Source organism: Mangrovibacter yixingensis, assembly GCF_020523985.1.
Classification (GTDB): domain Bacteria; phylum Pseudomonadota; class Gammaproteobacteria; order Enterobacterales; family Enterobacteriaceae; genus Mangrovibacter; species Mangrovibacter yixingensis.
On the sequence record NZ_JAIVKM010000002.1, the window covers coordinates 111,875 to 227,217 of the forward strand.

The 115,343-nt window shown below is 50.2% G+C and carries 110 protein-coding genes, 4 tRNA genes and 3 pseudogenes (2 of these 117 running past the window's edge); 53 read left to right on the top strand and 64 right to left on the bottom strand.

Annotation, left to right across the window (positions count from 1 at the left end; all coding sequences use genetic code 11):
* From nrdE to emrB, 11 genes are all read left to right on the top strand, one after another.
* Positions 1-802 carry the final stretch of a class 1b ribonucleoside-diphosphate reductase subunit alpha gene (gene nrdE / locus LC084_RS11205; RefSeq protein WP_226571321.1) on the top strand. Its footprint begins 1,337 nt before the window's first position, so the window shows 802 of its 2,139 coding nt (coding positions 1,338-2,139); its start codon lies off the left edge, out of view; its stop codon occupies positions 800-802.
* 9 nt (positions 803-811) lie between these two features.
* Entirely contained in the window at positions 812-1,774 is a 963-nt protein-coding gene (gene nrdF / locus LC084_RS11210; protein ID WP_226571322.1) for a class 1b ribonucleoside-diphosphate reductase subunit beta, read from the top strand.
* Positions 1,775-2,285: 511 nt separating this feature from the next.
* Entirely contained in the window at positions 2,286-3,488 is a 1,203-nt protein-coding gene (gene proV / locus LC084_RS11215) for a glycine betaine/L-proline ABC transporter ATP-binding protein ProV (RefSeq protein WP_226571323.1), read from the top strand.
* On the top strand, positions 3,481-4,560 hold the full coding sequence (gene proW / locus LC084_RS11220) for a glycine betaine/L-proline ABC transporter permease ProW (RefSeq protein ID WP_226571324.1): 1,080 nt from the start codon (positions 3,481-3,483) through the stop codon (positions 4,558-4,560). The genes proV and proW overlap by 8 nt, the downstream gene beginning before the upstream one ends.
* Before the next feature lie 137 nt (positions 4,561-4,697).
* Positions 4,698-5,693 carry a glycine betaine/L-proline ABC transporter substrate-binding protein ProX gene (gene proX / locus LC084_RS11225; RefSeq protein WP_110024490.1) on the top strand — a complete coding sequence of 332 codons (996 nt, stop codon included), beginning with the start codon at positions 4,698-4,700 and terminating at the stop codon, positions 5,691-5,693.
* A 159-nt stretch (positions 5,694-5,852) separates the two neighbouring features.
* Positions 5,853-7,067: an MFS transporter gene (locus LC084_RS11230; RefSeq protein WP_226571325.1), complete on the top strand. Its 1,215-nt coding sequence runs from the start codon at positions 5,853-5,855 to the stop codon at positions 7,065-7,067.
* Positions 7,068-7,184: 117 nt separating this feature from the next.
* Positions 7,185-7,925 carry an AzlC family ABC transporter permease gene (locus tag LC084_RS11235; protein ID WP_226571326.1) on the top strand — a complete coding sequence of 247 codons (741 nt, stop codon included), beginning with the start codon at positions 7,185-7,187 and terminating at the stop codon, positions 7,923-7,925.
* Positions 7,915-8,250 carry an L-valine transporter subunit YgaH gene (ygaH, locus tag LC084_RS11240; RefSeq protein ID WP_226571327.1) on the top strand — a complete coding sequence of 112 codons (336 nt, stop codon included), beginning with the start codon at positions 7,915-7,917 and terminating at the stop codon, positions 8,248-8,250. The genes LC084_RS11235 and ygaH overlap by 11 nt, the downstream gene beginning before the upstream one ends.
* Before the next feature lie 87 nt (positions 8,251-8,337).
* Positions 8,338-8,868, top strand: a complete 531-nt coding sequence (gene mprA, locus LC084_RS11245) for a transcriptional repressor MprA (RefSeq protein WP_036103847.1) — start codon at positions 8,338-8,340, stop codon at positions 8,866-8,868.
* Between the two features lie 135 nt (positions 8,869-9,003).
* Positions 9,004-10,179, top strand: coding sequence for a multidrug efflux MFS transporter periplasmic adaptor subunit EmrA (emrA, locus tag LC084_RS11250; protein ID WP_226571328.1), 1,176 nt, complete (start codon positions 9,004-9,006; stop codon positions 10,177-10,179).
* Positions 10,180-10,193: 14 nt separating this feature from the next.
* Positions 10,194-11,729: a multidrug efflux MFS transporter permease subunit EmrB gene (gene emrB / locus LC084_RS11255; protein ID WP_226571329.1), complete on the top strand. Its 1,536-nt coding sequence runs from the start codon at positions 10,194-10,196 to the stop codon at positions 11,727-11,729.
* A gap of 216 nt (positions 11,730-11,945) precedes the next feature.
* On the opposite strand, the gene luxS is transcribed toward emrB, so the two are convergent.
* From luxS to mltB, 14 genes are all read right to left on the bottom strand, one after another.
* On the bottom strand, positions 11,946-12,461 hold the full coding sequence (gene luxS, locus LC084_RS11260; protein ID WP_226571330.1) for an S-ribosylhomocysteine lyase: 516 nt from the start codon (positions 12,459-12,461) through the stop codon (positions 11,946-11,948).
* 153 nt (positions 12,462-12,614) lie between these two features.
* Positions 12,615-14,189: a glutamate--cysteine ligase gene (gshA, locus tag LC084_RS11265; RefSeq protein ID WP_226571331.1), complete on the bottom strand. Its 1,575-nt coding sequence runs from the start codon at positions 14,187-14,189 to the stop codon at positions 12,615-12,617.
* Positions 14,190-14,380: 191 nt separating this feature from the next.
* Positions 14,381-14,812 carry a YqaA family protein gene (locus LC084_RS11270; protein WP_226571332.1) on the bottom strand — a complete coding sequence of 144 codons (432 nt, stop codon included), beginning with the start codon at positions 14,810-14,812 and terminating at the stop codon, positions 14,381-14,383.
* The gene (gene yqaB / locus LC084_RS11275) at positions 14,809-15,375 is read right to left on the bottom strand and encodes a fructose-1-phosphate/6-phosphogluconate phosphatase (protein ID WP_226571333.1); all 567 of its coding nucleotides are present in this window, start codon (positions 15,373-15,375) and stop codon (positions 14,809-14,811) included. The genes LC084_RS11270 and yqaB overlap by 4 nt, the downstream gene beginning before the upstream one ends.
* Positions 15,376-15,647: 272 nt before the next feature.
* Positions 15,648-15,724 (bottom strand) — tRNA-Arg (locus LC084_RS11280).
* Between the two features lie 38 nt (positions 15,725-15,762).
* Positions 15,763-15,839 (bottom strand) — tRNA-Arg (locus LC084_RS11285).
* Between the two features lie 179 nt (positions 15,840-16,018).
* Positions 16,019-16,095 (bottom strand) — tRNA-Arg (locus LC084_RS11290).
* Between the two features lie 4 nt (positions 16,096-16,099).
* A tRNA-Ser gene (locus LC084_RS11295) sits at positions 16,100-16,192 on the bottom strand.
* Between the two features lie 320 nt (positions 16,193-16,512).
* Complete coding sequence (gene csrA / locus LC084_RS11300; RefSeq protein ID WP_000906486.1) at positions 16,513-16,698, bottom strand: carbon storage regulator CsrA; 186 nt, start codon at positions 16,696-16,698, stop codon at positions 16,513-16,515.
* Positions 16,699-16,931: 233 nt separating this feature from the next.
* Positions 16,932-19,559, bottom strand: coding sequence for an alanine--tRNA ligase (gene alaS / locus LC084_RS11305; RefSeq protein ID WP_226571334.1), 2,628 nt, complete (start codon positions 19,557-19,559; stop codon positions 16,932-16,934).
* Between the two features lie 157 nt (positions 19,560-19,716).
* On the bottom strand, positions 19,717-20,160 hold the full coding sequence (locus LC084_RS11310; RefSeq protein ID WP_226571779.1) for a regulatory protein RecX: 444 nt from the start codon (positions 20,158-20,160) through the stop codon (positions 19,717-19,719).
* 452 nt (positions 20,161-20,612) lie between these two features.
* Positions 20,613-21,677 (bottom strand): recombinase RecA, encoded by a 1,065-nt coding sequence (gene recA, locus LC084_RS11315; RefSeq protein WP_226571335.1) that lies wholly within the window; start codon positions 21,675-21,677, stop codon positions 20,613-20,615.
* A gap of 96 nt (positions 21,678-21,773) precedes the next feature.
* Positions 21,774-22,271 (bottom strand): nicotinamide-nucleotide amidase, encoded by a 498-nt coding sequence (gene pncC, locus LC084_RS11320; protein WP_226571780.1) that lies wholly within the window; start codon positions 22,269-22,271, stop codon positions 21,774-21,776.
* A 149-nt stretch (positions 22,272-22,420) separates the two neighbouring features.
* Positions 22,421-23,506, bottom strand: coding sequence for a lytic murein transglycosylase B (gene mltB / locus LC084_RS11325; protein WP_226571336.1), 1,086 nt, complete (start codon positions 23,504-23,506; stop codon positions 22,421-22,423).
* 327 nt (positions 23,507-23,833) lie between these two features.
* Here mltB and srlA point away from each other — a divergent pair, with 327 nt between their 5' ends.
* From srlA to gutQ, 7 genes are all read left to right on the top strand, one after another.
* Complete coding sequence (srlA, locus tag LC084_RS11330) at positions 23,834-24,382, top strand: PTS glucitol/sorbitol transporter subunit IIC (RefSeq protein ID WP_036103805.1); 549 nt, start codon at positions 23,834-23,836, stop codon at positions 24,380-24,382.
* A 12-nt stretch (positions 24,383-24,394) separates the two neighbouring features.
* Positions 24,395-25,402, top strand: coding sequence for a PTS glucitol/sorbitol transporter subunit IIB (gene srlE / locus LC084_RS11335; RefSeq protein ID WP_226571337.1), 1,008 nt, complete (start codon positions 24,395-24,397; stop codon positions 25,400-25,402).
* An 8-nt stretch (positions 25,403-25,410) separates the two neighbouring features.
* Positions 25,411-25,773, top strand: coding sequence for a PTS glucitol/sorbitol transporter subunit IIA (srlB, locus tag LC084_RS11340; protein ID WP_226571338.1), 363 nt, complete (start codon positions 25,411-25,413; stop codon positions 25,771-25,773).
* Positions 25,774-25,795: 22 nt separating this feature from the next.
* Entirely contained in the window at positions 25,796-26,575 is a 780-nt protein-coding gene (gene srlD, locus LC084_RS11345) for a sorbitol-6-phosphate dehydrogenase (protein WP_226571339.1), read from the top strand.
* Between the two features lie 181 nt (positions 26,576-26,756).
* Entirely contained in the window at positions 26,757-27,116 is a 360-nt protein-coding gene (gutM, locus tag LC084_RS11350; protein ID WP_226571340.1) for a transcriptional regulator GutM, read from the top strand.
* A 62-nt stretch (positions 27,117-27,178) separates the two neighbouring features.
* Positions 27,179-27,952: a glucitol operon DNA-binding transcriptional repressor SrlR gene (srlR, locus tag LC084_RS11355; protein ID WP_226571341.1), complete on the top strand. Its 774-nt coding sequence runs from the start codon at positions 27,179-27,181 to the stop codon at positions 27,950-27,952.
* A complete protein-coding gene (gene gutQ / locus LC084_RS11360; protein ID WP_226571342.1) occupies positions 27,945-28,910 on the top strand; it encodes an arabinose-5-phosphate isomerase GutQ in 966 nt (321 codons plus the stop codon). The genes srlR and gutQ overlap by 8 nt, the downstream gene beginning before the upstream one ends.
* Before the next feature lie 102 nt (positions 28,911-29,012).
* Here the strand turns inward: gutQ and LC084_RS11365 are convergent, their stop codons facing one another.
* Positions 29,013-29,222: a YdgH/BhsA/McbA family protein gene (locus tag LC084_RS11365; RefSeq protein WP_226571343.1), complete on the bottom strand. Its 210-nt coding sequence runs from the start codon at positions 29,220-29,222 to the stop codon at positions 29,013-29,015.
* 233 nt (positions 29,223-29,455) lie between these two features.
* Here LC084_RS11365 and LC084_RS11370 point away from each other — a divergent pair.
* The 7 genes and pseudogenes from LC084_RS11370 to LC084_RS11400 form a co-directional block, all read left to right on the top strand.
* Positions 29,456-30,160 (top strand): annotated as a pseudogene (locus LC084_RS11370) (DJ-1/PfpI family protein); the annotation flags it as partial.
* Positions 30,161-30,220: 60 nt separating this feature from the next.
* Positions 30,221-30,601 (top strand): GNAT family N-acetyltransferase, encoded by a 381-nt coding sequence (locus LC084_RS11375; protein ID WP_226571781.1) that lies wholly within the window; start codon positions 30,221-30,223, stop codon positions 30,599-30,601.
* 136 nt (positions 30,602-30,737) lie between these two features.
* The gene (locus LC084_RS11380) at positions 30,738-31,094 is read left to right on the top strand and encodes an RcnB family protein (protein WP_226571344.1); all 357 of its coding nucleotides are present in this window, start codon (positions 30,738-30,740) and stop codon (positions 31,092-31,094) included.
* A gap of 227 nt (positions 31,095-31,321) precedes the next feature.
* The gene (locus tag LC084_RS11385; protein WP_226571345.1) at positions 31,322-32,584 is read left to right on the top strand and encodes a DUF1479 domain-containing protein; all 1,263 of its coding nucleotides are present in this window, start codon (positions 31,322-31,324) and stop codon (positions 32,582-32,584) included.
* Between the two features lie 122 nt (positions 32,585-32,706).
* Complete coding sequence (locus LC084_RS11390; RefSeq protein ID WP_226571346.1) at positions 32,707-33,477, top strand: DeoR/GlpR family DNA-binding transcription regulator; 771 nt, start codon at positions 32,707-32,709, stop codon at positions 33,475-33,477.
* A gap of 293 nt (positions 33,478-33,770) precedes the next feature.
* Positions 33,771-34,406 (top strand): division plane positioning ATPase MipZ, encoded by a 636-nt coding sequence (locus LC084_RS11395; protein WP_226571347.1) that lies wholly within the window; start codon positions 33,771-33,773, stop codon positions 34,404-34,406.
* Entirely contained in the window at positions 34,406-34,702 is a 297-nt protein-coding gene (locus LC084_RS11400) for a hypothetical protein (RefSeq protein WP_226571348.1), read from the top strand. Before LC084_RS11395 ends, LC084_RS11400 begins: the two co-directional genes overlap by 1 nt.
* A 384-nt stretch (positions 34,703-35,086) precedes the next feature.
* On the opposite strand, the gene LC084_RS11405 is transcribed toward LC084_RS11400, so the two are convergent.
* Together LC084_RS11405 and LC084_RS11410 are read right to left on the bottom strand one after the other, a co-directional pair.
* On the bottom strand, positions 35,087-37,519 hold the full coding sequence (locus LC084_RS11405; protein ID WP_226571349.1) for a formate C-acetyltransferase/glycerol dehydratase family glycyl radical enzyme: 2,433 nt from the start codon (positions 37,517-37,519) through the stop codon (positions 35,087-35,089).
* Positions 37,520-37,523: 4 nt separating this feature from the next.
* The gene (locus tag LC084_RS11410) at positions 37,524-38,426 is read right to left on the bottom strand and encodes a glycyl-radical enzyme activating protein (protein ID WP_226571350.1); all 903 of its coding nucleotides are present in this window, start codon (positions 38,424-38,426) and stop codon (positions 37,524-37,526) included.
* A 138-nt stretch (positions 38,427-38,564) separates the two neighbouring features.
* Here LC084_RS11410 and fsa point away from each other — a divergent pair, with 138 nt between their 5' ends.
* Positions 38,565-39,227, top strand: coding sequence for a fructose-6-phosphate aldolase (gene fsa / locus LC084_RS11415; protein WP_226571351.1), 663 nt, complete (start codon positions 38,565-38,567; stop codon positions 39,225-39,227).
* An 11-nt stretch (positions 39,228-39,238) separates the two neighbouring features.
* On the opposite strand, the gene LC084_RS11420 is transcribed toward fsa, so the two are convergent.
* From LC084_RS11420 to dtnK, 3 genes are read right to left on the bottom strand one after another with little or no spacing between them, the layout of a single operon-like run.
* The gene (locus tag LC084_RS11420; RefSeq protein WP_226571352.1) at positions 39,239-40,024 is read right to left on the bottom strand and encodes a DeoR/GlpR family DNA-binding transcription regulator; all 786 of its coding nucleotides are present in this window, start codon (positions 40,022-40,024) and stop codon (positions 39,239-39,241) included.
* A 13-nt stretch (positions 40,025-40,037) separates the two neighbouring features.
* On the bottom strand, positions 40,038-41,018 hold the full coding sequence (locus LC084_RS11425; RefSeq protein ID WP_226571353.1) for a D-threonate 4-phosphate dehydrogenase: 981 nt from the start codon (positions 41,016-41,018) through the stop codon (positions 40,038-40,040).
* A complete protein-coding gene (gene dtnK / locus LC084_RS11430) occupies positions 41,015-42,313 on the bottom strand; it encodes a D-threonate kinase (protein WP_226571354.1) in 1,299 nt (432 codons plus the stop codon). The genes LC084_RS11425 and dtnK overlap by 4 nt, the downstream gene beginning before the upstream one ends.
* Positions 42,314-42,492: 179 nt before the next feature.
* Between dtnK and LC084_RS11435 the strand changes: the two genes are divergently transcribed.
* The 5 genes from LC084_RS11435 to proX (LC084_RS11455) all read left to right on the top strand — a co-directional run bounded on the left by LC084_RS11435 (position 42,493) and on the right by proX (LC084_RS11455) (position 48,178).
* Positions 42,493-43,644 (top strand): iron-containing alcohol dehydrogenase, encoded by a 1,152-nt coding sequence (locus LC084_RS11435; protein ID WP_226571355.1) that lies wholly within the window; start codon positions 42,493-42,495, stop codon positions 43,642-43,644.
* A gap of 2 nt (positions 43,645-43,646) precedes the next feature.
* Positions 43,647-44,531, top strand: coding sequence for a dihydrodipicolinate synthase family protein (locus LC084_RS11440; protein WP_226571356.1), 885 nt, complete (start codon positions 43,647-43,649; stop codon positions 44,529-44,531).
* A gap of 51 nt (positions 44,532-44,582) precedes the next feature.
* On the top strand, positions 44,583-45,536 hold the full coding sequence (locus LC084_RS11445; RefSeq protein ID WP_226571357.1) for a phosphoglycerate dehydrogenase: 954 nt from the start codon (positions 44,583-44,585) through the stop codon (positions 45,534-45,536).
* Between the two features lie 50 nt (positions 45,537-45,586).
* Positions 45,587-46,894: an MFS transporter gene (locus LC084_RS11450; RefSeq protein WP_226571358.1), complete on the top strand. Its 1,308-nt coding sequence runs from the start codon at positions 45,587-45,589 to the stop codon at positions 46,892-46,894.
* 276 nt (positions 46,895-47,170) lie between these two features.
* Positions 47,171-48,178: a glycine betaine/L-proline ABC transporter substrate-binding protein ProX gene (gene proX / locus LC084_RS11455; protein WP_226571359.1), complete on the top strand. Its 1,008-nt coding sequence runs from the start codon at positions 47,171-47,173 to the stop codon at positions 48,176-48,178.
* A 153-nt stretch (positions 48,179-48,331) separates the two neighbouring features.
* Here proX (LC084_RS11455) and LC084_RS11460 read toward each other — a convergent pair whose 3' ends face one another.
* Together LC084_RS11460 and LC084_RS11465 are read right to left on the bottom strand one after the other, a co-directional pair.
* On the bottom strand, positions 48,332-48,586 hold the full coding sequence (locus tag LC084_RS11460; RefSeq protein ID WP_226571360.1) for an EF-hand domain-containing protein: 255 nt from the start codon (positions 48,584-48,586) through the stop codon (positions 48,332-48,334).
* 484 nt (positions 48,587-49,070) lie between these two features.
* Positions 49,071-49,361 (bottom strand): hypothetical protein, encoded by a 291-nt coding sequence (locus LC084_RS11465; RefSeq protein ID WP_226571361.1) that lies wholly within the window; start codon positions 49,359-49,361, stop codon positions 49,071-49,073.
* Between LC084_RS11465 and LC084_RS11470 the strand changes: the two genes are divergently transcribed.
* From LC084_RS11470 to LC084_RS11485, 4 genes are read left to right on the top strand one after another with little or no spacing between them, the layout of a single operon-like run.
* A complete protein-coding gene (locus LC084_RS11470) occupies positions 49,361-50,548 on the top strand; it encodes an efflux RND transporter periplasmic adaptor subunit (protein WP_226571362.1) in 1,188 nt (395 codons plus the stop codon). The two genes, LC084_RS11465 and LC084_RS11470, sit on opposite strands and share 1 nt — an antisense overlap.
* A complete protein-coding gene (locus tag LC084_RS11475; protein ID WP_226571363.1) occupies positions 50,532-51,671 on the top strand; it encodes an ABC transporter permease in 1,140 nt (379 codons plus the stop codon). The genes LC084_RS11470 and LC084_RS11475 overlap by 17 nt, the downstream gene beginning before the upstream one ends.
* On the top strand, positions 51,668-52,390 hold the full coding sequence (locus tag LC084_RS11480; protein ID WP_226571364.1) for an ABC transporter ATP-binding protein: 723 nt from the start codon (positions 51,668-51,670) through the stop codon (positions 52,388-52,390). The genes LC084_RS11475 and LC084_RS11480 overlap by 4 nt, the downstream gene beginning before the upstream one ends.
* 12 nt (positions 52,391-52,402) lie before the next feature.
* Positions 52,403-53,845 carry an efflux transporter outer membrane subunit gene (locus LC084_RS11485; RefSeq protein ID WP_226571365.1) on the top strand — a complete coding sequence of 481 codons (1,443 nt, stop codon included), beginning with the start codon at positions 52,403-52,405 and terminating at the stop codon, positions 53,843-53,845.
* 12 nt (positions 53,846-53,857) lie between these two features.
* On the opposite strand, the gene LC084_RS11490 is transcribed toward LC084_RS11485, so the two are convergent.
* The 11 genes from LC084_RS11490 to LC084_RS11540 form a co-directional block, all read right to left on the bottom strand.
* Positions 53,858-55,153, bottom strand: a complete 1,296-nt coding sequence (locus LC084_RS11490) for an ATP-binding protein (RefSeq protein ID WP_226571366.1) — start codon at positions 55,151-55,153, stop codon at positions 53,858-53,860.
* Positions 55,154-55,254: 101 nt separating this feature from the next.
* Positions 55,255-56,064 carry a response regulator gene (locus LC084_RS11495; RefSeq protein ID WP_226571367.1) on the bottom strand — a complete coding sequence of 270 codons (810 nt, stop codon included), beginning with the start codon at positions 56,062-56,064 and terminating at the stop codon, positions 55,255-55,257.
* A gap of 69 nt (positions 56,065-56,133) precedes the next feature.
* Positions 56,134-57,420, bottom strand: coding sequence for a Zn-dependent hydrolase (locus LC084_RS11500; protein ID WP_226571368.1), 1,287 nt, complete (start codon positions 57,418-57,420; stop codon positions 56,134-56,136).
* 39 nt (positions 57,421-57,459) lie between these two features.
* A complete protein-coding gene (gene hydA / locus LC084_RS11505; protein WP_226571369.1) occupies positions 57,460-58,908 on the bottom strand; it encodes a dihydropyrimidinase in 1,449 nt (482 codons plus the stop codon).
* A 24-nt stretch (positions 58,909-58,932) separates the two neighbouring features.
* Positions 58,933-60,237 carry an NAD-dependent dihydropyrimidine dehydrogenase subunit PreA gene (gene preA / locus LC084_RS11510; RefSeq protein ID WP_226571370.1) on the bottom strand — a complete coding sequence of 435 codons (1,305 nt, stop codon included), beginning with the start codon at positions 60,235-60,237 and terminating at the stop codon, positions 58,933-58,935.
* Positions 60,230-61,630: an NAD(P)-dependent oxidoreductase gene (locus tag LC084_RS11515; RefSeq protein ID WP_226571371.1), complete on the bottom strand. Its 1,401-nt coding sequence runs from the start codon at positions 61,628-61,630 to the stop codon at positions 60,230-60,232. Before LC084_RS11515 ends, preA begins: the two co-directional genes overlap by 8 nt.
* 330 nt (positions 61,631-61,960) lie before the next feature.
* Entirely contained in the window at positions 61,961-62,608 is a 648-nt protein-coding gene (locus tag LC084_RS11520) for a TetR/AcrR family transcriptional regulator (protein ID WP_226571372.1), read from the bottom strand.
* A gap of 55 nt (positions 62,609-62,663) precedes the next feature.
* Positions 62,664-63,680, bottom strand: a complete 1,017-nt coding sequence (locus LC084_RS11525; RefSeq protein ID WP_226571373.1) for an ABC transporter substrate-binding protein — start codon at positions 63,678-63,680, stop codon at positions 62,664-62,666.
* 132 nt (positions 63,681-63,812) lie between these two features.
* A complete protein-coding gene (locus tag LC084_RS11530) occupies positions 63,813-64,880 on the bottom strand; it encodes an ABC transporter permease (RefSeq protein WP_226571374.1) in 1,068 nt (355 codons plus the stop codon).
* Positions 64,880-65,776, bottom strand: a complete 897-nt coding sequence (locus LC084_RS11535; RefSeq protein ID WP_226571375.1) for an ABC transporter permease — start codon at positions 65,774-65,776, stop codon at positions 64,880-64,882. The genes LC084_RS11530 and LC084_RS11535 overlap by 1 nt, the downstream gene beginning before the upstream one ends.
* Complete coding sequence (locus tag LC084_RS11540; protein ID WP_226571376.1) at positions 65,766-66,599, bottom strand: ABC transporter ATP-binding protein; 834 nt, start codon at positions 66,597-66,599, stop codon at positions 65,766-65,768. The genes LC084_RS11535 and LC084_RS11540 overlap by 11 nt, the downstream gene beginning before the upstream one ends.
* Before the next feature lie 437 nt (positions 66,600-67,036).
* Here LC084_RS11540 and dapF point away from each other — a divergent pair, with 437 nt between their 5' ends.
* The 3 genes from dapF (at position 67,037) to LC084_RS11555 (ending at position 70,986) form a co-directional block, all read left to right on the top strand.
* Positions 67,037-67,921: a diaminopimelate epimerase gene (gene dapF / locus LC084_RS11545; protein ID WP_226571377.1), complete on the top strand. Its 885-nt coding sequence runs from the start codon at positions 67,037-67,039 to the stop codon at positions 67,919-67,921.
* Positions 67,922-68,095: 174 nt separating this feature from the next.
* Entirely contained in the window at positions 68,096-69,694 is a 1,599-nt protein-coding gene (locus tag LC084_RS11550) for a methyl-accepting chemotaxis protein (protein ID WP_226571378.1), read from the top strand.
* Complete coding sequence (locus LC084_RS11555; protein WP_226571379.1) at positions 69,691-70,986, top strand: ABC transporter substrate-binding protein; 1,296 nt, start codon at positions 69,691-69,693, stop codon at positions 70,984-70,986. Before LC084_RS11550 ends, LC084_RS11555 begins: the two co-directional genes overlap by 4 nt.
* Before the next feature lie 55 nt (positions 70,987-71,041).
* Here LC084_RS11555 and LC084_RS11560 read toward each other — a convergent pair whose 3' ends face one another.
* The 4 genes and pseudogenes from LC084_RS11560 to LC084_RS11575 form a co-directional block, all read right to left on the bottom strand.
* Complete coding sequence (locus tag LC084_RS11560) at positions 71,042-72,058, bottom strand: alpha/beta fold hydrolase (protein WP_226571380.1); 1,017 nt, start codon at positions 72,056-72,058, stop codon at positions 71,042-71,044.
* Between the two features lie 83 nt (positions 72,059-72,141).
* A pseudogene (locus tag LC084_RS11565) lies at positions 72,142-72,336 on the bottom strand (DUF817 family protein); the annotation flags it as partial.
* A 2-nt stretch (positions 72,337-72,338) separates the two neighbouring features.
* Positions 72,339-73,124: a nucleotidyltransferase domain-containing protein gene (locus LC084_RS11570; RefSeq protein WP_226571381.1), complete on the bottom strand. Its 786-nt coding sequence runs from the start codon at positions 73,122-73,124 to the stop codon at positions 72,339-72,341.
* Positions 73,125-73,154: 30 nt separating this feature from the next.
* Positions 73,155-74,285, bottom strand: coding sequence for a slipin family protein (locus LC084_RS11575; protein WP_226571382.1), 1,131 nt, complete (start codon positions 74,283-74,285; stop codon positions 73,155-73,157).
* Positions 74,286-74,351: 66 nt separating this feature from the next.
* On the opposite strand from LC084_RS11575, the gene LC084_RS11580 reads away from it, so the two are divergent.
* The 7 genes from LC084_RS11580 (at position 74,352) to LC084_RS11610 (ending at position 81,907) form a co-directional block, all read left to right on the top strand.
* On the top strand, positions 74,352-74,576 hold the full coding sequence (locus tag LC084_RS11580) for a hypothetical protein (RefSeq protein ID WP_226571383.1): 225 nt from the start codon (positions 74,352-74,354) through the stop codon (positions 74,574-74,576).
* A gap of 187 nt (positions 74,577-74,763) precedes the next feature.
* On the top strand, positions 74,764-76,347 hold the full coding sequence (rtcR, locus tag LC084_RS11585; RefSeq protein ID WP_226571384.1) for an RNA repair transcriptional activator RtcR: 1,584 nt from the start codon (positions 74,764-74,766) through the stop codon (positions 76,345-76,347).
* A gap of 573 nt (positions 76,348-76,920) precedes the next feature.
* The gene (locus LC084_RS11590; protein ID WP_226571385.1) at positions 76,921-77,871 is read left to right on the top strand and encodes an NAD(P)-dependent oxidoreductase; all 951 of its coding nucleotides are present in this window, start codon (positions 76,921-76,923) and stop codon (positions 77,869-77,871) included.
* A gap of 2 nt (positions 77,872-77,873) precedes the next feature.
* The gene (locus LC084_RS11595; RefSeq protein WP_264193499.1) at positions 77,874-79,007 is read left to right on the top strand and encodes a tyramine oxidase subunit B; all 1,134 of its coding nucleotides are present in this window, start codon (positions 77,874-77,876) and stop codon (positions 79,005-79,007) included.
* 32 nt (positions 79,008-79,039) lie between these two features.
* Positions 79,040-79,459, top strand: a complete 420-nt coding sequence (locus LC084_RS11600) for a RidA family protein (protein ID WP_226571386.1) — start codon at positions 79,040-79,042, stop codon at positions 79,457-79,459.
* 71 nt (positions 79,460-79,530) lie between these two features.
* Positions 79,531-80,826 carry an NAD(P)/FAD-dependent oxidoreductase gene (locus tag LC084_RS11605; RefSeq protein WP_226571387.1) on the top strand — a complete coding sequence of 432 codons (1,296 nt, stop codon included), beginning with the start codon at positions 79,531-79,533 and terminating at the stop codon, positions 80,824-80,826.
* Between the two features lie 202 nt (positions 80,827-81,028).
* Positions 81,029-81,907: a phytanoyl-CoA dioxygenase family protein gene (locus LC084_RS11610; RefSeq protein ID WP_226571388.1), complete on the top strand. Its 879-nt coding sequence runs from the start codon at positions 81,029-81,031 to the stop codon at positions 81,905-81,907.
* 143 nt (positions 81,908-82,050) lie between these two features.
* Here LC084_RS11610 and LC084_RS11615 read toward each other — a convergent pair whose 3' ends face one another.
* Complete coding sequence (locus tag LC084_RS11615) at positions 82,051-82,914, bottom strand: phytanoyl-CoA dioxygenase family protein (RefSeq protein WP_226571389.1); 864 nt, start codon at positions 82,912-82,914, stop codon at positions 82,051-82,053.
* Between the two features lie 97 nt (positions 82,915-83,011).
* Positions 83,012-84,199 (bottom strand): MFS transporter, encoded by a 1,188-nt coding sequence (locus LC084_RS11620; protein ID WP_226571390.1) that lies wholly within the window; start codon positions 84,197-84,199, stop codon positions 83,012-83,014.
* A 280-nt stretch (positions 84,200-84,479) separates the two neighbouring features.
* Between LC084_RS11620 and LC084_RS11625 the strand changes: the two genes are divergently transcribed.
* The gene (locus tag LC084_RS11625) at positions 84,480-84,782 is read left to right on the top strand and encodes a hypothetical protein (protein ID WP_226571391.1); all 303 of its coding nucleotides are present in this window, start codon (positions 84,480-84,482) and stop codon (positions 84,780-84,782) included.
* A gap of 68 nt (positions 84,783-84,850) precedes the next feature.
* Here LC084_RS11625 and LC084_RS11630 read toward each other — a convergent pair whose 3' ends face one another.
* Positions 84,851-85,585: a TorF family putative porin gene (locus tag LC084_RS11630; protein ID WP_226571392.1), complete on the bottom strand. Its 735-nt coding sequence runs from the start codon at positions 85,583-85,585 to the stop codon at positions 84,851-84,853.
* A 244-nt stretch (positions 85,586-85,829) separates the two neighbouring features.
* Between LC084_RS11630 and LC084_RS11635 the strand changes: the two genes are divergently transcribed.
* Both LC084_RS11635 and LC084_RS11640 read left to right on the top strand, forming a co-directional pair.
* A complete protein-coding gene (locus LC084_RS11635; protein ID WP_226571393.1) occupies positions 85,830-86,834 on the top strand; it encodes a phytanoyl-CoA dioxygenase family protein in 1,005 nt (334 codons plus the stop codon).
* A 471-nt stretch (positions 86,835-87,305) separates the two neighbouring features.
* Complete coding sequence (locus tag LC084_RS11640; RefSeq protein ID WP_226571394.1) at positions 87,306-88,142, top strand: helix-turn-helix domain-containing protein; 837 nt, start codon at positions 87,306-87,308, stop codon at positions 88,140-88,142.
* Positions 88,143-88,189: 47 nt separating this feature from the next.
* Here the strand turns inward: LC084_RS11640 and LC084_RS23300 are convergent, their stop codons facing one another.
* Positions 88,190-89,035, bottom strand: a complete 846-nt coding sequence (locus tag LC084_RS23300; RefSeq protein WP_226571395.1) for a helix-turn-helix domain-containing protein — start codon at positions 89,033-89,035, stop codon at positions 88,190-88,192.
* Between the two features lie 265 nt (positions 89,036-89,300).
* Between LC084_RS23300 and LC084_RS11650 the strand changes: the two are divergent.
* Positions 89,301-89,948: pseudogene (locus tag LC084_RS11650) on the top strand (IS3 family transposase); the annotation flags it as partial.
* 125 nt (positions 89,949-90,073) lie between these two features.
* On the opposite strand, the gene LC084_RS11660 reads toward LC084_RS11650, so the two are convergent.
* Entirely contained in the window at positions 90,074-90,247 is a 174-nt protein-coding gene (locus LC084_RS11660) for a hypothetical protein (RefSeq protein ID WP_226571808.1), read from the bottom strand.
* A gap of 382 nt (positions 90,248-90,629) precedes the next feature.
* Here LC084_RS11660 and mutS point away from each other — a divergent pair, with 382 nt between their 5' ends.
* Complete coding sequence (mutS, locus tag LC084_RS11665) at positions 90,630-93,191, top strand: DNA mismatch repair protein MutS (RefSeq protein WP_226571396.1); 2,562 nt, start codon at positions 90,630-90,632, stop codon at positions 93,189-93,191.
* 94 nt (positions 93,192-93,285) lie between these two features.
* Here the strand turns inward: mutS and LC084_RS11670 are convergent, their stop codons facing one another.
* From LC084_RS11670 to LC084_RS11680, 3 genes are read right to left on the bottom strand one after another with little or no spacing between them, the layout of a single operon-like run.
* Positions 93,286-93,522 (bottom strand): non-oxidative hydroxyarylic acid decarboxylases subunit D, encoded by a 237-nt coding sequence (locus tag LC084_RS11670; RefSeq protein WP_226571397.1) that lies wholly within the window; start codon positions 93,520-93,522, stop codon positions 93,286-93,288.
* Positions 93,523-93,533: 11 nt separating this feature from the next.
* A complete protein-coding gene (locus LC084_RS11675) occupies positions 93,534-94,961 on the bottom strand; it encodes a non-oxidative hydroxyarylic acid decarboxylases subunit C (RefSeq protein ID WP_226571398.1) in 1,428 nt (475 codons plus the stop codon).
* A gap of 21 nt (positions 94,962-94,982) precedes the next feature.
* The gene (locus LC084_RS11680) at positions 94,983-95,564 is read right to left on the bottom strand and encodes a non-oxidative hydroxyarylic acid decarboxylases subunit B (RefSeq protein ID WP_226571399.1); all 582 of its coding nucleotides are present in this window, start codon (positions 95,562-95,564) and stop codon (positions 94,983-94,985) included.
* 196 nt (positions 95,565-95,760) lie between these two features.
* Here LC084_RS11680 and LC084_RS11685 point away from each other — a divergent pair, with 196 nt between their 5' ends.
* Complete coding sequence (locus tag LC084_RS11685) at positions 95,761-96,186, top strand: MarR family winged helix-turn-helix transcriptional regulator (protein ID WP_226571400.1); 426 nt, start codon at positions 95,761-95,763, stop codon at positions 96,184-96,186.
* A gap of 42 nt (positions 96,187-96,228) precedes the next feature.
* Here LC084_RS11685 and rpoS read toward each other — a convergent pair whose 3' ends face one another.
* The 12 genes from rpoS to cysD form a co-directional block, all read right to left on the bottom strand.
* Positions 96,229-97,221, bottom strand: a complete 993-nt coding sequence (rpoS, locus tag LC084_RS11690; RefSeq protein WP_226571401.1) for an RNA polymerase sigma factor RpoS — start codon at positions 97,219-97,221, stop codon at positions 96,229-96,231.
* Positions 97,222-97,283: 62 nt separating this feature from the next.
* Complete coding sequence (gene nlpD / locus LC084_RS11695; RefSeq protein ID WP_226571783.1) at positions 97,284-98,366, bottom strand: murein hydrolase activator NlpD; 1,083 nt, start codon at positions 98,364-98,366, stop codon at positions 97,284-97,286.
* A 165-nt stretch (positions 98,367-98,531) separates the two neighbouring features.
* A complete protein-coding gene (locus LC084_RS11700) occupies positions 98,532-99,158 on the bottom strand; it encodes a protein-L-isoaspartate(D-aspartate) O-methyltransferase (RefSeq protein ID WP_226571402.1) in 627 nt (208 codons plus the stop codon).
* The gene (surE, locus tag LC084_RS11705) at positions 99,152-99,913 is read right to left on the bottom strand and encodes a 5'/3'-nucleotidase SurE (protein WP_110024561.1); all 762 of its coding nucleotides are present in this window, start codon (positions 99,911-99,913) and stop codon (positions 99,152-99,154) included. Before surE ends, LC084_RS11700 begins: the two co-directional genes overlap by 7 nt.
* Positions 99,894-100,946, bottom strand: coding sequence for a tRNA pseudouridine(13) synthase TruD (gene truD, locus LC084_RS11710; RefSeq protein ID WP_264193500.1), 1,053 nt, complete (start codon positions 100,944-100,946; stop codon positions 99,894-99,896). Before truD ends, surE begins: the two co-directional genes overlap by 20 nt.
* Positions 100,943-101,422 (bottom strand): 2-C-methyl-D-erythritol 2,4-cyclodiphosphate synthase, encoded by a 480-nt coding sequence (gene ispF / locus LC084_RS11715; protein ID WP_226571403.1) that lies wholly within the window; start codon positions 101,420-101,422, stop codon positions 100,943-100,945. The genes truD and ispF overlap by 4 nt, the downstream gene beginning before the upstream one ends.
* Positions 101,422-102,132, bottom strand: coding sequence for a 2-C-methyl-D-erythritol 4-phosphate cytidylyltransferase (gene ispD / locus LC084_RS11720; protein ID WP_226571404.1), 711 nt, complete (start codon positions 102,130-102,132; stop codon positions 101,422-101,424). The genes ispF and ispD overlap by 1 nt, the downstream gene beginning before the upstream one ends.
* A 20-nt stretch (positions 102,133-102,152) precedes the next feature.
* Positions 102,153-102,467 (bottom strand): cell division protein FtsB, encoded by a 315-nt coding sequence (gene ftsB / locus LC084_RS11725; protein WP_226571405.1) that lies wholly within the window; start codon positions 102,465-102,467, stop codon positions 102,153-102,155.
* Positions 102,468-102,631: 164 nt separating this feature from the next.
* Entirely contained in the window at positions 102,632-102,964 is a 333-nt protein-coding gene (locus LC084_RS11730) for a DUF3561 family protein (RefSeq protein WP_226571406.1), read from the bottom strand.
* A 57-nt stretch (positions 102,965-103,021) separates the two neighbouring features.
* Positions 103,022-103,627 (bottom strand): adenylyl-sulfate kinase, encoded by a 606-nt coding sequence (gene cysC / locus LC084_RS11735; protein WP_226571407.1) that lies wholly within the window; start codon positions 103,625-103,627, stop codon positions 103,022-103,024.
* A complete protein-coding gene (gene cysN / locus LC084_RS11740) occupies positions 103,627-105,051 on the bottom strand; it encodes a sulfate adenylyltransferase subunit CysN (RefSeq protein ID WP_226571785.1) in 1,425 nt (474 codons plus the stop codon). Before cysN ends, cysC begins: the two co-directional genes overlap by 1 nt.
* 9 nt (positions 105,052-105,060) lie before the next feature.
* Positions 105,061-105,969: a sulfate adenylyltransferase subunit CysD gene (gene cysD / locus LC084_RS11745; RefSeq protein ID WP_036102540.1), complete on the bottom strand. Its 909-nt coding sequence runs from the start codon at positions 105,967-105,969 to the stop codon at positions 105,061-105,063.
* Between the two features lie 441 nt (positions 105,970-106,410).
* On the opposite strand from cysD, the gene LC084_RS11750 reads away from it, so the two are divergent.
* Entirely contained in the window at positions 106,411-107,478 is a 1,068-nt protein-coding gene (locus LC084_RS11750) for an aminopeptidase (RefSeq protein WP_226571408.1), read from the top strand.
* Between the two features lie 191 nt (positions 107,479-107,669).
* Here LC084_RS11750 and LC084_RS11755 read toward each other — a convergent pair whose 3' ends face one another.
* From LC084_RS11755 to cysJ, 5 genes are all read right to left on the bottom strand, one after another.
* Positions 107,670-108,365, bottom strand: a complete 696-nt coding sequence (locus LC084_RS11755) for a FadR/GntR family transcriptional regulator (protein ID WP_226571409.1) — start codon at positions 108,363-108,365, stop codon at positions 107,670-107,672.
* 7 nt (positions 108,366-108,372) lie between these two features.
* A complete protein-coding gene (locus tag LC084_RS23230; protein ID WP_264193501.1) occupies positions 108,373-108,498 on the bottom strand; it encodes a hypothetical protein in 126 nt (41 codons plus the stop codon).
* 258 nt (positions 108,499-108,756) lie between these two features.
* Positions 108,757-109,491 (bottom strand): phosphoadenosine phosphosulfate reductase, encoded by a 735-nt coding sequence (gene cysH / locus LC084_RS11760; RefSeq protein WP_226571410.1) that lies wholly within the window; start codon positions 109,489-109,491, stop codon positions 108,757-108,759.
* A 13-nt stretch (positions 109,492-109,504) separates the two neighbouring features.
* On the bottom strand, positions 109,505-111,217 hold the full coding sequence (gene cysI, locus LC084_RS11765) for an assimilatory sulfite reductase (NADPH) hemoprotein subunit (RefSeq protein WP_226571411.1): 1,713 nt from the start codon (positions 111,215-111,217) through the stop codon (positions 109,505-109,507).
* Complete coding sequence (gene cysJ, locus LC084_RS11770) at positions 111,217-113,025, bottom strand: NADPH-dependent assimilatory sulfite reductase flavoprotein subunit (protein WP_226571412.1); 1,809 nt, start codon at positions 113,023-113,025, stop codon at positions 111,217-111,219. Before cysJ ends, cysI begins: the two co-directional genes overlap by 1 nt.
* Positions 113,026-113,543: 518 nt before the next feature.
* On the opposite strand from cysJ, the gene queD reads away from it, so the two are divergent.
* Positions 113,544-113,909 carry a 6-carboxytetrahydropterin synthase QueD gene (gene queD / locus LC084_RS11775; protein ID WP_226571413.1) on the top strand — a complete coding sequence of 122 codons (366 nt, stop codon included), beginning with the start codon at positions 113,544-113,546 and terminating at the stop codon, positions 113,907-113,909.
* Positions 113,910-113,949: 40 nt separating this feature from the next.
* On the opposite strand, the gene queE is transcribed toward queD, so the two are convergent.
* A complete protein-coding gene (gene queE, locus LC084_RS11780; RefSeq protein WP_226571414.1) occupies positions 113,950-114,621 on the bottom strand; it encodes a 7-carboxy-7-deazaguanine synthase QueE in 672 nt (223 codons plus the stop codon).
* Between the two features lie 109 nt (positions 114,622-114,730).
* Positions 114,731-115,343, bottom strand: partial view of a mannose-6-phosphate isomerase, class I gene (manA, locus tag LC084_RS11785; protein ID WP_226571415.1) — the 3' portion only. The gene runs 569 nt beyond the window's last position; the window shows 613 of its 1,182 coding nt (coding positions 570-1,182); the start codon falls outside the window, past its right edge; it ends in the stop codon at positions 114,731-114,733.

Genomic DNA, 115,343 nt, shown 5'->3' on the forward strand with positions numbered 1-115,343 from the left:
AAGTGCTATTGAGTGTGTGCCTTCGGTAATGGCAGGAAATGCGTCGGCTCACGCTATTGGGTTAGGGCAAATGAACCTGCATGGTTTTCTGGCTCGTGAGGGGATTGCCTATGGTTCACCGGAAGCTATTGATTTCACGAATATCTATTTTTATACCATTGCATGGTATGCGTTAAGGGCTTCCAACCGTCTTGCTCGCGAGCGGGGGCAGCGTTTCGCTGGGTTTGAACAGTCTCAGTACGCAAGCGGTGAGTATTTCCAACGTTACACCAATAAATTGTGGCAACCCGAAACCGCCAGGGTACAGCAACTGTTTGACCGTTCGGCTATTCGTATACCTGACCAGGCGATGTGGAGCCAGTTGCGTGACGACATCATGCGCGATGGGTTATATAACCAGAATTTGCAGGCCGTCCCTCCCACGGGTTCGATTTCTTATATCAACCATGCCACGTCCAGTATTCATCCGGTCATTGCGCCTATTGAAATCCGTAAGGAAGGTAAAACCGGACGGGTGTATTACCCAGCACCGTTTATTAATGAACGCAATATGCATCTTTACCAGGATGCCTGGCAAATTGGGCCGGAAAAAATAATTGATACCTACGCTGCAGCCACTCAACACGTCGATCAAGGGTTATCACTGACACTCTTTTTCCCGGATACCGCAACCACTCGCGATATCAACAAAGCACAAATTTATGCCTGGCAAAAAGGTATCAAAACGCTTTATTACATTCGCCTGCGCCAACAAGCGTTAGCCGGTACAGCCGTTGACGGCTGTGTATCCTGCACGCTGTAAGGAATAACCATGAATACACAACGCCCTGTTACCGCGATTAACTGGAATCGGTTGATTGACCCTAAAGACCTGGAAATCTGGAACCGGCTGACGGCCAACTTTTGGTTACCCGAAAAGATCCCTTTAGCCAATGACTTACCATCCTGGCAGACCCTGAGCCATGATGAGCAAACACTGACAATTCGCGTATTTACCGGCTTAACCCTGCTCGATACCGTGCAAAACACTGTTGGCGCCCCAGGCCTGATGCCCGATGCGCTCACCCCCCATGAAGAAGCCGTGTTGTCCAATATCAGCTTTATGGAAGCAGTACACGCACGTTCATACAGTGCTGTCTTTTCGACCTTGTGTTCAATGCAAGAAGTGGATGCAGCCTACCAGTGGAGTGAAGAGAACCCGTGGCTGCAACACAAGGTTGAGTTAATACTTCAGTATTACCGTGGTGAATGCCCATATCGTAAGAAAATTGCCAGCGTTTGCCTGGAATCATTTTTATTTTACTCTGGATTTTATTTACCAATATTCTGGTCTGGCAGAGGAAAATTAACCAATACTGCAGACCTTATTCGGCTTATTATTCGTGATGAAGCAGTGCACGGATATTATATTGGTTATAAATATCAGCAGATGGTGGCATCACTGAGCGCGCAGAAAAAACAAGAACTGGAAAACGAAGCCGCCGATTTGATTATGAACTTGTATGATAATGAAGTGTCTTACACGCAAAGTTTGTATCAGCAGTCGGGCCTGGTTGATGAAGTGATTGCCTTTCTTTGTTATAACGCCAATAAGGCATTGATGAATCTGGGCTATCAGGCGCTGTTCCCGGGTGAGATGTGTGATGTAAATCCAGTAATTTTGTCTGCGCTATCTCCTGGCGCAGATGAAAACCATGATTTTTTTTCTGGCGCTGGATCTTCTTATGTCATTGGGAAAAGTCTGCAAACTGAAGACGAAGACTGGAACTTTTAATTGCCCCCCTGCGGGGAAAGGGTTTACTTTCCCCGGTTACAGCCGCCACCAGCAGGCTCTCTACCCAAACGTATATGGCATTACCTGTTCACGTTCACGGCTGGCATGGCGGCACACTTTTCGTTGAGCGTGTTAACCGCCTGTGGGGAAAATTATTATACATACTGGCTAACAGTTATTTACCATTACAACTGTATTACACAGCGGAATAAGTCATTGATACAGCCATCTCATTTTCCGTACTGAATCATACAGTTCTCCAGCAATATCTGCTTAAAACCTGAACATTGTATATACTGACTTCATATATTTTACAGAAAATTGTCCCTTGCATCCCAGCTCTCTCAGCCCTTATATCATGGGGTTTGTGGAAAAATATTCAGTTATAGATCACACTTCCATATGAGAGTTAAGGGTTGTCTCAAATTCTGAGTATGTTAGGGTATAGGCAACTAATATTTCCACCAGGACACTTATAGCTTTTAAACAATAACAGGAAAACCATTATTGCATGGCAATTAAATTAGAAGTTAAGAACCTTTATAAAATATTTGGTGAGCATCCCAATAGAGCTTTCAAATATATAGAGCGCGGTTTATCAAAAGAAGAAATTCTTGCCAAAACCGGTCTCTCCCTGGGCGTTAAAGATGCCAGTCTGGCCATTGAAGAAGGCGAAATATTTGTTGTTATGGGCTTATCCGGTTCGGGTAAATCCACATTAGTCCGCCTTCTCAATCGTCTGATTGAACCCACTCGTGGTCAGGTATTGATCGATGGCACTGACATTGCCCAGGTTTCAGACGCAGAATTGCGTGAGGTGCGCAGAAAGAAGATTGCAATGGTCTTTCAGTCCTTCGCGTTGATGCCGCACATGAACGTACTGGAAAATACCGCTTTTGGTATGGAGCTGTCGGGCACACCAGTTGCTGAGCGCGAAGAAAAAGCGCTTGATGCACTTCGCCAGGTTGGGCTTGAAAACTACGCGCACAGCTACCCGGATGAATTATCCGGTGGTATGCGTCAGCGCGTTGGTCTGGCCCGTGCACTGGCAATTAACCCAGATATTCTGTTGATGGATGAAGCGTTCTCTGCGCTCGACCCATTGATTCGTACCGAAATGCAGGATGAGCTGGTTAAGCTTCAGGCCAAACATCAACGTACAGTTGTGTTTATCTCCCATGACCTCGATGAAGCGATGCGCATAGGCGACCGTATTGCCATTATGCAAAACGGCGAAGTCGTGCAGGTAGGTACACCTGATGAGATCCTGAATAACCCGGCAAATGATTATGTGCGCACCTTCTTCCGTGGTGTGGACATCAGCCATGTGTTCAGTGCCAAAGATATTGCACGCCGTTCACCCGTTGGGCTAATTCGTAAAACGCCCGGTTTTGGGCCACGTTCGGCAATTAAACTGTTACAGGATGAAGACCGTGAATATGGCTACGTGATTGAGCGTGGGCAAAAATTTGTCGGTATCGTCTCGATTGACTCTCTGAAAAAAGCGCTGTCTGAAGGCCAGGGGCTGGATGCCGCCTTACTGGAATCACCCACATCTGTTTCAGGAGAAACGCCGCTTAATGAGCTGCTCTCCACCGTGGGCCTTGCACCTTGTGCGATTCCTGTTATCGACGACAACCAACACTATCTCGGCATTATCTCTAAAGGGACACTGCTGAAAGCCTTAGACCGGGAGGGAGCAACGAATGAGTAACGCAGCAAATCCATGGGATGCCAGTGGCGCAACAACAGATGCAGCAAGTAATGCAGCATCTTCAGCTGATGCCTGGGGTTCACCCGCTTCATCTGGTAGTTCCAGCGGCGCAGCCGATTGGTTAAACAGCGCACCGGCCCCCAAACCCGAACACTTTAACTTTATGGATCCGTTCCATAAGACGCTGATCCCGCTTGATAGCTGGGTCACTCATGCCATTGACTGGGTGGTATTTCACTTCCGCCCGGTATTCCAGGGCATTCGTGTTCCTATTGATTACATTTTGAGTGCCTTCCAGCACTTGCTGACAGGTATGCCGGCACCAGTGGCAATCCTGATTTTCGCCTTAATCGCCTGGCAGATGTCTAACCTGGGCATGGGGATCGCCACACTGGTCTCGCTGGTTGTCATCGGTGCCATCGGTGCCTGGTCACAGGCTATGGTCACACTTGCACTGGTGCTCACCGCATTATTGTTCTGTGTGGTGATAGGCCTGCCAATGGGGATATGGCTGGCGCGTAGCAAAAGTGCTGCGAAAATTGTCCGGCCAATACTGGATGCCATGCAGACCACTCCGGCGTTTGTTTACCTGGTGCCTATCGTTATGTTGTTTGGTATCGGTAACGTCCCTGGTGTTGTCGTCACCATTATCTTTGCACTACCACCGATTGTGCGCCTGACTATTTTAGGGATTAACCAGGTACCGGCTGACTTGATTGAGGCTGCCCGTTCCTTTGGTTCCAGCCCACGTCAGATGCTGTTTAAAGTGCAGCTGCCGCTGGCTATGCCCACGATTATGGCGGGTGTGAACCAGACACTGATGTTGGCACTGTCGATGGTGGTCATTGCATCAATGATTGCTGTGGGTGGTCTGGGTCAAATGGTACTGCGCGGTATTGGCCGCCTGGACATGGGCCTGGCAACAGTTGGTGGCGTAGGTATTGTCATTCTCGCCATTATTCTTGACCGCTTAACTCAGTCTGTTGGCCGTGATGCACGCAGCCGGGGTAATCGCCGCTGGTACACCACTGGCCCGGTAGGCCTGCTGGCCCGCCCTTTCATCAAGAAGTAACGCTCAACAAGTCCAGGCAGTTCCGGCTGCCTGAGACTGCACCAGCACCTGGAGTCGCGACATCATCCAGGCACAACACATCATCGAATAAACCACTTTATCGGTTTTCGGTCTCTCATGATAAAAAAGGAATAACGATGCGACATTCTGTTCTTTTAGCCACAGCCTTTGCCACACTCGTTTCCACCAGCACCTTTGCGGCGGATCTACCGGGTAAAGGCATTACGGTCAAACCGGTTCAAAGCACTATCTCTGAAGAAAGCTTCCAGACACTATTAGTAAGCCGCGCGCTGGAGAAACTGGGCTACACCGTCGATAAACCCAGCGAGGTTGATTACAACGTGGGTTATACCTCTATTGCCAATGGCGATGCCACGTTTATGGCTGTTAACTGGAAACCCCTGCACGATGACATGTATAACGCAGCAGGTGGCGATAAAAAATTCTACCGCGAGGGCACTTATGTAACAGGCGCCGCTCAGGGTTACCTTATCGACAAAAAAACCGCTGAGAAATACCACATTACCAATATTGCGCAGTTGAAGGATCCGAAGCTTGCGAAACTGTTCGACAGTAATGGCGATGGTAAAGCAGACTTGACCGGTTGTACGCCAGGCTGGGGCTGCGAAGCGGTAATTAACCACCAGCTCAAAGCTTATGATTTAAGCAATACCGTGGTGCATAACCAGGGTAACTACGCCGCCATGATTGCGGACACCATTACCCGTTATAAAGAAGGCAAACCTATCCTTTACTACACCTGGACGCCTTACTGGGTAAGTGATGTTCTGGTACCAGGCAAAGACGTGGTCTGGTTACAGGTTCCGTTCTCTTCGCTGCCAGGCGCACAGAAAGGTGTTGATACCAAACTTGCCAACGGTGCGAACTATGGCTTCCCGGTCAACAACATGTACATTGTTGCCAACAAGGCCTGGGCCGAGAAAAACCCGGCAGCGGCTAAACTGTTTGCTCTGATGAAACTGCCTATTGCAGATATCAATGCTGAGAATGCCATGATGCACGCAGGCCACGCTTCTGAAGCGGATATTAATGGCCATGTTGATGGCTGGATCAAAGCACACCAGTCTGAATTCGATGGCTGGATCAAAGCCTCACTGGCTGCAGCGAAGTAAAACACCGCCACTCAGAACCTCCCTTCACGGGAGGTTCTTTTTTCTCCCGCACCACAAACCGCACGTTCTGCTACCCGATAACCGGGGCAAATTGTTTTTCCTCCATCAATCTTCGTTATTATCTGTGATTCTCACTGCAATTAACGAATTACACTGGCCATGACTCAACAAAATAACGCCTCAGCCAACACCAGCCCTTTGACGCCCGCGCTTACACTCCTGATGGCGGTAGCCACTGGGTTAGCTGTTGCCAGTAATTATTATGCTCAGCCACTGCTGGAGACAATTGCCCGGGCGTTTTCGCTATCCGTCAATCAGGCCGGATTTATTGTGACGACGGCGCAAATGGGTTATGCCGCCGGGTTGCTGTTGATTGTTCCATTAGGCGATATGTTTGAACGACGCAGATTGATTGTCAGTATGACGCTACTGGCTGCCTGCGGCATGATAATCACCGCCAGCAGCCATTCACTTAGCGTGATGTTGATTGGCACCGCGTTAACCGGGTTATTTTCTGTTGTGGCCCAAATACTGGTTCCTCTCGCGGCAACACTTGCTGCGCCAGAAAAACGCGGGCGAACAGTCGGCACCATCATGAGCGGGCTATTATTGGGAATTTTACTGGCTCGTACCGTTGCCGGAGCACTGGCGACCCTTGGTGGCTGGCGTACTGTATGGTGGCTGGCAAGTGGCCTGATGATTGCTATGGCATTGGCACTCTGGCGTATGCTGCCAACCGTAAAACAGGAAAATAGCCTGAATTACCCCCAATTACTGGCTTCGATTTTCTCGCTCTATTTTCACAGCCGAGTGTTACGTACCCGAGCGCTAATTGGCGGATTGATCTTTGCTCAATTCAGTATGCTATGGACCTCAATGGCGTTCTTACTCTCGGCCCCACCCTTTTCATTTTCCGAAGGTGTTATTGGCTTATTTGGGCTGGCTGGCGCGGCAGGAGCACTCGGTGCCCGCCCGGCAGGGGGCCTGGCGGATAAAGGCAAATCACACCTGACAACCACGGGGGCCTTAGTGTTACTGGTTGTAGCCTGGAGCGCCATTTTTATGGGGAAATTTTCGGTTATCCCTTTGATGGCAGGAATTGTGTTGCTCGACCTGACAGTCCAGGGTGTACACATTACCAACCAGAGTGTAATTTACCGTTTATACCCGCAAGCGCGTAACCGGCTGACAGCCGGGTATATGACCACTTATTTTATTGGTGGTGCATTTGGCTCACTGGTTTCTGCGAGTGCTTACCAACACGCAGGTTGGCTGGGTGTTTGCCTGGCAGGTGCTGGCACTGGCTCTTTGAGTCTGGTTGTTTGGGCGTTGGGGTACCATCGCCAGGAGCCAGTCAGTGAGACATCACATTGATACACTACCGGGATGTAAGTGAATACCCACTTACATCCCGGTAACCTGTATATATCGCACTACACATAACCACAATGAAATGCTCTGGCTGGTATTAAAATAATTGCAGATATAAAAATGACAGAACCTTCCTGCTTAACAGAACCCACAACGACGGCCACCTGGGCTGAAGGATGTAAAGACAGCCTGCCGATTGTTATCAGCTACCTGCCTGTCGCCTTTGCTTTTGGGCTGAACGCCACCAAACTGGGATTTACTCCCCTCGAGGCCACTTTTTTTTCTTGTATTGTGTATGCAGGAGCCAGCCAGTTCGTGATAACAGCCATGTTATCTGCCGGCAGCGCCCTGTGGGTGGCGGCTTTAACTGTGATGGCGATGGATGTTCGCCATATCCTTTATGGCCCTTCACTGCAAAGCCGCATTCGCACCAGGCTAACAGGCTCGCGCACCGCAATATGGGCATTTGGGCTAACCGATGAAGTCTTTGCAGCAGCCACCGCCAAACTGGTGCGTGACAACCGCCGCTGGAGTGAATCCTGGATGATAGCCATTGCCCTGACATCCTGGTGTTCCTGGGTATTAGGCACGCTGGCTGGAGCCTGGTCAGGCAATGGCCTGCTTGATCACTGGCCTGTTGTGGAGGCTTCACTGAGTTTTATGTTGCCAGCGTTATTTTTAAGTTTTCTGCTGGCCTCATTTCAACGCAAACAATCCTGGTGTGTCGCTGCTGCGCTGGCTGGTGCCGTAATGGGGATTACGCTTTTTTCGATTCCAGCGGCGATTCTCTGCGGGATAGTCTGTGGCTGTACAGCCGCGTTGATTCAGGCATTTTACCAGGAGGCCAGTGATGAGCATTGATGTCTTTGTTCTCGGGCTGTTCGTTGGTTGTGTCAACTATCTGTTCCGCTACTTGCCTCTGCGCCTTAACCGGGGGAACAACCCACAGAACCGGCGCAGTGCAGCCACTATTTTACTCGACAGTATTGGTATCGCTTCTATTTGTGCCTTACTGGTTGTCTCTACTGCGCCAGATTTAATTCAGCATCACGAACATGCGTTACCAATTGCTATTGGTTTCGGGGTATTGATTGCCAGTTTCTACCAGTTACGCACCATCATTATCCCCACATTACTCAGTGCATTGAGCTTTGGCCTGGTGCTGAAACTCATGAGTGGCGGCTAGTTAGCAAACCTTAAGCGCACGAATAATCCATTTACTTTATTTATCACTATAGTTACTATATCGGCTGCAACTAATGAGGTTAATCTAATGGATAGTTCGTTCACGCCCATAGAACAAATGCTTAAGTTTCGTGCCAGCCGCCAAAAAACCTTTCCGTACCAGGAAATCTTACTGACCCGCTTGTGTATGCACATGCAGGGTAAGTTGCTGGAAAACCGTAATAAAATGCTGAAAGCTCAGGGTATCAATGAAACCCTGTTTATGGCGTTGATCACGCTTGAGTCGCAAGAAAACCACAGTATCCAGCCTTCTGAACTAAGCTGTGCACTGGGTTCTTCCCGAACCAATGCCACCCGTATTGCTGATGAACTGGAAAAACGTGGTTGGATTGAACGCCGTGAGAGCGACAACGACAGGCGCTGCCTGCACTTGCAGTTAACCGAAAAAGGTAAAGACTTTCTTGATGAAGTATTGCCACCACAGCACAGTTGTCTGCACATGCTCTGGTCATCACTGGATGAACAAGAAAAATCTCAGCTCGAAACAATCACGCGTAAATTGCTCCTGCGTCTTGACCAGATGGAAGCCGATGAAACCGTGCTTGAAGCGGTACGGTAACTCCCCCGCGTCGAATTGCAAGCCACAACCAGACAGATTCAACCTCAGGCCAGTTGATTAACCAACTGGCCTGTCTGATAAAAACAGGGTCATGCCGACCAAACCTAAGAAAATAATAAGATGGTGGAGAATAGTATGAGCGCAAATGCGGAAAATCAGGCACCGCAGCAGCACGCTAACAAAAAGAAAGGTAAGCGAAAGAACGCATTACTTTTCCTCACAACTCTTTTTGTTGTTATTGCGGTAGGTTACGGAATCTATTGGTTCCTGGTACTACGCCATTATGAAGATACCGACGATGCCTATGTTGCGGGAAACCAGGTACAGATTATGTCTCAGGTTTCCGGGAGCGTGACAAAAGTATGGGTTGATGACACCGACTTTGTTAAACAAGGCGATACGCTGGTCACTCTTGATCCAACAGATGCACAACTGGCTTTCGATAAAGCGAAAACTGCACTGGCTTCCAGTGTGCGCTCAGTTCATCAATTGATGATCAACAGCAAGCAATACGAAGCAAATATTGCTCTGCAAAAAACCGCGTTAACTAAAGCGCAGAATGATTTAAAACGCCGTGTACCATTAGGAACCGATAACCTGATTGGTAAAGAAGAACTGCAACACGCGAAAGATGCTGTCGCCAGTGCGCAAGCTCAGCTTGATGTTGCTGTTCAACAGTACAACGCAAATAAAGCAATGTTGCTGGGCGATAAAATTGAAGACCAGCCAAGTGTAAAACAAGCCGCCGCAGCTGTGCGTGATGCATGGCTTGCTCTGCAACGTACCAACGTTGTCAGCCCGGTAACAGGTTATGTTTCCCGCCGAGCAGTTCAGGTTGGCGCACAAATCAGTGCCTCCAGTGCTCTGATGGCGATTGTACCGGCTCACCATATGTGGGTTGATGCTAACTTCAAAGAAACCCAACTGGCGCACATGCGCATTGGCCAGCCTGCTACCGTTGTCAGCGATATCTATGGCGATGACGTGAAATACACCGGTAAAGTGGTTGGCCTCGATATGGGCACCGGGAGCGCTTTCTCACTGCTGCCAGCACAAAACGCCACCGGTAACTGGATCAAAGTGGTTCAACGCCTGCCTGTACGTATTGAGCTTGATGAGAAGCAACTGGAACAACATCCACTGCGTATCGGCCTGTCTACACTGGTCACTGTGGATACCAGTGATAATGGCGGTAAAGTGCTGGCAAGCGAAGTACGCAAAACCCCAGCCTATGAAAGTAATGCGCGGAAGATTTCTCTGGCGCCAGTTAATAAGACTATCAACGATATTATCCGGGCCAACGAAGGGTAAGCAGCGGAGGGTGTATGCCACAAAAACCGCTTGAGGGCCCACAACTGGTTGTCATGACCATTGCGCTGGCTCTGGCGACTTTCATGCAGGTGCTGGACTCGACAATTGCAAACGTCGCCATTCCCACCATAGCAGGTAACCTTGGCTCTTCGCTGAGCCAGGGCACCTGGGTAATTACCTCATTTGGGGTAGCGAATGCTATCTCCATCCCCATTACTGGTTGGCTTGCCAAACGGGTTGGTGAGGTAAAATTATTCCTGTGGTCCACGGCGGCTTTTGCCGTTGCCTCCTGGGCGTGCGGGATGTCCAATAGCCTGTCGATGCTGATTTTTTTCCGCGTCATACAAGGTGTGGTTGCAGGCCCGTTGATTCCGTTATCGCAAAGCTTGCTACTGAGCAACTACCCCCCGGCCAAGCGGAGTATTGCACTTGCGCTGTGGTCAATGACAGTAATCGTTGCGCCGATTTGCGGCCCTATTCTGGGTGGCTGGATCAGCGATAACTACCATTGGGGTTGGATCTTCTTTATCAACGTTCCTATCGGCGTTATCGTGGTTTTGATGACACTGCAAACCCTGCGAGGGCGGGAAACACGGACCGAGCAACGGCGAATAGACGCCATTGGGCTGGCACTCCTGGTATTAGGTATTGGCTGCCTGCAAGTTATGCTTGACCAGGGGAAAGAGCTCGACTGGTTCAATTCGAAAGAAATTATCATTCTGACGATTGTCTCCGTTGTTGCACTCAGTTTTCTGGTGGTATGGGAGCTTACCGACGACCACCCCATTGTGGATTTGTCGTTGTTTAAATCGAGAAACTTTACCATTGGCTGTCTGTGTATCAGCCTCGCTTACATGCTTTATTTCGGCGCAATTGTGTTGCTGCCGCAGTTATTGCAAGAAGTCTATGGCTACACAGCAACCTGGGCTGGTTTGGCATCGGCACCGGTCGGGGTTATTCCGGTCATACTGTCGCCCATTATTGGACGTTTTGCCCATAAGCTGGATATGCGCCGCCTGGTCACCTTCAGTTTTATTATGTACGCGGTGTGTTTCTACTGGCGGGCGTGGACATTTGAACCAGGCATGGATTTTGGCGCTTCTGCATGGCCACAGTTTATTCAAGGGTTTGCTGTTGCCTGCTTCTTTATGCCGCTAACGACCATTACGCTTTCCGGCCTGCCGCCGGAGCGCCTGGCCGCCGCATCCAGCTTGTCTAACTTTACGCGTACTCTGGCAGGTTCTATAGGGACGTCTATCACGACAACGATGTGGACCAACCGGGAATCACTGCACCATGCACATCTGACAGAATCTGTTACGCCGTATAACCCAAACGCGCAACAGATGTACAACCAGTTAGAAGGCATGGGCATGTCTCACCAACAAGCTTCTGGTTATATTGCCCAGCAAATCACTAACCAGGGGCTGATTATCTCTGCCAATGAGATCTTCTGGATTTCAGCTGCCGTGTTTATTGTCCTGCTGAGCCTTGTGTGGTTTGCCAAACCACCGTTCAGTTCTGGCGGTGGTGGAGGTGGTGCGCACTGACGCCCCACAGTAAGGTATTAAAACGTAAGCGCGAGTGTTGTTAAGCTCGCGCTTTTTTATTGCACCATTCCCTGTGCAGTACAGTGCAAAGCAAGCAGCACCAGCTGCAAAATATTTTTTGCCAGAATCCCACCTGCCGCCCATAAAAAAGAGAGGCTCACGGGCCTCTCTTCTGACTGATAACAAACTGATTCAGTTCACCAGAACTGATGGCTGTCAGATATGCAGTTCTTTCAGCGTCTCTTTAGGCAGCGCCAGTTCCTGGTTGCTGTTTACCCCTACACCACGTTCAATAATATGGCGGGCAATATCCTGAGCCTCAGACAGAGAATGCATTTCCCAGGTACCACACTGGTAAACGTTCAGTTCTGGGATCTGAGATTGATCCTGAACTTTCAACACATCATTCATCGCCGCTTTCCAGGCATCAGCAACGCGCTGTTCGCCAGGCTGGCCAATCAGGCTCATATAAAACCCGGTACGGCAGCCCATCGGGGAAATATCAATGATTTCTACGCCATCACCATTGAGGTGATTACGCATAAAGCCAGCAAACAAGTGTTCAAGAGTATGAATGCCACGTTCTGGCATAACTTCCTGATTCGGGATACAAAAACGCAAGTCGAATACGGTAATAGTATCGCCATGCGGCGTATGCATCGTTTTCGCTACACGTACCGCTGGTGCGCCCATACGGGTATGGTCAACTGTGAAGCTATCCAACAATGGCATCTGATCACCTCCGATAAGTGATTTTTTTAAAAATAAACTGAACTATTAATTCCGGGGCGAGTCTGAGTATATGAAAGACGCGCATTTGTTATCATCATCCCTGTCCTTAGAGATGAATTATTTGGCCACAGTAATGTGGCCTTTTCTTTTGGTTCACGCCTGACGAGCAAGCAGAGCCTCAAATGTTTCGCTATCGCTTTCTTCCAGCACTTTCTGGCGCGTTACAGACGCATCACGTTCACGGTCAAAATCAGCCTGAGTGAGAATCTCCAGCGGTTCCTTCATTAATAACTCGCGGTAATGAGCAGCCAGCGCTTTACCTGTACCACCAATACCATTATCGATCATAGATCGTAAAATACGCGCTGAATAGGTTAAATCTGGGTTCTCAAAGCTGGCAACCAACTGATCGCAAACATTCTGATAATCCGGAGTGCCCGCCATGTTATCCAGGGTTTGAGCCACACGGCGCAAATCAGCGAACAACGCCATACCTAATTCTTTCAGCGAGTGCTGTGTTGCCTGGCAGCCCGTTTCCAGCATGTCAAACATATCCAGCATCAGGCCCGGTTTGCGCCCTTCGATAATAACCTTGTTCCAGTTTTTACGGGTGCATGCCAATTCATCCTTGTTCATTTCTGGCGCATCAGCAAGCACACACCAAATCATAAACAAGTCGAGGAAACGTACCTGGTTTTCATCCACACCAATGGGCGAGAAGGGGTTAATATCGAGCGAACGTACCTCAATATACTCCACACCACCGCGCAACAGCGCATCTGAAGGCGATTCACCCGGCCGGGTAACACGCTTGGGCCGAATCGGGGCATACAGCTCATTTTCAATCTGCAAAATATTGGTATTCAGCTGTAACCACTGACCATTCTTTTGCAGCCCCAATTCGCTGTATTCCAGTGAAGGAGTATGGATAGCCTGTTTCAGGTTCTCAACATAGCTTGAAAGGTGGTTGTAAGTGATATTCAGCTGGCTCTGGGATTTATTGGTATACCCCAGGTCGCTCAGACGTAGCGATGTACCATATGGCAGGTAATACAAGCCATTTTCTGTCTGCTCAAAAGGCAATGCGCTCGGTTTTCCTTGCAGGAACGAAGAGCAAATCGCCGGTGATGCCCCAAACAGATAAGGAATGACCCAGCCGAAACGGTAGTAATTACGAATCAGGCGGAAATAGCCTTCTGAAATGGCATCTTTGCCACTCACGTCATCGGAAATGCCAGCCCTCGCTTGCCAGAAAGACAACGGCAGCGAAAAGTTATAATGCACCCCCGAAATAGTTTGCATCAATGCACCGTAACGGTTTTTCAGCCCTTCACGGTAGAGTGTTTTGAAACGGCCAATATTAGAACTGCCATACTGTGCCAGTTCAATCTCCTGCCCATTTTCAATAAAACACGGCATACTCAACGGCCACATCCGTTCATCACCAATGTTGTTAGCAGTATGACGGTGTAAATCCCGCATAAAGAGCAGCATATGGTCAATGTCACGGTCTACTGGGGTAATAAACTCCAGCAGGGCTTCAGCAAAGTCCGTGGTAATCCATTTATGTGTCAGCGCAGCACCAAGACGTTCCGGATGCCCTGTTGTGGCAAGTGAGCCATCAGGTGCAACGCGCAGTGTTTCACGTTCCAGCCCACGGCGAATACCCTCAACCGCTTGTGGATGTTGTTCAAGCCAGGCTAATGCCTGTGATACGTCAGGGATCAACTTGACCTCCCGCCTGTCAAAATTCTTCTGTTAAGCATAATTGTAATGGTTGACGAATAAAGGTCACTCCTGGCAGGTAGTAATCCTGTTTGCCGGAAGCGAAAGTTAACAGGTAGGCCACACTGTTTTTGTGTGCACTAACACCACACCCTTCCCTTTCGCACATCAACAACAATTACCAACCGGCTGGTTTACCCTTGCCACCATGCCATCCCTTGTACTGTTACCAGCATGATAAATACATAACGCAGTGCCTTACCCAGGCACAACCAGAGAACTACAGGCCCCCAGGACATACGTAGCCATCCGGCCATCAAACACAGCAAATCCCCAATCAACGGCAACCAACTCAATAGTAGCGTAACGGGGCCAAAACGATTTAACCACTGTAAGGCTCTGTCATGCCGATGGCTGGTTTTCCGTAAAGGAAACAGGCGCCCTAGAATAACGTTTGTCAGACCGCCAAGGCTATTGCCGATTGATGCGGTTATGACTAATAACCAGGGGGAACTTTTTCCGGCAAGTAATAACCCTGCCAGGACAGCTTCCGAGCTTCCTGGTAGCAATGTTGCACTCAGAAAGCTACTGGTAAATAAAGAGAGAACAGGTAACCAGTCACTCACAGTGTGCGAACATCCACAACGGCCATTCCTGCGCGTTGCGCTGCTTCAATGCCAAAATCGGCATCTTCGAATACGATGCATTTACCTGCCGACACGCCCATTAATTCTGCACAGCGTAAAAAAGTGTCGGGTGCTGGTTTATGATGCTCGACGTCATCAGCGGTTACTACTGCATCAAAATACTGGCGCAACCCCAGATGATTTAACAGCAACTCGGCCACCCGGCTTTCACTACCTGTCCCCACAGCCATCGGCTTTTTGCCGTACCAGGCTTTTACCACATCAATTAAAGGTAATGGTGTCACGCTGTCCAGCAACATTGTTTTGACCAGTGCCGTTTTTTCATCTGCCAGCGCATGAGGGGAAAGCGAGCCATTATTCCAGTTGATAATCGCCTCGGCGATTTGCCAGGTAGGTGCGCCATTCAGGGCAATAATGGCCTGGTCATCCAGCTGCATATCATAGCGAGCCAGTACGGTACGCCAGGCTTTACGATGCGTGGGCTCTGTATCCAGAATGGTGCCATCCATATCAAATATCAGGCCATCATACTGTGTATACATCGAAACCTCCGGCAAGATGAAAAGAGAGGCTACTTTAGCGCACCTGGTAATATTTGTCGCTGCCAAAGGTGTATTAGCCGCATTTACCTGCCGCATTAACCTTTTTAATAAAAAGGGAATTCTGTTTTATATAAACAGTGGCCAAAGCAGCAAAGCGCATCTGGGAAGCATAAGGGATATAGCATAGAAATAAAGCAGGCAAGCAGAAACCGATGAGTTTAAAACGGTGAATAATTTTTGGAGGTAATAGGATATTCAGGAAGGAAAGAAGATGGTGCATCCGGGAGGATTCGAACCTCCGACCGCTCGGTTCGTAGCCGAGTACTCTATCCAGCTGAGCTACGGATGCATCGGGTATAACATAAAACTGGTGCATAAAAGTAGAAATGGTGCATCCGGGAGGATTCGAACCTCCGACCGCTCGGTTCGTAGCCGAGTACTCTATCCAGCTGAGCTACGGATGCATCGGAATAACTACTTTACTGCCAACCTTTATTACTGCTAAAGCAACAAAGGACATAACGCATTCTGAAAGGCCCTGCACTGCATTACCTTTCTTACCATTGAGTTAACGATGGTAACCCCACGACCACTACACTGGTGTAGTGCGTTTACTACCCGCTATTGGTGAGTAAACAAGAGATGGTGCATCCGGGAGGATTCGAACCTCCGACCGCTCGGTTCGTAGCCGAGTACTCTATCCAGCTGAGCTACGGATGCAAAATGGCGGTGAGAGAGGGATTCGAACCCTCGATGCAGCTTTTGACCGCATACTCCCTTAGCAGGGGAGCGCCTTCAGCCTCTCGGCCATCTCACCACACGCCTCTTGCGAGGAACCCCGAAGAACTTGTTTCTGCTCATCGGCGTTGCGTGGCGCACATATTACTTTCTGAGACTTATAAGTCAAACAATTTTTCCGGAGTTCTAATCGTTTGCACATTTCACAAACAATTCGCCTGTTTTACCAGCGCGAAGTTGTTTTTTTACCCACAAATAAAGCCCGTCACCTCATTTACAGTGCGGTAATGCTATTGCATTAAAGGAATAAAAAGAGAAATGGCAAATAACAAAAACGCAGGAAAAGCCCATTAGCGGCAATGAAGGGAGCGCCTCGCACCAAATGCGAGACGCTTTAGATCAGTAGCTGGACTGTTGTGACTTTTCAGCCTGGATACGCTGGTAAATCTCTTCACGGTGTACAGAAACTTCTTTCGGGGCATTCACACCAATGCGCACCTGGTTACCTTTTACCCCAAGAACTGTCACGGTTACCTCATCACCAATCATGAGGGTTTCACCAACTCGACGAGTCAGAATCAGCATTCTTTGCTCCTTGAAAGATTAAAAGAGTCGGGTTGCTTGTACCCCGGCCTATCCATCATATAACGAGTACCGCCATGGATGACAAACACATATGTGTCAGAAGTCATTGCACAGCCTGCTGTTACTTAGTTTAGCCGATATACGACACTTCAACCCGACTTTATCATTTTTGCCAGCGCGTTAAAGTCTTAGCGCCATTTATTCACAAAATGGCGCACGTTACGCTTATAATTTTACAGTTTGGCTGCTACCCAGCTTTCAACACTGGCCAGCGCACCAGGCAGCGCCTGGACATCAGACCCACCGGCCTGAGCCATATCTGGGCGGCCACCACCTTTACCACCAACTTGCTGTGCAACCATGCCGATCAGCTCACCCGCTTTAATACGGTCGGTCAGATCTTTAGATACCCCGGCAATCAACGAAACTTTCCCTTCTGCAGCCGTCCCAAGGACAATCACAGTGGAACCCAGTTGATTTTTGAGGTCATCTACCATAGTGCGCAACATTTTCGGTTCAACATCGCTCAACTCGCTCACTAACAGCTTAATGCCTTTCACATCGATAGCTTTGCTGGACAGGCTGGCACTTTCTTGTACCGCCTGCTGAGCTTTCAGTTGCTGCAATTCTTTCTCAAGCTGACGTGTCCGGTCAATCACAGCGCGTACTTTATCGCCTAAATTGTGACTATCGCCTTTGAGCAATTGTGCTATATCTGCCAACTCGTCGTTTTGCGCGTGCATCATAGCCACCGCACCTTCGCCAGTAACAGCCTCAATACGGCGAACACCAGCTGCAGTACCTGATTCAGCAACGATATGGAACAAACCGATATCCCCGGTCCTGCTGGCGTGAGTACCACCACACAGTTCAGTAGAGAAATCGCCCATGCTCAACACACGCACACGCTCATCGTATTTTTCACCGAACAGCGCCATGGCTCCTTTCTCTTTTGCTGCGTCAAGGTCCATAACGTGGGTTTCAATCGGCAAATTACGGCGAATCTGAGCGTTAACAATATCTTCTACCGCGCGGATCTCTTCCGGCTTCATCGCTTCAAAATGCGAGAAGTCAAAACGCAGAGCTTTATCGTTAACCAATGAGCCTTTCTGAGCGACATGGGTACCAAGCACCTGGCGCAATGCCGCATGCAATAAGTGAGTCGCAGAGTGGTTAAGGCGAATACGTGACCGGCGCGCTTCATCAACCTGGGCATTCACACTATCACCCACTTTAAGCACACCCGCTACCACAGCGCCCTGGTGGCCAATTGCCTGGCCATATTTTTGCGTGTCAGACACTGCGAAAGTTGCATTAGCGGTTTTCAGCTCACCCGTATCACCAACCTGGCCACCGGATTCACCATAGAACGGGGTTTTATCCAGCACAACAACCGCATCCTGCCCAGCAGTAACTTGCTCTACTTGCTTACCATCGACAAACAGTGCAGTCACTTTGCCAGTCACGGCCAGTTCTTCATAGCCTTTAAATTCGGAGGCGTCATCAACGCGAATCATCGCATTGTAATCCGCACCAAAACCGCTGGATTCACGGGCGCGGCGGCGTTGTGATTCCATCGCCGCTTCAAAACCCGCTTCATCAACTTTGATGTTGCGTTCACGGCACACATCAGCAGTCAAGTCCACCGGGAAGCCGTAGGTATCGTACAGGCGGAAAGCTGTTTCGCCATCCAGGGTATCCCCTTTCAGTTGTGCCAGCTCTTCATCCAGCAGCGCCAGACCGCGTTCCAGTGTACGAGCGAATTGCTCTTCTTCCGTTTTCAATACTTGCTCAACCAAAGCTTGTTGGCGTTGCAAATCTTCACCTGCCGCGCCCATAACCAGAATCAATGGTGCAACCAGTTTGTAGAAGAAAGTGTCTTTCGCGCCCAGCATATTACCGTGACGAATTGCGCGACGAATAATACGGCGCAGGACATAACCACGGTTTTCATTGGATGGCGTTACACCATCAGCAATCAGGAATGCACAGGAACGAATATGGTCGGCAATCACGCGCAGTGATTTGCTGCCCAAATCCGTCGCACCAGTTACTTCAGCAACTGATTTGATAAGATTGCGGAACAAATCAATATCGTAGTTTGAATTCACATGTTGCAGAACAGCAGCAATACGCTCCAGGCCCATACCGGTATCGACCGAAGGCTTCGGCAACGGAATCATCTCCCCGTCAGCCTGGCGGTTAAACTGCATGAAGACGATGTTCCAGATTTCAATATACCGGTCGCCATCTTCTTCCGGGCTCCCCGGAGGCCCACCCCAAATATGGTCGCCATGATCATAGAAAATTTCTGAACATGGGCCACAAGGGCCGGTATCACCCATCTGCCAGAAGTTATCTGATGCGTATGGTGCGCCTTTATTATCGCCAATGCGAATAATACGCTCACGCGGAATGCCAACTTCTTTTTCCCAGATAGAATACGCCTCGTCGTCACTTTCATAGACGGTTACCCAGAGGCGGTCTTTGGGCAGATTGAACCACTGCTCACCAGTCAGCAGTTCCCAGGCGAACTGGATAGCATCATGCTTGAAGTAATCACCAAAGCTGAAGTTACCCAGCATTTCGAAGAAAGTATGATGGCGTGCAGTATAACCTACGTTTTCGAGGTCATTATGTTTACCACCGGCACGCACACAACGCTGCGCGGTTGTCGCACGCGAGTAGTTACGTTTATCAAGACCAAGGAAAACATCCTTGAACTGGTTCATCCCGGCGTTGGTAAACAGCAATGTCGGGTCGTTATTTGGAATCAGGGAGCTACTTGCAACAACCTGATGTCCCTTGCTATGGAAAAAGTCGAGAAACGCCTGACGGATCTCAGCGGTGCTCTTGCTCATAATTATCCTGAAATCAAGCTAACGGAGTCTTGTAAAACCACCATGATAAACGCTATTACGCTTTCATGTGCGCTTTTACCGGGAAAAAAGTGGGAATAAGATATGTTTTCTTAGCGGGGAAGTAAAATCCCTATGCGTTCAGTTGGTAAAAATTCTGTCACAGCGCATCATATTCTGAGTAAATCTGCTGTATCTCTTCCATGTAAAAACCACGATATTGCAGAAAACGCTGCACTTTTACTTTTTCCGGGAAGCCTGTGGGTAGCGGTATACCGAATTTACGCTGGGCGACATCCCGGGCCAGAGCACACCAGTCACCTTCAAAGGTGATGAAAGCGCTGTCAATATCTTCACGCGCTACGCCTTTTTGTTGCATTTCCTGGCGAATGCGCTGTGCTCCATACCCTTTACGGTAACGGCTTTCAATGAAACGCACAGCAAAACGGCTGTCATCGAGCCAGTTATGTTCACGGCATGCGTTAATAACCTGTTCAATCTCTTCTGGTTGAACCGTTGCTTGTTCCTGCTCTTTACTGAACCGGGAAGGTGTGGCGAGCTTACGGCGTAACTCCAGTTCACTATGGTCACGCATAGCCAACATACGCACAGCGCGTTCCTGCAAACCTCGCACCCGTTCTTCAGGTGTTTTCGGGGCATTTTTTTTCTTTGCCGGGTGCTGCGCGGTTACATGTTGCTGGCCGCGGGTTGCCTTACCTGATGATACTTCCGTTTTACCATGCTGCTGGGGCGTGTTTTGCCAGCCTGGCTGTTCGCCAGAATCGCTGGGTTCAACTGGATCAGAAAACAGCTTGGGTGTGGATGTGGGGAAACGGGGCATTGTGTGCGCTCCTAAAATTGTGTGCGCTCCAAAAATAGCTCAGGGCTGCCGAAGCAACCCTGACTATATTCACTACATTCATTCAAGGCGTTCATTCCAAACAATTACTCCAAACAACTACTCCAAACAATTATTCAAAATAACGGCTCAGAACAATCATTCAAAACTGCTTGTATGTAACCGGAACGACACACATTTAACACAACACGTTGGGATTAAAACTCTTCCTGCGCGTTATCTGCATGGTCTTCTGTTTCATCAGCAGAAAAATCAGGCGTACTATCCTGGTTATTGAGCAGCATTTCACGCAGCTTGCTTTCAATCACTTTGGCAACGGCTTCATTCTCTTTCAAGTAGTTAGTGGCGTTTGCTTTACCTTGGCCAATTTTGTCGCCATTGTAGCTGTACCACGCACCTGCTTTTTCAATGAGCTTATGCTTCACACCCAGATCCACCAGTTCACCGTAGAAGTTAATCCCTTCACCGTAGAGAATCTGGAATTCAGCCTGTTTAAACGGTGCAGCAATTTTATTCTTCACTACCTTAACGCGGGTTTCACTACCTACCACGTTGTCACCTTCTTTCACCGCACCAATACGGCGAATATCCAGGCGAACAGAGGCATAAAATTTCAGTGCGTTACCACCTGTAGTGGTTTCCGGGTTACCGAACATCACACCAATTTTCATACGAATCTGGTTGATGAAAATAAGCAGCGTATTGGATTGTTTCAGGTTACCGGCAAGCTTACGCATTGCCTGGCTCATCATACGTGCAGCGAGCCCCATGTGCGAATCACCAATTTCACCTTCAATTTCAGCTTTTGGTGTCAGTGCCGCAACGGAGTCAACAACAAGAACATCGACCGCGCCAGAACGCGCCAGTGCATCACAAATTTCCAAAGCCTGTTCGCCAGTATCAGGCTGCGAACACAGCAGGTTGTCGATATCAACGCCCAGCTTACGAGCATACACAGGATCAAGAGCGTGTTCCGCATCAATGAACGCACAGGTTTTCCCTTCGCGCTGAGCAGCGGCAATAACCTGCAGTGTCAGGGTAGTTTTACCTGATGATTCTGGCCCATAGATCTCTACAATACGGCCCATCGGCAAGCCACCTGCCCCCAGTGCGATATCCAGGGAAAGTGAACCGGTGGAGATCGTTTCCACATCCATAGTGCGGTCTTCACCCAGGCGCATGATGGAGCCTTTACCGAATTGTTTTTCAATTTGGCCCAGTGCTGCCGCCAACGCTTTTTGCTTGTTTTCGTCGATAGCCATTTTTACTCCTGTCATGCAGCCAGAGTGATTGCTCTATCTGCTGCGTCTCACGAATGCTGTTTTGTTGAACTGATTATACTGTACAATCATACAGTATCAAGCAATTTGTAGAAAATCTTCCGCCAGGGTTTTAAGAGCAAAGGCTGTCGCCTGGCGGCGCACTGCTTCTCTGTCACCACTAAAACACTGGCGGCAGGCGGTTACCTTCCCGTTTTGGCCTGCAAAACCAAACCAAACAGTACCCACCGGTTTTTCCGCACTTCCACCACCAGGGCCTGCAATACCACTGACCGCAATAGCGAAAGAAGCTTCGGCCGCCTGCATGGCTCCCAGAGCCATTTCACGGACAACCTGCTCGCTGACTGCGCCGTAACTCAGTAATGTTTCCGGGTGAACCCCAATCATTGCCTGTTTGGCGTCATTACTGTAAGTCACAAAACCACGCTCAAACCAGGCGGAACTCCCGGCAATATCAGTAATGACTTTCGCAATCCAGCCCCCGGTGCAAGACTCGGCAGTCGTCAGCGTTGCGTTCTGTTGCAGCAGCGCTTCACCTACCTGTTCACTGAGCTGCATTAAAGCCTGGTCGCTCATTATGTTGCTCATTGTACCTCCACTTTTTTTGCGCTGGCTACGCGTACCAGCCCATAGCAGCCGGAACGGTTCAACTCTGCGGGCTATGCCGAAAAACACGCCCGCAGCCAGGTATCCATTCTCGAAAGTGCTGCCCTTAGGGCACTATCTTATTGCCCCCGAGCCTGGGATACTGCCAGCCCCAATTGCCAAACCGCCATCGCATAATGGGTACTGTGGTTGTAGCGGGTTATGGCATAAAAGTTTGGCAGCCCGTACCAGTATTGGTATGAAGTCCCCATATCCAGCCGCAGCAGGCTCACTTGCTGATGATTACCAAGGGGTTGCTGTGGCGTTAAACCTGCCATTGTCAGCATCGATGGGCTGTATTTCGTGTTGTAACCGCTATCCAGGCCAGGAGCCTGGCCGTTTGCCATAATGGCGACCTGGTCGCCAGGCACCCACCCGTTAGCTTTAAAGTAATTAGCAACACTACCAATCGCATCAACCGGATCCCATAAATTAATATGGCCATCACCGTTGAAATCAACCGCATATTGTTTAAAGGAGGAAGGCATAAACTGCCCATAGCCCATCGCCCCGGCGAAAGATCCACGTAAATCCAGCGGATCATCTCCTTCAGAGCGTGCCATCAGCAAGAAGGTTTCCAGTTCCCCCTGGAAATAAGTGGCGCGGCGTGGGTAATCAAAGGAGAGCGTTGCCAGCGCATCAAGTATGCGGGTTTTCCCCATCACTCTGCCCCAGCGCGTTTCTACACCAATAATGCCCACGATAATTTCTGGCGGAACACCATAGACTTGCCATGCACGGTTAAGTGCATCCTGGTACTGATTCCAGAACACCACACCATTTTGTACGTTGTCGGGTGTAATAAATTTTTGGCGGTAACGCAGCCATGCGCCATTTGGCCCGGTGGGAGCGGTTGCCGTTGGTGCCTGCCTGTCCATCAGGCGCAGAACATAATCAAGGCGTTTCGCCTGAGATAAGATCTCGTGGAGCTGCTGGCGGTCAAAACCATGTTTACTGACCATCATATCAATAAACTGTTCGGCTACCGGGTTTGTGGCGAAATCACCACTCAGCACCATCTGGTTATGTTGAGGTTCCAACAAAAAGCCGCCAGACGGTGAGCCCTCAGTGGGTTCCGCTACTGGCGTTTGTGTTTGGGGTTTACTGCTGCACGCAGTGAGTAATAGCGCAACAGGGAGCATAAGAGCATAACGACGTTTCAGCATGAGTTGTCCATAAATAGCAGCCGAAATTAAAGTGCTTTAATGGTAAATCAACTTCCGGCTACCAGGTAGCGTAACAAGCACGAAAGCACAGGTTTTTACGATTCGTCCGGCATCCTTACCTCCATTCACAATTCTCCCCTCCTCCACGCATCGATCCTACCACTCAGTCGGTGAGGAAAACTTCTCGATCACGATCGATAATCTTTCACATCGAAATATTTATCTTTCACAATGAGATCAAGTTAACACATTTTAAGGTTTCATTTTGATTATGATAAGCCATCACTTCATAACAAGTGACCCTCACTACCCGACAGGAGAATAAGAATGATCGATGTCATAACACACAGTGCCGAATGGTTTATCGGGCTGTTTCAGAAGGGAGGCACCGTCTTCACCGGTATGGTGACAGGCATACTGCCATTGTTAATCAGTTTGCTGGTTGTCATGAATGCGCTGATCAATTTCATTGGGCAGGACAGAATTGAACGCCTTGCACAACGCTGTGCAGGTAACCCGGTATCACGTTACTTGTTGCTGCCGGTTATTGGCACATTTGTGTTCTGTAACCCAATGACACTAAGTCTGGGGCGTTTCATGCCAGAAAAATACAAACCCAGCTATTACGCCGCCGCATCCTACAGTTGCCACTCAATGAACGGTCTGTTTCCGCATATCAACCCGGGTGAGCTTTTCGTCTACCTGGGGATTGCCAATGGCCTGACAACCCTTGGCCTGCCGTTAGCACCACTCGCCGTCAGCTATTTATTTGTCGGCATGGTCACTAACTTCTTCCGTGGCTGGATAACCGACCTCACCACCTCCATTTTTGAGAAAAAAATGGGGATCCAGTTAGCCCGTCAGGTTCAACTTTAAAGGACAACCATTATGCGTAACGTTCAAATTGTTAAAGGCACTGGCGGATGGGGTGGCCCACTCACACTGGTTGCAGAACCGGGTAAAAAGATTGTCTATATCACGGCAGGAACACGCCCGGCGATTGTCGATAAGCTCAGCGAACTCACCGGATGGGAAGCAGTGGATGGCTTTAAAGAAGGTGAGCCTCCCGCCGAAGAGATTGGTGTTGCGGTTATTGACTGCGGAGGCACCTTGCGCTGTGGGATCTACCCGAAACGCCGTATCCCAACAGTCAATATTCATTCAACCGGGAAATCGGGCCCACTTGCTCAATTCATTGTTGAAGATATTTATGTTTCCGGCGTGAAAGAACACAACATTTCACTGGTGGGCGAAGGAGAAGCACAACCGGCAGAGCCCGCTCCTGTTGCCAAAGCCGTAGTACAGGCAGAAACAAAACAACAAGCAACACGGGACTATGACACCAGCAAAAAAATCACGGAACAAAGTGATGGCCTGCTGGCAAAAATTGGTATGGGGATGGGCTCTGTTGTTGCGGTTTTCTTCCAGGCCGGGCGCGATACCATTGATACCGTTCTGAAAACTATTTTGCCTTTTATGGCGTTTGTTTCAGCGCTGATTGGCATCATCATGGCTTCCGGGCTGGGCGACTGGATAGCACATGGGCTGGCACCTCTGGCAAGCAACCCTATCGGCCTGGTCATACTGGCGTTGATTTGTTCCTTCCCGTTTCTTTCACCTTTTCTCGGCCCAGGCGCGGTAATCGCCCAGGTTATTGGCGTGCTGATTGGCGTGCAAATTGGCCTTGGCAATATTCCACCGCACCTGGCACTGCCAGCCTTATTTGCCATCAATGCACAAGCCGCCTGTGACTTCGTACCTGTTGGGTTGTCACTGGCAGAAGCACGCCAGGAAACCGTTCGGGTTGGGGTGCCTTCCGTGCTGGTTGGCCGCTTCCTGACTGGCGCACCAACCGTACTGATTGCATGGCTGGTTTCCGGGTTTATTTATCAGTGAGGTTCAAAATGCAAACTATTTACCAAACCACCATTACTCGTATTGGCGAAAACGCATGTGATGCCCTGCTCGATAACATGCTGATTACTTTCCGTGAAGGCGCTCCTGCAGACATTGAAGCGTTCTGTTTTATCCATAGCCACGGAGCGCTGAATGCAGAACTGATGCCTGGCTGTACGTTGGAATTAGCCGGGCACAGCTACCCCGTCACCGCTGTAGGTTCAGTTGCCGGGCAAAACTTGCGGGAGCTTGGCCATATCACCCTGCGCTTCGATGGCAGTGAACAAGCGGAATACCCTGGCTGTGTTCATGTTGCAGGGCACACGCCCGGCAATATTCCCACAGGCAGCACCATCAAATTTATTGCTTAACAGGTTCCTTAAGGAGTTACACATGAATCAGGTTGCCGTTGTCATTGGTGGGGGGCAAACTCTTGGCGCGTTCCTTTGCCATGGGCTTGCACAAGAAGGGTATCGCGTAGCGGTTGTTGATATTCAAAGCGACAAAGCCTCGCGCGTTGCACAAAGCATTAACGATGAATTTGGTGAAGGCACGGCCTGTGGTTTTGGTGCCGATGCCACCAGCGAACAAAGCGTCATGGCTGTTGCTCGCGGTGTGGATGAGATTTTTGGCCGGGTTGATTTACTGGTGTACAGCGCAGGAATTGCAAAAGCCGCATTTATTTCCGACTTCGCACTGGGTGATTTTGACCGCTCATTGCAAGTGAACCTGGTTGGGTACTTTCTGTGTGCGCGTGAGTTTTCACGCCTGATGATTCGCGACAATATCCAGGGCCGCATTATTCAAATTAACTCGAAATCCGGAAAAGTGGGGAGCAAACATAACTCGGGGTACAGTGCGGCGAAATTTGGTGGTGTTGGTCTTACGCAATCACTGGCGTTGGACCTGGCCGAATACGGGATTACCGTGCACTCTTTGATGCTCGGCAACCTGCTGAAATCCCCTATGTTCCAGTCACTGTTACCGCAATATGCACAGAAACTGGGGATCCAACCAGACCAGGTTGAACAATATTACATTGATAAAGTTCCACTAAAACGCGGTTGTGATTACCAGGACGTACTGAACTTATTGCTGTTTTACGCCAGTGACAAAGCCTCTTATTGCACCGGGCAGTCAATCAACGTAACTGGCGGGCAGGTCATGTTTTAATACCGCCTGATCCCTTACCCTGCTGTGCGGGCCACTTCTTTTAGGGTAAGTGGCCCCAACCAGCGTTCAGCAGAATCTGGTTATTAATGCACTGTTGTTATTAAGGTTAAGGTGTGGCGACTAAGGCGTAGTGACTCAACGCTTACGGGTAACAGAATAAGCACAATGAAAGGAGACAACCATGGTTAGCGCGCTGATTACTCTCGCCGCCATTGCCTGGTTCTGCCAGATGGTTTTGGGGGCATGGCAAATATACCGTTTTAACCGGGCATTTGATGCCCTTTGCCTGAAAGGCCGGGTGGGCGTAGGCCGTTCTGGCGGGCGTTTTCGCCCCAGAGTACTGGTAGCTATAGCGCTCGATGAGCAAGAACGCGTCATTGATTCATTTCTGATGAAAGGCCTGACTATTTTTGCAAAACCGAAGTCACTTCCCAATATTCAGGGGCTATCAAAGCAACAATTACAATCTGATGTGATCTTTCCCCATGATCAGAACTGTCAGAATGCTCTATTATTAGCGCTTAAACTGAAACAAAGATAATTTCGTTTTGAACGCTTACGGCTTGCGAAATTATCATTTTGCAAATTTTGTAAGGTCAGCTAATGAAACCACGTCAACGCCAGGCTGCCATTCTTGAGCATCTGCAGAAACAAGGTAAATCTTCGGTAGAAGAACTGGCCCAGTTCTTTGCCACCACAGGAACCACCATTCGTAAGGATTTGGTGTTGCTGGAAAATGCCGGTACAGTCATTCGCACCTACGGTGGCGTTATGCTGAACAAAGACGAAACCGATCCTCCCATTGATCACAAAACCCTCATCAATACACATCAGAAACAAGAAATTGCACGCACTGCGGTGGGGTTCATTCAAGATGGAGACTCTATCATTCTTGATGCCGGAAGCACTGTGCTGCAAATGGTGCCGTTACTTGAGCATTTCAACAACATCACGGTAATGACCAACAGCCTGCATATTGTCAATGCGCTTTCTGAACTGGATAACGAACAAACCATCCTGATGCCGGGCGGCACATTCCGCAAAAAATCCGCGTCTTTCCATGGGCAACTGGCCGAAAACGCCTTTGAGCATTTCAGCTTCGATAAATTGTTCATGGGGACCGATGGAATTGATCTGAATGCTGGCGTAACCACATTTAATGAAGTATTTACCGTCAGTAAAGCAATGTGTAACGCCGCAAGGCAGGTTATTTTGATGGCAGACTCCACCAAATTTGGGCGTAAAAGCCCGAACGTTGTATGTGGATTAGACCAGGTCGATATTTTGATAACGGACAATGGCATCAGCCCGGAATTCCACAAAGCACTGGAAGCCTCTGGGATAAAAGTCATTATTACAGGAGAAAATAATGAGTGATTCTCTACTCACTGCCGCCAAAAACACGCTGCTTCTGGAATTACATGAAGCCAGCAAATTACCAGAACGGCTTGATGACGGTTTTCTGAAAGCAGCCAAAGCAGTGCTTCACTGCAATGGAAAAGTGATTGTGTCCGGGATGGGGAAATCCGGCCATATTGGCAGAAAACTGGCCGCGACACTTGCCAGCACCGGGACTCCGGCTTTCTTTGTTCACCCGGCAGAAGCGCTGCATGGTGATCTGGGCATGATTGAATCGCGTGATATCCTGTTATTTATCTCCTACTCCGGCACAGCAAAAGAGCTGGATTTTATCCTGCCCCGCCTGGCTGAAAAACAAGTGTTGTTACTGGCGATAACTGGCAAGAACACCTCTCCTCTGGCTCAGGCAGCGCATGCAGTGATTGATATTTCGATTGAGCGTGAAGCCTGCCCAATGCATCTGGCCCCAACATCCAGTACGGTGAATACTTTGATGATGGGAGATGCATTGGCAATGGCAGTAATGCAAGCTCGTGGGTTTAATGAAGAAGATTTTGCCCGCTCTCACCCCGCCGGGGCGCTCGGCGCGCGCTTACTCAACCGGGTACACCATTTGATGCGTCAGGGCGAAAATGTGCCGCAGGTTGCCGACAGCACAACAGTGATGGACGCCATGCTGGAATTAAGCCGTACCGGCCTGGGAATGGTGCCAGTGGTTAATATAAACACCGAAGTCAGCGGTGTCTTCACTGATGGTGATTTAAGGCGCTGGTTGGTTGGTGGGGGAAAACTGGAAGACAGTATCACTCAGGCAATGACCCATGGCGGGTTTACATTAAATGCCGACAGCCGTGCTGTAGAAGCAAAAGAACAGCTTATGAACCGGCGTATCAGCGCAGCACCTGTCACCGACAGCAGCCACAAACTGGTAGGGGCTATTAATCTGCAGGACTTCTGGCAGGCTGGTATCTTGTAACCCACTTGCTATTCAGCCAGAAATAACTTTTCCAGATACCAAACAACCGGAAAAAGCCGCGCTCACGCGGCTTCGTCCGGCTGTTCCCTCAGCGACCATTAATTATTTGGTCAGTTCTGCGGTCATATGAACCTGGTTACCATCGTGGGCTTCAGTGATGTGGTAAGACGCACCATCCTGTTGAGCCTGAACGGCAATTTTTGCTTCTGCACCATCCAGAGTACTGGCAGTTGCAGTCACTGTTTGTGCAAAGCTTGCAGAAGAAACCAGGGTTAACGCAGCAACAGCAAAAAGAGTTTTCATCATTTTCATGGTCTTGTTCCTTATTCAATCCATCTTTCAATCTTGGTAAAAGGCGCCGTGCCTTCGATGGGTGAAATAGTAACCCTTGAAATTATTAGCAGAGTAGCAAAAAGTGCGATCCAGATCACTTTCTTATATTCAGAGAACAAACATATAACGCGCACACGTTACCGATTGGTAATACTTTTATACTGTTATAGGCTGGTTTTTCAGCTCAGGCAGATAAGGTAAAAAGGTGACGCATGGCTTCCTCCACACAAGGCGAGGTTTTGAACCCATTTTCCATTGGATTTCTTCTTTTCCCCGGAGTGACGCAACTGGACTTAACCGGCCCGTGGGAGGTATTTTCCCGTGCGCCAGGCGCTAAAGTTCACCTTATCTGGAAGACGCGGGACATTGTTCACTCAGACAAAGGCATGGGGATTCAACCCACGGCAACCTTCACAGACTGCCCGCCGCTTGACTTAATTTGTGTTCCTGGCGGTCCTGGGCAAATTCCCCTAATGGGCGATAGCGAAACCCTTCAATTCCTGCGCGAACAGTCACAAAAAGCACGGTTTATCACAGCGGTATGTACCGGTGCATTAGTCCTGGGGGCTGCAGGGCTGCTTCACGGTTACCAGGCTACCACACACTGGGCATCGCTGGATCAACTTGCCCTGCTCGGCGCCATTCCGCTGGCGCAAAGAGTGGTACATGATGGCAACAGAATTACCGGGGCGGGTGTCACGTCGGGTATTGATTTTGCGCTTTGTGTAATAAGTGATATTTGGGGGGCAGATATCGCACAAGGTATTCAGCTACAACTGGAATATGCCCCGCAACCACCGTTTAACAGTGGAACACCAGGCCTGGCCCCGGGCAATATTCTGGCCCAAGTGAAAAATACTAATCAGGCATTCGCCAGCCAGCGACTTGCGGTTACCCGCAACACAGCAAGCCATCTGGCAGAACGCACCAATTACGGCGACGGCTGGCATATTTCCCCGTTAGAAAAGAGTGAATATATGCCGCTGCGCCAACGGGTACTGTGGCCGGATAAACCGCTGGCATTCAGCGCTGTACCTGGTGATGACACTGCGTTGCACTTTGGCGTGTACCACACAGGTGAGCTAATCTGTTGCCTTTCCGCATTTTCCCTGGCTGAAGGGCACTGGCAGATACGCAAGTTCGCTACCCTGCCTGACTGGCAGCGTAAGAGGTTTGGCACAATTTTACTCACCACAGTGATAAAACAACTGGAGCAACAAGGTGCGCTGCGTTTTGAGCTGGATGCCCGGCAAACTGCCTGTGAATTTTATGAGAAACTAGGTTTTGCCCCCTGTTCAGCCCCATTCGAGAAATCAGGTTTGCCCTATATCCGTATGGCGAGACAGATGCTTACCTGAAGGTACAGAAGGTTACATCAGGAAACAAAATCCCTGCATATTAATTCATTGCGGGCGTGTCTAATGCAGTCCTGTTTATTTATTTTTATCGATGCGCTACTTGTCCATGTTCAAAGCAGTTTCATCGGGAGAGGTTATGTCCAAGTCCACACCGTTACTGTTATCCGTGCTGTTGCTTAGCGCCAGCGTGTTGCCATTTTCCAGCGCGCATGCTGATGATGAAACAGCGGCGCCCGCAGCACAAACCAGCGGGCAGGATCCTTACGCCGTTACATCGTTCACTGCTGATTTCAAGCGTTTCACGATTGGCGACATTGTGCCTGAACTTTATCGTTCCAAAACCTATGAAATTGACAAGTGGCAGCTCCGCCACCTGCCTGCGCCGGAGGCTGACAGCCACTGGACCTACATGGGTGGTGACTATGTTCTGATCAGCAATGCTGAAGGCAAAGTTCTGCGCGCAGAAGAAGGTAACATTTTTTACGAGCATTAATAGCTCACACGCTTTCAGCTTGACCTCAACACGGTGAGCAGGATTATCTGAGCCGCCGTGTTGTTCCTTTGATGTCACCGCCATTTGCCACGCCCCTTGATCCCCCTTTCCTGCGCTCCCCACAGTTTGTGATCTTATTCGCATTTAAATGTTTCATAGTTGTTATACTCGCCAAAATTACGAATGAAAGTAAATAAAGTTCATTCGAAACAAAACAGGAGCCAACGATGAACAATACATTCACTGCACAGACTCTGCCTGAAGATATCAAGGCCACCATTGTGAACATGAAACGAACCTTGCGGGCTCAAATTGGCGATGTAGCAGGTCTGTTTAAGCAAGTTGAAGCCAAAATTACTCACGAACTGGCTGCAGCCCGTGAAGATGAGCAACGTTTTGGTACCGCCTGGCCGGTTGCCAGCCGCGAAGATATTTTGTCGGGTAATATCAGTGATGCATTACGGGAACATATCAAACGGCGCGGTTGCCTGGTGGTAAAACAACATTTCCCCCGTGAACAGGCTCTGGCATGGGACCAATCCATGCTGAAATACCTGGACACCAATAAGTTCGACGATATTTACCGTGGCCCTGGCGATAACTTTTTCGGTTCGCTGGCCGCTTCACGCCCGGAAATTTACCCCATTTACTGGTCCCGCGCCCAAATGGAGGCCCGCCAAAGCGATGCAATGGCAGGTGTTCAATCATTTCTCAATCGCTTGTGGTCATTTGAATCACAAGGGAAACAGTGGTTTGACCCGGATGTCAGCGTTATTTACCCCGACCGAATCCGCCGCCGTTTACCCGGCACCACATCAAAAGGATTGGGGGCCCACACTGATTCAGGCGCACTGGAGCGTTGGTTATTGCCTGCTTACCAACAAGTATTCCGCCATATCTTCAATAACCAGTTTGGCCAATATGACCCATGGGATGCCGCCTGGCGGACAGATGTGGACGAATACGATGTCGATAACACCACCAAGTGCTCTGTTTTCCGCACCTTCCAGGGCTGGACTGCATTATCAGATATGCTGCCAGGCCAGGGGCTCTTGCATGTCGTTCCTGTTCCCGAAGCCATGGCCCTGGTACTCCTGCGCCCGTTACTGAGTGATGTTCCGGAAGATGAACTCTGTGGTGTCGCACCTGGCCGTGTGTTACCTATTAGCGAGCAGTGGCATCCACTGTTGGCAAGTGGGTTGTGCAGTATTCCACAACTGGAAGCGGGTGATTCTGTTTGGTGGCACTGCGATGTCATTCATGCAGTAGCGCCGGTAGAAAACCAACAAGGCTTCGGTAACGTCATGTATATTCCGGCAGCGCCTTTATGTGATAAAAACCGCCGCTATGCCCGGCGTGTAGCCGAGGCACTGGAACAAGGAACCTCACCAGGCGATTTCCCCCGTGAAAACTACGAACAACACTGGCAAGACCGGTTCCAGACTGCGGATTTAAACGGTAATGGCCGGCGCAGCTTAGGGATGAGTTAGCACCACGTCTGATAACGGTCTGGCGCTCTGCTATTTACAGGGCGCCGGGGTCGCTACGCGTTTCTGCCAACCGCTGCTTTTTGTTACACTGGCAAAATCGAGGGTAATCAGTGAACTAAAACATGAATGCACGCCATCAAAAAATAATCCAGTTAGTGAATGACAAAGGCAGTGTCAGCGTTAACGAACTGTCGCAGCTTACTGGCGTTTCCGAAGTCACTATCCGCCAGGATCTGACCGCCCTGGAGCGCGAAAATTACTTAAAGCGTGTTCACGGTTCGGCCATTGCTATGGATCTGGAAGATGTGGGTGCACGCATGAATACTCGCTTTCCACTGAAAAAAAACCTGGCTGAATACGCTGCATCACTGGTTAAAGACGGGGAATCGGTGTTTATTGAAGGCGGCAGCACCAATGCGCTGCTGGCTCGCAGCCTGGCAGATAACCCGTCAATTACCCTGGTAACGGTCAGCCACTATATTGCTCAACTGCTTAAAAATGCTCGTTGCGAAGTTATTGTCCTGGGCGGTTTGTACCAAAAAGGGAGTGAGTCTGTTGTTGGCCCGTTAACCCGCCTGTGTATCCAGCATGTGCATTTTCAAAAAGCGTTTATTGGCGTTGATGGCTGGCATAAAGACACCGGGTTTACCGGACGTAATATGATGCGCAGTGATGTGGTTTGTGCCCTGCTGGATAAAGGCATTGAAGCCATCGCGTTAACCGATTCATCAAAATTCGGAATCATTCACCCTTACCCATTATCCACGGAAAACCATGGGTTTCGCCATGTGATAACCGATTCCCTGCTGCCTGAAAACGCGCTGAAATGCATGCAAGAACAGGGTGTCCAGGTAGACCTGATTCACGAAGCTGCAGCCATAAAATCCTTGTAAAAAGCCGCGTGGCTGCGGCTTTCCGGCTACATCAGGGGCTTTAGATATTACCTGTTACCTCCTTATATTTTACTGGCTTAGCCTGTAATACCTCATAAATAGCACTTCACAAGTAATACTTCATAATTATTACTTGTGAAGTAACACCTGCGAAGTGACACTTCACACCTCTTAATGATTCATTCATACTGGCCCGGTTGACTGCCCTTCCTTGCAGGAAGGCGAATTAGTTCAGAACATGTAATATATATGAAGTAGCAAGTATTACTTCATACTTAACATTGGAGGTTGCAGTGATAACAATTGTGGGTTGTAACAAGGGTGGTGCAGCCAAGACAACAACAGCGATTAACCTTGCTGTTGGCCTTGCACAACAAGGTAACGATGTGTGCCTGGTAGATGCAGATGTGCAACGCTCTGCCGCCAGGTGGATTGGTGAGCGGGAAGAAGCAGGGTTAAGCCCGGCGATCACTCTGGTTGAAAAACGGGATAACATTGCCGCCACACTGCGAAGCCTGAACGAGAAATATACCCACGTTATTGTTGATGTAACCGGGCGTAATAGCCGCGAACTGGTAACAGGTGGTACTGTCGCCGATGTCATTATTGCCCCACACCAAAGTTCACAACTGGATCTCGATACGCTTATTGAGCTGCAACAGCAGGTTATCTCATGGCGCGACCTTAACCCGGAACTTAAAGTGTTCGGTTACCAGACAATGGCAACCACCAACCCACTGATTCGCGGCAATGAGCGCTATGAGTTTCTGGAATATATTAAAGAATTTCCGGAAATCACCCCACTCAATGCAATAGCCTGCTTTCGCAAGGTTTACCGTGATGTTATGCCTCAAGGAAAATCTGTTATGGAAACCAGTAATGAACAGGCGAAAAATGAAGTGATTGCACTGATTAAGGAGGTGTTCTGATGGCACTGAAAAAGCCCAGCCAGCAAGCATCTGCCACCCGGAAATATGCCAGCGACCAGGACATAGAACAACTGGCTGAGCGCCTGGCTGGCAAACCTTACGGTTCGCCGGGTAACAGTACACCGGTTACAGAAGCGGAAGACCCGCTGAAACGCACCACTATCTCATTGCCAGCATCGCTACTGGATAAAACCGAAGATACGGCACTACGAAATAAACGCAGTGGCCGCGAACCGAAAAGTGTCAGTGCGCTGGTTCGTGATGCACTGGCGGAATACTTTAAAAACCACCCGTAATAAAGCAAACCCCGCTGCGGCTGCACAACAGGCAGCCTGCGGGGTTTAGTAACAAAGAGCTGTGAATGAACATGTATTTATTCATATCCGCATTATTCATAAATACGTAATTCATAAGCACGCCATTCATAAACGCATCATTCACAAGTATGAAGTATTAATACCAGCCCGTGGCACTCTGCAGTTTTTCTCCCCTTGCTCCCGGCACAGTTCACCACCTGTTATCTGCTGTGAGTCTTCCCGTTCAACACCTCATATTTATTAATTCATACTTATTACTTCACACTTAATCATTCACATTTATTACTTCACATTTAATACATAGTAATTATGCTGCGTATTGTTCGCGCCACACCACAGGCCTGGTATGGCGCCAGTTGCGTATCACAATACATGTTCAGTGCGGGCGATAATGTCATCCTGGGTATCTGGCGACAGCGCAGTAAAGAACGCCGAATATCCGGCCACACGCACCACCAGGTCACGGTACTGGTCAGGATGTTTTTTCGCTTCAACCAGTGTTTCACGGGAAACAATGTTGTACTGAATATGCCAGCCTTTATAGGTTTCAAAGAAAGTGCGCAGTAAAAACATCAGTTTTTCGCGGTCTGCCGGGTTATCCAGGGTGGAAGGGTTGAGCTTCTGGTTAAGTAACACGCCACCAAGAATTGAGCCAGTGGGCAATTTACCAACAGAGCTGATCACCGCGGTAGGCCCAAGGTGGTCGGTGCCAGATGCCGGGCTTGCCCCCTCCGCCAGTGGCGCATGGGCTTTTCGCCCGTCCGGGGTCGCCATTGTTGCCGCGCCAAATGGCACATTCGCAGAAATAGAAGAAGTGCCCGCATAGTAATTACCGCCAATGGGTCCACGCCCGTAACGGGGGTTATGGTACTGCTTCAGCTCATCAATATATGTTTGATACGCACGAACTAACAGAGCATCTACAGACTCATCGTCATTACCGTATTTCGGGGCGCGGTTAACCAGTACCTGGCGTAGTTGTTCAAACTCCGCACCTGCAAAATCATCTGCCAGTGCGTTGGCCAGTTGTGGCTGGCTGATTGCCTGGTCGTCAAATACCAGTTGTTTCACCGCGGCCAGGCTGTTACCCAGGTTCGCGATTCCCACCTGCAAACCAGAAACCCAGTCATATTTCGCCCCACCCTGCTTAATGGTTTTCGCCCGCTCAATGCAGTTATCCACCAGCGCTGAGCAAAGAATATCGTGGGCATTTTCTTCTAGCACTGTATCCACGACATATTCGATCTCGATAGATTTACGCGTGTAATAGCGAATTTGGTTATCCCAGGCGGCCAGTACAGATTCAAAATCAGCAAAGTTACCAGCAGCAAGGGCTTCAGATTGCGCATGGAATACCTGGCCACTGGTGGCATCACGGCCTCCATCCAGCGCCGCCAGCATGACACGGGCAAAGTTAATAAAGCTCATGCCAGTACACCGGTAGCCCCATTTGCCCCCCACCGCCGTTTCAATACACCCAATGGCGGCATATTGATACGCATCTTCCGGTAACACACCCAGGCGAATAAACTCAGGAATAACAATTTCATCGTTATTAAACGCTGGCATACCGAAACCACAACGAATCACCTGCACACAGGCATCGAGAAAGTCATCACCCATACCTGCATGGTAGCGCACACTCAGGTTGGGCTGGGTGGAACCCAGCCGCCCGCAGGATTCCAGAATAGACCAGGATAAAGGGTTAACGGCATCAGTCGGTTTACCATTCACCAGGTTCTGGCCACCGATAGTCACATTCTGGTACAGCGGGCTACCCGCAGAAGCTTTAGAATGCGAACCTGAACGGATCTTGTTAACTTCCAGCAGCTTCAGCCAGCAACTTTGCAGTAATTCAATAGCTTGCTCGCGGCTCAGGGACTGTTCCAGTTCAACATCGCGCCGGTACCACGGGTAGAGATACTGATCCATGCGTCCGAAGGAAACAGAGTGGCCATTGGATTCGATTTGCAGAATCAACTGGATGAAATAGCACAACTGCAGTGCCTGCCAGAAAGTTTTCGGCGGCTCATGGGCAATCACATCGCAGTTATGGGCTATTGCCCGTAACTCTTCGCGCCGTTCAGCACGTGTTTCGCGTTCTGCCATATTCCGGGCCAGGTCTGCATAGCGGGTGATATGCTGGCTGACCGCCTCCAGAGTAATATCCACCGCTTTTAAGAACTGCTCGCCGTGCAAATCTTCCAGCACCGTCAAGTTAATCAGTGCGCGCCGGGTATTAACTGTTTCACGCAGCCCATCCAACCCCTTCTCAAGCAACACCGGGAAATCCACCGCCAGGTGGGCATCCCCGGAAGTCATATTGCCTTCTGCTTTAATAATACCGGTATCGAGAATAGCCTTTTGCTCGGCGGTAAACATGCCGAAACACCTGTCCTGAACGGTTTGCCCACGCCACCACGGGCACAGCTTATGCAAAATTTGCTTATTCTCTTCACTCACGGAGAACCCGGCACCAGGGCGTTCTGCCAGTTCATCAATTTCTTTCTCAATCCATGAAACGGTGTATTCCGGGAATATGGGTGCGGCACGTAGCTCACTTGCCTGGTTTCCCACAATCAATTCGTCGTGCTGAATCCAGATAGTACGCTGCGCCAGGTGATGCGCCAGAGCCAGTGCACGGCGCACAGCTACCGGTTTATCCATATTCTGCTGGTACACTTCGGTGTAATGCTGCGCGCGCTCGGTGCAAACAGGAGGTTTGACGATATGCACCAGGGCTGCTTTGTGTGCCGTAATTCGGTCGGTCAGGACATCAAGTTTCAACTGTGTCATAGAGTTATCCTCGTAAAATGGCTGCCAGGCCTTTTTGGTGTGCATATGACTGAGCAAAAGTAAGCAGAGCCGGGTTATCCAGCGGTTTGCCCGGCGCTTCATAAGGTTGGTTAAGCAAGGCATATTTGTTCATGCCCAGCGTGTGGTAAGGCAGAAAATGTATTTGTTCAACGCCGGGTAACCCGGCAGCAAAATCCACAATGCTGCGTACCGCGTCTTCATTGGCATTAAAACCAGGGACTAAAGGCACGCGGATGACCACCTGTGCGCCCTGTTCTGCCAGGCGTTGCAAGTTAGCCATAACCCGCCGTGCGGATCCCCGGGTCCAGGTTTTGAATAACCCAGCGTGGGTATGTTTCAGGTCGGCCAGAAAAAGCCGGGTAAAAGGCAGGCAGGATTCAATATTGTGCCAGGGAACATGCAGGCAGGTTTCCACAGCAGTATGAATGCCCGCTTCATGGCTTGCCCGCAACAGTGCCAGGGCTAATTCCGGGTTCATAAAGGGTTCACCGCCGGAAAGTGTTACCCCGCCACCACTGCGCTGGTAAAACGGCTTATCACGCAGAACCACCTGCATGATGTCGTCTACTGTGCGGTTTTCCCCACACACTGCCAGCGCCTGGCTGGGGCAACAATTCACCAGAGCCTCTACTGCGCTAGCAGAAAGTTTGCCACGGGCAATATCCAGCCTGCCGTCTGCTGTGCGAGTAATAGCCTCCGGGGCTACCTGGCAACAACGAGTGCAACCTGCAAGGCACTGGCGGGCATCGAACAACACTTCCGGTTCTGCACTGCGGCTTTCCGGGTTCTGGCACCAACGGCAGCCCAGAGAACAACCTTTCAGGAAGACAACAGTACGGATACCAGGCCCGTCATGGGTGGAATACCGCTGGATATTAAAAATCATCTCGCCTCCGGCTTGTGTTTCGTATAAAAATAAAAACACTTTCGAAAGAAAGAAAATTTGATTTCCGACAACAAAAAACACGCTCGCAGGCCTATGATGATGAAAAGCCGCGAACCATCACAATTTCAGGAGTTGAACATGGAGCTCTACCTCGATACCGCTGATACCCAGGCTGTGAAAAAACTGGCCCGCATCCTTCCTCTTGCAGGTGTGACAACCAACCCCAGTATTGTTGCCAGCAGTAAACAACGGCCGGAAAACCTGTTGCCTGCGTTATACGATGCGCTGGGGGGAACCGGGCAGTTGTTCGCCCAGGTAATGGCCGATACCGCGCAGGGAATGGTGGATGACGCAAGAAAACTACGGGCAATTATTCCGGACCTGGTTGTGAAAATACCGGTAACACCTGAAGGGCTGGCAGCAATTAAGTGCCTGAGTCTGGAAGGTATTCCTACGCTGGGGACAGCTGTTTACGGTGCCGCTCAAGGGCTGTTATCCGCACTGGCAGGGGCACGCTATGTTGCACCGTATATTAACCGGGTGGATGCCCAGGGCGGGAGTGGTATTGAATTAGTGAATGACCTGCAGTCACTGTTAGTTCAACACGCGCCCCAGGCACAAGTGCTAGCCGCCAGCTTTAAAACCCCCCGCCAGGCGCTGGACTGCCTGCTGGCAGGTTGCGGAGCCATTACGCTGCCCGTGGATGTCGCAACACAATTTATTTCGGCACCGGCGGTAACAGCGGCTGTTGAAAAATTTGAGCAAGACTGGCAGGGCGCTTTCGGCAGTAAACAGCTGTAAGGCGGGAAAGATTACACCGTGCCTCTGGCAGATGCCGCATCCGCCAACACCAGGGGCACGCCTTCACCTTCCAGTTGCCGGGCATATGCGGCTTCAAGCCCGGCATCAGTAACGATATCAGTAAAAGCAGGTAAGCGAGCCACATGGAAAAGTGACCACAAACCGTACTTACTGCTGTCTGCCAGTAACACCCGACGGCGAGCATTCATCATAATATCCTGTTTGATACCGGCCTTTTCTTCCGTTGGTGCCGTCACGCCTTTCTCCCAATCCCAGCCATTGCAACTGACAAAGGCAATATCCGGGCAGATGTGGCGTAACAAACGGCGGCCATGTTCACCAATGCATGACTGGCTGCTGTCATCAATGCGCCCACCAATAATAGTGACTTCGATTTGTTTGAATTCACTTAAAAATAGCGCGATATGCAGATCGCTGGTGATAACCCGTAAAGGCAGGTGAGTAAGCTGGCGGGCCAGTTCCATGGTGGTGGTACCGGCATCCAGTACCACGGCATCGTTGGCATTAACCATCTTTGCCGCAGCGCTGGCAATAAGGAATTTTTCTTGCTGGTTACGCTGCATTTTCTCAAGCGTAGTGGGCTGCGAAGGGAGAAACCGGTTAAGGGTAACACCACCGTGTGTCCGGCTGACCACCCCTTCTTCATCCAACTTGACTAAATCACGGCGTACCGTTGCGGGAGAGGCTCCCGTTGCAGCCACCAGTTGGTCCACAGTAACCAGATTATGGCTTTTAAGATAATCCATAATCTGTTCAAGGCGGTTATATCCCTTCATAGCACTCTTACGCCTAAGCCAGTTGCATCGCCAGTTTTATCGAAACCGCCATGCTCTCAGACTTTGCTTTACCTGTCCAGGCAATATCAAATGCGGTACCGTGGTCAGCCGAAGTACGAATAAACGGCAACCCGGCAGTGATATTCACCCCGTCATAAAAGCCCAGCAACTTAAGTGGAATATGCCCTTGATCGTGGTACATCGCGACCACCATGTCATACATGCCTTCATTACATTGCATATAAACTGTATCGGGCGGGCACGGGCCATACACATCCACACCCTGCTCTTTCATTGCGGCAACAGCCGGGCCGACAATACGAATTTCTTCATCACCAAACAGGCCGTTTTCCCCGGCATGAGGGTTCACCCCGGCCACCGCAATGCGCGGGTGGGTGAAACCAACACGTTTCAGGAACTGGTCTGCCAGGCGAATCACGGTTTCTACACGTGGCTGATTAAGCGTGTCGAGAAACTTACGCAGTGCAATATGCGTGGAAACATGAATCACTTTCAGCGTGTCGGTGTATAGCACCATGGCGTAATCTTTGCTGTTGGTGAGCTTAGCCAAAAGCTCAGTATGCCCTGGGTACAAATGCCCGGCAGCATGCAACGCCTCTTTATTGAGCGGTGCGGTGGCAATCGCACTCACATCCCCCGCCATCGCCAGTTCGGTCGCACGCTTAACACAACGGTAGGCCAGGTCACCAGCCTGTTTTTGGACTTTCCCAGGTTCAAGCGCCTGAGGGTCTGCAAGGGGTTCATCAATCACGTTGATAATCCCTGGTGCAAACTGAGCCTGGCTTACCTGGTCGATAATGCGCAATTCTGCAGGTTTAGTAATTTGTAATGCCAGAATACGGCGTAACGTTGCCGCACAACCGACGACAACAGCGGGAATGCCTGATAACTCGCCATCAGCCAGTGAACTGATGATAATTTCCGGGCCAATGCCCGCCGGGTCACCCATGGTAATTGCGATAACGTTGGTCACTTAGTCTTCTCCTCAAAAAAATGCACAACCTCCAGCAAGGTGTCCGTGTTACCGAAACCGCCTGCTTTGGTCATTACCGGCCGCAGATACTGGCTGCCTGTGAACTCTCCCCACGGCACACATTCGGCAATGTGGCCATGAATCGTAAAACCTTGCGCCCCAAGCGCCCGTGCGGCGGCAATCGCCACATCACCACCAGACAGGTACACTCCGCCGGGCACGGCATCACTTAAAATGGCCTGGGTAAGCCTGCCCAAAAACAGGCACAGCTTTTCGCCCAATTGAGCGCGGCTTAATTGATAGCGCTGGCACAGCCGGGTAACCTGGTGGCGGGCATCGTGGTGCTCAGTGGTGCTGATAACGCAATGTCTGCCACTATTCAGAGCGGCAACGGCCGCCTGAACACATTCATGCAGGTAGCTCTCGTTGCCAGCAGAAAGCACCTGTTCTGCACTGAGAGCCATGTGGGTAACAAGCGGATTCCGCATGACTGCCTGCATTTGCTGTTGAGCGATCTCACTCATTGAGCCAATCACAGCAAGCAGTGGCCCAGTGGAATGGGGTAATAAAGGCGATGCCTCTGGCTGCGGATACAGAAACTGTGCCAGCGATTCACAAATCCCTGCAGAGCCCGCCAGTAGTGGGCGAACTGCTAATGAAGCAACCGCATCCACCACCTTCTTCAGATCCGCCTCAGTTTCGCTGTCCACTACCACCACTTCCACACCGCGGGCAAAGCACTTTTGCAGGGTTGTGGCCAGGTTACCCTGGCGAACGCAGGCCAGGTCTGCCAGGTAACAGACCCGTTCAGCCTGTTGTTGCAGCACATGAAGAATGTCGGCATCGGTGACAGGGGTTTTTGGGTCGCTGGCAAATTCGGTTTGGTTAACAGGAATACCTTTTACCAGGCACTGCCCGTTGACAGTCGTACGCCCAAGACCGGGTGAGGCCAGTGCCACAACTGCACCGGTTAAACCGAATTCCTGTATTGCCGCAGACAATTCAGCGCCGGGGTTACCCCGCAGCGTAGAGTCCATTTTTTTTACCCGCCACCCAAGGCCACCCGGTAAAGCCACAGAATGGATGGCTGCTTTAATTGCCTGTTCAGCCTGGCTTGCGGGCAACGCACGGCTGTCGGTATTAACTGCCACCACTTGTGCCTGAGGCACATTCTCCGGGTGGAACATCACCATTGCCTGCGCGCCATTCAGTGCAAAGCTCACTGCGGCATCATTTGCCCCAGTGAAGTCATCCGCCAGAATCAGTACGTTATCGTCCTGGTACTGCGCTTCCATGGTGTCTCCTGCTCATCATTATCGATGTAATGATTATATTCAATCACATTTGATTATATGTGAGCAAGATCAAGTTAATTGAATCGGGGATAAATTATAAAATTAGCCATGTTGTGAAACAGCAATGCTGCATTGATTGAATTCAATCACTACATTGCATATCCAGACAGGAGAGGAGCGTGGGTACAATAAACAGCACCATTATTAGCGGCGCAGGTGCCATAGCGTCAATAGAGCCATTACTGGCAGATAAAAAAAGCATTTTGTTAGTCAGTGACCAGAACATTATCAAACTGGCCCCGGTGAAAACGCTGTCAGATCTTTTGCAGGCCAATAACCGGCACGTGAGCATTGTTGATAATGTTCCCCCGGAACCCGCCCGCGATGACGTGAACCAGATTATGGGCAAACTCCAGGGTGCTCAGTTTGACTTGGTGGTGGGTGTTGGCGGTGGCAGCGTACTGGATGTCGCTAAGTTATTGTCTGTGCTCTGCCACACCAGCGCCCCCACACTGGAAGCACTACTTGCAGGCGAGAAACCGTCAACGCGCCTGGCTTCTTTGCTGATCCCGGCCTCTGCAGGTACTGGTTCCGAAGCCACTCCCAACGCCATTCTGGCCATCCCGGAACAGCAAACAAAAGTGGGCATCATTTCGCCTGTGTTATTACCGGATTATGTTGCGCTACTGCCAGAACTCACCACCAGCATGCCAGCACATATCGCCTCTTCGACCGGTATTGATGCCCTGTGCCATCTGATTGAATGCTTTACCGCCACCATTGCCAACCCGGTGAGCGATAACGTGGCATTACAAGGGATGTTTAAGCTGTTCCGCAATATAGAAAACGCCGTTAAAGACCCGGAGAACCTGTCGGCCAAACTGGAAATGCTCTGGGCTTCTTATTATGGCGGCGTGGCGATTAACCACGCAGGGACGCACCTGGTGCACGCAATGTCTTACCCTCTGGGCGGTAAATATCACCTGCCCCATGGTGTTGCTAATGCCATTTTACTTACCCCCTGCATGCGCTTTATTCGCCCGGCCGTTGTTGAGAAGTTTGCCGAAGTCTGGGACCTGATCCCCGGCAGCAACCAGCAGTTAAGTGCAGAAGAGAAATCCTGCCGCCTGGTCGACTGGTTTGGCGAGTTGGTAGAAAAACTACAACTCCCGGCATCACTGGAAGTGCTGGGAATCAGCCCGGATAACGTACCAGACCTCGTGGATGGTGCGCTGAATGTCCAGCGCCTGATTAAAAATGTGCCCTGCCCTGTCAGTGCAGCAAATATTCAGGCCATCTACGAAACGCTTTTTACTCATAGCAGGAGCTAAAAATGAACAAGAAAATTGAAGGTGTTCTCACCGCGATTGTTACACCGTTCGATAACGATGGCGCACTTAATCCCCAGGCACTTGCCACTCAGGTTAAACGCCAGGTCACTGCGGGAAATGGTGTATTTTGCGGTGGAACAAACGGTGAGTTTTTCGTTCTCAATGAACGCGAAAAATTGATTGTCACCGAAACTTGTGTCTCCGCGGTGGCAGGAGATGCGCCAGTAGTTGCACACATCGGTGAAATTTCAACCAGAGAAACTATTCGCCTGGGAAAACAAATAGAAAAACTGGGAGTCAATGCCGTTTCAGCCATTACCCCATGGTTTGTTCCTTTAACCCAACAAGAACTCATCGACCACTACCATGCAGTTGCTGATGCACTAAGTGTACCGCTGTTTCTTTATAACATTCCCGCCAGAACAGGGAATAAACTTGAGCCTGAAACGGTAAAAACCCTCGCTGAACACCCAAACATTATTGGAATTAAAGATAGTGCCGGGAGCTTTGAAAGCCTGAGCGGCTTCCTGCAGGCCACAAAAGAGAACCCGAATTTTATGGTACTTAACGGGCCAGATTCATTAATTCATAAAGGCTTTGTTGAAGGCTGTGCCGCCTGTATTTCAGGGCTGGCAAACGTCGCGCCACAAGAGATTCACGCCATCTGGGCGCGTTTTCATGCTGGCGATATTGCGGGCTCCGCTACCGCACAGGAAAGCGTCACCGGGTTACGCACCGACCTCTATAAAGTCGCATTTTCTCCTGCCGCGGTTAAAGAAGCACTACGCCTGATGGGGCACGACGTCGGGCATAGCCGCTATGCCGTAAGTTTCTCTGAAGCTCAGCAAGAAACAATACGCAAAATTATTCACCAGTATCTGAACTAGTCTCAATGACCAGGTGCGGCAGAACACTACCGCACCATAGAGGAAACCAGGATGAAAGTTATTTGTACCTCACCATCATTTGCTAAATATGATGAAACGCCAGTTCGCGAACTAAAAGAGAATAATCTCGAACTGGTGATGTTACCGGCTGATGCGCCATTAGAAATATTACGCCCTCATTTGCCAGAAACTGTAGCAATGATAGTGGCGTTTACTGAGGTCAACCCTGCCCTTCTCAGTCTGGCACCTGAATTAAAAATCGTGTGTAAACATGGTGTGGGTGTCGATAATATTGACCTGGAAGCTACCCGGCAGCGCGGGATCTACGTCACGAATGTTCCCGATGCCAATAAACATGCCGTCGCCGATTTTGCTTTTTCGTTGATACTAAATTGTGCTCGCCAAACAAATACAGCAATTGAACAAACCCGTGCAGGGAAATGGCCACGGATTTTCGCTACTGATGTCTATGGTAAAACACTCGGGATCATTGGCCTTGGTAATATAGGTAAGCAACTGGCGTTGCGGGCAAAAGGCTTCAACATGAAGATACTTGCTTTTGATTTCTTCCCTGACAACGCATTTGCCACACAACATGGCATAGAATTTACCGACATCAATCAATTAACTGAGAAGAGTGATTTTATTTCCTTACATATTCCGCTCACTGACAGCACTCGAAATTTATTTGATATTCAGCAAATAAAGAAAATGAAATCCAGTGCTTTTCTTATTAACGTATCACGCGGAGGCGTAGTCAATGAACAGGATCTCTATGCTGCATTAAGTGACAATGTTATTGCTGGTGCAGCCGCTGATGTCTTTGAACAAGAGCCGTTAGCAGACCACCCTCTGTTTACATTAAACAATTTCCTGCCCACATCTCATATTGCTGGTTACACAGATGGTGCCATCAGTGCTATTGGGGAACGGTGTGTGCAGAACATTATTAATTACATTATTCACGGCAAACAACCAGAAAATATCATGAACAAACTTCAGTGAGTTGCTGAGATTTATATTCCGCCCCCTTTACCCTACATAAAGGTCGTGTTATGAATAAGACAAAAATCCGCTGGTGGATTGCTGGATTAATGTGGTTAGCAATTGCCATTAATTATATTGACCGTACTGTACTTTCTGCATCCGCCCCACATTTAATAAAAGAACTGGATATAAACCCCGAGCTTATGGGGTTTATTATGGCAGCATTTTTTTGGTCCTATGCTTTACTCCAAATTCCTGCAGGCTGGTTTGCTGACCGCTTTGGTCAGAAAAAAGGGCTGGGTATTGCCGTTGGATGGTGGTCTGTTGCAACCATGTGCATGGGGCTGGCAACAGGTTTTAAATCTCTTTTCGCCTTACGGCTGGGCTTAGGTGTGGGTGAAGCAGCAGCTTACCCCAGTAATGCCGGTATTGCCGCTCGTTGGTTTCCCGACAGAGAACGCGCAACTGTCTCAGGGTTATTTGACAGTGCATCAAAATTTGGTGGTGCAGTTGCCATGCCTCTCATCGTTTGGATGATAGCCATGTTTGACTGGCGTATTACTTTTTTAATTATTGGGAGCCTTGGGTTATTTTGGGTTATTGCCTGGTATTTTATTTATGCTGAAAACCCAGAAAACCACAAAAGAATCAGTAAAGAAGAAGTTGCACTCATTCGTAATGGGCAGGCAAACAAACATGGCGATAAAAATATTAAGCCCATGAAATGGTACCGTCTGTTACGTTATCGGAACATCTGGGCCATGTGCATTGGCTTCTTTACCATCAACTATACTTCTTATTTCTTTATTACATGGTTGCCCACTTACCTTGTAAAAGACAAAGGCATGGATTTCCTTAAAATGGGGTTTGCTGCCGCATTGCCATTAATCTGCGGCATGGTATTCGAAGTGCTTGCTGGTTGGGCATCAGACCGGGTCGTTGATAAAAAATGGCTATCCCTGACTGCAACGCGCAAACTCTTTTTAATTATTGGATTAATGTTGGCTCTCTGTATTGGGTTTGCACCTTTCACTAACTCAGTTTACACAACGGTAGCTCTGTTGTGCATTGCCAAGTCAGGTACCACTATTGCCGCTTCTCAGGTTTGGGCATTACCTGGCGATGTTGCGCCGAAGAACAGTGTCTCGATAGTTGCTGGCCTGCAAAATACAGTATCCAATATGGGTGGTGTCATTGGCCCGATTATTACCGGAATTATTGTCAGTGCTACAGGACATTTTACCTGGGCATTAGTTTTCTCCGCCGCACTAGTGTTAATAGGGATCCTGAACTATCTCTTCTTGCTAGGGAAAGTCACGCCAATAGAAGAAGATTCGCATAAACTTGCACACCAAACATCACTCAGTAATGCCTGATACCCCATCAAAAATGCACGCTGGCAACCTGCCAGCGTGCATTTTTTTGTCTGGTTGGTTATTTCGCCATTTTATGATTTTAGGAATTATCCTAAAGAATAATCATGTTAGGGTATATGCATACATTTGGTATTACTCAGCAATACATGAGCAAAAATCAATAATACGCCTGCTGCATCTCAGCGCCGCCGCATTATTGATGTGTGCTCCAAAAAATCATAAATCCGCCCCACTATGGCGGAGAATAATATGCACAACATCATAAGGAACCGTTCCATGAAAAAGACCTTTCCTGTTGCACTTACCTTAATTTCAGCCGCCCTGATGGCAACCGGGTCAGCAATGGCTGCCGACTTACCCGGCAAAGGTGTGACTGTTTACCCCGTTCAGAGCCCACTTCCGGAAGAATCCTTTCAAACCGAACTGGTAAACCGTGCGCTTGAAAAATTAGGCTACGATGTTCAGCCAACCAAAGAAGTGGATTACAACGTTGCGTATACCGCCATATCCGAGGGTGATGCCACTTACATGGCTGTAAACTGGGAACCGTTACAGAAGGATATGTATAACTCAGCTGGCGGCGACAAGAAGTTTTACCGTAAAGGGACATATATCAGTGGTGCTGCGCAGGGGTATTTGATTGATAAGAAAACAGCAGACAAATACCATATTACTGATCTCTCACAGCTTAAAGACCCGAAAATAGCAAAATTGTTTGATGCTGATGGCGATGGTAAGGCCGATTTAACCGGTTGTAACCCTGGCTGGAATTGTGGGGCTGTTATTGCCACACAAATAAAAGCATATGGATTAAGTAATACTGTCGAACAGAATCAGGGGAATTACTCGGCAATTATTGCAGAAACACTGACTCGTTATAAAGCAGGCAAACCGATATTATATTATGCCTGGACACCTTACTGGGTAAGCTTTGTATTAAAACCAGGTAAGGACGTGGTATGGCTCACCGTGCCATTCTCTGCCAACCCAGGTGGGTTAAAAGGGCTGGATACCACACTGCCAAATGGCAAGAATTATGGTTTCTCCGTTAATAACGAACATATTGTGGCAAATAAACAGTGGGCGGAGAAAAACCCGGCGGCAGCCAAACTGTTTGCCATTATGAAACTCCCACTGGCAGATGTGAATGCCCAAAACCTGCGAATGCATGAAGGCCAGGACTCAGCGCAGGATGTTCAGCAGCAAGTTGATGGCTGGATTAAAGCGCACCAAAGCACCTTCGATGGCTGGGTAAAACAGGCCATGGCTGCTGCGGGTAAATAACGCCGTTAGTTGTATTACTCTCCCCGCCGACTGCGGGAACAACTAAACGCAGCCAACATTGGCTGAAGAGTACAAAAAGAAAGAAAAGAAAGAAACCCGTTGGTTTCTTTCTTTTTTATTTAACAATCACAAAGTATCAGCACACCACAAATACTAGCGATGCGAGGCGATAAATGATTCGATTTGTGCCTGTGTAATACTACCTGTCCCCTGGGTATCAATTTCACTAAAATGCTTCGCTACCATCGGCATACCAGCCTGCGCTTCCTGCAACGTTAGCTTGCCATCATGGTTAGTATCGGCTTGGGAAAACCGCTGAGCTAATCTTTCAGATTGTGTGGCAGCAACAGCCAGTGTGGTACTGCCTGCCAGTAACAACCCGGCCATTAAAAATGTACGCATTTTCATTGGTGCACCCTTTTATTTTCGCAGAATTGCGACGCCATTAATTCATCACCATTTTATTTATCACTTCCAGAATAAAATTATGTCACCTGATGTCGCCCACGAATAAAACCAATGACATGCCATGACATAATTCACCATTTCTGAAATATGGAAAATAAAAATAGAATAACTCGTGCAGAGCAAGCTATGGCCAACTGAGCATAACAGGCCATAAATGTTGGTAATAAATATTGGCTCCATACAGCAATCACTCAACGTTCAAGCTAAAAAATGAAAATTAATTTTTATTCATAAGGGCTTAGCACTATGTGTAATAAACCAATGTGTAATAAACCAACGTATAACAAACCAATGAATAATAAACGATGGCAGCAGCTTATCGGTGTCTTGGGGTTATTAAGCACTTTTTTAGCCGTGGCACCCGGGGTTCTGGCCGAAGAGCCGGGGCACATCAGCCTGATTTCTCCCGCAAGGCTTATTATTATCACCCCGGCGCATCCCCCGCGTTTGTTCGCATCTGCCCCACCGCCTCCCGCTGGCCACAGAATGCCCCCAGGCATGTACGGCAAACCCTATGCACCTCACGGGCAACCTCACTCAGGGCAGCCATTGCCACCCAACGGGCAACCGGGAATGAACCACCAACAACCAGGACAGCCACAGAAGCCAGGAGGCGCTCAGCAACCTGGGCAACAACAGCCGGGAAATTCGCCACAGCAAGGTGAGCCAGGGTCTGTTGCCCCGGCCACACATGCATGAGATAGGGTAACGACAATGCAGTGGCCTGTTAACTTTAAACAAACATTGCTCAATAACGCGGGCAAAATCAGTGTGCTTTTACTACTGGCAACGATGCTATGCGCAATTGGGTATCTGTTACCACTACGTACAGAGGTATTTCGCCCAACGCGGGAAGTGCTGCACCAGTCATTCCGCGGCGCTGGCGAAATGGCCGCACTGAACCAGGCGCAACTGTCCAGCAAAACGCCATTGCGCCTGCAGTCGCTGCTGGTTGATACAGGCGATAAAGTCAAACGTGGTGAACGCCTTGCCCAGTTTGATGACCAGGAGTTGCAGGCAGATGAGCAGGCAGCCAAAGCCGCCCTCGATGGTGCAATAAGTAGTGAAGCGGCAGCACACATCAATTGGCTGCGCCAACAACATGTGGAACAACAGGCCAAAGATGATGACCGCCGCGCACAGATTCTGTCCCGTACAGGTAAAGGTGCCATTTCACAAAGCGACCTGGAAAATACCAAAACCAGCCTGCAAACCGCACAACTTGATTTAGCATCAGCGCAATACCAGTGGCAACAAGCACAACATGCCCGCACCGAAGCACAAGCACAGTGGCATGCAGCTCAGTCACGCCTGGCGGATGCGCACATGGAGGCACCATTCAGCGGCTTAATCACCGACAGAAAGTGCAGCACAGGCGACATTATCTCCCCCGGAACAACCTGTATTGAGTTAACTGACACTCACTCGTTGTACATCAGTGCACGCTTTGATGAATCAGTTCTGGGCACCATCCAGGTGGGTGACAGTTGCGATGTTTTTCTGCGCTCCCACCCACATCAGGCTTTGCATGGCTATGTGGAGCGGATAAACCGCAGTGTGGACAGCGATACCCGCGAATTTACCGCTAATATCGGGTTACCGGCCCTGCCCCCAGGCTGGGCGCTGGGTGAACGTGCGGTTGTGGTGCTCCACCACGCCAGCGCACAACCTGTGCTTACCCTGCCGGAGAACCTGCTCACTCATGCCAATGGTGAAACCTGGGTATGGCTGCTGGAAAAAGGCCATGCTGTGTTGCGCAAAGTGCAAATTGGGCAGCACACCGAACAGATTAGCGAAATCACCCAAGGGATAACGCCAGACAGCCTGGTACTGCCACCGGCGCACTACCGCCCTGGGCGGCTTATCAGCCCGGTCAGGAGTGAAAATGAATCTCGCGATTAAAGACATTCGTGCGGGCTTATTTCGTTTTACGCTAACCTGCGTGGGGATTGGTTTGATGCTGATGACATCTCTTGCCATGACCGGGCTGTATCAGGGGATCGTGGCAGATGCATTGTCCATTATTGACCATGCCCATGCAGATTTATGGGTAGTTGAAGCCGGAACCGAAGGCCCCTTTGCCGAAGGTTCGCTCATTGACCGCAGCGTACTAAGCCGCTCTCTGGCCTTACAGGATGTCGCCACCGCCCGCCAGTTTACCCTGCAATCAGAGCGTTTCACCGTGCGGGGTAAAACAGTACGCGCATCACTGGTTGGGCTGGATTACCCAACAGATACCGGCAGCACAATTCCGTTATCCGCTGGCCGCCACCTGCGTGCCGGGCGCAATGAAGCCATTGCAGACCAAAGTACCGGCCTGCATACCGGTGACACACTACGCCTCGGTACAACAGATCTTACCGTGGTGGGTGTGGCAAAAAACTACCTGGACTATAACGGTAACCCAATGGTTGCGGTGTCGGTTAATGATGCGCTCGATATTCAGGCTCACCGCCCGGAAGAAAGTGTGTATATCTCGCGTGATACCGGGCGCGTCCAGGTACCCAGTAAAACAGCCAATATTGCCGCCGTATTGTTAACTTTGGTACCAGGTGCCAGCCTGCAACAGGTACAGCAACAAGTGAACCGCTGGGGAGACGTTATTGCCCTGACCAGTGAACAGGAGCGTGAAGTCTTTTTGTATGGCAGGCTCGAGCGTTTACGGGGCCAGATAGTGCTGTTCACCGCCATTTTACTGGTGGTCACCGCTGTGGTCATTGCGGTGACGCTCTACACCATGACACTGGAAAAACTCCATGAAATCGCGTTACTTAAACTGATTGGCGCACGCAACCGTGTCATTATCAGCATGATTTTACAGCAGTCTATTGCCCTGGGTGTGCTGGGTTACACCATGGCCGCCGTGCTCATTCCCGTGGTATCACCCTTCTTTCCACGCCGCCTGGTGCTTACATTCAATGACTACCTGTTGTTTGCCGTTATTGTTTTGCTGTTGTGCATCATTGGCGCGTTACTCGGTATCCGCCGTGCCATGCAAGTAGAAGCACGCGAGGTACTGTCATGAAGCGCCCGGTTATTGAACTCAACGGTATTACAAAATGCTATGGGCAGGGAGCCACTCAGGTTACTGCCATCGCCAATGTCAGTACCACACTGTATGCCGGTGAAGTTGTTGCTCTGCTCGGCCCCAGTGGTTCGGGAAAATCCACCCTGCTGATGATTGCCGGATTATTGGAATCCCCCACTCAGGGAGAAGTGCATATTAACGGGCGGTCAGCCAGTGGCCCTGATGCCACAATTGGTAACGTGCGCGATTTCCGCCGCAAGAACATTGGCTTCGTTTTCCAGAAACCCAACCTGATTCCCTTTCTTACCGCCCAGGAAAATATTCGCCTGGCGATGGAAATCAATGATGTTCCCGCTCCACAGCAAACCCAGACCGTCGCGGATTTACTCGGCTGGCTTGAAATTGAGCACCGGGCCAATAACTACCCAGGGCAATTATCCGGTGGCGAACAACAACGTGTTGCGATTGCCCGGGCGCTGGCAAACCACCCGCCGCTGTTACTGGCCGATGAACCCACCGCAGCACTGGACAGCAAGCGCGGACGCCAGGTGGTGTCACTGTTTCATAACATTGCCCATGAGCGAGATACCGCAGTAGTGCTGGTCACTCACGACCACCGCTGCCTGGACCTGGTAGACAGAATTCTGGAAATGGAAGATGGCCAGTTAATTGAACGGCCGATGAACAGCGTGATAACTCACGATAAGCGAAACTAAACCATGCGTGTTATGACCAAACTGTCTACTACTCTCAGCGCCCTGAGTATTGCCTTGTGCCTCAGTGGATGCCATGCCCCTGCTCTGCCAAAAGACACGCCTCTGGCTGTCCCCACCCGGTTCAGCGCAACCAATGATGCCGCCACAACGGCACAACTGCGCCCGGACTGGTGGGTTGAATTTAATGACGCCACACTCGATGGTTTGGTTCAACAGGCGCTGAAAAATAACCCCAGCCTTGCTGCATCAGCAGACCGCCTGAGTGCCGCAATGGCCGAGACAGCCTCAGCCCATGCAGACCGGTTACCACAACTTTCTCTGTCGCCACAAGCCAGCCGGCGCAAAGCATCAACCGCAACAGAAAAACCCTGGAAAGTCAGCAGCAACGGCCAGGAAAGTGCGCTCAATAGCAGTGGCCTGTCACTGGACACACAACCCTATGCCACCGACTGGCAGGTGCCTTTGCAACTGAGTTGGGAAGTGGATTTGTGGGGGAAACTGAAAGCCAGTGAAAATGCGGCTCAGGCACAAGCAGAAGTCAGCAAGGAAGACTTGCGCAGTGCCCGGTTATCGTTGATTGCCTCTGTTGCACAGGCCTGGATTCAGTTGCGGGCAGATCAGGCCAGTGCACAATTGATCAGTAAACAACAAGCGGTACAACAGGCTTTATTTGAAAACAGCCAGGCCAGCCAGTCAGCGGGTATCACCGACCTGACCGCGGCCACGCAGGCACAAATGGCCTTGTTTGACCTGAACAACCAGCAACGGGCTATGGAACAACACATCAGTGACGATATTCATACCCTGGAGGTACTGTGCGGGATGATGCCAGGCCGTTTGGCGGGTTTACGCAACTCACACCACTGGCCCCTTAATTTACCTGATACACCTGCCAGCCTGCCCGCCAACGTGCTCAAACAACGCCCGGATGTTCGCCGTGATACCGACCAGTTAAATGCCGCCCGCGCTCAGGTTAAAGTCGCCCGTGCTGATTTTTTCCCATCACTGGAACTCACTACCAGCCTGGGCACCGAGTCGTCGAGCCTCTCTTCTTTATTGAGTTCTGGTAGCCTGCTGTGGTCATTAGGTGCCAGAATCTCTCAGCCCTTGTTTGATGGCGGGCGCTTACAGGCAAATTACCACGCAGCCACCGCGCAATTTGAAGAAGCCGCGCATAATTACCAGGCCACAGTGATTCAGGCATTAAGTGATGTCGATAAAGGATTAACCGCACTGCAAATCAGTAAGGCCAGCAGCGAAACCGCCACCCAACTCGTTGCTGCTTCGGCAAGGCTTACAGCACAACAACAGGCGCGGTTTAATGCAGGAATGGGCACTCAGGATGCTGTAAACCAGGCCCGGCTGAGTGAATACCAGCAGCAGTTAGCGCTGGTCACATCACAAACTGCAGCACTACAGGCCTGGCTCACGCTACGCCAGGCGCTGGGTGAATAACCGCTTAATGGGCTACAGTGGCAAAAGCAGTGCAGCAACCAACCCTCCCGTTTCAGAGGTGGATAAACGGAGTTGCCCACCGTGTTGGCGGGCAATACGCTCAACAATCGACAACCCCAGCCCGGCGCCTTTATCCTGGCGCGACTGGCCGCGGTAAAATGGCCGAACAATGTCTTCCCGCTGTTCAGGTGGGATCCCAGGCCCGCTATCTGCCACTTCCACCACGGCCATTTGCCCTTCAAGGCGCGTTGCGACACGCAAGCCCACCTGGCCATATTTCACCGCATTTTGCATCAGGTTCATGAGTGCGCGCTGAACAGAAACTGGCCGCCAGGTGAACTCGGGTAACTCTGCCAGTTGCACACGGAAATCCACGCCAAGCCCGGCGTAATCTGCCACCAACGCTTCGACCAGGTGATTAAGGTTACCCGGCTGTGGAACTTCGGCATCTTCTTTGCGGGCAAAATCAATAAACTGCCCCAGAATGGCATCAATGGCCGTAATGTAGCGCTCGGCGTCTTTCTGCCCGGACTGAAACAACGAAGGCTCAGCAACCACCATACGTAGTTTGGTAAGCGGTGTACGGATATCATGAGAGATACCCGCCAGCATCTCTTCCCGGGCAGCATCACTACGCGCCAGTGTACTCACCATATGGTTAAACGCACGGGTGACCGTCGCCAGCTCTTCTGGCCCTTGAGGGGGAACAGGCGCTGGCCATTCTCCGGCTGCCACAGTGCGTGCAGCCCCGGCCAGTTGGTTCAGTGGCCGTGACAAGCGCCAGTGGATCCAGGCAGCACACAAAGCGGGAAACAACATCATAATAAAAGCAACCAGAACACCGGCTGCAGGAATCTGGTTGGAGATATGCTGAGCCGAAAACGCTATCCACCAGCCATCGTCTTTGCGCAAACGCACCCACAACCGCCGCTGCTCGCCATATTCCCAATACAGTGTGACACCAGGAGGTAACTGGTGCGTCAGTTGTGAGAAAAAGTGATGCAGCATCATGCCTTCTGGCAAGCTGTCGCGGCGGGCGGCAGCGGGTAGTTCGCTGTCAGGAACCGCATGCATATTAATTAATTGCTGGCGGCGCTCTTCCGGCGTCAGCGTGGCGAACAGTTGGTTTATCATGCTTATTTGCTGGCTAACCAGCGCGGCTGCATCATCTACCCTGGGAAACTGCACCAGGCGAATCCACACAAACCACGCAGAAGCAAAACAGATAAGTACCATGGGGATAAGCAAAGCCAGGTTACGGCCGAGCAGTGACTTAAATAAGCGTTTGTTGAACACCAGGCCTGGCATGCGTGCTCCTGTTACTCAGAATAATCAGGTGGGAATAACACCAGCGTTGTCAGAGCCTGGCGGGTCTGAGTGGAAAAAGCCCGGTTAACCCAGGCAGGTTTTCAGGCAATAACATCGCCAGACAACAAATAGCCTTTTCCCCACACAGTGCGCAACCAGCGGGGTTCTGCCGGGTTCTGCTCAATGATTTTGCGAATACGTAACACCTGTACATCCACACTGCGATCAAGTGCCACATAGCTGCGCCCGCGCGCGCGGGCAATTAAATTATCGCGGCTTACCGGGCGGTTTAGTGTGGTCGCCAGCGCCACCAGCAAGCTGATTTCTGCGGTATTGACCTCCACAGGCGAGCCCAAATGTGTCAGCCGTGACTGCGCCAGATCCAACTCAAACTCACCAAAGCGCACTTTGTTTGGCGCAGCCGGGTTTTCGCCCCCCAGCATACGCTGGCGGCGCAAAATAGCCCGAACTCGTGCCAGGAGTTCTTGTGGAATAAAAGGTTTGGCGAGGTAATCATCTGCACCACTTTCCAGACCAGTAATTCGGTCGACTGGGTCGCCACGGGCGGTGAGCATCAACACCGGTAAAGTGTAACCTTCAGCACGTATGCGGCGGCATACACTCAGGCCATCTTCCGGTGTCATCATTAAATCGAGGATAAGTAAATCCCAGGGGGAACGGGCCAGCAAAACATCAAGCCGGGCGCTGTCAGCAATAGCCTGGACACGAAACCCTTGCGCTTGCAGGTAATGCTGCAACATTTGGCGCAATTCGCTTTCGTCATCCAGCACGATGATGTTGGCCTGATTTTCTGGTAAACCCTGAATGGTCACGCTGGCTTCTCCAACCTGAGTGTTACTGGCAGACTGTAGCACCAGGGGATTACTGGCTAAAGCGGGAAAATATGTCACCGTCTTACACGGCGGGATAAACGGGCAGACACCCGTTATCCCAACACCGGGTTAAAACTGAACGGTAACTTACTTGCGCCCCGCAACCCCGGCTTTTTCAAGCATAGCGTGCAACAGCACATTGCCCCCTTTTTCGACCTGTTCTGGCGAGGAATACTCAATTTCGTTATGGCTGATACCGTCTTTGCAGGGGATAAATATCATCCCTGTGGGGGCGAGCATGCTCATATATACCGCATCGTGCCCGGCACCAGAGACAATATCCATATGGGAATAGCCCAACTGCTGAGCAGCACGGCGCACGGCATCTTTGCAGGACGGGTGGAAAGGCGCGGCCGGGTAGTGGGAAACTTGTTCCAGCTTAACGCTCAGGCCACTTTCCTGTTCAACTTTGGCAATAAAGGCTTTCAGGGCGGCATCCATGTTATCCACATCGGCATCGGTCATGTTGCGGAAATCAATGGAGAACTTCACGCTGCCTGGCACCACGTTGCGGCTGTTGGGGTACACCTGCACCATACCCACGGTTCCCCGCCCATGGGGCGCGAATTGCCCGGCAATGGCAATCACTTCCTGCATAATCCGGGTGGAAACCTGGAGTGCATCCTGGCGCATAGCCATCGGGGTTGGTCCGGCGTGGGATTCCATCCCCGTTACAGTGCAGTCATACCAGCGGATCCCCAGCACGGCCTGCACCACACCAATAGAGACGTCCTGGTCTTCCAGAATCGGCCCTTGCTCAATGTGGGCTTCAAAATAGGCACCAATCGGGTGTTGCCCCGGTATTGCTGGCCCGGCATAACCAATCTTGTGCAGTTCATCTTTCACGGTTTTGCCTGCGGTATCGGTCGCGGCATAGGCCTGTTCCAGGGTGAAGATACCGGCAAACACCCCGGAGCCCATCATCACCGGTACAAAGCGTGAACCCTCTTCGTTGGTCCAGAACACCATTTCTACGGGCGCTTCAGTTTCAATGCCGTAGTCGTTCAGGGTACGAATCACTTCAAGGGCGGACAGCACCCCGAAGTTACCGTCGAACTTGCCGCCAGTGGGTTGGGTATCTATATGGCTGCCCGCAACAATAGGTGGCAGGCTGTTATCACGCCCGGCGCGGCGCATAAACACATTACCAATCTGGTCCACTTCAACGGATAACCCGGCCTCTTTGGCCCAGGACACCACCAGGTCGCGGCCCTGGCGGTCGAGTTCTGTCAATGTCAGGCGGCATACACCGCCTTTCGGCGTGGCACCAATTTCAGCCAGGCGCATCAGTGAATCCCACAAACGCTCGCCATTAATGCGCAGGTTCTGGGTATCTGCCGTTTTTTTTGTTGCGGATAATACTTCACTTGTCATGACTTTCTCCTTCCTTCATTGAATTCGAATAACAGGGTATTAACGCGCTACTGCCTGCGGTGCCCGCTGGCGTTCCCAGGCGGCTGCCGCACTGAAATCCGGCCCAAATGCCGGGCGTTTGATATAGCGCCCGGCACCTTCGCGGGCACGTAACTCACCATCAGCCCAAACCACAACCCCCTGGCTGAGGGTAAACACTGGAATTCCGGTGACGGTCCGGCCTTCAAACACATTGAAATCGTTACAGGAGTGATGGGTGGCGGCAGATAACGTTTTGCTGCCTGCCGGGTCCCACAACACCAGGTCTGCATCCGCGCCCGGCGCAACACAGCCTTTACGCGGGTACAGGTTAAACAGGCGGGCGGTATTGGCAGAGGTGATTGCCACAAATTCGCTGGGCGTCAGGCGGCCACTGTTGACACCGGCATCCCAAATCACTGCCATACGCTCTTCCACCCCACCGCAACCGTTGGGAATTTTGGTGAAACTGTCGCTGCCCATCGCTTTCTGGCTGGCGCAGAACGTGCAGTGATCTGTCGCTGTGGTATGTAACTGGCCGGATTGCAGCCCGTGCCATAACGCACTTTGGTGTGATTTATCGCGAAATGGCGGGCTCATCACATGGGCGGCGGCAACAGTGAAATCGGGGTGGCGATACACACTGTCGTCAATGACCAGGTGCCCGGCAAGCACTTCGCCATAGACTCGCTGGCCACGGTTGCGCGCACGGGCAATGGCTTCGGCAGATTCACGGCAGGAAACATGCACCACATAAATAGGTACGCCCATAATGCTGGCAACGGTAATTGCCCGGTTGGCGGCTTCGCCTTCCACTTCTGGCGGGCGGGATAACGGGTGGGCTTCGGGGCCAGTAATCCCCTGTTTCAGCATTTCTTGTTGCAGGAGATACACCATTTCGCCGTTTTCAGCATGGACGGTGGGCATTGCGCCCAGCTCCAGGCAACGGCGAAAGCTGTTCATTAGGGTTTCGTCATCACACATAATGGCGTTCTTATAGGCCATAAAGTGTTTAAAGCTGTTCACCCCTTCTTCGCGCACCAGCGTGCCCATATCCCGGCGGACACTCTCATCCCACCAGGTAATTGCCACATGGAAGCTGTAGTCAGATGCCGCTTTTTCTGCCCAGCCGCGCCACTGGTGGTAGGCCTCCATCAGGGGTTGCTGCGGGTTTGGTATCACAAAATCAATAATGGTTGTGGTGCCACCTGCCAGAGCCGCCGAAGTACCACTATAGAAATCATCTACCGTGGTGGTGCCCATAAACGGGAAATTCATATGTGTATGCGGGTCTATGCCACCGGGCATCACGTACAACCCACCGGCATCCAGCGTTTCAGTGCCTGCCGGAATATCCCACTGGGCGGCATCACCCACGGCAACAATCTTCCCGTCCGCACACAGCACATCGGCGCGTTGCTGGTAATCGGCATTCACCACCGTACCGCCTTTAATCAAAACATTACCCATTGTTTTCTCCTTTCTGTTCAGGGTTCAGGCGGTGGTTGCCATCGGGTTATTGGGGTGCGTTGTCCAGTTGGCATACTGGTCGGTCACCACTTTACCGGTGCGTTTATCCACTTCGCCGGGTTGCAAACTACGCAGAGAAATACAGTTTTCTACCGGGCAGACAGAGGCACACAGGTTGCAGCCAACGCAATCTTCTTCGCGCACTTCAAAGTGGCGTTCACCGTCTTGTAAGGTAGAGATGGCCTGGTGAGAGGTGTCTTCGCACACCAGGTGGCAACGCCCGCATTTAATACACAGGCTTTGATCAATTACGGCTTTATCAACATGATTCAGGTTGAGGTAACGCCAGTCGGTAACACTGCCCAGCGCCATGCCGCGGAAATCTTCAATGGTGCGGAACCCTTTCTGGTCCATGTAGTTTTCCAGGCCGCTAATCATGTCGCGCACAATCTGGAAACCATTAACCATCACGGCAGTACACACCTGGACGTTGCCACAACCGAGGGCGATAAATTCCGCCGCGTCGCGCCAGGTGGAAATCCCACCGATACCGGAAATCGGCAGCCCCTGGGTTTGTGCATCGCGGCCAATTTCAGACACCATATTCAGGGCAATGGGTTTCACCGCCGGGCCACAGTAGCCGCCGTGGGAACCTTTATTGCCGGTATGGGGCGTCATCAGCATGGAATCCAGGTCAACACCCATCACAGAATTGATGGTGTTGATCAGTGAAACGGCATCTGCGCCACCCGCCCGTGCGGCTCTGGCGGGGTAGCGGATATCGGTGATATTTGGGGTCAGTTTGACGATAACCGGCAGGCTGCAATACTGTTTGCACCAGCGGGTGACCATCTCAATATATTCCGGCACCTGGCCCACTGCCGCGCCCATGCCCCGTTCACTCATCCCGTGCGGGCAACCAAAGTTCAGTTCAATGCCATCAGCGCCGGTTGCTTCCACCTGCGGCAGAATAGTTTTCCAGGCGTCTTCTTCGCAGGGCACCATGATAGAGACCACAATCGCCCGGTCCGGCCAGCGTTTTTTCACCTGGGCAATTTCTTCCAGGTTAATGGCGAGGCTGCGGTCAGTGATAAGTTCAATATTATTCAGGCCAAGGACTTTACGGTCTGCGCCACGCAACGTGCTGTAACGTGGGCCACTGACGTTAACCACATGAGGGTCCAGCCCGAGGGTTTTCCACACCACGCCACCCCAGCCTGCGGCAAATGCGCGTTCCACATTCAGGGCCTTGTCGGTTGGCGGCGCAGAGGCGAGCCAGAAAGGGTTAGGGCTGTGGATGCCTAAAAAATTACTCTGTAAATCAGCCATGAACGTGCTCCCCAGCGAAATCAGCGTGAGATGAAGAAACAGAAAGTGCCTGTGCAATGGAACCTGCGGCGATTTTTCCCTGCCGCACCGCATCGACCGTGAGGTCAAGGCCACCGAAGCAACAGTCGCCCCCCGCCCAGACGCCCGGCAACGAAGTCTGGCCCTGTTCATTGGTTAAGATGCGGCCCTGTTTAAGGGTTATCGCCGCGCCTGCCGGGGCCGGATCGTAAGTCTGACCAACCGCTTTCAGTACCCAGTCCGCCGTCAGTGTGTAGTGCTCGCCACTGTCCACCAGCCCGGTGTCACTTAGGGTCACCACACTGAACGTCACGCCAGTCACCTGGTTATTTTGCTGTTCATACGCCAGCGGTGCAGACCAGTAACGCAGCGTGACACCATTGTCTTTGGCAAACGCCTGTTCTTTGGGTGAGGCTTTCATGGATTCAGCCCCACGGCGGTACACCAGCGTGACATCACGCGCACCGAGCTTCTTCGCCTGAACGGCGGCATCAATCGCCGTCATCCCACCGCCAATCACCACCACGTTACGGCCAACGGGCAACTGGCTGAGGTCTGTGCTCTGGCGCAGGCGGGCAATAAAATCAACGGCATCCATTACGCCTGCGGGTTCTGCCGAGCCCAGGCTTACGCTGTTAACAGCCGCAAGCCCCAGGCCGAGGAAAACAGCGTCATACTCTTCACGCAGTGTATTAAGGTGAACATCCTGCCCCAGGCGGGTTTGTGGGTGAAAATGAATGCCGCCCACGGACAACAGCCATGCCACTTCTTTGCTGGCAAAGTCTTCGCCCACTTTGTAGCGCGCAAGGCCATATTCATTCAGCCCACCCGCTTTCGGGCTGGCGTCAAACATATCCACTTCGTGGCCTGCAACTGCAAGTTGATGCGCAACAGTCAGGCCTGCGGGCCCTGCACCAACCACGGCCACACGCTTCCCGGTGGCGGGAGCACGAATAAACAGCGGCTTGCCACCATCAGCAAAGAACTGGTCGGTGGCAAAACGCTGGAGCAATGCAATGTTCAGCGGTTTGCCATCCTGTGCGTTACGCACACAAGCCTGCTGGCACAGGTTTTCTGTTGGGCAAACCCTGCTGCAAATCCCCCCCAGCACATTGGCTGAGAGAATCAGTTCGGCGGCACCACGCGTATTGTTTTGTGCCACACGGTGAATAAAACCAGGAACATCGATATCTGCCGGGCATGCCTGGCTGCACGGCGCGTCATAGCAGTAATGGCAACGGTCAGCTTCTGTTACAGCCTGGTGTGCTGTGAGTGGGGCTTCGCAATCGGCAAACTCACGCGCGTAATCTGCCGGGGCTAATCTGCCAGCCTGTACGCCAGCCAGATCAATACCCAAAGGTGCATGTTTATTCACAAGCCACCTCCTGCACTTGCCAAAAATGGAACAGGGGCAGCTCGGTGGGGCAACGAACAACAACATACTGCGGGAAGTCTGTGCTCATTATGCTTCTCCTGAAAGATGCAGTTCACGAAAAGGCTGGCTGCAAATTTTTGACCAAATGGTTAAGTTTTCAGGAATACCCATGCGATTTGCATGCCATTTATTTCATCTTCCCTTAACCCTTCAAAAATAAGGCTTAAGGCCATCAGCACCCTTTAAGAAATTCAATGCTTCTCTTCATTTTGGTGCATTTCGCACCATTTTTGACACCGTTAGCCACATTTAAAAGCAATAAGCCCGCTGTTACTCAAGGCCACAAATCCGCAAAACACAACTCAGCACATGCTGGGTTGCACGCTCTTCAGCGCCTTTGCTGTGAGCATCACTGCCCAAAATTGCGGCTATCTGAATATCAAAGTCGGCGTAGGTTTGGGTCATCGACCAGACGGTAAAAAAGAAGTGGGTGGTGTCAGTTGCGCGTAACTTTCCCTGCGCTATCCAGCCATCCAGCATGCGTGCTTTTTCAGCCACCAACTGGCGTAACTGATTTTGCAGTAACGGGTGCACCACCTGCGCCCCCTGCAATATTTCATTGGCAAACAGCTTCGAGGCATCCGGGCGAGTAAAGCTAAAGCGGATTTTTTTTCGTACATAAGACTCCAGCGCCACTTTCGGGTCTGCATCCGCCACCATGGCCTCAAGGGGAGCCAGCCAGTCATGGAGAATGCGCTCCAGCACCCGCAGATACAGGTTTTGTTTATTGCCAAAGTAGTAGTGAAGATTGGGTTTGGGGAGTTGGGCTTCATCGGCTATTTGTTGCATGGTCGCACCGCGAAAACCATAACGGGCAAACACCCGCTCAGCTGCGGGCAGGATAACGGCTTCATTGTCCTGGCGAATACGCCCTTTTTCTGGGCTTTCCACCATGCCACTGAGCAATACATCATTCATTAGTTAACTTACGCCTCCGAAACGAATGAAATGCGCCCTCCCTGGCGCAGAAGTATTACTGCAATTTGGCAGCGGCATCCCATACTGCGTGGGTCATAGCAGCATCGCCGGGGTCTTTCTTAATCACCGGGGTATCGCCGCCACTGTGCAGCAGAACATCAATGGTGCGATGGTAGGCTGCCGGGTCAAGCCAGCCAATTTTTGGGGTGTTCGCGTTGGTTATCAGTTTGGCGACATTTTCCATCTGGCGTGTTTGCCCTTCCACGGTGGAAGCACCGGAGGCATCTTCAGCGACTACAATTTTCGCCGCTTCTTCCGGGTGTTTAACGGCATAATTCCACCCTTCAAATGACGCTTTCAGGAATTTCGCCATTTTGCTAACAAACGCCGGGTCTTTGAGGTCCGGGCCACGTACGTACAAGCCGTCTTCCAGGGTTGAAACCCCTTCGTCTTCATACGGGAAATTAATCAGTTCATCTTTTTTCAGCCCAGCGTCAATTAACTGCCAGTATTCGTTGTAATTCATGGTGGAGATACAGGCCGCCTGGTCTTGTAACAGCGGGTCAACGTTGAAGCCCTGTTTTAAGATGGTGATATCTTTACCCGGTTTCAGCCCCAGTTTGTTCATCCAGTTAAAGAAGGGGTATTCGTTGCCGCCAAACCAGACTCCAAGGGTTTTACCTTTAAAGTCCGCCGGGGTTTTAATGCCACTGGCTTTTTTACAGGTGAGCATCATGCCCGAGCGGTCATACACCTGAGCAATATTCACTAATGGAACGCCAGCCTCGCGGGAAGCAAGGGCATCAGGCAGCCAGTCAACAATGACATCTGCAGATTTACCGGCGATCACCTGGACTGGCGAAATATCTGTTCCGCCAGGCTTGATAGTGACATCCAGACCTTCTTTTTGATAAAAGCCTTTCGCCTGCGCCACGTAATAACCAGCAAACTGTGCTTGCGGCACCCATTTTAATTGGAGCGTTACTTTCTCTGCGGCAAAGGTTTGGAAGGCGAGCGTCGCAGACATTGCCGCCAGCAACAATCCCCGGCGAAAAGCAGAACGTTTTATCATTGAGTAACTCCTCGGGTTAGGTATGTATATCCCCAGAATCATTCCGGCACACCGCTACCAGCTACCGGTATTAAAAAGGGAATACAAACGTGCTAAGCATCATTAATTAACGTTATTTTTCATTCACTTCGCTTACGACATACCACGCACTGTGGGATGCCAGAAATTAATCCGCCGGTCCAGGCGAACAACCAGGGCGTACATCAGAGAACCAGCAACTGAGGCCACCACAATGGCAGACCACACCACCGGCATATGCATACGCGCAGATTCGGTAGAAATACGAAAGCCCAGCCCGGCAGTGGGCGAGCCAAAAAACTCCGCAACAATGGCGGTAATTAATGACAGCGTTGCATTCACTTTCAGAGCACTAAAAATGAACGGCATGGCTTCAGGCAGGCGCAAGGAAAGCAGGCTCTGGCGCGGCGTGGCGGCATAGCAATACATCAGTTCCTGCTCCATTTTCCCGCAGGATTTCAGGCCTGCCAGCGTGCTCACCAACGCCGGGAAAAAAGTGACCAGGGTGACAACAGCCGCTTTGGAAGGCCAGTCGAAACCAAACCACATCACCGCAATGGGTGCCACACCCACTAACGGCACGGTACTGGTCAGGTTTGCAACCGGCAGTAACCCGCGTTGCAGGAAAGGCAGGCGGTCTATCAATAAAGCAACCACAATACCCAGCCCGCTTCCCAGTACATAACCCGCCAGCACAGACTTAATCACCGTTTGCAGGACATCGCCCATCAGCATACCTAAGCTGCTCACCAGCGCTGAAACAATCGCCAGTGGCGCAGGTAAAATGACCTGTGGCACATCAAACGCCGTGACCAGAATTTGCCAAAACACCAGAATCCACAGCCCCAACAAGCTGGCGACCAGGCTTGCGGGTAGTGGCGTGCGGGCAAGGCGCTGCACACTGACCACCGCCAGTAATGCTACCGCCGCCAGAGTTAACCCACTGAACGGCAGCCATGCCAGCCAAACGGTGCCCGCTGCCAGGGTGATGGCAAAAGCCGCCATGCGCCAGACCGGCAATGTGGGTGAACAGGCCAGAAGCGCACTGATGATCAGCACCAGGTTTACCGCCACCAGCACACCGTTTGCCTGCGGGGTAACGGAGAGTTGAACCAGGGATAAAACCAGTAACAGCAGAGCCAGCAGCAGTGGGATAACCCCCGGAATAGTTTTACCTTTCATCACACCCCCTTACGCTTACGCATGACCAGGCGCTCAGCCAGTGTGACCATGCCGGTTAATGCCAGGCCCAGTAGCGACGCCATAACCAGCGCCGACCAAATTTGCACTGTGTTGCCGTAATAAGAACCGGTCAGCAGGCGAGCCCCTAACCCGGCCTGCGCGCCTGTCGGCAGCTCTGCTACCATGGTGCCCACCAGCCCACTGGCAATAGCGACACGAAAAGCGGGGAACAGATACGGCAAGGCAGAAGGCAGGCGCACCATCCAGAAGATATGGATCCGGCTGGCCGCCCAGGTGTGTACCAGCTCCATCTCCATTTTTTGCGGGGAACGCAGCCCCTGAACGGTGGCTATCGTGACCGGGAAAAAGCACAAGTACATGGCGATCGTCGCCTTGGGCAACATACCGGTTATCCCCATGCTGCCGAGGATTATCAGCACGATGGGTGCAATAGCCAGCACCGGAATGGTTTGTGAGGCCACAATCCACGGCAACAATGCTTTATCCAGTGTGCGCGAATGAACAATACACACCGCCAGCAAAATCCCCAGCACCACCCCCATAGCGAAACCGGTTAGTGCTGCACTGGCCGTCACCCAGGTGTGCAATAGCAGGTTACGTGGTGATGTCACCGGCCATTGAGTCAGGCTGTTCCAAATATCGGCAACAATTTGGTGGGGTGCGGGCAGTAACGGGCGAGTGGCATTTAGCGAGGCAACAATCAGGTCTGCCGTATTCCAGGATGCACGGTGGGACAACACCCGGTCAATGGTGCCATGGGCATTCAGCGCCACAGCCAGGGCATACCACAATACAATCACCGCCAGCAGCACCACACTGACAGGCAGAGTATGGAACGTTAAACGCCGCCCCCAGGTGAGCGTTTTAGTGGTCATGATGCCCCTCCACCAGCGCTTCCCTTACTTCCTGGGATAGCTGCATAAATGCAGCTGTATCGCGGATCGCAAGGTCACGTTCAGCAGGCAGAGGCGAATCAATCACTTTAATAATGCGCCCAGGCCGGGGAGACATAATGACGATTTTGGTGGACAGGTATACCGCTTCAGAAATGGAGTGCGTCACAAACACCATCGTGCGTTGTTCGTGATACCACAGTTGTTGCAGTTGCTGGTTGAGGTTATCGCGGGTCAGCTCATCCAGCGCGCCGAAAGGTTCATCCATCATCAATATTTTGGGTTCAAAACCTAAAGCACGGGCAATGGAGACACGCTGTTGCATCCCACCGGATAACTGCCAGGGGTACTTTTTCTCAAACCCTTTTAGCCCAACACGCGCCAGTTGCTCACGGGCAATTTCATCACACCGGCCTGGCGGCACACCCTGAATCTGTAATGGCAACATGACATTCGCCAGCACCGTGCGCCACGGGAGCAACACAGGTGCCTGGAAGACATAACCATAAGCCCCGGACTGGCGGGCTTCAGAAGGAGACATATCGTTGACCAGTAACTCACCTGAACTGACCTGTTCGAGATCGGCAATGGCACGCAGTAAGGTTGTTTTTCCGCAACCGGATGGCCCAATGAAAGAGACAAACTCACCCTGGCGAATTGTCAGCCTGACATCTTTAAGTGCATGTACTGGCTGGTCAGCCGCCGGGTAGATGACATTCACATCACGTACCGTAATGGCTGGCCGTGCAGTGGCGGGTTTTAAAGACACCACTGCAGATTCTTCCTCATACATTAGCTGGCTCATTCCCCTGCTCCCCTGTCAATTTTTGACTGGTTGGTTAAGTTTCTCTTGGTTATGCCATTTCTGTGCCAGAGTGAAAAATCGCAAGTACACAGCATGTTTGCAGCAATTGGCAGCAAGATATGAACTTTTATTGACCAGATGTGGTGCAAAAAACAACAGAATTGCTTTGTGATGGGGCAAGAAAGAAGTGAGAACGATAAAAACCAGGGTAAGCGCGCTGAAAAGGTGATGAAAAAGACAGCAACTGCCATCCTATAAAAGGGGCGCAGTTGCTGTTAGTGACAGATACCCACCACCTTTGTGGCAGTTGGCGGAAAAACCAGCAAAAATACCGTCATGGCTATCAGAATGACTAATATCTGCTGCCCGATACTGAACATTCTTTCTGCCAGAACAGCAACACTGGCATAACCGGCAAAAAACGGTATGGTTTGCTGATGAAAATTGTTAATGACTTTCAGGAACTCACCATGGAAAACCCGCTTACCTTCCACCGCTACCACGGGCTTGGCAACGACTACCTGGTCTGCCACCACAGTGTGGCGGCACAACTGACTAACCAGCAGATCCAGCGCATTTGTGACCGCCATTATGGCATTGGCTCCGATGGCCTGTTGGTGGATGGCGATGACGGCGATACCCCCACATTGCGTATTATTAACCCCGATGCTTCAGAAGCTGAAAAAAGCGGCAATGGGCTGAGGATCTATGCCCGTTATCTGTTCGATTGCGGCCGCGTGGCGCACACGCCTTTTAAAGTAAATACCCTTGGCGGCCAGGTTTCCTGCCTGGTGGAAGAAGGGGCACATCAAGTGGTTGTGGATATGGGCGAAGCCCGTTTTAACCCTGCCGCCCTGCCAGCATTAGTAGAAGGCACAGAAGCACTGGCTCTGCCATTAATGCTGGGCGGTAAATCCTGGCAGGCCACCCTGGTTTCCATGGGCAACCCACATTGCGTTATCCGTGTGGAAAAGCTCGACCTGAACCTGGTACAACAATTGGGTGGGCAAGTGGAAACCTTGCCCTTATTCCCCCGGCGCACCAATGTGCAGTTTGTGGAAGTGCTGGACCGCAATAATATCAATATTGGTATTTGGGAACGGGGAGCCGGTTATACCCTGGCTTCCGGCAGCAGCAGTTGTGCCGCCGCCAGTGCCATGTACAAACTGGGGTTAGTGGATGAACAAGTCACTGTGCATATGCCAGGCGGGCAGCTCACCATTACGCTGAATAAAGATTTCCAGGTCAGAATGCGTGGCCCGGTACAGAAAGTTGCTACTATTCAGTTAGATAACGACTGTTTTTTTGATATACCCTGTTAAGCTCAAATCCCGAAATGAAGCCGGGCTTCCCGCTTTGCCCGGCTTTAATACACATAAATCAGCAGCAACCGCACATATTCTGTGTATTCCCTTCAAGTTATTCCCCGATTAGTCGATAGCAGATAGATAAAAATAACTTTCCTCCTACAACTTGTTACTCACCGGGAGTTCAGAATGAAAATGACCGTTCGGGCGCGTTTAATCGGTATAATTGGTTTTCTCTGTATCTTATTAGTGATCACCTCTGTTTGGGGGATCTTTGGCCTGCACAGTGCAGAACAACGGGCAGAAAGCACTTACCGTACTGAACTGCTGCCACTGCAATACTCTTCCCGTTTGTACCGCATGGTGCAAAACCAGTCTTCTACATTATTTGAAGCGTTACGTTACTGGACCAGCGCAAGTGAAGTCGAAACCCGGCTCGCCATTATTCAGGACGACAGTGAAAAAATTGCCACCGCTCGTAAAGCCTGGGCAGGCCTGGATACCCATAAAGACATTGCCGGGCTGCGCGACAGTTTTTTCCAGGACCTCGACAATTACCAGCAGGCGCTGAATGAAGCGGGGAGCCTGCTCAAGCAAGGCAACCCTTCCGCAGCCCTGGTGGTGATTGAAACCCGCCTGCGAGTCCACTCAAGGGCGATGGCAAAGAATATTGATGACCTCGATGCCCAAATGCGCACGTTGGCGGAGAACACTTACCAGCAAAGTCACAGCGCCTATCTGCTGACACGTAACAGCCTTGTAGTCATGCTGATTGTCGGGTTACTGGCAGGCATTATTGCAGGCTGGCTGCTGATTCGCTCGCTGCACCAGACACTTTCCCGCGCCCGTAACCTGGCGGAATCCATTGCCAATGGTGAACTGAACCACCAGGTCACTGCCAGCACACGCGATGAACTGGGGGAACTGATGCAGTCACTCTCCACAATGGATGTGCGCCTGTCAGATATCGTGCAGGATGTCAGCAGCAGTGCCGACATTCTGCGTGATGCGGCACGCCAAATGGCTCAGGGCAACGACGACCTTTCTGAGCGCACGCACTCCCAGGCGAGCTCCCTTGAAGAAACCGCTGCCAGCATGGAGCAAATGACTGCCACTGTGAAACACAACGCGGAAAACGCTTCACAGGCAGATGCACTGGCAACCACGGTGCGTGAACAGGCACAACGTGGTAGCGATGTTTTAAACAGCGCGGTAAGCGCCATGCGTGAAATTGAAGAAGCCAGTAACCAAATTGCCGATATCAACCGGGTGATTGATGAACTGGCCTTCCAGACTAACTTACTGGCACTGAACGCTGCGGTGGAAGCCGCAAGAGCGGGTGAACAAGGGCGTGGTTTTGCCGTAGTTGCCACCGAAGTGCGACAGTTAGCCCAGCGTTCGGCAAAAGCAGCGGCTGAAATCAAAACCCTGATAGACGCAAGCGTAAGCAAAATTAATACCGGGAGTGACCTGGTCAGCCGCTCTGGTGACATGCTGAATGAAATTAACCAGGGCGTTGAACGCGTGGTTCATATTGTGGGTGAAATTGCCGTTGCCAGCCGGGAACAATCAAGCGGCATTGAGCAAGTCAATGCGGCGGTGAACCTGATGGATACCGCTATTCAACAAAATGCTTCACTGGTGCAGGAAGCAAGCCACGCCAGCCAAACAGTACGCCAGCATGCTGATTTATTAGTGGAAAAAATGGCCTTTTTCCACACGCAAAATAGTGAAAAAGCGCTGCCTGGAACGGCAACTCACACCGCGATTGAATACAAGGAGGCATGATGCGCAAGTTACTGGCTACACTTTGCCTGGTATTCCCGGCGCTCAGCTGGGCCGACACAACGCTGAAAATCGCCACCATCAGTAATGGCGATATGACGATTATGCAGCAGCTCTCAAACCAGTATGAGCAGTCTCACCCTGGTGTCCATTTGCAATGGCATGTTATGGACGATGGTGCACTCAGAAAAACCATTTATTCCTCAATGGAAGGTAACGGAGAACGTTTTGATGTGATTACCGTCGGCACATACGAAGCACCGTTATGGGGAGAAAAAGGCTGGCTCGCGCCACTGAATAATTTACCCGACAGTTATGATGTGAATGATTTACTGCCCCCACTGCGCAAAGCGCTTTCATGGCATAACACGCTGTATGCCCTGCCATTTTATGGTGAAAGCAGTATGACGTATTACCGCAAAGACTTGTTTGCAGCAAAAGGGCTCAGCATGCCAGCAGAGCCCACCTGGCAGGATATTCAGCATTTTGCGGCCGAACTAACGGATAAGAGCAAAGGTATTTATGGTTTATGCCTGCGCGGGCAACCGGGCTGGGGCGATAACGTTGCCCTCATCAACACCATGGCTAATTCCTATGGCGCACAGTGGTTCGATGAAAGCTGGGCCCCCACCATGAACACACCAGAATGGCGGCGGGTTCTGACTGACTATGTGGCAATGGTGCATGAGTACGGCCCGCCCGATACCGTAGACAACAGTTTTGGGCAGATCCTGCGCCTGACGGCTCAAGGGGAATGCGCCATGTGGGTAGACAGCACCGTTGCCGCCGGGCTGCTGACCAACCCGCAGATTTCACTGGTCGCCGACAAACTGGGGTTTACCTCAGCACCTCATGACATTACCCGTAATGGCTCTCACTGGTTGTGGGCGTGGGCGCTGGCGGTACCGGCTAACAGTTCACAGCGGGAACAGGCGATGGATTTCATTGCCTGGGCCACTTCCCGTGGGTATATCCAGGAGGTTGCCAAAGTGGTGGGCTGGGGCTCTGTTCCTCCTGGCAGCAGGCAATCGACCTATGCTGAAGCAGGCTACCAGGCACTGGCTCCTTACGCCAGGCAAGTGCTGGCTGCCATGGAAACGGCTTCACCGGAAACACCGACACTGAACCCGGTACCCTACCAGGGAATTCAGTATGTCAGTATTCCCGGGTTCGACCAGATGGGCAGCCAGGTAGCGCAGAACATCGCTAACCTGTTAACCGGCAAACTGACGGTGGATGAAACCCTGAGCGCCAACCAGCAGGCTGTGCTGGATGTGCGGCAGAAAGTCCACTAACCACCAAAAGACAACTGCCCCATGCTTAACCAGATGGGGCAGTTATTTCAGGCTGTTATTTTCCGCTGACGGCAGCCATACCTTTTAATAACGCAGCATTAAACACCGCAGGGTCCTGAATTTGTGGGGCGTGGCCCAGGTTATCGAATTCAACCAGCGTGGCATGCGGCATTTTGCTGGCCGCTTCTTTACCCAGAACAGCATAGTTACCCAGTGTGGCCTGCACCGCAGGCGGCACACCATCTTTCCCCGGCGCGGTATTGTCTTTCTTACCCACCATAAGCAGCACCGGCATGTGTAAATCACCCCATTCATACATAACGGGCTGGGTGTAAATCATGTCGTACAGTTGTGCAGAGTTCCAGGCTATACGCTGTTTGCCCGGGCCGTTATACATACCCGCCAGCATGTTCACCCATTTATCCCATGCGGGTTTCCACTCACCGGCATAGTAAGTGTGCTGTTCATATTTGCGAATAGAAGCAGCAGTGGTTTTCAGCTCTTTTTGGTACCACTGGTCGATAGTGCGGTAAGGCACGCCTTTGCGTTTCAGGTCTTCCAGGCCAACCGGGTCCACCAGAATCAGTTGCGACACGGATTCCGGGTACATCAGTGCAAAACGCGTCGCCAGCATCCCACCGGTGGAGTGCCCCATCAGGCGAAAGCGGGTTATTCCCAGGTGACTCAGCAACTGGTGGGTATTTTCTGCCAGTTGCTGAAAGCTAAACTGGTAAGCTGCCGGTTTGCTGGATTTGCAAAAACCGATTTGGTCCGGTGCTATTACCCGGTAACCCTGTGATGACAGCAAGCGAATAGTGCCTTCCCAGGTATCTGAGCAAAAGTTTTTGCCATGCATCAGCACCGCAACCTGCCCATTCGCCTTTTCCGGGCGAATATCCAGATACGCCATCTCCAGGGACTGCCCCTGTGAAGTAAAGGTAAAATGCCGGGCAGGCCAGGCGTAGTTAAAACCTTCCAGTTGTAACCCATAGCTGGGGGTTTGCGTTTGTGCCCATACAGGAAAAGCACAACAAAGCGACAGTAAAGCTGCAGGTAAAACACGTATTCCCATTATCCACCTCCATATAAAAACCAGGCACCAGGTATAACGGTTTCAGTTAAGTGACAGGGGAAAAACGTGCTATTTGCGGTGAGTCAGGCAGGAAATACACGGCCTGCTGTTATTGCAGGCCGTGAACTCAGTGTGAAACTCATTAATACCAGTAAACTCCATGAACTCCGTTTGCCCACATGCACCACTGACCAGGCACCCAGTTGGTTGGGGTAACGCCACACGCCCATAAATGTGCTGATATTCTCCGCCAGCCAGATAAAAAAACCGACCAGCACCGTTACCCCATTACCGTGCGGTACAGCAGGCTGTCGAGCGCCCCTGTTTTCCCTGTGGCGCTCAAAGGTAATTCCGGTGGGATTTCCCCTCTTTCCAGCTCGTGTTCAATAAACGCGTGCAGGTGCTCCCTGCGCGGGCCATACCCGGCCTCCCCGGTGCGCTGTTTGATTTCCAGTAACTGTTCGATTTCCGCCAGAAGGCAGGCATCAGTAACTGTTTTTGCCAGTAATTCCTGAAACAGTACTGGTGGCTGCCCCAGCCCGGCCTCAATCCAGCGCACTGCCAGCAAAGGCCTCAGCACATAAAAGTATTTCTTCAGCCGCACCGTGTCGCCCTGCAAATAACCACGAAAGTTTTTGCGCGCCATTGAGTAATAGTGCCAGCGAGCCCTGACAGGTGAGAACCAGTCGGGTTGCTGTGCGCGCAACTCAGCCATCACACAGTCATCCTGCAGGTAAACCACCGGGGAGTTCAGCCATTCGAGCAACGTAGGGTTGGCAGCTTTTAATAGCCCCAGGGCTTTGCGCCACTCCCAGCCACTGACATCCAGCTCATCATCGATAGGGAGTTCGATGACATCGCGTTGCGGTTCAACCCGCAAGTACCACTCGGCCGGGTGAACATATAAAAACCGTACATCGTAGTCGCTGTCTGGTGAGGCAAAGCCCCACCCACGGCTCCCGGATTCACAGGCATAAAGCACCTTCACCCCAAACCGACTTTCTACAGATTGTAATGTGTGCCGCACACGGCTCTGCATGGCGGCGTCCACTGCTAATGTTGCCATTTTCTTCTCCTTTTTTGGCCTGTTGCCGGGTTACACATTAATTTTCACTAATCCCTGTAGTACCTGGTCCAGCCCACCAAATACTGAAATTTTATCAATACGTTCAGCCACTTTTTCCAGGGTTTCCATTTCTTTGAGCCGCAACGCAACCGGGTTGTTTTCCATCACTTTGGCTGTATTCAGCAAAGAGCGGGTTGCTGCCGTTTCTTCACGGCGACGGATAACATTTGCCTGCGCTGATTTTTCCGCTTCAACCAGCCGGGTTAAAATCGCCTTCATATCGCCAGGCAAGATAATGTCTTTCACGCCGACAGACGCAATTTCAATACCAAAGGGCGCCAGGCGCTGTGTTACTTGCTCACCCACGATGCCATCCAGCACCAGTTTGTCTTCCAGCAATTCGTCCAGCGAGCGGGTTCCCACAGCCTGGCGCAGCGCGAACTGCACTTCCCGGTACAGGTATTCCAGTGGCTTAGTCAGTTGTGCAAATGCGCTCAATACATCCTGGTAGCGCCAGTTCACCGCCATATTCAGGCGAATGCTGACTTTGTCTTTGGTCAGGATCTCCTGGCCGCTCACTTCCAGTGCCTGTAAGCGCAAATCAACCACTTCCGCTTCCACCAGGTGGTTTACCTTCCAGTACGCATGCACGCCGGGCGGTAACAGTTCCTGGGTTACGCCATCTATTTTCAGCACCCCGGTATGCCAGGCAGGGACTTGTACGCTCACCACAATGTCCCGGCCTTTAACCGCCGCACTTCCGGTGCGAGATTTCACCAGCAGGTTTTGCAGCGCTTCGGGTAACTTCACGTCCTGAACCGCTACGCGTTCCAGGCGTAATGCCCCCTGGTTCTGCCAGTACAGACGGCGCGTTGAAGGGGGAATCAATGCCTGCAACACACCATCGCAATACAACACCCCCACTTCCTCTTGACTGGTGTCTGCTTCCAGGCAATACCGCGCCACCCACTCGGGTTTGTAGTGGCGCAAATAGCCACTGAGTTCGTCATCCACAATGCTGCCATCCAGTTTTATCAACTGCACTTCGGCTGCCGAAAACCAGGGTAAATGGTGCTGGCCCGCTTCCAGAATTTTTTCAATTTCTTCGTGTTGCGCCAGCAAACCAATCTGACCTTTCCGTATTGTGATTTTTTTAGCCATGTTGTTTTCCTCATTTTTGAATACCAGTGCAACCACGGATGCAGGGGCGAAACCGCAGGGGAAACGTTGTTTTGCCCACGGCCCGGCACCATTACCGGTGGTTGCCAGGGGGCCACTCCAGACTGGCAGCAACCCGTTGTACTACATCTGTTTATTAACTCTTCCCATAAGAGGTGCGAACCCAGGAATCGAACCTGGCATAACCGACTTTTCGCTAATGTCGTTCTGCTGGCGGAACACACCCCGGATAACGACCGTATCGCTCCTGGTGCGCTGGCGGAGAGTTGTTAACTCCGGCAATTCCAACATGCTGACGTAGATAACATTGCCAGTTCCGTGCCAAAAACCATAAAAGCGCAAAATAAACTAATAACTAACTGAAATATAATGCATTTATTATAAATGGAATGAGTGTCACTTGTTCACCACCTGGCATTTTTATATCCTTATTTATCGTTTTTTATCTTTTAGGATAAACATGAATAAACGCCGGGTTGTGATAGGTGTACTGGGAACTGAACTGGACAGGCGTGGTAAACGCGCCAACCGGATGAAAAAGTGGCGCCCGACCGTTGGGTTATGCATGCAGGAAGGCATGCCGGTTGACCGCCTGGAGTTATTACACCAGCCCACAGATATCAACCTGGTATCTGCGGTGCAGCAGGATATTCAACAGGTTTCACCAGAGACGACGGTAAACACTCACGCTATTGCGATTAATGACCCGTGGGATTTTGAAGAGGTGTATGCCGCTTTCCTCGATTTCGCCACACACTACCCGTTCGACACCGAGCATGAAGAGTACCTGGTGCATATCACCACAGGTACCCATGTGGCGCAGATTTGCTGGTTTTTGTTAACCGAAGCCCGCTACCTGCCCGCCAACCTGTTGCAAACCAGCCCGGCCAAACGCCAGGGAGATGAACCCGTTTCCCCCGCAGGCACCTGTTCCACGATTGATCTCGACCTGAGCCGTTACGCTAAACTCACCAGCCGCTTTCAGCATGAACAGCAAGAGTCAGTTTCGTTTCTGAAATCTGGCATTGAAACCCGCAACCCAGGCTTTAACCGCACCATCGACCAGATTGAGCGAGTGGCACTGCGTTCATCTGCACCGGTGTTGCTGACCGGGCCAACAGGTGCCGGGAAGTCGTTTCTGGCCAGGCGTATTTATCAATTGCGCCAGGCCCGCCATTTGGTAACCGGGCAACTGGTTGCTGTGAACTGCGCAACTTTGCGGGGCGATAACGCCATGTCTACGCTATTTGGCCATGTGAAAGGTGCTTTTACTGGCGCTTTGCAGGCCCGAAGCGGCTTGCTGCGCGAGGCCGATGGCGGCGTGCTGTTTCTGGATGAAATTGCCGAACTGGGGCTGGATGAGCAGGCGATGCTCCTGAAGGCTATCGAAGAAAAAACGTTTTTCCCTTTTGGTTCAGATAAAGAAGTCCACAGTGATTTCCAACTGATTGCCGGTACGCACCGCAATATGCATGAGTGGGTGGCGCAAGGTCACTTTCGGGAGGATTTATTCGCCCGTATTAATATGTGGACGTTCCGCTTACCAGGCCTTGCTGAACGCCGGGAAGATATCGCGCCAAATATTCACTATGAGCTGGGCCGCTATGCCCGCGACCACCAGGCACAAATTCGTTTTGATAAAGAAGCGCTCGCCCGCTACCAGGATTTTGCCTGTTCTGCCGGCGCACAGTGGCGCGGTAACTTCCGCGAACTGGGCAGTTCAATCGCACGCATGGCAACGCTTGCAGAACAAGGGCGTATTACGGAATCACTGGTAGACGAAGAAATTGCCCGTTTGCAGGCAAACTGGAACCCTCCTGCACATTCAGTACCACCCTTACCTGTCGATATCAGCCAACTGGATTTATTCGACCAGCGCCAGTTAGAAACTGTGATTGAGGTTTGCCAGCGTTCTTCAACCCTTTCCCAGGCAGGGCGAGAATTATTTGCCGTGTCCCGGCAGAAAAAAGCCAACCCGAATGATGCCGACCGGTTACGCAAATACCTGGCGCGCTTTGGGCTCAGTTGGGATGATGTGAAATAGCCTGTTGAGCGGTGTAAACTCTGGCCAACCCGTCGATACTTGATTTGTCATTCTCAGGGGTTCTGCAGAGGTGTAATGGCAATATCTGCAACTACCAGAGTGCAGGGAGTGTTACAACACGCTGACTGGAATAATAATAAGCCTCGTTCCCTCTGGGGGAAATAGTCTGGCTAAGAGCATATCAGGGGAATAATCCAGCTTTGTCCTGAACGGATTCACTGTTACTCCGCGCATAAGTGGTTATGTGAGCATATTGCAAACCAAATAAAAAACCTGGCCTCCATTCCCCGTCGGCAAGTTGTGAAAACAGTCGGTATGGCTGAGGGGTCTGCTTTTCTCTTGATATGAAATAAAATTTTAAGCGTGCTGGCAAATATATATCACGGCTTCTGGTTGTGGCCCGCAATATAGATCTAATGAATTTGATTGTCACTGAGGGGGTCTCCCTCATTAAGTCAGCTAAATTCATTAAATCACTATCATGTCGCAAATCTTCAATACCCTCATTTTTGCTTTGCTTACTATCGCATCCATCACTTCTCATTAACAGGTTGTGCGTTTTGGAGGATTACGATGTTTGGTCTTAAGCAAACAGATATTTCGGTTATAGGACTCGGCCCCATGGGACGTGCTCTGGCGAAAACCTTACTTAACACCGGTGCCTGCGTTGCTGTTTGGAATCGCACACAGGCTAAATCCCGCCAACTCATGCAACAAGGAGCATGGTTAGCAGAAAACGTTTCACAGGCACTTCTCACCAGCCCAGTGATCCTTTTAAATCTGACTAACTATGAAGTCACACATAAGGTGCTCGCTCAGGCTGACTTGCCGGCAGGGCTACAAGGTAAAGTGATTATCCAACTGGCAACAGGTACGCCAGAAGAGGCCCGGCAGTTATCAACGTGGGTACAACAGCACGGGGGGCATTACCTCGATGGCTCGATTATGTGCTGGCCCGACTCGATTGGAACCAAAGATGCATTCATTCTGGTGTCAGGTTCCGTCACTGCATATGAAAAAGCACAAAAACAGCTTGCGGCTCTGGCTGGTGAAATTATTCATCTGGGTGAGGATCCTGGTACGGCATCAGCAATGGATGAAGCGAATTATTGTTTCTGGATTGCAGCGGTACTCGGTCTCACCCATGGAGTGCGTATCTGCGAATCAGAAGGTATCAGCCTCCATGCCTACAAAGAGATGCTGATTGGTGGGATCCCTATGATCACCGGGCAACTGAACGATGTTGCCAATACCATGATTAACGGTGACTTCTCTCATACTCTTGCATCTATTTTTACCTATTCAGGGGCAGTGGATCGCCTGGTTGAGCAGGCTGAATCCGCACAAATATCTACTCAATTCCCTCGTTTTGCCCAGCAAATATTCCGCCAGGCAATCAAAGCCGGCCATGGAAATGATGATCTTGCCGCATTAATTCATGTGTTCCGTACAGCATCTGAAAAGACTGAAGCGATTGTATCCCCGTTATCACTACCCGTTATTCCTGATAATGCCGAGGTTTGATTATGTATAACCCGAAGATCGATTTTATTTACTTGTCAGAGCAAGACATGATTAAAGCAGGTGTCACCAATATGCCAGCCTGTGTGGATGCAATGGAGGAGATGTTTACCTTACTCCATAAAGGGGATTACCGCATGTCAGGAGTCAATAATGACTCCCATGGCGCTATGGTTATTTTTCCGGAAAACTCACCTTTTCCTGGTATGCCTAAGCCAACCACGGATCGACGCCTGATGGCTATGCCGGCCTATCTCGGCGGAAACTTTCAGACATGCGGAGTGAAATGGTATGGCTCAAACATAGAAAATAAAGAAAAGGGATTGCCACGCTCGGTACTGATGATGATTCTGAGCGATATCGATACCGGAGCACCTTTGGCCTTCATGTCAGCTAATCTCCTTTCAGCATACAGGACAGGAGCAGTTCCTGGCGTGGGTGCACGTTATTTAGCACGTAAAGATTCCCGCGTAATTGCCCTGCTTGGCCCCGGAGTGATGGGAAAAACAGCGGTAGCCGCATTTATTGCGGCACGCCCAGAAATCGATACCATCAAAGTCAAAGGCCGTGGAGATAAAAGCCTTAGTGAATTTATCAGTTGGGTGCGTACTCATTACCCACAAATCAAAAAACTGGAGGTCACCGACACACTGGAGTCTCTGGTTCATGATGCCGATATTATCGCTTATTGCACCTCAGGCCCGATTGGCGCACATAACTACCCGAAAGTGAAACGTACCTGGCTCAAGCCAGGTGCATTTCTTGCCATGCCCGCCGGTTGCACCCTTGACGACGATATGAAAACACCTGAAGTCCGCAAAGTTCTCGATAATACAGGGCTATATGAAGCCTGGTTCGCTGAAATCCCCAAACCCACTCATAACTATGTGCCCATGGTCGGCATGCAATTTATGGACATGATCCACGACGGTGAAATGTCCCGTGATGAAATTGAAGACTTGGGTGCAATTGTAGCTGGCGAGCAACCAGGGAGAAAAAATAACAATGAAATTATTGTCTTATCCGTTGGTGGTATGCCAGTTGAAGACGTTGCCTGGGCGACAAAAATCTATCACAACGCGGTAGAGAACCAGATAGGTGTGACACTCAACCTGTGGCAAACCCCTGAACTGCGTTAATTCCCTGCAATCGCAACAAGAGAGAAATATATATGGCCATTGTGACTAAAGTGAGTACCGGGAACCAGTATGAATCATTACTCAGCTATTCACGTTTGGTGAAAGTCGATAACTGGATTTATGTATCCAATACTGCAGGGCGTAATCCTGAAACCCAGGAGATTCCCGAAGACCCGGCGGAACAAACGATGCAAGTTATCAATAACATTGCCCGTGCACTTACTGCAGTTGATGCCACACTTGCCGACGTGGTCGCATCACGGATTTTTATTCAAAATCCAGAGGATACACGGGCTGTTATGACCTGTGTTGGTGAACGTTTTCGGGGTATTAACCCCGCAATGACAATGACATGCCCGCCATTAGGCTCGACCATTTATAAAGTAGAAATTGAAGTCACGGCCTGGCTCGGTGCAGGCAAAGCGGAAACCACCACCATCATGTTGAACTGAAACCACGTCGTAACAACCCGGCCCCGGTGGTTAAGGGGCCATTTATTTTTTTGGCTGACCCGGACAAGATTATGACGAAACAGTTAATGCGCGTAACAACCCATGATCAACTCCCGTCATCGACAGAAGTGGTTGTTATCGGTGGTGGCATTATTGGTGTCACGGCAGCACTGACACTGGCAGAACGAAATATCCCTGTAGTTTTGATAGAAAAAGGCAGCATTGGTGCGGAGCAGTCCTCACGTAATCTGGGGTGGATCCGCAAGACCAGTCGCCATGCTCAGGATCTCCCACTGGCCCAGGCAGCCGACGAACTTTGGCAAAATATGGCTAAACGCGTTGGACTGGATGTTGGGTATCGCCAGCAAGGAATTATGTTCCTGGCGAATACTGAATCCTTGCTGGCATGGCACGAATCCTGGCTTAATGCTACCGCTACCCTCGCTCCTGGCTCCCGGTTACTCAGCAATCGAGAAATAGAGGAACGCATTCCCGGTGGTAGAGAAAAGTGGGCAGGAGCACTCTACACCCCTTCTGATGGCCGTGCCGAACCTGACATTGCCTGCAGTGCAATTAGCATTGCGGCAATGAATAAAGGTGCGACGATAATACAACAGTGTGCAGCCCGAACACTGTCATTTTCTGCAGGTAAGATTTCAGGGGTGGTGACCGAACGGGGGGAAATTCATTGTCGTCAGGTATTGTTGGCTGGCGGAGCCTGGTCGAGACGGTTTCTTGGTAATACCGGCGTTTCACTACCGACATTGCCGGTCATATGTTCCGTCTTACGCACAACGCCTATGGATGGTCCAACGGAAATTGCAGTTGGTGCACCTGATTTTTCTTTCCGGCGACATCGGGATGGGGGATTTATCATCACACAACGGGGAAAAGTAGATGCACCAATTACGTTAGACCATCTGAAAATCGGCTGGCAACACCGGCAACAATTTCGCACCGGGCGGCAGTATCTGAATGTTCGTTTTGGTTCGCATTTTTTCAATGACTTACGCCTGGCCCGCCGCTGGAACAGCCAGCAGCAAACACCGTTTGAATCTGTCCGCACACTGAACCCTGAACCAAACAGACAACTTAATCAGGATGCATTAAACAACCTGGGGCGTGCCTGGCCAATTTTTTCTGGTGCGTGTATAGCCGAAGACTGGGCTGGTGTCATTGATGTCACGCCCGATTCCTTGCCTGTTATCGACTATGTAGATTCGCTCCCTGGTTTGACCATTGCATGTGGCTTTTCAGGACACGGATTTGGCACAGGCCCGGCTGCCGGGCAACTAGCTGCGGACTTAATTTGCCAGGATACACCAATTGTCGACCCGGCACCTTACCGTTTTACTCGATTTCATTAATTATCACCATTTATGATGAAAGGAATCCGTCAAATAACACCCCTGGCGTATTCCTTGTTATTCCTGCCTATTTTTGTTAATTCATGTCGCCTTGTATTGCCATAACTGGATAGTCCATTTGCAGTAACAGGTTATAATTTTTTGTCACAGGACTCTTTTTAATACCGAGTATCTAACAAACCATTATTGATAAGGAGCCGCCATGCGTTTCAATCTTGACGATGCAACTATTTATGCAACTGATAGTGCTGAATTAGCTTATGCCATGTACAAAAAACATGGGTATGTTCTTATTAAAGGCTTATTCAAAGATGATGTTGATGCCCTGAATAATGACCTCGAGCCCTATATCGCGACAAAAGGTGTTGGGGTCGAACACATGCCTGAATCCATGCGTGAGTTTGCCGGAAGAAACACAAAAAGGCTTACTCGAGTTCCAATTTTAAGTCAAACATTCCGCGATGAATTTTTAAATAATTCATTATTACTCTCTTGCCTTGATACCATTTTCAAAGAGGTAAGTGATTCATATTGGTTATGTACAGCACAAATTATGGAAGTACAACCAGGTGAAAAGGCACAAATACTTCACCGTGACCTGGAAGTCTACCCTATTTTCAAACGTTACGGGAAAGAGGCCCCGGAGGTTATTATGAATTGCATTGTTGCGCTATCTGATTACACAGAAGAAATGGGTGCGACCCGCGCTATACCAGGTAGTCACTTATGGGATGATTATTTCCAACCTGGAAATCCTGAAGACACTTACCCTATCGAAATGGAGAAAGGTGATGCATTCTTAATGAGTGGCAAAACGATCCATGGCGCGGGAGCCAATATCACAATGAATAAACCTCGCAGAGCAATGGCTATGGGGTTTAATGTTGGCTGGCTTACCCCTGAAGAAGCACTGCCCCTGATTATGCCATTAGAAATGGCAAAAACCATGACGCAACGTGCACAACAAATGCTGGGATTTCGGTCTTTCCACAACACAGTACTTGAAGGCGGTAGCCTCTGGACAGTCGATTTTGAAGAACTGGGTGAATATTTCAAACGTACTGAGACAGCCGCGAATTAATATATATTCACCTCAGCACCAGACGCGGGTTTTCCCGCGTTTTTTTATTGTAGATGTAGAGAGTCAAGACAATAAAGTGAAACATAAAGAATTTAAATCAAAAAGCCAGCGAAGATCGCTGGCTCAGTAAGTGGGAAATTTCTTTAAGTGTTTTTTTCCAGGTACTTACCTAACTCTTCGAAATTTACAGTCCAGACACTCCCACCTTCCAGTTTGGTATTATGAAAAGAACGGAACCCCATCAGTTGTTGGGCCTGAGGTGTGAGTGTTTTTGCCATCTCAATGGGAATCACAAGAGGCAGAGCTTCTTCAGGCACTAACCAACCCGCGTTGAACGCCATCGCCATTGCCCTGCGTGGTTTGTTAGAGATATTGGTTCCTCCTCCATGAATGGTTTTGCCACTGAACAAAAATGCATCCCCTTTTTCCATTACAATGGCAATGGTTTCTTCCTGGGTGGGTTGATAAGAAAAGTCATCCCAAATGTGGCTGCCTGGAATAGCGCGGGTCGCCCCCATTTCTTCCGTATATTCAGATAAAGCGACAATACAGTTACACATGATATCAGGCATTTTGCACCCAAAACGGCGAAATAATGGATAGTTGTCACAATCACGATGTAAATATTGCGATTTTTCTTCTGGTTGAATTTCGATTACTTGTGCGGTACTAAGCCATGCAGAATCAGATACTTCATCAAAGATACCATTTATGCACTCTAACAAAAGCGGATTATTAATCATATCTTCACGAAATGTTTGGCTTAACAGAGGTACACGGGTAAGACGTTTTGTTTTTTTACCAGCGAACTCCTTCATAAACTCCCACTCATGCTCAATACCTGGTTCACGTTGGCACATGTGGGGTTCCAGATCATCATTTAATTTATCGACCTCATTCTTAAACAGTCCTTTAATCAGTACACCACCATATTGGTTATATATGGACAACGCATGCTTCACACCTTCATCAGGTGTAATAGTAATCTCAGACAAATTAACACTCATAGCATACCTCCGGGTGTGCCCTTTCAATATTTATACAGAGTTTTCAGCAATAAAATTGGTATGCAAGATGAATTGCATACCAGAATAAAAGAAGGAGTCAGTTTATAAGTGCTGCTTCAAGTTTGGCTTTTCTGAAAATAGTCGATGCACCAATAATCAAAAATAAACTATAGAAACCAATCAGTGCAAAACAGCTCCAACCAACTCCGGCCAAACCAGCCATAGAGAAGAAAACGCCACCAATTGCCGGACCAGCGGCACCGCCAAAGTTGACAAATCCGCCAGCTAAAGCGGCACTGCGTCCAGTCGTATCAACGTCTGACAGCAGCCCTAATAGATAAGGATACGCAATGGTTCCCGGTACAGCGGAAAGTGCCAGCGCAATAACAAAAACAGTACTGTTTGCGGTGAAAAACAATCCCCAAATCATTAGCAATACCAGAATTGTCGATATAATTAAGGGTTTTGCAATACCCGCTTTTACTCCCAACCAGGCAACAATAAGTGCACAAGGTAACTGTAAAACTGCAGAAATTGTCAGGGCATTACTAATAGTTGATTCACTTAAATGAAAAGGTGTTGCCGCCACCATAGAGAACGACCAGCCAACCCCCTGGAAAATAAACTGCATGAAAATGCTGATTAACAATGCACTGATAGCAAAATAAATTTTTCTCGGGAGTTTTACAGATTGAGTCGATGTAACACCATCCCTGTATTGCTCAGAAGCCCTACGGCGCTCGCGGGGAAGGTATAACGTAAAACTGAGCGCAATCACCATGAGTGAGGCTTCCACGATCTCCACATCTCTTTGACCAAAATAAGGTGCCAGTGATGGGGTGATATACATAATCGCAGCAATCATTACTGCCATCGAGGCAAACATTTCTGCAAATAAACGCTCTGGCCCTTTAAACAGGGCCGGAATAGCATTAGTGGCAGCAGTAATGATCCCACCACCAGCCCCAAGAATAATTTTCCCAACCAGGATGGTATAATAATCATGGCCAAAAAATGACACAGCAATACCAGCCAGTGCAACCAGAATTCCCATCAATGCCATTTGCCGTTTTTCAAACCGGGTTACATACCGGCCACTCACCCAGGTTAATACCGACAACGCCAACATTTCACATGAAGTAATATTAGCTGATTGAGCTTCTGTAATACTCAACCGCTGTGCGAGTGATACTACTTCGTAGGGCATCATGGCGAAGCTCAGCCATGCTACGGGACTCACAATAAGTAATGCCCAACGTGACAACCCTTTTAACTCTTCTGCCATTTTCAACTCCAGTCAGATTACACTGAGAGACAACATTGTTATCAACACCTTACGCATATCATTCCTTGATAAGGTAAGTAGTGAGTATTGCAAACAGCCAGTGTTCAGAGACTAGCAGCTTCATTAACAGTTAAATATCCAGATTTGGCACATTATGCCTTTTCGGGCTTTATTATTTTCATCTCAAATTATAATGTCTTTATGGTTTTACTTTAACTTGTCAATGAATAAAGATGTCACTTACCCTTTTTCATTACCTTTTGTCTAATAGGAGAAAGTTATGTTTATGGCAGTAATAAAAGCAAAAATAGCTCCCGGAATGCATACCGAGATGCGAGAATTATCTGATTACCTTCAGTTTCATGTTATACCTAAAGAGCCTGACTGTGATTTTTTTGAATGTTATATCGATGGTGATAATTTCGTTGCAATAGAACGCTGGTCAAGCAAAGAAAAGATGGAAGAAAGTGCCAGTGCGGAAAACACCAGACATATAGATCCTTTGATGCGTCGTTGTATTGTTGGTGGTGAGTTTAGAGCGGATTTTATTAATGTTAATAAGGTGGAATCTATCTCCATATAGAGTTTTACTATTTGACAGAACTTCACCTCCCATTACTATTTATTTCAATGGGAGGTGAAAAAATTCACTCAGAAATTTTTTGTGATGCCTGCTACTACAGTTGCACCACATGAATTTCTGTCACCAATGACGTAAACGCATTCTGTTTTGGACAAGTTTGAATCCGTGTAAGCCAGTGACCACTGAATGCCCCACCATGTTTTACTCAACCTGGCTATCCAGTGGTTATATCCTTTACGATTATTACCAGCATCATTATAGATTTTGAATCCCATATCATCATAGCCGTACTCAAGATAGAGGCCTATATCTGCAGGCAAATTGAAAGTATATCCGACATAATGATATTTCTCATTTGGTATGCCTTCCATATCATAGTCATATACAAACCCATACAACAAATTCTTATAGGTGATATTAGCCACAAACTCATTGGTGTCTAAATCCTTTTGGTTCGGATATTTGTACTGTCCGAGTGTTGTGGTAAAGCCAAAGCCATAAGGAAGTTGGCGTGTATAGCCCGCATAATACCCTGACTCAAGACGTGCTGCGGTGCCATAATCAACATTTGAAGCCCATATACCAGCCAATATCCCGGAAGAATGAGTCAATACTGAGCTTAATTGTGCAGTTGGTTTATTCTGTGTTGACGACACACCAAATGCCCGGTAGTCACTCAACACACTGATGGATGTATCAAGATGCAGGCTATCATTTACTTCCCATGCATTAACTGAAAATGGCTGAAGAGATAAACACACACCCAAAGTTAGTGAGCTAATAACGCTAATCAGTTTCTTCATATATCCTTCCAGTGATTATTTAATACACGCAGGCTTAATTATTATCAGGTATTCCATTCATAACTTTGCGTAACAAACCCTACTAAATGGTAGTTTTATTGAAAAGAGAATCAGAATTAAATTGCCAAAAATGGATAGTAATGCTCCGAAACTAATGTGTGGAAAGTATTTTAAAATTCAAATAAAGCGTTTGAATTGCCAAAAGTGGACAGAGAGAGATACACAAAATTGTTAAGGTAACAGAATGAATCGAGGTATCTCAGGTAGCACCTTGGTTTTGTTGTTGGTGAGAATGATCATCGGAGTGACCAAAAAGCAAGCCCTGAGAACAGTATTACTTAACAAGAAAGTAATTATTCAAATATTGTCAGGAGAACCAAGAATGGCCAAATTCGACCTCTCAGTCTTGACTGTCACACTTGACCAACCGGTAGAAAAAGCCTACCAAGTCTATTGTGAGTATGGCGGAGTACTGATAAAAGGCTTATTTACAGACTACATAGACGCGCTAAATAACGAACTTGAGCCTTACATTTCTGCCCGTCATCCTGGTATAGACAGCCTCCCGGAACATATGAAAGATTTTGCTGGCCGTAAAACAAAACGGCTGACACAAGTTCCCCTGATAAGTAAAACCTTTCGCGAATCGATGATAGACCATCCTTATCTGATGGGATGTATTGATAAAATTTTCGAAAATATCTGTGATGCGACCTGGATGAACACAACGCAAATCATGCAAGTTGAGCCAGGTGAGAAAGCTCAATTTTTGCATCGGGATTCAGAAAACTACCAGATTATCCGCCGTATGGGGAAATCAGCGCCCGAAGTTACCAGTAACTGTATTGTCGCACTTGATGATATAACCGAAGACATGGGGGCAACCCGAGTTGTTGCAGGAAGTCATCTGTGGGACGATTTTGATCGTCAAGCCGCCTATGAGGAGACTTTTCCTCTCGAACTTAAAAAAGGCGATGGTTTTTTATTTAGTGGTAAAGTGATCCATGGCGCAGGTGCTAATGTATCTGGCAAACCCCGCAGGGCAATGGCAATGGCTTTTAATGCAGGGTGGTTAACTCCTGAAGAAGCGTTCCCAATGTACATGAAATGGGAAATGGTGAAAGGGCTCAGTCAACGTGCACAACAGTTACTTGGCTTTCGCTCGTTTCATCACACCTGTCTGGAAGGCGGAAGCTTATGGACTGTGAATTTTGAAGAACTGGCGAATTACCTGGAGCATGCTGAATAATCTTTTTCACATCGGGGTAATGCTACCGTGTTGCCCCGAATCGAGCTGAACTCTCCTTCATTTCCTCTGACCTTACCCAACGGTACTCTCCCGGATTTGTGCCATAGCATGTGTTTAGTTATCATCTTGTTCAAATGTTAACACTACGTCTTCACCACCATTGAACACCTCTGTTCATCTTTAGTGCAGCGCTCATAGCCTTACATGTTAACTCAATAAAAACACTTTATTTTCAATATGATAAACACAGTTCTTTTTTGAATTTACTCCTGGCAACTGGCATGAATACTGCATTAACAATAAATATACATTCTGATTACTTTCGGGGGTTATATGCATTCTCATCAAGTTGTCAGGTCGCAGGGTATTGATACATCTGATGCAGTCAGGCATGCAAGTGCATTCAACTGCTATGACTCCAATAAAATCAATTTACTTTCTCCGTGTGGTCAGTTTACTGGTCACGTATCTATGAAAATGATTACCCCCCAAATACAGATCATGCGGGATCATGGTTTCACACGTATTGCAGAAAACCTGTCAGGTATTCCAGAAAATCGAGTATGCATTACGCTTATTGATTCGCCAGACCCGATTTTTTATGATGGCCGCATGTTCCGTAAAGGCATGTTACATGTTTGTTCAGGAGAAACCATTCAACTGGTTGCCAGAAATTATGTCTCCGGATATGTTATCTCTATTGATAAAAAACATTTCAATCAACAGCTTCATAATTCAGGGAGTGCTATAGGAGTGTGTGGTAAAAATTTTGAACGTTATTTACAGCTATCTCCCGAAGCATTTTTAAAACTAAAATATTACCTGGATGAAATGTTAGCTTTTAACCCCAGTGATTCTTTTAATGAAGAGAGCTTTTCATTACAACTTTTTTCTCTTATATTTTCACCCGATCTTAAACTATGCTCTGCCGATGATGCATCAACACGAGGATTCATTGTTAATAAAAGTTGTAAAACTATCATGAAGCACTTTACTGACTCCGAATTCAGTATTGGTGATCTTATTCCATTATTACGCACCAGCCGGCGTTCAGTTCAATACAGTTTCCAGGATATTCTTGGTATGAATCCATCAACTTATTTGCGCTATATTCGCCTTAACGTTGCTCGAGCATCATTACTAAGTACAAAAACAGATCAAATAAATCAGATTGCGATTGAGTCAGGTTTTTCACATGTAAGTCGGTTTTCCCAGTATTACCGTGATTTTTTTGGTGAACTCCCATCACAGACATTGAAGTCATTATCAAAGGATTCACACTTTGGAAATAGAGTTATTTGGCTATAAAAAATTATATAATATAGTAAGTTAAAGCCTATACTTGGATAATACCCTTAATGCTGAAAAATATATGATGAATAGGGTTTAATAGCCACTTGCTGGCGATAATTCGCCGGAGTGGAATGTATTAACTGGCTGAATTCACGGGTAAAATGAGCCTGATCACTGAAGCCCAAATCTTGTGATAGGGCTGAAAATAAAACTGTTCCCCGATGATTAATCGCATGAAGTGCAGCCTGACAACGCATAATGCGGCAGAGCATTTTAGGCGTCATCCCCGTTTCTTTCCGGAACTGGCGTTGTAAGGTTCTGGCAGTATAACCTGTCTCACTGGCCAAATCATTTATCTGGATACATCCCGCTGTACGTTCAATAACATGTAATGTATGTAATGTCAGTGCAGTAAACTTTCGCCCGACTATCGTATGAAAAAAATGGCTGAAAGAGCTTACCTGGTCAGTTATTGACTCAGCATTTACGATATGTTCTATTAACATTTCAGCGCCAGGTACAAGCTCATTTAATGGAATATTCTTAGCCAGTATGTCCTGGGCATCAATATTCAGAAAAGAAGGGATCATTCCTGGTGCAAAGCGCACTCCAAAATAGCGCTCTTTATACTTCAAACCAGCAATACAGGCTTCCAGTTTCGAACCACACACCAGTGCGCAAGGATTATCTATTCCTCCCCCAAAAACGATATCGATACAACCATCTGGAACAGCGACTACCTGTTCGCCTTGTTCATTAGCCTCAAAACTATAGTATTGAGAAATCACTGGGTTACTATCACCCTGCCGATGGTAATGCCCTGATGTACCAAGGACAAACCAGGGCTGTTCACTGTAGCGTGATGATACTGTATTGGAATCTGTATACAGATAAGAATCCTTAAACACGATTTCTGGCACCTTTTCACAATTGCAAGATAAGCCATTACATAGGTGATCTATATCATGCAATTATTGCACCAATTCATACAGCCACTTTTCCCACACTGAATAAAATAACTAACAGCATGATAGTAATATATATCCATATGATACTATTATGCTCAGAACCTAAAACATGCAGGCGAATATAACAATATTAACGACAACGAAAACTCTACTAAAATTAAGTATCATTAATATTAATGTACTAATTGATCCTACCCGGGATTAGGGCGCGCCTCGTCTCGCCGAAGAACTGCCTGAATACAATATCAAAACCATCACCGCCAGCCTGCGCCGTCAGGGACTGCGGGCGAAAGCCAGCCGAAAGTTCAGCCCGGTCAGTTACCGTGAACACAGCCTGCCGGTGTCAGAGAACCTGCTGAAACAGGATTTTTATGCCAGTGGTCCGGAGACATCACGTACCTTCGCACGGATGAAGGCTGGCTGTATCTGGCGGTGGTGATTGATCTGTGGTCCCGTGCCGTTATTGGTTGGCCGGTGTCCTCACGAATGACGGCGAAACTGGCCTGCGATGCGTTACAGATGACGCTCTGGCGGCGTAAATGTCCGGAAAATGTCATCGTCCACACGGATCGTGGCGGACAGTATTACTCAGCAGATTATCAGGCATTGCTGAATGCGGCACAGCCTGCACGGCAGCATGAGCGCAAAAGGTTGTTGCTACGATAATGCGTGCGCGGAAAGCTTCTTTTATTCACTGAAAGTGGAATGAATCCACGGAGAGCGTTTTACCAACCGTGAAATTATGCGGACGACGGTGTTTAATTATATCGGGTGTGATTACAACTGGTGGCGGCGTCACAGTGCCTGTGGCGGTCTCAGCCCGGAACAGTTTGAAAACGAAAACCTTGCTTAGAGCTGTGTCCACATTACGTGGGCAGGCTCACAAAACAAAAACCAATATATCTCGACTATTCATGCAGGCATGTCAATGAACTACGGGCCGATGAAATACTGGGGCAAGGAAGCATTAAGAAGGAATTAAACAGCAAGACGTAAATGAGCAAATTTTTTGCGTGTGGCTTCAAAGGATGCTTCGATCTTCGCTGAGGACTGCCCGGTTTCAACCGCTGTTGATGTCGCTACTGAGCGAACGATGTCAGCGCGAGAAGGTTTAGCATAAGTTGAATGCTCTTTTTTTCTGTTATTGATCATGAAGCCTGCTTAGCACCCAGCGATGCAGTTCAACCAACGACACGAAGTGACAGTATACCAAAATTTCGAAACAACACGGCCTGGAGGATATCAAAAAAGCAGAACGGGGTACTTATAAATCAGTTTCCCCCGCTTCCAGCACAGAGGGCAATTTTTGCCCCCTCATCCCGTACAGAGTTCGTTAATTTCCTTGGTTTCTGCTGTTTTAACCCCCAGAGCCCTCACCGCTTATTTGCCTGCCACCAAGAGTTAGTTATCATACCCTCTGCGCTTTTATGACCCCTTACTGGTCTTTACCTTATCCAATGAGCCTGTGTAACACGTAACAACAAAATAAAACCACTAACTCATTAAAATTTAAGAAAATGGACATCATAAACTGATGAGTACAACTGAAAATTTTGACGCCCATACGCCCATGATGCAGCAGTACCTGCGCTTGAAGGCACAGCATCCGGAGATCTTACTGTTTTACCGGATGGGCGATTTTTACGAGTTGTTTTACGACGACGCAAAGCGGGCTTCCCAGTTACTGGATATTTCCCTGACCAAGCGTGGTGCTTCTGCCGGGGAACCTATCCCCATGGCGGGTGTGCCACATCATGCGGTTGAAAACTACCTGGCAAAGCTGGTGAACCTTGGGGAGTCCGTCGCTATTTGTGAACAAATTGGCGACCCGGCAACCACCAAAGGCCCGGTTGAACGCAAAGTGGTGCGTATCGTCACGCCTGGAACCATCAGTGATGAGGCTTTACTTGAAGAGCGCCAGGATAACCTGCTGGCCGCTATCTGGCAGGACAGCAAAGGTTTTGGCTACGCTACCCTGGATATCAGCTCTGGCCGGTTTCGCCTTTCTGAGCCGGAAGATGCCGAAGATATGGCCGCTGAACTGCAGCGTACCAATCCGGCAGAATTACTCTATGCCGAAGATTTTGCCGATATGCGCCTGGTTGAACACCGCCGGGGGTTGCGCCGCCGCCCATTATGGGAATTTGAGATTGATACCGCACGCCAGCAACTGAATCTGCAATTCGGTACCCGTGACTTAACTGGCTTTGGTGTGGAACAGGCGTATCGTGGCCTGTGCGCCGCAGGCTGCCTGTTACAGTATGTGAAAGACACCCAGCGCACCGCGCTGCCTCATATTCGTGGTATCACCATGGAGCGCCAGCAGGATGGCATTATTATGGATGCCGCCACGCGCCGTAACCTGGAAATCACCCTCAACCTGGCGGGTGGAACCGACAACACGGTTGCCGCTGTTCTGGATGGCACGGTTACGCCGATGGGCAGCCGCATGCTGAAACGCTGGCTGCATATGCCAGTGCGAGATACCAGCGTGCTGAGCCGTCGCCAGCAAGCTATCAGTGCATTACAGGATTTAACCAGCGAGCTGCAGCCTATTTTGCGCCAGGTGGGCGACCTGGAGCGCATTCTGGCCCGCCTGGCACTTCGCACTGCCCGCCCGCGTGACCTGGCAAGAATGCGCCATGCTTTCCAGCAACTGCCACTACTGCGCGATGTGCTGGCGGAAGTGGATGCGCCTGCGGTTCAGAGCCTGCGTGAAACCAGTGGCGAATTTAGCGAGCTGCGCGAACTATTGGAGCACGCCATTATTGAAAGCCCGCCAGTGCTGGTGCGTGACGGTGGCGTGATTGCACCAGGTTACCATGAAGAACTGGATGAGTGGCGCGCGCTGGCAGATGGCGCAACGGATTACCTCGACAAACTGGAAATCCGCGAGCGGGAAAAACTGGGTATCGATACCCTGAAAGTCGGGTTTAATGCAGTACATGGCTACTATATTCAGGTAAGCCGTGGGCAGAGCCATATGGTGCCAATTAACTATGTGCGCCGCCAGACACTGAAAAACGCCGAGCGCTATATTATTCCTGAACTGAAAGAGTACGAAGACAAAGTCCTCACTTCCAAAGGGAAAGCGCTGGCACTGGAAAAACAGCTCTACGATGAACTGTTCGACAAGTTGTTGCCACACCTTGAAGCACTGCAAAACAGTGCCGCAGCACTGGCGGAACTGGATGTGCTGGCAAACCTGGCTGAACGCGCCCTGCGCTATAACTATGTCTGCCCGACACTTACTGATAAACCCGGTATTGCGATACAGGGCGGCCGCCACCCGGTGGTAGAACAAGTATTAAGTGACCCGTTTATTGCCAACCCGCTGAACCTGTCGCCGCAACGGCGGATGCTGATTATTACTGGCCCGAACATGGGCGGTAAAAGTACCTATATGCGCCAGGCAGCTCTGATTGTGCTGATGGCTTATATTGGCAGCTTTGTGCCAGCAGACAGCGCGGAAATTGGCCCGGTAGACCGTATTTTCACGCGTGTTGGTGCGGCGGATGACCTGGCTTCCGGGCGTTCTACATTCATGGTTGAGATGACAGAAACCGCCAATATTCTGCATAACGCTACAGCACAAAGCCTGGTGTTGATGGACGAAATTGGCCGGGGTACTTCAACTTACGATGGCCTGTCTCTGGCCTGGGCCTGTGCTGAAAACCTGGCAAACCGCATCAAAGCGCTGACACTGTTCGCCACCCACTATTTTGAGCTGACAACACTGCCAGAGAAAATGGAAGGCGTTGCCAACGTGCATCTCGATGCACTGGAGCACGGCGATACTATCGCGTTTATGCACAGCGTGCAGGATGGTGCAGCGAGCAAGAGCTATGGGCTGGCGGTTGCGGCACTGGCTGGCGTACCGAAAGATGTGATTAAACGCGCACGCCAGAAGCTGCGTGAACTGGAAAGTTTGTCTGGCAATGCAGCAGCAAGCCAGGTCGACGGCACGCAGATGTCTTTGCTGGTTGCCTCAGAAGAACCCAGCCCGGCAGTTGAAGCGCTGGAAAATCTCGACCCGGACAGCCTGACTCCACGTCAGGCACTGGAGTGGATCTACCGGCTGAAATCACTGGTTTAATGCCGTTAAAAACGCCCCGTTTGGGGCGTTTCAGAGTGATGAAAAAGAAGGGAAAAACGTCGTTTTTCCTTCTTTTTAGTTACAGGCTTGGTAATTAACGCTGGTTTTCCGGCAACAAAGGCGGAATGGTGGGCACCTGCGGCGCATTATCAATATCGGCCTGGGTCATCATAAACGCTTCGGGGTAATGTTCCCGGCTGGTGCGGCGCAGCGGTTCTGTATCCCGCCAGGTGTACAGGCAATGCTGGCATTGGTGCACTGTCCAGACACCGGCTACCGGTGATGTTGCCAATACTTCAATATGTTCATCAGCACAACGTGGGCAAATCATAGCTCTTCTCCTTATTTCCGGTTAGCCAGCATGGCTGTCAGTTTTTCAACCCACAGTGCCGTTTCTGGTAAATCTTTGACCGGCTGGCTGTAGTGGCCACGGTTATCCGGCGCAACCGGGGTGGTGGCATCAATGATAAGCTTGTCGGTGATCCCGGCAGGGCTTGATCCCGGATCCAGTTCCAGTACCGACATATTCGGTAATTGCACCAGATCGCCTGCGGCATTCACTTTGGATGAAAGCGCCCACATCACTTGTGGCAGATCGAACGGATCAACATCTTCGTCCACCATAATCACCATTTTTACATAACCCAGACCATGTGGTGTTGTCATTGCCCGCAGGCCAACCGCTCTGGCGAACCCGCCATAACGTTTTTTGGTGGAAATAATAGCGAGCAAACCATGTGTGTACATGGCGTTAACTGCCTGTACTTCCGGGAACTCCGCTTTCAGTTGCTGGTACAGCGGCACGCAGGTTGCCGGGCCAATCAGGTAGTCAATTTCGGTCCACGGCATCCCAAGGTAGAGGGATTCGAAAATCGGTTTGGTGCGGTAAGACACTTTATCTATGCGCACGACAGTCATGTTGCGCCCACCGGAATAGTGGCCGGTAAACTCACCAAACGGGCCTTCGATTTCCCGTTTGCGCCCTTCTATCACACCTTCCAGAATCACTTCCGAGCCCCAGGGCACATCAAAGCCAGTTAGCGGTGCAGTGGCGATTGGGTAAGGAGACTCGCGTAACGCGCCAGCCATTTCGTATTCAGACTGGTCATATTTGAGTGGCGTAGCCCCCATCAGGGTTATCACCGGGTCGTTACCCAACGTAATGGCGATGGGCAGGTCTTCACCACGCTCTTCGGCTTTATGTAAATGCAGGGCAATATCATGCATTGGCACCGGTTGCAGGCCCAGCTTACGCTTGCCTTTTACTTCCATCCGGTAAATACCGACGTTTTGTTTACCGAAATGTTCCGGGTCCTGTGGGTCGCGCGAGACAACACAGGCTTTATCCAGGTAGAACCCGCCATCGCCATCATTCAGGCGAAATAAAGGCAGAATATCAAACAGGTTGATGTCTTCTCCATCGACACTATTTTCAGCCCAGGGCGGATTATCACGGCGTTCCGGGGCTACCGGGAACGTATCCCAGCGGCGAATAAACTCATCCACCTGCTGTTTAAGCGGTGTGTTCGGCGGCATGCCAATCGAAATAGCATGGTTCTGCCAGGAGCCAATAGTATTCATAACTACCCGGGCATCCGTAAAACCGGCTATGTTGTCAAACCACAGTGCAGGAGCCCCTTCACCAATACGCCCGGTTGCGTTGGCCGCAGCAGCGATGTCGGGTTCCGGCATTACTTGCTCTTCAATTTTCAGTAACTGCCCTTGTTCATCCAGCGCACGTAAAAAACTGCGCAAATCGTCAAACGCCATATGCGTCTCCTGTTAATGAAATTAAGAACGTTTTTTCCCGTCGCTTAATCCTTCCCAGCGGCGTGCAAAAGGGGATTCCAGGCCAAACTGATCCAGTACCCGGGCCACCACATGGTGGGTTACATCCTGAATAGTTTCTGGGTGGTTGTAGTACGCGGGCATGGGCGGCACCATCACCACACCAAGGCGGGATAACGCCAGCATATTTTCCAGGTGAATTGGGCTTAACGGGGTTTCACGAGGGACGAGCACCAGTTTGCGCCCTTCTTTAATGATGACATCAGCAGCGCGCCCAACCAGGCCTTCTGCGTAACCCGCGCGGATCCCCGCCAGAGTTTTCATGCTGCAGGGAATGATAATCATGCCATCGGTTTTAAAAGACCCCGACGAAATCGTTGCCCCCTGATTTGCCGGGCTGTGAACTACATCGGCCAGTGCCTGTATATCAGCCACCTGATAAGGGGTTTCCAGTTCAATGGTTGTTTTGGCCCACTTAGACATGACCAGGTGTGTTTCCACCTCCGGTAGTTTCTGTAGTGCCTGTAGCAGCGCTACTCCCAACGGGGCACCTGTTGCGCCAGTCATTCCAACAATGAGTCTCACACATCCTCCGCTAAATCGTTCGTGTACGAACATTATAAATAACATTAAGGATTGGGTGGAATTTACGCAAGGTAAAGTCACTGCCGCGCATGAAAACAGCACACATTGCTAATAACCAGGAAAGATATGAGTCGGGTGGAATTACAGGGTATGATACTAACTGATGCTTTTTACCTTCATGCCAAATGGGTTCAGGATGCATTTACACCAGGAAACGTTTCACCTTTTACGCCTTTTATTTCAGCAGCATACTGCAAAGTGGCAACACACTTTCCCCGAACTGACCAAACCGCAGTATTCGGTGTTGCGTGCTGTGGCGGAGCATCCAGGTATTGAACAAGTGCGCCTGACTGAAGCGGCTGTGTGTACCAAGGCGACACTGGCGGAAATGCTGAGCAGAATGGAGAAAAAAGGCTGGGTCAGCCGGGCTTGCGACCCGGCAGATAAACGGCGGAGGTTTGTTTCACTAACACCAGATGGGCAGGTACTACTCACCCTCAGCCAGTCCAGAGCAACAACGGTGGACCAGGCATTTTTAACCCGGCTAAGCCCGCAAGAGCAGCAAGCATTTAACGCAATGATTGAAAAAATGCTCGAGCCGGACGGCAACACGCTGGCATAAAAAAAGCCAGTCATACGACTGGCTTTTTTGACGGAAAAGGAATTATTCCTGGAACAGGGCCTCAATATTCAAACCCTGTGTTTGCAGGATCTCTCTGAGGCGACGCAGGCCTTCAACCTGAATCTGGCGTACACGTTCACGTGTCAAACCAATTTCATGACCAACATCTTCCAGTGTGGCAGCCTCATAGCCTAGCAAACCAAAACGGCGTGCCAGCACTTCACGTTGCTTCGCATTGAGTTCAAACAACCACTTCACGATGCTGTGTTTCATGTCATCATCTTGTGTGGTGTCTTCCGGGCCGTTGTCTTTTTCATCGGCCAGGATATCGAGCAACGCTTTTTCCGAATCACCACCCAATGGTGTGTCCACTGAGGTGATGCGTTCGTTGAGCCGCAACATACGGCTGACGTCATCTACCGGTTTATCCAGTTGTTCCGCTATTTCTTCTGCGCTGGGCTCATGATCCAGCTTATGAGAAAGTTCACGGGCAGTGCGCAAATAGACGTTCAGCTCTTTAACAATGTGGATTGGCAAACGGATCGTACGCGTTTGATTCATGATCGCACGCTCGATAGTTTGACGGATCCACCAGGTTGCATAGGTTGAGAAACGGAACCCTCTTTCCGGATCGAATTTCTCAACAGCACGGATCAGGCCGAGGTTTCCTTCCTCAATGAGATCCAATAACGCCAGACCTCGATTACCATAACGCCGCGCTATTTTCACCACCAGACGAAGGTTACTTTCGATCATCCGACGGCGCGAAGCCACATCACCACGCAATGCCCGGCGTGCAAAGTGCACTTCTTCTTCAGCAGTTAGCAGTGGTGAATAACCAATTTCCCCAAGATAGAGTTGCGTTGCATCGAGCACACGTTGAGTGGCACCTTGCGACAACAACTCTTCTTCTGCCAGCTCTGTATCACCGGGTTCCTCTTCCACAAAGGCCTTTTCATCAAAGGACTCTGTTCCATTCTCATCAAATTCCGCATCTTCAGTTACTTCATGAACCTTCAGCGTATTCTGACTCATCTTAAGGTGCCTCCTACCCGTGATCCCTGGGCAAAGCACCTGTTACAACGTACTTTGCCGGTTTATCGCTGCGGTAAATAACGCAGCGGGTTGACGGATTTCCCCTTGTAACGAATTTCAAAATGCAAACGTGTAGAACTGGTTCCGGTGCTACCCATAGTAGCTATTTTCTGCCCCGCTTTTATTTCTTGTTGCTCCCGAACCAGCATAGTGTCGTTATGAGCGTAGGCACTCAGGTAATCATCGTTATGTTTTATAATGATAAGATTCCCGTAACCGCGCAGTGCGTTACCGGCATAGACAACTCGCCCTGGGGCGGTCGCATAGATAGCCTGGCCACGCGTTCCTGCAATATCGATACCTTTATTACCACCATCGGCAGCAGAAAAGTTTTCAATAATCTTGCCATCAGTCGGCCAGCGCCATGATGAAATCGGCGAACTGCTTGACGTACTGCTGACAGTCGGTTCTGGGGTACTAACAACCGGTGCGGTAGTCGTCGTCGTGGCTGCTACTGCGCCAGTTGACGGGCGATTACCAGGCAACATCTTGTTAGCACTTTGTTCACCTGAAGTTTCAGAATACGTAATTGTTGGTTGCGTTGCAACCACTGCGCCTGAATTTTGTGCAGGTTTAGTTACCAGCCCCTGAGCACTGGCATCTGCGGTAGTTATCGCATTGCCACCAGTAATTGGTGCGCCTGAACCATTACCCACTTGCAGTGTTTGCCCGACATTCAACCCATAGGGCGCTGAAATATTATTGCGCTGAGCCAGATCCCGGAAATCGTTACCTGTCAGCCAGGCAATATAAAACAGTGTATCGCCGCGTTTAACAGTGTAGGTTTGCCCTGAGTAACTGCCTTTAGGAATCGAATCATAATGGCGTTCATAAACAATTTTACCGTTCACTGTGCGCACGGGCTGTGAAGGTGGTTGCTGTACCACAGCAGTTCGAGTCTGAGTTGTTTGTACCGGATGTACAGGTTGTATTTGCGGCTGCTGTACCGGTGAAGATGTGTTTGGCGTGATTAACATGCCGCTGTTAGTACTGGACGAAGCCGAAGAACCGCCGCCATTGACGGAACTGATCGGTGCCTGGCTGTTATTATTGCTGGAACAACCAGCAAGCCACAGACTAACCAGTGAAAGTGCCGCAACACGGCGTAAGGTGAAATGTGGGCTTCCCGCGCTCATTTATCCCCCAAAAAATAAGAAAATAGTCAAATCAGAGCCGTAGAGGTCATCCACACTTCGGCCTGCCTTACAATACGCTCGCCCCTCTAAAAAAATACGGGGATAAATCTGGATTCAGGACAGTTCGCCTTTTACCAGCGGTACAAAGCGTACTGCTTCTATTGTTTCGATAACAAAATCTGCCCCCCGACGACGAACCCGCTTAAGCAGTTGTTGTTCATCGCCTACAGGCAACACCAGTACGCCACCTTCATCTAACTGGGAAAGCAATGCAACAGGTATTTCCGGTGGTGCGGCGGTCACGATAATGGCATCAAAAGGTGCTCGTACACGCCAACCCTGCCAGCCATCGCCATGTCGTGTTGAAACATTATGTAAATCAAGTTGTTTCAGGCGGCGCCTGGCATGCCACTGTAAACTTTTTATGCGTTCAACTGAACAAACATGCTGTACAAGATGCGCCAGAATGGCCGTTTGATACCCCGACCCAGTTCCCACTTCTAATACGCGGGATTCTGGCGACAACTCAAGCAATTCAGTCATGCGGGCAACCATATAAGGTTGCGAAATAGTCTGACCGGAACCAATAGGTAAAGCAACGTTCTCCCAGGCTTTGTGTTCAAACGCTTCATCGACAAATTTCTCCCTGGGTACGCTGGCTATAGCGTCGAGCACATGCTCATCGCTGATACCCTGCATACGCAACTGCTTAAGAAGAGTTTGTACGCGATTGCTTACCATTGGTTCTCCACTCCTGCCCGGGATAACCACCCGGAAACAACATCATGCGCGTTGTAAGCCGTTAAATCCACCTGTAACGGTGTGACTGAAACGTAGCCTGCATCCACTGCTGCGAAATCAGTATCTGGCCCGGCATCGCACTTTTCCCCTGGCGGGCCTATCCAGTAAACCGGGTTACCACGCGGGTCTTGTTGAGCAATGACCTGGTCTGCCGGATGGCGGCTGCCGCAGCGGGTAATACGTATACCTTTTATCTGTTCAATGGGTAAGTCAGGCACATTAATGTTCAGGATCCGGCTGGTGCGCAGCGGTTCTTGTGTCAACGCGCGCAGAATCGCACAGGTCACTTTTGCCGCCGTTTCATAATGCGTTAGCCCATTGAGCGAAACAGCCAGTGCCGGAAACCCCAAATGGCGCCCTTCCATGGCGGCAGCCACTGTACCCGAATAGATAACATCATCGCCCAGGTTCGGCCCGGCGTTAATGCCAGAAACCACGATATCCGGGCGCGGTCGCATCAGCGCATTTACGCCCAGATAAACGCAGTCAGTTGGTGTACCCATTTGAACCGCAATGTCACCACCAGGTAAATTCAGCGCCCGAAGTGGGGTTTCCAGAGTGAGAGAGTTGGATGCCCCACTCCGGTTGCGGTCAGGAGCAACAACCTGAACAGTGGCAAATTCCCGTAGTGCTTTAGCCAGTGTCTGGATCCCCGGCGCGTGAACGCCATCGTCATTACTCAGCAATATGCGCATAGTCATCAGGTTGGTTAATCAGTTCCCTTACAACACTGGTGGCAAAACTTCCGGCAGGGAGCCAGAAACTCAGGGCAACAGTGACCTCATCCCACCAGTCCCAATTTAATTCTTTAGGAAACAAAAAAATAGCACGACGAGCGGCATCAACACGTTCCTGAACTAACAGCGCCTGTAAATCTGGCTCACTGGCAATGGCAGCCTGTTCTGCCGCAAGCGCACTCCCCTGCGTACCCCAGTCACCACGGCCCGGTAAGGTAGCGGTAATCCACAAGTCGCCATCATTCACCCGCTGCTGTAAGGCCGGTAATTCCTCCGCCGTAGCAACAAACCAGCTTCCGCTCCCCGCTAATTGTAGCGCGTCTCCTTCAACAACCTGATTAAATTCTGGTTTTTTCAGACGTTCGCTGGCTACCTGATTAAATAACGCACTGCGGGCAGCTGACAAGGCAAAACTGCGTTTATTTCTGTCTCGAGGTGGGGTTTGCTGGCTGAACCAGCGCCGTGCCATTTCCAGGTTGCTGCCATTAATGCCGAAACGCTGAGTGCCGAAGTAATTAGGCACACCCGTGTCGCGGATGGCCTGCAAGCGTGTTTCGACATCCTCACGATTAGTAACATTTCGCAATACCACCCGGAAGTGATTACCCTTGAGATAACCTGTGCGCAATTTACGACGATGACGGCTGGCTTCAAGAACGGTACAGCCCTCCAGCTTAAAGGCGCTCAAATCCGGCATCGTTTTGCCTGGCAGACGGACGCAGAACCACTGTTCTGCAACAGCATGTTTGTCCTTTTGCCCGGCAAAACTCACTTCGCGCCCATGCACTTTAAGGAATTTGGCCAGTGCATCGGCCACAAAACGCGTGTTACAGCCTTCTTTGCGAATGCGCACCAACAGATGCTCGCCTTCACCATCTGGCGCAAACCCCAGGTCTTCGATAACCACAAAATCTTCCGGGCTGGCTTTTAACGTGCCGCTGCCCGCGGGCTTGCCATAACGCCAGCATAATGGCGCCAATATCTCACTCATTTTTCTGCCCTGATTAACAATGCCACCGCTTCACAGGCGATGCCTTCACCGCGGCCAGTAAAACCCAGTTTTTCTGTGGTGGTGGCTTTCACATTAACGTCATCCATGTGGCACCCCAGGTCTTCAGCAATAAACACCCGCATTTGTGGGATATGGGGAGCCATTTTGGGTGCCTGTGCTATCAACGTGATATCGACGTTACCCAGAGTAAAGCCTTTGGCCTGTATACGCCGCCAGGCTTCACGCAACAGTTCACGGCTGTCTGCACCTTTAAATGCCGGGTCGGTATCCGGAAATAATTTACCGATATCGCCCAGGGCGGCAGCACCGAGCAGGGCATCCGTCAGCGCGTGTAATGCCACATCGCCATCGGAATGAGCCAGTAAACCTTTTTCATAAGGAATGCGAACGCCGCCAATAATAATTGGGCCTTCGCCGCCGAACGCATGCACGTCAAAACCGTGTCCAATCCGCATCAGGAATTCTCCGTAGGGGTTAAGCAAGAGAGGTAAAAAGCCGCCAAACTGAGGTCTTCCGGGCGGGTAACTTTAATATTATCAGCCCGCCCATCCACCAGTTCAGGATGGTAACCGCAATATTCCAGCGCAGAGGCTTCATCAGTGATAGCAGCACCTTCACGCAGGGCGCGCTGCAAGCTACTACGCAACAGCTCAAGGGGGAAAAGTTGGGGTGTCAGCGCGTGCCAGAGTGCCTGGCGCTCAACAGTATGTGCAATCACCTGCATACCAGGTTCAGCACGTTTCATGGTATCCCGCACTGGTGCAGCCAGAATACCGCCTACCTGGCTGGTCTGAGTCAGGGCCAGCAAGCGGTTGAGATCATCAGGGTGAAGACAAGGGCGAGCGGCATCATGCACCAGTGCCCAATCGGCTTTCCCCGCGGCATTCAACCCTGCCAGAACCGAATCGGCGCGCTGGTCGCCGCCACAAACCACTTCAATTTGTGGGTGGCTGGCAAGGGGTAAATGTTTAAACCACTGGTCTGCGGGGCTGATAGCAATAATGGCTTTTGAGACCCAGGGATGCTGTAACACGCAGTCAACAGCATGCTCCAGAATCGTCTTGTGGCCGATACGAAGGTATTGTTTGGGACATTCTGCCTGCATCCGGCTGCCGATACCCGCAGCCGGCACCACGGCAATGACATCCGGGAAGGAAACTGCCATGTGTAGTAGAACCTGAGTGGTTATTGATTATTTGGTCGTGACATGTTCCCGTTACGTTTAGACGCATCCGGTACCAGGCGGTAAAATGTTTCGCCGGGTTTAATCATGCTCAGCTCGTTGCGGGCACGCTCTTCAATTGCTTCCTGCCCGCCGTTTAAATCGTCTATTTCAGCAAACAGCTGGTCGTTTCTTGATTTCAGTTTGGCATTCGTGGCCTGTTGCGTTTCGACATCGCTTTTTACACGCGAATAATCGTGCACGCCATTTTTTCCGAACCACAGTGAATACTGTAGCCAGACCAGCAAAGCCAATAATAGCAGCGTTAGTTTACCCATTCCGCCCCCTGAAAAACGGCAAACATCATCCCACAACTTGCCGACAGACACCACCGTGTGTCCAGCCTGAAAAGCAGGGTATACGAGTTATTGCCGACGCAGGCGGCAGAATTTACCACAAAACCATCCGGGATGCGCCATTCCTCATTACACACACGCTCAGATTAGCCCAGCAACCACATAAATAAGCAGCCGAACATAACCATAACAACAAGGCAGGTGAGTGGGCAACTCAGCCATAGACGCCCATGCAACAATGAGTGAACCGCAATACCAACAACAATGGCGACAGGCATCAGAGCCAGAAAGAAAGGCCAGGTATACAGAAAGAAAAACAGCGTGTTAGAGCCATAAATCAAAAAAGGGACGGCGAGCGCCAGTAACCAGGCCACAAAACCGATGATACCACCGGGAAGTGACCAGGTACTTTCCGTATTGCTGGCAGGCGGAGGAACCGTATCTGCCCGGGAAACAATTAATTGAGTCGTGTTGCGCATAACCTATCCTGTCTTATGCCTTGCCGGATATTCCAGTGGGTTTTATCCGGCATGGTCTCAGGATTTGATAATATCTTCCCTGCGCAACAGGTCTAATAATTGGGCTGTCAAATTTGTTACCAATTGTTGACCGTCGAGGTGAATTTCCGGGGTTTCTGGTGGTTCATATACCCCATCGATTCCGGTGAAATTACGCAACTCCCCCGCACGAGCTTTTTTATACAAACCTTTCGGGTCGCGGGTTTCACACACCTCAAGCGGGGTATCAACAAATACTTCGATAAACCGCCCTTCCCCCAGGCGTTCACGCACCATCGCCCGTTCACTGCGGTGGGGGGAGATAAATGCGGTTAACACAACCAAACCGGCGTCCACCATCAGGCGGGCAACTTCACCTACCCGGCGGATGTTTTCTTTGCGGTCGGCATCGCTAAACCCTAAGTCACTGCATAAGCCATGGCGTACATTATCGCCATCAAGCAAATAGGTATTGACGCCCAGTTGGCTCAGCGCCACTTCCAAAGCGCCAGCCACTGTTGATTTACCCGAGCCCGATAACCCCGTGAACCACAGCACAACACCACGGTGGCCGTGGTGTTGTTCCCGTTGCTCTCGCGTAACAACGTGGCTATGCCAGACGACGTTTTCGTCATGGTCGGCCATTACTTGCCTCCCAACAAATCACGCGCGCCCCAGTGAGGGAAATGGCGGCGAACCAAAGCATTTAGTTCCAGCTCAAAGGCACTAAATTCTGATGGCACAGCCTGCTGGCCCAGCGTTTCAACCACCAGCCCGGCACCCACCGTGACATTGCTCAGGCGATCAATAAAGATCATCCCGCCCGTCACCGGGTTTTGCTGGTAGCTGTCCAGCACCAGTGGCTCATCAAAGGTGACTTCAACCAGACCAATGCCATTCAGCGGCAGGCTGGCAACTTCACGATGGCTGAGGTTATTGATATCCACCTGGTAGTCGATTTTGTCGATACGCGCACGGGTTTTCTTGCCAGCGATTTTCACATCGTAGCTGTTACCCACTTCCAGTGGCTGCTCTGCCATCCATACCACATTCAGGCTGGCGCGCTGTGCCGAAGGCAGCACGGTATCGGCTTCAACCAGTAAATCGCCACGGCTGATATCAATTTCATCTTCCAGTACCAGCGTAATGGCTTCACCCGCAATCGCTTCATCCAGGTCACCATCAAAAGTCACAATACGGCTGACTGTTGACTCAACACCCGAAGGTAGAACTTTTACACGGGCGCCAGGGCGCAACGTGCCTGATGCCAGGGTGCCTGCATAACCACGAAAATCCAGATTCGGGCGGTTCACATACTGCACAGGGAAGCGCATTGGCTGGCTGTCCACGACACGTTTAATTTCAACTGTTTCCAGCACTTCGAGCAAAGTCGGGCCTGTGTACCATGGCATTTTGCTACTTTGTGACGCCACGTTGTCGCCTTCCAGCGCAGACAGCGGCACAAAGCGAATATCCAGCTCACCGGGTAACTGTGCTGCAAAATCCAGATAAGCCTCGCGGATGGACTCGAAAGTGTCTTCGCTGTATTCCATCAAATCCATTTTGTTGACGGCAACAATCAGGTGGCGAATACCCAGCAAAGTGGAGATGAAACTGTGGCGACGAGTCTGGTCCAGCACGCCTTTACGAGCGTCTATCAGCAAAATAGCCAGGTCACACGTAGAAGCGCCAGTCGCCATATTGCGGGTGTACTGCTCGTGCCCCGGGGTGTCGGCGATAATAAATTTACGTTTTTCCGTCGAGAAATAGCGGTAAGCCACATCAATGGTGATGCCTTGCTCACGCTCAGCCTGTAAACCATCCACCAGCAGTGCGAGGTCCAGTTTTTCGCCCTGAGTGCCGTGGCGTTTGCTGTCGTTATGCAAGGAAGACAGCTGGTCTTCATAAATCTGGCGGGTGTCGTGAAGCAAGCGACCAATCAGGGTGCTTTTGCCATCATCAACACTGCCGCAGGTTAAGAAACGCAGCAGGCTTTTGTGTTGTTGGGCCTGCAGGTAAGCTTCAACACCGCCCTGGTCTGCAATCTGGCGGGCAATCGTAGTATTCATCATGACTCCTTAGAAATAACCCTGACGTTTTTTGAGCTCCATTGAGCCCGCCTGGTCGCGGTCAATTACACGCCCCTGCCGTTCACTGGTGGTGGACACCAGCATTTCTTCGATAATTTCAGGCAGTGTGGCAGCCGTTGAGTCAACCGCGCCTGTCAGAGGCCAGCATCCGAGAGTACGGAAACGTACCATACGCTGTTTGATAACTTCTCCCGGCTGTAAATCGATCCGGTCATCGTCAATCATCATCAGCATGCCGTCGCGCTCCAGCACCGGGCGTTCTGCAGCCAGGTAAAGCGGGACAATTTCAATATTTTCCAGGTAGATATACTGCCAGATATCCAGCTCAGTCCAGTTGGATAACGGGAACACACGAATACTCTCGCCTTTGTTAACCTGGCCATTGTAGTTATGCCACAATTCCGGGCGCTGGTTTTTCGGATCCCAACGGTGGAAGCGGTCACGGAAAGAGTAGATACGCTCTTTGGCGCGGGATTTTTCTTCATCGCGGCGTGCGCCACCGAACGCGGCATCAAAACCGTATTTGTTCAGTGCCTGCTTCAGGCCCTCGGTTTTCATGATATCGGTATGTTTGGCGCTACCGTGAACAAAGGGGTTAATCCCCATGGCCAGGCCTTCCGGGTTACGGTGCACCAGCAATTCAAAACCATATTCTTTCGCTGTGCGATCGCGGAATTCATACATTTCACGGAATTTCCAGCCGGTATCGACATGCAGCAGAGGAAACGGCAGGGTTCCGGGGAAGAACGCCTTACGAGCCAGGTGCAGCATCACCGATGAATCCTTACCGATAGAATACAGCATGACCGGATTGGCGAATTCAGCAGCCACTTCACGGATAATATGGATGCTTTCCGCTTCCAGTAACCGCAAATGGGTAAGTCGTTTTTGGTCCATAACCCTTCCTTAAGACAGATTCAAGGCGAAAGTACAGGGGCTTTCGTCTGTATTGTGTTGCCAGGTGAATGCAAAAATGCGCCCGACAGGCTGTGTTTCCGGGAGCGCGAGTTTTATACCGCTAAGCTGTATGCAGGGTCAGAACGTGATGGCAGGCCAGGATGTACCAGCCACCGGGGCAGGAAGATTCCGCAAACGTCAAACTCCAATACAACCGGGTGATAGAAGGACTATAGGGGTCAGCTAAAAATGAATGAAATGACGAATTGGAATGAGTAGTTCCACAATGGAATAACGCCGCGCTGGAATAACAACAAAAAGTGCTCAAAAAAAGGTTTCAGTGCTTTTCGGCATAAATGAAATTGTCACCTGCCACCAACAGTTTCATACTATATTCGCCAGTTGTATGTAAGTTAAATTGAACAGGATAAAGGAACTACTATGCTTTCCGCATTGCGCCATTCAGCGATAGTTATCGCCCTGGGCGTATGCTGCTCGTTTGCTGTCTTCGCCAAAGAGCCTGCTCTGGGTGAAACCGCCAGTTTGCAAGCCCGCCACCTCGCTACTGTTTTTCCCGGCCGCATGACCGGCTCCCCGGCCGAAATGCTTTCGGCAGAGTACCTTCAGCAACAATTTCAGCAATGGGGCTACCAGAGCAATGTTCGCCAGTTCCATAGCCGCTATACCTACACCAGCAAAGAAGGGAATAAGACCTGGCAAAATGTCACGGGTAGTACGGTAATTGCCGCGCGTGAAGGTGAACTGCCCGAGCAGATAATTATTATGGCGCACCTCGACACCTACGCACCACACAGCGACAGCGACAGCGACAATAACCTGGGTGGGCTCACATTGCAGGGAATAGACGATAATGCTTCCGGGCTGGGGGTAATGCTGGAGCTGGCTCAACGTTTACAGCATGTGAAGACCCGTTATACGCTGCGATTTATTGCCACCAGTGGTGAATACACCAGCCATTCAGGCGCAGAAGATTACCTGTCTCGCATGAGCGCAAAAGAAAAGCGCAACACGCTGTTAGTGATTAACCTCAGTAACCTGATTGTCGGTGAACATATCTACTTTAACAGTGGGAAGAACACGCCGGTTGCTGTGCGTAAACTCACCCGCGACCGGGCACTTACTCTGGCACGCCAGCTTGGTATTCGTGCATTAACCAGCCCCGGTCTTTCTCCCTCATGGCCAAAAGGTACCGGCCCGGCTCATGATGCCAGTGTCTTTGATAAAGCAGGTATTCCTGTATTGGCCGTTGAGGCAACAGACTGGTCGCTCGGCCAGCACGACGGGAAACAGCAACGCCCCCGGAGTAAAGCATTCCCGGCAGGTACCAGCCGCCACGATATTACCAGAGATAACCAACAATATCTGGATCACTGGCTACCCGGACAGGTTGAAAAGCGAACACGGGCAGTGATGAAAGTGATGTTGCCACTGGTTGAAGATTTGGCAAACCCGCACATCAGCCATACCAATAAAAAGAGAAAAGTATGAGGATGATTACCAACAACTGGGGAAATGGCAGATAAAACGCAATGAATGAATGTTGCCTGCATCTACATGGGCAGCGTGTTGCCAGCAACATAGTGTTGGAAAGCAAGCCACTTCGGGTTTGATACCCAACTGTTCACTGCCTGAAAACAGACGTAACCAGTGCCAAAACCCTGGAAACTGGTTAACATCCGTTACAGGCGGTGCCTTTTCGCATTCATCAACGCAAGTGAGGCCTGATACGCTGCTTCTCCATCGGCCATCATAATCGCTTTATAAATCTGGTGATGTTCAGCAAGGCACATGCCACCATCACGGGAAGAATGGCTGATAAACCATTTAAATACCGTAGTCAGCAAATTTCCAAACGGCAGATAAAAACAGTTACCAGAGGCCTGGAAGATCAGGCTGTGAAAACGCGTGTCCACTTCCACCCACTCTTCTGGGGAAAAATCACGGGCACGTTGGCAAAGCTCATCATAAACGCGAGATAACTCAATACGCTGCTCAGTAGTGGCATTTTCCGCCGCGAGTTTGGTGGCATGGGGTTCAATCACCCGGCGGAAATCCAGGAACTGGTGGTACATTTCCAGTGTGCCATCCATACCCGACATCCAGTCCAGTAATTGCGCATCCAGAATATTCCAACTGATTCTGGGCCTGACCCGTGTACCGGTTTTCGGGCGTGATTCAATCAGGCCCTTTGAAGTGAGTTGTTTTAACGCTTCCCGCAGCGCAGTGCGGCTGACACCCAGTTGTTCGCCCAATTCAACTTCACTGGGTAAAACCGTACCAGGAGGTAATTCGCCAGACAGGATCCGGCGGGCGATATCTCGTGCGATCAGCCCGTCAAGGCCGCGTTGTGTCGTGCTTATGGCGGTAAATTGCATCTGACTCTTATACCTGATTCAGGAAGGGGCGCAGTGTAGCACAGGGGCTGGCAAAATGGGCAGTTGCCAGGCCAACATCCGCCGTGCTGCCTGTAATCAAAACCCGCTTTCCATGTAAGCCGTTAAGCATCATTCGCTCCTTTTAATTAGTCATACTATTTATAACGGCACATACAGTGGATTGCGATAATAAAACCATAAGCATCAAAAAATTGTGACACCAATCCATTTATTAGTATGACTAATTAATCATTGAGATACAGATTTTCTAACAGTTAACAACACCAAGGGGTAAGCGAATGCGGCGAGAGGTCAGTGGCTGGGAGTCAGTAGAGTGGTTGATGTAAAACAAAACCGCACCGGAAATGCTACCCAGTGCGGTTTACAGCTATTAACCTTCGTGCAGGCCACATTCCCGTTTCAGGCCGAAGAAACGTGTTTCTTCTTCTGCCATGCCCGGCTCCCATTTGCGGGTGGTATGGGTATCACCTACAGAGAGGTAACCCTGGTCCCACAGTGGATGATATTTCAGGCCATGTTCCGTCAGGTACTGGTAAACCTGGCGGTTATCCCAGTCGATTATCGGCAGGATCTTAAACACTTCACGCTGGATAGCCAGCACCGGCAACCCGGCACGGCTGCCAGACTGCTCACGGCGCAACCCGGCAAACCAGGTGCCTGCGTCCAGCTCTTTGAGCGCACGGTTCATGGGTTCTACTTTGTTGAGAGTATTGTATTTCTCAATGCCTTCAACACCCTGCTCCCACAATTTACCGTAACGCGCTTCCTGCCAGGCCGGGCTTTGTTCAGCCCGGTATACTTTCAGGTTAAGTTTGAGCTTGTCCGTCAGCTCATCAATAAACTGGTAGGTTTCCGGAAACAAATAACCGGTATCCGTAAGGATAACCGGGATATCCGGATATTGCTGCGTGACCAGATGCAGGCACATCGCCGCCTGAATACCAAAGCTGGAAGAGAGCACAAACTCACCACTCAGGTTTTCCAGCGCCCAGGTGACGCGCTGCTCAGCGGTCAGCTTTTCCAGTTGATTATTAGTTTCAGCCAGCTCCATTATGCGCTCAGCTTTGGGCAGCGCATTCAGCGCATCTCTGTCAAACGTAGCCATATTTACCTCCAGGTTATTCCCAGAAATCCCGAGCCGGGTCCAGTACCGGGCGCACAATACCAGTACGCACCGCAAAATCACCAAACCCTTCATCAGGTTCACGCTGTTCCGCCCACTGGCCAACCAGGGTATCAATGATGCCAACGATTTCAGCATCAGTGATATTTTCACGGTACATACGTGGAATACGTGTGCCGTTACGGTTACCGCCAATGTACAGGTTATAACGGCCAGGTGCTTTACCAATTAACCCCACTTCGGCCAGCAGTGCACGGCCACAGCCATTCGGGCACCCGGTTACACGCAATACGATATGCTCTTCGCTCATACCATGTTTCGCCATGATGTCATCCACCTGGTCTACAAAGCCTGGCAGGAAGCGTTCTGCTTCGGCCATTGCCAGTGGGCAGGTTGGGAACGATACACACGCCATCGCGTTTTCGCGCTGGGGGGTTACGCTGTTCATCAGGCCATGGTCACGCGCCAGTTTCTCAATCGCTGCTTTGTCGCTTTCCGGCACGCCTGCAACAATCAGGTTCTGGTTGGCAGTCAGGCGGAAGTCACCTTTATGAATACGGGCAATTTCACGCAGCCCTGTTTTCAGTGGGCGGCCCGGATAATCCAGGATTCGACCATTTTCGATAAACAGAGTCAGGTGCCATTTGTCGTCAATGCCTTTCACCCAGCCAATACGGTCGCCACGGCCAGTAAATTCATACGGGCGAATTGGCGCAAAGGTGATACCGGCACGGCGCTCAACTTCTGCTTTAAACACATCGACACCCACACGTTCCAGGGTGTACTTAGTTTTCGCGTTTTTACGGTCTGTACGGTTACCCCAGTCGCGCTGCGTGGTCACAACGGCTTCTGCAACAGCCAGAGTGTGCTCCAGTGGGATAAAACCAAATTCACTTGCGGTGCGCGCATAGGTTTTCTTGTTACCGTGGTCGATAGACAAGCCACCGCCAACTAACAAGTTAAAGCCAACCAACTCACCGTTTTCCGCAATCGCAATAAAGTTCATGTCGTTGGCATGAAGGTCAACGTCGTTTTGCGGTGGAACTACCACGGTTGTTTTGAATTTACGTGGCAAGTAAGTGGCACCTAAAATCGGCTCTTCATCGGTAGTAGCAACTTTTTCCTGATCCAGCCAGATTTCTGCATAAGCACGGGTGCGCGGCAGCAAGTGTTCAGAAATTTTCTTCGCCCAGGCATAGGCTTGCTCATGCAAGCGGGATTCCACCGGGTTGGAAGTACACAACACATTACGGTTAACATCGTTAGCCGTCGCCAGGGAATCCAGGCCAACTTTGTGCAACAACTGGTGCGCAGATTTCAGATCTTTTTTCAGAATGCCATGGAACTGAAAAGTCTGTCGGTTGGTGAGGCGAACGCTGCCATACAGGGTTTCTTCACCAGCAAACTCTTCAATTGCCAGCCACTGTTGTGGCGACATCACACCACCAGGCAGGCGGCAGCGCAGCATCATGGCATGGCGTGGTTCCAGTTTCTGTTCAGCACGCTCAGCACGGATATCGCGGTCATCCTGCTGATACATGCCGTGAAAGCGGATCAGCAGGAAGTTGTCGCCATGGAAACCGCCCGTCAGGCCATCATTCAAATCTTCAGCAATAGTTCCGCGCAGGAAGTTGCTGTCAAGTTTCAGGCGTTCTGCATCGGCCAGTTTGCCTTCAACCACCAAGGGTCCAGGATGTTTTTCACTCATTAGTAGACATCTCGCTGATAACGGCGCGCCAGGCGCAGCTCACTTAAATATTCGTCTGCCGCTTCGGTGTCCATATCACCATAAGTGGCAATCACGTCCAGTAAAGCCTGTTCAACATCCTTTGCCATACGGGATGCATCGCCACAGACATAAATGTGTGCGCCTTCGTTAATCCAGCGCCACAGTTCTGCGCCCTGTTCACGCAGTTTATCTTGTACGTAAATTTTATGGTCCTGGTCGCGTGACCAGGCCAGGTCTATCTGATTCAGGACGCCTTCTTTCACCAGCGCCTGCCATTCAACCTGGTACAGGAAATCTTCAGTAAAATGTGGGTTGCCAAAGAACAACCAGTTTTTCCCTTCAGCCCCGTCCGCAGCACGTTGCTGCATAAAGGCGCGGAAAGGCGCAATCCCCGTGCCTGGGCCAATCATAATAACCGGTGTTTGGTTGTCTTCTGGCAAACGGAAATTGTCGTTATGTTCAATGAATACACGAACTTCGCCATCTTCTTCAAGGCGGTCTGCCAGGAAGCCAGATGCACCACCAGTACGCTCACGGCCTTCGATGTCGTAACGCACAACACCAACAGTGATATGCACTTCGGTGTCCACTTCAGCCTGAGAAGAAGCAATGGAGTACAGGCGAGGCGTCAATGGGCGCAGCAGGCTTATCAGAGCCTGAGCATCAAGTTGTGCCGGGGCAAAACGAACCATATCTACAATAGGTGTACTGGCGGCATAGGCCTGCAAGCTGGCTTTATCGCCCACTTTATCCAGCAGAACGTCGTTACGGGTTAAAGTGGCATATTTTTCAACAATCGCCGCGGTATTCACTGTCAGTTCAAAATGCCATTCCAGGGCTTCGGCCAGTGGCAGGGTGTTATCGCCTACAGTTACCGGCTCATCACCTTTAAGCCACAGCAGTTCCACCAACTCTTTGACCAGTGCCGGGTCATTCTGATACCACACACCCAGTGCATCACCAGGCTGATAACGCAGGCCAGATTCACCCAGGTCGATTTCCACGTGGCGCACGTCTTTATCTGAATTGCGCCCGGTGATTTTTTGGTTTACTGACAGCGCAGCGCTGAGAGGGTTTTCTTTGGTGTAAGGGCTGGTGTAAACCTCATTGACGGCACCACTGGCAAGCACAGCTGAAGGGGTTGCGTTGGAAACCGGTACACGGTCTTTCAGCAGTGCGACCACTTCTTTACGCCAGGCTTCTGCAGCAGGCTGGTATTCAACATCGGCATCAACCCGCGCAAGCAGGCGCTCTGCGCCCAACTCAGCCAATTTGCTGTCGAAATCTTTCCCGGACTGGCAAAAGAACTCATAAGAGGTATCGCCAAGGCCCAAAACAGCAAAAGCCGTTTCCGGCAATTTAGGGGCTTTTTTGGAGAATAAATACTTATGCAGTGCAACAGCTTCTTCCGGTGGTTCGCCTTCACCTTGTGTGGAGGTAACAACCAGTAAGAGTTTTTCCTGGGCAATTTGTTTGAATTTGTAGTCGCCCGCACTGACCAATTTCACATTAATCTTTTCTGCCAGCAGGTCGTCACGCAGTTGCTCTGCTATGCGGCGGGCATTCCCGGTTTGGGAAGCACTGAGCACAGTCACAGCAGGCGCTTGTACCGCCGCGGGTGCAGTTGCCACAGTGCCCGCAGCACCAGTCTGGTTAACCTGACCCCAGAAATAGCCAGATAACCATGCTAGTTGGGTTGGGGTGAAATCTGTCGTTGCCGCCTGCAGGCGGGCCAGTTGCTCCGGACTAAGCGGAAGCAGCGCTGTCGGTGGGACCTGTTTTGTCATGCGTCGTTATGTTCCAGTAGCACAATGAGGCTGTTTTAAATAAACAGTCAATAACCCCAAATCACTCAGGCTGACTGGCTCAAAGCCGTCGCCTTATCTTCCGCGTGGTGCCACAGCGTGAAGCTGCCGAAGGTATGCACCCGCGCAGAGCCGGGGCGGATAATGACATTATTGATAAAGACAATGTCGATAAGGGTAACGGCGGGCATAATAACAATTAAATAAGTGATAGAAATAATAAATAACCAAATTGACTAATCACTTTTTAAGGTAATGAATAACGGTAAAACTGGTAGATTAATACTTTGATTTTATTTATGAAAATTAAACAAAGTGCCATAGCCTGCCCGGCAAGGTTTGGTGCCCGGAATTGGGGGGAAAATAATTTATCAGCACCTGTTGCGCTACATTAGAAAAATTCACTGATTCAATACTGGCATAAAGGCGAGTATTGTTAGTGCGCAAAACAGCCATTTAATGTACTATGCGGCGGTTTTTTTGCTTTACCAGGATTATCTATGGCTACCAGCTTATTTAAAGATTTTACATTTGAAGCGGCGCACCGCCTCCCCCATGTTCCGCAAGGCCACAAATGCGGCCGTTTACACGGGCATTCCTTTGTGGTGCGCCTGGAAGTGACCGGCGAAGTTGACCCTTACACCGGCTGGATTATTGATTTTGCCGAACTCAAAGCCGTATTTAAGCCGACCTGGGAGCGCCTTGATCACCATTATCTCAATGACATTCCCGGGCTTGAAAACCCCACCAGTGAAGTGCTGGCAAAATGGGTATGGGATCAACTCAAGCCTCAGTTACCTTTGTTGAGTGCTGTAATGGTGAAAGAGACTTGCACCGCTGGTTGTGTTTACCGCGGCGAAGATTAAGCCTTCCCCTTGTGTCCCCAAACGGGGCACATCCCCCATCTCAGGCTATGTTCAGGTATTTATGCGTCTGCATAGATAACCGCCAGTTACGCTCAATGCAGGTTTCAATACATAAACGAGTGGCGTCTTCTTTCTGGCTGATGGGCTGGAGCGCAATAATACGCGGTTTCTCATCAGTGAGCGTTGCAAGCAGGGCATCCAGCGCTTCGATATCACGCCCCCGGCCTACCGGGTGTTTGATTTCATCGGCCCGAACCAGCGCCTGCCCCAACACATCATAACCACCGCGCATATTCACTTTGGGTGAGACAGTAACCCAGGTATTTTCCGTTGCCAGCACCTCATGCGTACCACTGGTTTCAATCTGGCACTGGTAACCATGTTGCTCCAGTAACTGAGTAAGCGGCGTTAAATCGTGAATACAAGGCTCACCACCGGTTATCACCACATGGCGTGCGGTGTAGCCCTGGCGGTTAACAACTGCAAGCAACTCTTCTGGCGTTGAAGCCGCCCACTTATCACTCTCTTTCGTTTTCGCCATGACCGAAAACAGTGAGACTTCCCGTTCCGCGAGCTTATCCCAGGTGTGTTTAGTATCACACCAGGCGCAACCAACCGGGCAACCCTGTAAGCGAATAAAAATGGCTGGCACGCCAGTAAAGTAACCCTCGCCTTGCAAGGTCTGGAAAATCTCATTAATCGGGTACTGCATAGTCAACTCAGTAAAGGAATAAACCGTTATTATCGCAGATCCTGGTGGGCAGATCATGTGTGATTGCTGATTACTCCGGTAGCCGCACGAATAGCTACCGGGTTACAGGTTAATTATAAGCGCGGGCCAGGGTGCCATTCCCCTGATAATCGTAAGTGAGAGTCTTGTTGCCAACAAATAACGATTCACCGGCGCTCAGTGAGATATGGGTGTTTTGGTGGCGAATTGTCACCTCACCTTCCAGGCACAATAAGATTTCTGGGCCACGTAAAAATCGTGTACGCCAGTCCTGAGACGGAGCGATAACCGCGAAGCGGAAATCTTCCACTGGAACAGGGAACAACCTCACGCCATCCTGTTCTTGCGCCACCAGCTTAAGGCTTTCAGCGGGGGATGAGTGGAAGTCGGTATGGGCAACCACTTGTGAGACATCCACATATTTCGGCGTCAACCCGGCGCGTAACACGTTATCGGAATTAGCCATCACCTCTAATGCAAGCCCACTGACATAAGCATGTAACGTGCGCGGATACAGGAACATCGCCTCACCGGGTTCAAGAAACACGATATTCAAAAACAGTGGAGCCAGAACCCCGATATCATCCGGATGCAGTTGCCGTAGCGGCTTGATGAACTCCCGGGCCTGTTCCACTAAATGGGAACCGCCTGATTTTGCCAGGAACGCATCCAGCGCCAGGAATACCTGCTGTTTCTGTTCGCTA

Coding starts and splice junctions, on each gene's coding strand:
- nrdF (WP_226571322.1), top strand. CDS start 812: ATGAATACACAACGCCCTGTTACCGCGATTAACTGGAATCGGTTGATT.
- proV (WP_226571323.1), top strand. CDS start 2,286: ATGGCAATTAAATTAGAAGTTAAGAACCTTTATAAAATATTTGGTGAG.
- proW (WP_226571324.1), top strand. CDS start 3,481: ATGAGTAACGCAGCAAATCCATGGGATGCCAGTGGCGCAACAACAGAT.
- proX (WP_110024490.1), top strand. CDS start 4,698: ATGCGACATTCTGTTCTTTTAGCCACAGCCTTTGCCACACTCGTTTCC.
- LC084_RS11230 (WP_226571325.1), top strand. CDS start 5,853: ATGACTCAACAAAATAACGCCTCAGCCAACACCAGCCCTTTGACGCCC.
- LC084_RS11235 (WP_226571326.1), top strand. CDS start 7,185: ATGACAGAACCTTCCTGCTTAACAGAACCCACAACGACGGCCACCTGG.
- ygaH (WP_226571327.1), top strand. CDS start 7,915: ATGAGCATTGATGTCTTTGTTCTCGGGCTGTTCGTTGGTTGTGTCAAC.
- mprA (WP_036103847.1), top strand. CDS start 8,338: ATGGATAGTTCGTTCACGCCCATAGAACAAATGCTTAAGTTTCGTGCC.
- emrA (WP_226571328.1), top strand. CDS start 9,004: ATGAGCGCAAATGCGGAAAATCAGGCACCGCAGCAGCACGCTAACAAA.
- emrB (WP_226571329.1), top strand. CDS start 10,194: ATGCCACAAAAACCGCTTGAGGGCCCACAACTGGTTGTCATGACCATT.
- luxS (WP_226571330.1), bottom strand. CDS start 12,461: ATGCCATTGTTGGATAGCTTCACAGTTGACCATACCCGTATGGGCGCA.
- yqaB (WP_226571333.1), bottom strand. CDS start 15,375: ATGTATACACAGTATGATGGCCTGATATTTGATATGGATGGCACCATT.
- csrA (WP_000906486.1), bottom strand. CDS start 16,698: ATGCTGATTCTGACTCGTCGAGTTGGTGAAACCCTCATGATTGGTGAT.
- alaS (WP_226571334.1), bottom strand. CDS start 19,559: ATGAGCAAGAGCACCGCTGAGATCCGTCAGGCGTTTCTCGACTTTTTC.
- LC084_RS11310 (WP_226571779.1), bottom strand. CDS start 20,160: ATGTTGGCTATGCGTGACCATAGTGAACTGGAGTTACGCCGTAAGCTC.
- recA (WP_226571335.1), bottom strand. CDS start 21,677: ATGGCTATCGACGAAAACAAGCAAAAAGCGTTGGCGGCAGCACTGGGC.
- pncC (WP_226571780.1), bottom strand. CDS start 22,271: ATGAGCGACCAGGCTTTAATGCAGCTCAGTGAACAGGTAGGTGAAGCG.
- mltB (WP_226571336.1), bottom strand. CDS start 23,506: ATGCTGAAACGTCGTTATGCTCTTATGCTCCCTGTTGCGCTATTACTC.
- srlA (WP_036103805.1), top strand. CDS start 23,834: ATGATCGATGTCATAACACACAGTGCCGAATGGTTTATCGGGCTGTTT.
- srlE (WP_226571337.1), top strand. CDS start 24,395: ATGCGTAACGTTCAAATTGTTAAAGGCACTGGCGGATGGGGTGGCCCA.
- srlB (WP_226571338.1), top strand. CDS start 25,411: ATGCAAACTATTTACCAAACCACCATTACTCGTATTGGCGAAAACGCA.
- srlD (WP_226571339.1), top strand. CDS start 25,796: ATGAATCAGGTTGCCGTTGTCATTGGTGGGGGGCAAACTCTTGGCGCG.
- gutM (WP_226571340.1), top strand. CDS start 26,757: ATGGTTAGCGCGCTGATTACTCTCGCCGCCATTGCCTGGTTCTGCCAG.
- srlR (WP_226571341.1), top strand. CDS start 27,179: ATGAAACCACGTCAACGCCAGGCTGCCATTCTTGAGCATCTGCAGAAA.
- gutQ (WP_226571342.1), top strand. CDS start 27,945: ATGAGTGATTCTCTACTCACTGCCGCCAAAAACACGCTGCTTCTGGAA.
- LC084_RS11365 (WP_226571343.1), bottom strand. CDS start 29,222: ATGAAAATGATGAAAACTCTTTTTGCTGTTGCTGCGTTAACCCTGGTT.
- LC084_RS11375 (WP_226571781.1), top strand. CDS start 30,221: ATGCCGCTGCGCCAACGGGTACTGTGGCCGGATAAACCGCTGGCATTC.
- LC084_RS11380 (WP_226571344.1), top strand. CDS start 30,738: ATGTCCAAGTCCACACCGTTACTGTTATCCGTGCTGTTGCTTAGCGCC.
- LC084_RS11385 (WP_226571345.1), top strand. CDS start 31,322: ATGAACAATACATTCACTGCACAGACTCTGCCTGAAGATATCAAGGCC.
- LC084_RS11390 (WP_226571346.1), top strand. CDS start 32,707: ATGAATGCACGCCATCAAAAAATAATCCAGTTAGTGAATGACAAAGGC.
- LC084_RS11400 (WP_226571348.1), top strand. CDS start 34,406: ATGGCACTGAAAAAGCCCAGCCAGCAAGCATCTGCCACCCGGAAATAT.
- LC084_RS11405 (WP_226571349.1), bottom strand. CDS start 37,519: ATGACACAGTTGAAACTTGATGTCCTGACCGACCGAATTACGGCACAC.
- LC084_RS11410 (WP_226571350.1), bottom strand. CDS start 38,426: ATGATTTTTAATATCCAGCGGTATTCCACCCATGACGGGCCTGGTATC.
- fsa (WP_226571351.1), top strand. CDS start 38,565: ATGGAGCTCTACCTCGATACCGCTGATACCCAGGCTGTGAAAAAACTG.
- LC084_RS11420 (WP_226571352.1), bottom strand. CDS start 40,024: ATGAAGGGATATAACCGCCTTGAACAGATTATGGATTATCTTAAAAGC.
- dtnK (WP_226571354.1), bottom strand. CDS start 42,313: ATGGAAGCGCAGTACCAGGACGATAACGTACTGATTCTGGCGGATGAC.
- LC084_RS11440 (WP_226571356.1), top strand. CDS start 43,647: ATGAACAAGAAAATTGAAGGTGTTCTCACCGCGATTGTTACACCGTTC.
- LC084_RS11445 (WP_226571357.1), top strand. CDS start 44,583: ATGAAAGTTATTTGTACCTCACCATCATTTGCTAAATATGATGAAACG.
- LC084_RS11450 (WP_226571358.1), top strand. CDS start 45,587: ATGAATAAGACAAAAATCCGCTGGTGGATTGCTGGATTAATGTGGTTA.
- proX (WP_226571359.1), top strand. CDS start 47,171: ATGAAAAAGACCTTTCCTGTTGCACTTACCTTAATTTCAGCCGCCCTG.
- LC084_RS11460 (WP_226571360.1), bottom strand. CDS start 48,586: ATGAAAATGCGTACATTTTTAATGGCCGGGTTGTTACTGGCAGGCAGT.
- LC084_RS11470 (WP_226571362.1), top strand. CDS start 49,361: ATGCAGTGGCCTGTTAACTTTAAACAAACATTGCTCAATAACGCGGGC.
- LC084_RS11475 (WP_226571363.1), top strand. CDS start 50,532: ATGAATCTCGCGATTAAAGACATTCGTGCGGGCTTATTTCGTTTTACG.
- LC084_RS11480 (WP_226571364.1), top strand. CDS start 51,668: ATGAAGCGCCCGGTTATTGAACTCAACGGTATTACAAAATGCTATGGG.
- LC084_RS11485 (WP_226571365.1), top strand. CDS start 52,403: ATGACCAAACTGTCTACTACTCTCAGCGCCCTGAGTATTGCCTTGTGC.
- LC084_RS11490 (WP_226571366.1), bottom strand. CDS start 55,153: ATGCCAGGCCTGGTGTTCAACAAACGCTTATTTAAGTCACTGCTCGGC.
- LC084_RS11500 (WP_226571368.1), bottom strand. CDS start 57,420: ATGACAAGTGAAGTATTATCCGCAACAAAAAAAACGGCAGATACCCAG.
- hydA (WP_226571369.1), bottom strand. CDS start 58,908: ATGGGTAATGTTTTGATTAAAGGCGGTACGGTGGTGAATGCCGATTAC.
- preA (WP_226571370.1), bottom strand. CDS start 60,237: ATGGCTGATTTACAGAGTAATTTTTTAGGCATCCACAGCCCTAACCCT.
- LC084_RS11520 (WP_226571372.1), bottom strand. CDS start 62,608: ATGAATGATGTATTGCTCAGTGGCATGGTGGAAAGCCCAGAAAAAGGG.
- LC084_RS11525 (WP_226571373.1), bottom strand. CDS start 63,680: ATGATAAAACGTTCTGCTTTTCGCCGGGGATTGTTGCTGGCGGCAATG.
- LC084_RS11530 (WP_226571374.1), bottom strand. CDS start 64,880: ATGAAAGGTAAAACTATTCCGGGGGTTATCCCACTGCTGCTGGCTCTG.
- LC084_RS11535 (WP_226571375.1), bottom strand. CDS start 65,776: ATGACCACTAAAACGCTCACCTGGGGGCGGCGTTTAACGTTCCATACT.
- LC084_RS11540 (WP_226571376.1), bottom strand. CDS start 66,599: ATGAGCCAGCTAATGTATGAGGAAGAATCTGCAGTGGTGTCTTTAAAA.
- dapF (WP_226571377.1), top strand. CDS start 67,037: ATGAAAATTGTTAATGACTTTCAGGAACTCACCATGGAAAACCCGCTT.
- LC084_RS11550 (WP_226571378.1), top strand. CDS start 68,096: ATGAAAATGACCGTTCGGGCGCGTTTAATCGGTATAATTGGTTTTCTC.
- LC084_RS11555 (WP_226571379.1), top strand. CDS start 69,691: ATGATGCGCAAGTTACTGGCTACACTTTGCCTGGTATTCCCGGCGCTC.
- LC084_RS11560 (WP_226571380.1), bottom strand. CDS start 72,058: ATGGGAATACGTGTTTTACCTGCAGCTTTACTGTCGCTTTGTTGTGCT.
- LC084_RS11570 (WP_226571381.1), bottom strand. CDS start 73,124: ATGGCAACATTAGCAGTGGACGCCGCCATGCAGAGCCGTGTGCGGCAC.
- LC084_RS11575 (WP_226571382.1), bottom strand. CDS start 74,285: ATGGCTAAAAAAATCACAATACGGAAAGGTCAGATTGGTTTGCTGGCG.
- rtcR (WP_226571384.1), top strand. CDS start 74,764: ATGAATAAACGCCGGGTTGTGATAGGTGTACTGGGAACTGAACTGGAC.
- LC084_RS11590 (WP_226571385.1), top strand. CDS start 76,921: ATGTTTGGTCTTAAGCAAACAGATATTTCGGTTATAGGACTCGGCCCC.
- LC084_RS11595 (WP_264193499.1), top strand. CDS start 77,874: ATGTATAACCCGAAGATCGATTTTATTTACTTGTCAGAGCAAGACATG.
- LC084_RS11600 (WP_226571386.1), top strand. CDS start 79,040: ATGGCCATTGTGACTAAAGTGAGTACCGGGAACCAGTATGAATCATTA.
- LC084_RS11605 (WP_226571387.1), top strand. CDS start 79,531: ATGACGAAACAGTTAATGCGCGTAACAACCCATGATCAACTCCCGTCA.
- LC084_RS11610 (WP_226571388.1), top strand. CDS start 81,029: ATGCGTTTCAATCTTGACGATGCAACTATTTATGCAACTGATAGTGCT.
- LC084_RS11615 (WP_226571389.1), bottom strand. CDS start 82,914: ATGAGTGTTAATTTGTCTGAGATTACTATTACACCTGATGAAGGTGTG.
- LC084_RS11620 (WP_226571390.1), bottom strand. CDS start 84,199: ATGGCAGAAGAGTTAAAAGGGTTGTCACGTTGGGCATTACTTATTGTG.
- LC084_RS11625 (WP_226571391.1), top strand. CDS start 84,480: ATGTTTATGGCAGTAATAAAAGCAAAAATAGCTCCCGGAATGCATACC.
- LC084_RS11630 (WP_226571392.1), bottom strand. CDS start 85,585: ATGAAGAAACTGATTAGCGTTATTAGCTCACTAACTTTGGGTGTGTGT.
- LC084_RS11635 (WP_226571393.1), top strand. CDS start 85,830: ATGAATCGAGGTATCTCAGGTAGCACCTTGGTTTTGTTGTTGGTGAGA.
- LC084_RS11640 (WP_226571394.1), top strand. CDS start 87,306: ATGAAAATGATTACCCCCCAAATACAGATCATGCGGGATCATGGTTTC.
- LC084_RS11660 (WP_226571808.1), bottom strand. CDS start 90,247: ATGATCAATAACAGAAAAAAAGAGCATTCAACTTATGCTAAACCTTCT.
- mutS (WP_226571396.1), top strand. CDS start 90,630: ATGAGTACAACTGAAAATTTTGACGCCCATACGCCCATGATGCAGCAG.
- LC084_RS11670 (WP_226571397.1), bottom strand. CDS start 93,522: ATGATTTGCCCACGTTGTGCTGATGAACATATTGAAGTATTGGCAACA.
- LC084_RS11675 (WP_226571398.1), bottom strand. CDS start 94,961: ATGGCGTTTGACGATTTGCGCAGTTTTTTACGTGCGCTGGATGAACAA.
- LC084_RS11685 (WP_226571400.1), top strand. CDS start 95,761: ATGCATTTACACCAGGAAACGTTTCACCTTTTACGCCTTTTATTTCAG.
- rpoS (WP_226571401.1), bottom strand. CDS start 97,221: ATGAGTCAGAATACGCTGAAGGTTCATGAAGTAACTGAAGATGCGGAA.
- LC084_RS11700 (WP_226571402.1), bottom strand. CDS start 99,158: ATGGTAAGCAATCGCGTACAAACTCTTCTTAAGCAGTTGCGTATGCAG.
- surE (WP_110024561.1), bottom strand. CDS start 99,913: ATGCGCATATTGCTGAGTAATGACGATGGCGTTCACGCGCCGGGGATC.
- truD (WP_264193500.1), bottom strand. CDS start 100,946: ATGAGTGAGATATTGGCGCCATTATGCTGGCGTTATGGCAAGCCCGCG.
- ispF (WP_226571403.1), bottom strand. CDS start 101,422: ATGCGGATTGGACACGGTTTTGACGTGCATGCGTTCGGCGGCGAAGGC.
- ispD (WP_226571404.1), bottom strand. CDS start 102,132: ATGGCAGTTTCCTTCCCGGATGTCATTGCCGTGGTGCCGGCTGCGGGT.
- ftsB (WP_226571405.1), bottom strand. CDS start 102,467: ATGGGTAAACTAACGCTGCTATTATTGGCTTTGCTGGTCTGGCTACAG.
- LC084_RS11730 (WP_226571406.1), bottom strand. CDS start 102,964: ATGCGCAACACGACTCAATTAATTGTTTCCCGGGCAGATACGGTTCCT.
- cysC (WP_226571407.1), bottom strand. CDS start 103,627: ATGGCCGACCATGACGAAAACGTCGTCTGGCATAGCCACGTTGTTACG.
- cysN (WP_226571785.1), bottom strand. CDS start 105,051: ATGAATACTACGATTGCCCGCCAGATTGCAGACCAGGGCGGTGTTGAA.
- cysD (WP_036102540.1), bottom strand. CDS start 105,969: ATGGACCAAAAACGACTTACCCATTTGCGGTTACTGGAAGCGGAAAGC.
- LC084_RS11750 (WP_226571408.1), top strand. CDS start 106,411: ATGCTTTCCGCATTGCGCCATTCAGCGATAGTTATCGCCCTGGGCGTA.
- LC084_RS11755 (WP_226571409.1), bottom strand. CDS start 108,365: ATGCAATTTACCGCCATAAGCACGACACAACGCGGCCTTGACGGGCTG.
- LC084_RS23230 (WP_264193501.1), bottom strand. CDS start 108,498: ATGATGCTTAACGGCTTACATGGAAAGCGGGTTTTGATTACAGGCAGC.
- cysH (WP_226571410.1), bottom strand. CDS start 109,491: ATGGCTACGTTTGACAGAGATGCGCTGAATGCGCTGCCCAAAGCTGAG.
- cysI (WP_226571411.1), bottom strand. CDS start 111,217: ATGAGTGAAAAACATCCTGGACCCTTGGTGGTTGAAGGCAAACTGGCC.
- cysJ (WP_226571412.1), bottom strand. CDS start 113,025: ATGACAAAACAGGTCCCACCGACAGCGCTGCTTCCGCTTAGTCCGGAG.
- queD (WP_226571413.1), top strand. CDS start 113,544: ATGGCTACCAGCTTATTTAAAGATTTTACATTTGAAGCGGCGCACCGC.
- queE (WP_226571414.1), bottom strand. CDS start 114,621: ATGCAGTACCCGATTAATGAGATTTTCCAGACCTTGCAAGGCGAGGGT.